At 61.1% G+C, this 111789-nt stretch carries 99 protein-coding genes and 5 tRNA genes (1 of these 104 cut by a window edge); 51 read left to right on the forward strand and 53 right to left on the reverse strand.

Annotation, left to right across the window (positions count from 1 at the left end):
- Positions 1–213: 213 nt before the first annotated feature.
- Positions 214–1422 carry an MFS transporter gene (locus ACWHVV_RS05700; RefSeq protein WP_447928481.1) on the reverse strand — a complete coding sequence of 403 codons (1209 nt, stop codon included), beginning with the start codon at positions 1420–1422 and terminating at the stop codon, positions 214–216.
- Between the two features lie 273 nt (positions 1423–1695).
- Between ACWHVV_RS05700 and dcm the strand changes: the two genes are divergently transcribed.
- From dcm to ACWHVV_RS05715, 3 genes are all read left to right on the forward strand, one after another.
- Entirely contained in the window at positions 1696–3126 is a 1431-nt protein-coding gene (dcm, locus tag ACWHVV_RS05705) for a DNA (cytosine-5-)-methyltransferase (protein WP_447928482.1), read from the forward strand.
- Between the two features lie 75 nt (positions 3127–3201).
- Entirely contained in the window at positions 3202–3660 is a 459-nt protein-coding gene (locus tag ACWHVV_RS05710; RefSeq protein ID WP_447928483.1) for a very short patch repair endonuclease, read from the forward strand.
- Positions 3661–3844: 184 nt separating this feature from the next.
- Positions 3845–4117: a hypothetical protein gene (locus ACWHVV_RS05715; RefSeq protein ID WP_447528199.1), complete on the forward strand. Its 273-nt coding sequence runs from the start codon at positions 3845–3847 to the stop codon at positions 4115–4117.
- Between the two features lie 88 nt (positions 4118–4205).
- Here the strand turns inward: ACWHVV_RS05715 and luxS are convergent, their stop codons facing one another.
- The 4 genes from luxS to ACWHVV_RS05735 all read right to left on the reverse strand — a co-directional run bounded on the left by luxS (position 4206) and on the right by ACWHVV_RS05735 (position 9993).
- The gene (gene luxS / locus ACWHVV_RS05720; protein WP_447928484.1) at positions 4206–4730 is read right to left on the reverse strand and encodes an S-ribosylhomocysteine lyase; all 525 of its coding nucleotides are present in this window, start codon (positions 4728–4730) and stop codon (positions 4206–4208) included.
- Between the two features lie 1285 nt (positions 4731–6015).
- Positions 6016–7470 (reverse strand): SLC13 family permease, encoded by a 1455-nt coding sequence (locus ACWHVV_RS05725; protein ID WP_447928485.1) that lies wholly within the window; start codon positions 7468–7470, stop codon positions 6016–6018.
- A 277-nt stretch (positions 7471–7747) separates the two neighbouring features.
- Positions 7748–9025: a M20/M25/M40 family metallo-hydrolase gene (locus ACWHVV_RS05730; RefSeq protein ID WP_447928486.1), complete on the reverse strand. Its 1278-nt coding sequence runs from the start codon at positions 9023–9025 to the stop codon at positions 7748–7750.
- Positions 9026–9099: 74 nt separating this feature from the next.
- The gene (locus tag ACWHVV_RS05735) at positions 9100–9993 is read right to left on the reverse strand and encodes a LysR substrate-binding domain-containing protein (RefSeq protein ID WP_447928487.1); all 894 of its coding nucleotides are present in this window, start codon (positions 9991–9993) and stop codon (positions 9100–9102) included.
- Between the two features lie 349 nt (positions 9994–10342).
- Here ACWHVV_RS05735 and ACWHVV_RS05740 point away from each other — a divergent pair, with 349 nt between their 5' ends.
- From ACWHVV_RS05740 to ACWHVV_RS05760, 5 genes are all read left to right on the forward strand, one after another.
- A complete protein-coding gene (locus ACWHVV_RS05740) occupies positions 10343–11308 on the forward strand; it encodes a TAXI family TRAP transporter solute-binding subunit (RefSeq protein WP_447555795.1) in 966 nt (321 codons plus the stop codon).
- A gap of 22 nt (positions 11309–11330) precedes the next feature.
- On the forward strand, positions 11331–13226 hold the full coding sequence (locus tag ACWHVV_RS05745) for a TRAP transporter permease (protein WP_447928488.1): 1896 nt from the start codon (positions 11331–11333) through the stop codon (positions 13224–13226).
- Positions 13227–13236: 10 nt separating this feature from the next.
- Positions 13237–14637: an acyclic terpene utilization AtuA family protein gene (locus ACWHVV_RS05750; RefSeq protein WP_447928489.1), complete on the forward strand. Its 1401-nt coding sequence runs from the start codon at positions 13237–13239 to the stop codon at positions 14635–14637.
- A complete protein-coding gene (locus ACWHVV_RS05755) occupies positions 14624–14968 on the forward strand; it encodes an AtuA-related protein (RefSeq protein ID WP_447928490.1) in 345 nt (114 codons plus the stop codon). Before ACWHVV_RS05750 ends, ACWHVV_RS05755 begins: the two co-directional genes overlap by 14 nt.
- 197 nt (positions 14969–15165) lie before the next feature.
- Complete coding sequence (locus ACWHVV_RS05760) at positions 15166–16629, forward strand: sodium-dependent transporter (RefSeq protein WP_447928491.1); 1464 nt, start codon at positions 15166–15168, stop codon at positions 16627–16629.
- A gap of 4 nt (positions 16630–16633) precedes the next feature.
- On the opposite strand, the gene ACWHVV_RS05765 is transcribed toward ACWHVV_RS05760, so the two are convergent.
- The 3 genes from ACWHVV_RS05765 to ACWHVV_RS05775 are packed head-to-tail and all read right to left on the reverse strand — an operon-like array spanning position 16634 to position 19511.
- A complete protein-coding gene (locus tag ACWHVV_RS05765) occupies positions 16634–17725 on the reverse strand; it encodes an LBF_2804 family protein (RefSeq protein ID WP_447928492.1) in 1092 nt (363 codons plus the stop codon).
- A 41-nt stretch (positions 17726–17766) separates the two neighbouring features.
- Positions 17767–19071, reverse strand: coding sequence for a Y-family DNA polymerase (locus tag ACWHVV_RS05770; protein WP_447928493.1), 1305 nt, complete (start codon positions 19069–19071; stop codon positions 17767–17769).
- On the reverse strand, positions 19068–19511 hold the full coding sequence (locus ACWHVV_RS05775) for a LexA family protein (RefSeq protein WP_447928494.1): 444 nt from the start codon (positions 19509–19511) through the stop codon (positions 19068–19070). Before ACWHVV_RS05775 ends, ACWHVV_RS05770 begins: the two co-directional genes overlap by 4 nt.
- Positions 19512–19826: 315 nt before the next feature.
- Here ACWHVV_RS05775 and ACWHVV_RS05780 point away from each other — a divergent pair, with 315 nt between their 5' ends.
- Positions 19827–20714 carry an alpha/beta fold hydrolase gene (locus tag ACWHVV_RS05780; protein ID WP_447928495.1) on the forward strand — a complete coding sequence of 296 codons (888 nt, stop codon included), beginning with the start codon at positions 19827–19829 and terminating at the stop codon, positions 20712–20714.
- Between the two features lie 66 nt (positions 20715–20780).
- Here the strand turns inward: ACWHVV_RS05780 and ACWHVV_RS05785 are convergent, their stop codons facing one another.
- Positions 20781–21350, reverse strand: a complete 570-nt coding sequence (locus ACWHVV_RS05785; RefSeq protein WP_447928496.1) for a Smr/MutS family protein — start codon at positions 21348–21350, stop codon at positions 20781–20783.
- A 197-nt stretch (positions 21351–21547) separates the two neighbouring features.
- Here ACWHVV_RS05785 and prmB point away from each other — a divergent pair, with 197 nt between their 5' ends.
- From prmB to ACWHVV_RS05820, 7 genes are all read left to right on the forward strand, one after another.
- Entirely contained in the window at positions 21548–22507 is a 960-nt protein-coding gene (gene prmB, locus ACWHVV_RS05790) for a 50S ribosomal protein L3 N(5)-glutamine methyltransferase (protein WP_447928497.1), read from the forward strand.
- A 12-nt stretch (positions 22508–22519) separates the two neighbouring features.
- A complete protein-coding gene (gene aroC, locus ACWHVV_RS05795; protein WP_447928498.1) occupies positions 22520–23605 on the forward strand; it encodes a chorismate synthase in 1086 nt (361 codons plus the stop codon).
- A 118-nt stretch (positions 23606–23723) separates the two neighbouring features.
- The gene (locus ACWHVV_RS05800; protein WP_447928499.1) at positions 23724–24092 is read left to right on the forward strand and encodes a hypothetical protein; all 369 of its coding nucleotides are present in this window, start codon (positions 23724–23726) and stop codon (positions 24090–24092) included.
- 265 nt (positions 24093–24357) lie between these two features.
- Positions 24358–24837: a phasin family protein gene (locus ACWHVV_RS05805; RefSeq protein WP_447928500.1), complete on the forward strand. Its 480-nt coding sequence runs from the start codon at positions 24358–24360 to the stop codon at positions 24835–24837.
- Positions 24838–24943: 106 nt separating this feature from the next.
- Complete coding sequence (gene phaC, locus ACWHVV_RS05810; RefSeq protein WP_447928501.1) at positions 24944–26791, forward strand: class I poly(R)-hydroxyalkanoic acid synthase; 1848 nt, start codon at positions 24944–24946, stop codon at positions 26789–26791.
- A gap of 183 nt (positions 26792–26974) precedes the next feature.
- The gene (locus ACWHVV_RS05815) at positions 26975–27430 is read left to right on the forward strand and encodes a copper chaperone PCu(A)C (protein WP_447928502.1); all 456 of its coding nucleotides are present in this window, start codon (positions 26975–26977) and stop codon (positions 27428–27430) included.
- Positions 27431–27480: 50 nt separating this feature from the next.
- On the forward strand, positions 27481–28059 hold the full coding sequence (locus tag ACWHVV_RS05820) for an SCO family protein (protein ID WP_447928503.1): 579 nt from the start codon (positions 27481–27483) through the stop codon (positions 28057–28059).
- 122 nt (positions 28060–28181) lie between these two features.
- On the opposite strand, the gene ACWHVV_RS05825 is transcribed toward ACWHVV_RS05820, so the two are convergent.
- From ACWHVV_RS05825 to miaB, 6 genes are all read right to left on the reverse strand, one after another.
- On the reverse strand, positions 28182–28520 hold the full coding sequence (locus ACWHVV_RS05825; RefSeq protein ID WP_447928504.1) for a hypothetical protein: 339 nt from the start codon (positions 28518–28520) through the stop codon (positions 28182–28184).
- A gap of 97 nt (positions 28521–28617) precedes the next feature.
- Positions 28618–30099 carry an apolipoprotein N-acyltransferase gene (gene lnt, locus ACWHVV_RS05830; RefSeq protein WP_447928505.1) on the reverse strand — a complete coding sequence of 494 codons (1482 nt, stop codon included), beginning with the start codon at positions 30097–30099 and terminating at the stop codon, positions 28618–28620.
- A gap of 49 nt (positions 30100–30148) precedes the next feature.
- On the reverse strand, positions 30149–31033 hold the full coding sequence (locus ACWHVV_RS05835; protein ID WP_447928506.1) for an HlyC/CorC family transporter: 885 nt from the start codon (positions 31031–31033) through the stop codon (positions 30149–30151).
- Positions 31034–31105: 72 nt separating this feature from the next.
- Positions 31106–31567, reverse strand: a complete 462-nt coding sequence (ybeY, locus tag ACWHVV_RS05840) for an rRNA maturation RNase YbeY (protein ID WP_447928507.1) — start codon at positions 31565–31567, stop codon at positions 31106–31108.
- The gene (locus ACWHVV_RS05845; protein WP_447928508.1) at positions 31564–32652 is read right to left on the reverse strand and encodes a PhoH family protein; all 1089 of its coding nucleotides are present in this window, start codon (positions 32650–32652) and stop codon (positions 31564–31566) included. The genes ybeY and ACWHVV_RS05845 overlap by 4 nt, the downstream gene beginning before the upstream one ends.
- A gap of 86 nt (positions 32653–32738) precedes the next feature.
- Positions 32739–34097, reverse strand: a complete 1359-nt coding sequence (gene miaB / locus ACWHVV_RS05850) for a tRNA (N6-isopentenyl adenosine(37)-C2)-methylthiotransferase MiaB (protein WP_447528225.1) — start codon at positions 34095–34097, stop codon at positions 32739–32741.
- A 192-nt stretch (positions 34098–34289) separates the two neighbouring features.
- Between miaB and ACWHVV_RS05855 the strand changes: the two genes are divergently transcribed.
- The 3 genes from ACWHVV_RS05855 to ACWHVV_RS05865 all read left to right on the forward strand — a co-directional run bounded on the left by ACWHVV_RS05855 (position 34290) and on the right by ACWHVV_RS05865 (position 34618).
- Positions 34290–34365, forward strand: a tRNA-Asn gene (locus ACWHVV_RS05855).
- Positions 34366–34412: 47 nt separating this feature from the next.
- A tRNA-Asn gene (locus ACWHVV_RS05860) sits at positions 34413–34488 on the forward strand.
- A 54-nt stretch (positions 34489–34542) separates the two neighbouring features.
- A tRNA-Asn gene (locus tag ACWHVV_RS05865) sits at positions 34543–34618 on the forward strand.
- 242 nt (positions 34619–34860) lie between these two features.
- On the opposite strand, the gene ACWHVV_RS05870 is transcribed toward ACWHVV_RS05865, so the two are convergent.
- Entirely contained in the window at positions 34861–36948 is a 2088-nt protein-coding gene (locus tag ACWHVV_RS05870; RefSeq protein ID WP_447928509.1) for a carboxy terminal-processing peptidase, read from the reverse strand.
- 140 nt (positions 36949–37088) lie between these two features.
- Between ACWHVV_RS05870 and ACWHVV_RS05875 the strand changes: the two genes are divergently transcribed.
- Positions 37089–38417: a M18 family aminopeptidase gene (locus tag ACWHVV_RS05875; protein ID WP_447928510.1), complete on the forward strand. Its 1329-nt coding sequence runs from the start codon at positions 37089–37091 to the stop codon at positions 38415–38417.
- Positions 38418–38482: 65 nt separating this feature from the next.
- Here ACWHVV_RS05875 and ACWHVV_RS05880 read toward each other — a convergent pair.
- From ACWHVV_RS05880 to ACWHVV_RS05920, 9 genes are all read right to left on the reverse strand, one after another.
- Positions 38483–38559: transfer RNA gene (locus ACWHVV_RS05880), tRNA-Met, on the reverse strand.
- 104 nt (positions 38560–38663) lie between these two features.
- Entirely contained in the window at positions 38664–39755 is a 1092-nt protein-coding gene (ychF, locus tag ACWHVV_RS05885; protein WP_447928511.1) for a redox-regulated ATPase YchF, read from the reverse strand.
- A 57-nt stretch (positions 39756–39812) separates the two neighbouring features.
- On the reverse strand, positions 39813–40394 hold the full coding sequence (gene pth / locus ACWHVV_RS05890; RefSeq protein ID WP_447928512.1) for an aminoacyl-tRNA hydrolase: 582 nt from the start codon (positions 40392–40394) through the stop codon (positions 39813–39815).
- 145 nt (positions 40395–40539) lie between these two features.
- Positions 40540–41181 carry a 50S ribosomal protein L25/general stress protein Ctc gene (locus ACWHVV_RS05895; RefSeq protein ID WP_447928513.1) on the reverse strand — a complete coding sequence of 214 codons (642 nt, stop codon included), beginning with the start codon at positions 41179–41181 and terminating at the stop codon, positions 40540–40542.
- Positions 41182–41284: 103 nt separating this feature from the next.
- Entirely contained in the window at positions 41285–42226 is a 942-nt protein-coding gene (locus ACWHVV_RS05900) for a ribose-phosphate pyrophosphokinase (RefSeq protein WP_447528231.1), read from the reverse strand.
- A 59-nt stretch (positions 42227–42285) separates the two neighbouring features.
- A tRNA-Gln gene (locus ACWHVV_RS05905) sits at positions 42286–42360 on the reverse strand.
- A gap of 30 nt (positions 42361–42390) precedes the next feature.
- Positions 42391–43260 (reverse strand): 4-(cytidine 5'-diphospho)-2-C-methyl-D-erythritol kinase, encoded by an 870-nt coding sequence (gene ispE / locus ACWHVV_RS05910; protein ID WP_447928514.1) that lies wholly within the window; start codon positions 43258–43260, stop codon positions 42391–42393.
- A 5-nt stretch (positions 43261–43265) separates the two neighbouring features.
- Complete coding sequence (lolB, locus tag ACWHVV_RS05915) at positions 43266–43919, reverse strand: lipoprotein insertase outer membrane protein LolB (RefSeq protein ID WP_447928515.1); 654 nt, start codon at positions 43917–43919, stop codon at positions 43266–43268.
- 145 nt (positions 43920–44064) lie between these two features.
- The gene (locus ACWHVV_RS05920) at positions 44065–45843 is read right to left on the reverse strand and encodes a tetratricopeptide repeat protein (RefSeq protein ID WP_447928516.1); all 1779 of its coding nucleotides are present in this window, start codon (positions 45841–45843) and stop codon (positions 44065–44067) included.
- A 230-nt stretch (positions 45844–46073) separates the two neighbouring features.
- Between ACWHVV_RS05920 and hemA the strand changes: the two genes are divergently transcribed.
- Genes hemA through ACWHVV_RS05950 form a run of 6 tightly spaced genes read left to right on the forward strand, consistent with a single transcriptional unit; the run spans position 46074 to position 53938 of the window.
- Positions 46074–47384 carry a glutamyl-tRNA reductase gene (gene hemA, locus ACWHVV_RS05925; RefSeq protein WP_447928517.1) on the forward strand — a complete coding sequence of 437 codons (1311 nt, stop codon included), beginning with the start codon at positions 46074–46076 and terminating at the stop codon, positions 47382–47384.
- A complete protein-coding gene (gene prfA, locus ACWHVV_RS05930; protein ID WP_447928518.1) occupies positions 47381–48469 on the forward strand; it encodes a peptide chain release factor 1 in 1089 nt (362 codons plus the stop codon). Before hemA ends, prfA begins: the two co-directional genes overlap by 4 nt.
- On the forward strand, positions 48469–49317 hold the full coding sequence (prmC, locus tag ACWHVV_RS05935; protein ID WP_447928519.1) for a peptide chain release factor N(5)-glutamine methyltransferase: 849 nt from the start codon (positions 48469–48471) through the stop codon (positions 49315–49317). Before prfA ends, prmC begins: the two co-directional genes overlap by 1 nt.
- 26 nt (positions 49318–49343) lie before the next feature.
- Positions 49344–49844, forward strand: coding sequence for an Lrp/AsnC ligand binding domain-containing protein (locus tag ACWHVV_RS05940; protein ID WP_447528238.1), 501 nt, complete (start codon positions 49344–49346; stop codon positions 49842–49844).
- A 3-nt stretch (positions 49845–49847) separates the two neighbouring features.
- Complete coding sequence (locus tag ACWHVV_RS05945; protein WP_447928520.1) at positions 49848–50618, forward strand: HesA/MoeB/ThiF family protein; 771 nt, start codon at positions 49848–49850, stop codon at positions 50616–50618.
- A 26-nt stretch (positions 50619–50644) separates the two neighbouring features.
- A complete protein-coding gene (locus ACWHVV_RS05950; protein ID WP_447928521.1) occupies positions 50645–53938 on the forward strand; it encodes a Mur ligase family protein in 3294 nt (1097 codons plus the stop codon).
- An 83-nt stretch (positions 53939–54021) separates the two neighbouring features.
- Here the strand turns inward: ACWHVV_RS05950 and ahpF are convergent, their stop codons facing one another.
- Positions 54022–55578 (reverse strand): alkyl hydroperoxide reductase subunit F, encoded by a 1557-nt coding sequence (gene ahpF / locus ACWHVV_RS05955; protein WP_447928522.1) that lies wholly within the window; start codon positions 55576–55578, stop codon positions 54022–54024.
- 205 nt (positions 55579–55783) lie between these two features.
- On the reverse strand, positions 55784–56347 hold the full coding sequence (ahpC, locus tag ACWHVV_RS05960; RefSeq protein WP_447928523.1) for an alkyl hydroperoxide reductase subunit C: 564 nt from the start codon (positions 56345–56347) through the stop codon (positions 55784–55786).
- A gap of 431 nt (positions 56348–56778) precedes the next feature.
- Between ahpC and ACWHVV_RS05965 the strand changes: the two genes are divergently transcribed.
- The 4 genes from ACWHVV_RS05965 to ACWHVV_RS05980 all read left to right on the forward strand — a co-directional run bounded on the left by ACWHVV_RS05965 (position 56779) and on the right by ACWHVV_RS05980 (position 60919).
- Positions 56779–57879, forward strand: a complete 1101-nt coding sequence (locus ACWHVV_RS05965) for a polyamine ABC transporter substrate-binding protein (RefSeq protein ID WP_447528243.1) — start codon at positions 56779–56781, stop codon at positions 57877–57879.
- A gap of 90 nt (positions 57880–57969) precedes the next feature.
- Complete coding sequence (locus ACWHVV_RS05970) at positions 57970–59139, forward strand: ABC transporter ATP-binding protein (RefSeq protein ID WP_447928524.1); 1170 nt, start codon at positions 57970–57972, stop codon at positions 59137–59139.
- A gap of 26 nt (positions 59140–59165) precedes the next feature.
- Positions 59166–60077 carry an ABC transporter permease subunit gene (locus ACWHVV_RS05975; RefSeq protein WP_447928525.1) on the forward strand — a complete coding sequence of 304 codons (912 nt, stop codon included), beginning with the start codon at positions 59166–59168 and terminating at the stop codon, positions 60075–60077.
- Positions 60074–60919 (forward strand): ABC transporter permease subunit, encoded by an 846-nt coding sequence (locus tag ACWHVV_RS05980; protein ID WP_447928526.1) that lies wholly within the window; start codon positions 60074–60076, stop codon positions 60917–60919. Before ACWHVV_RS05975 ends, ACWHVV_RS05980 begins: the two co-directional genes overlap by 4 nt.
- 1 nt (position 60920) lies before the next feature.
- On the opposite strand, the gene ACWHVV_RS05985 is transcribed toward ACWHVV_RS05980, so the two are convergent.
- Entirely contained in the window at positions 60921–61130 is a 210-nt protein-coding gene (locus tag ACWHVV_RS05985; RefSeq protein WP_447528247.1) for a CPXCG motif-containing cysteine-rich protein, read from the reverse strand.
- 182 nt (positions 61131–61312) lie between these two features.
- Here ACWHVV_RS05985 and ACWHVV_RS05990 point away from each other — a divergent pair, with 182 nt between their 5' ends.
- Complete coding sequence (locus ACWHVV_RS05990) at positions 61313–61723, forward strand: DUF3617 domain-containing protein (protein ID WP_447895555.1); 411 nt, start codon at positions 61313–61315, stop codon at positions 61721–61723.
- 70 nt (positions 61724–61793) lie between these two features.
- Here ACWHVV_RS05990 and ACWHVV_RS05995 read toward each other — a convergent pair whose 3' ends face one another.
- Positions 61794–64907, reverse strand: coding sequence for an efflux RND transporter permease subunit (locus ACWHVV_RS05995; RefSeq protein WP_447928527.1), 3114 nt, complete (start codon positions 64905–64907; stop codon positions 61794–61796).
- On the reverse strand, positions 64907–65998 hold the full coding sequence (locus ACWHVV_RS06000) for an efflux RND transporter periplasmic adaptor subunit (protein ID WP_447928528.1): 1092 nt from the start codon (positions 65996–65998) through the stop codon (positions 64907–64909). Before ACWHVV_RS06000 ends, ACWHVV_RS05995 begins: the two co-directional genes overlap by 1 nt.
- Before the next feature lie 174 nt (positions 65999–66172).
- On the opposite strand from ACWHVV_RS06000, the gene ACWHVV_RS06005 reads away from it, so the two are divergent.
- Positions 66173–67357 carry an NAD(P)/FAD-dependent oxidoreductase gene (locus ACWHVV_RS06005; protein ID WP_447928529.1) on the forward strand — a complete coding sequence of 395 codons (1185 nt, stop codon included), beginning with the start codon at positions 66173–66175 and terminating at the stop codon, positions 67355–67357.
- 72 nt (positions 67358–67429) lie between these two features.
- Here the strand turns inward: ACWHVV_RS06005 and ACWHVV_RS06010 are convergent, their stop codons facing one another.
- From ACWHVV_RS06010 to ACWHVV_RS06025, 4 genes are all read right to left on the reverse strand, one after another.
- On the reverse strand, positions 67430–67726 hold the full coding sequence (locus tag ACWHVV_RS06010; protein WP_447928530.1) for a hypothetical protein: 297 nt from the start codon (positions 67724–67726) through the stop codon (positions 67430–67432).
- The gene (locus tag ACWHVV_RS06015; RefSeq protein ID WP_447929121.1) at positions 67701–68105 is read right to left on the reverse strand and encodes a phage holin family protein; all 405 of its coding nucleotides are present in this window, start codon (positions 68103–68105) and stop codon (positions 67701–67703) included. The genes ACWHVV_RS06010 and ACWHVV_RS06015 overlap by 26 nt, the downstream gene beginning before the upstream one ends.
- The gene (locus ACWHVV_RS06020) at positions 68105–68437 is read right to left on the reverse strand and encodes a DUF883 family protein (protein ID WP_447928531.1); all 333 of its coding nucleotides are present in this window, start codon (positions 68435–68437) and stop codon (positions 68105–68107) included. The genes ACWHVV_RS06015 and ACWHVV_RS06020 overlap by 1 nt, the downstream gene beginning before the upstream one ends.
- A gap of 80 nt (positions 68438–68517) precedes the next feature.
- Complete coding sequence (locus ACWHVV_RS06025; RefSeq protein ID WP_447928532.1) at positions 68518–69549, reverse strand: phospholipase A; 1032 nt, start codon at positions 69547–69549, stop codon at positions 68518–68520.
- A gap of 153 nt (positions 69550–69702) precedes the next feature.
- Here ACWHVV_RS06025 and mscK point away from each other — a divergent pair, with 153 nt between their 5' ends.
- Positions 69703–73053, forward strand: coding sequence for a mechanosensitive channel MscK (gene mscK, locus ACWHVV_RS06030; RefSeq protein ID WP_447928533.1), 3351 nt, complete (start codon positions 69703–69705; stop codon positions 73051–73053).
- Between the two features lies 1 nt (position 73054).
- Here mscK and ACWHVV_RS06035 read toward each other — a convergent pair whose 3' ends face one another.
- Genes ACWHVV_RS06035 through ACWHVV_RS06045 form a run of 3 tightly spaced genes read right to left on the reverse strand, consistent with a single transcriptional unit; the run spans position 73055 to position 77096 of the window.
- Positions 73055–73807 carry a TlyA family RNA methyltransferase gene (locus ACWHVV_RS06035; RefSeq protein ID WP_447928534.1) on the reverse strand — a complete coding sequence of 251 codons (753 nt, stop codon included), beginning with the start codon at positions 73805–73807 and terminating at the stop codon, positions 73055–73057.
- Between the two features lie 10 nt (positions 73808–73817).
- Complete coding sequence (locus ACWHVV_RS06040) at positions 73818–75842, reverse strand: hypothetical protein (protein WP_447928535.1); 2025 nt, start codon at positions 75840–75842, stop codon at positions 73818–73820.
- Between the two features lie 30 nt (positions 75843–75872).
- Positions 75873–77096, reverse strand: coding sequence for an ATP-grasp domain-containing protein (locus ACWHVV_RS06045; RefSeq protein ID WP_447928536.1), 1224 nt, complete (start codon positions 77094–77096; stop codon positions 75873–75875).
- Between the two features lie 202 nt (positions 77097–77298).
- Between ACWHVV_RS06045 and ACWHVV_RS06050 the strand changes: the two genes are divergently transcribed.
- From ACWHVV_RS06050 to ACWHVV_RS06060, 3 genes are all read left to right on the forward strand, one after another.
- On the forward strand, positions 77299–77628 hold the full coding sequence (locus ACWHVV_RS06050) for a DUF1820 family protein (RefSeq protein ID WP_447928537.1): 330 nt from the start codon (positions 77299–77301) through the stop codon (positions 77626–77628).
- A gap of 68 nt (positions 77629–77696) precedes the next feature.
- Positions 77697–78332, forward strand: a complete 636-nt coding sequence (locus ACWHVV_RS06055) for a TIGR04211 family SH3 domain-containing protein (protein WP_447928538.1) — start codon at positions 77697–77699, stop codon at positions 78330–78332.
- Positions 78333–78341: 9 nt separating this feature from the next.
- Positions 78342–78971, forward strand: a complete 630-nt coding sequence (locus ACWHVV_RS06060; RefSeq protein ID WP_447928539.1) for a thiopurine S-methyltransferase — start codon at positions 78342–78344, stop codon at positions 78969–78971.
- Between the two features lie 15 nt (positions 78972–78986).
- On the opposite strand, the gene ACWHVV_RS06065 is transcribed toward ACWHVV_RS06060, so the two are convergent.
- Positions 78987–79580, reverse strand: a complete 594-nt coding sequence (locus ACWHVV_RS06065) for a YajG family lipoprotein (RefSeq protein WP_447895568.1) — start codon at positions 79578–79580, stop codon at positions 78987–78989.
- A gap of 102 nt (positions 79581–79682) precedes the next feature.
- Here ACWHVV_RS06065 and ACWHVV_RS06070 point away from each other — a divergent pair, with 102 nt between their 5' ends.
- On the forward strand, positions 79683–80303 hold the full coding sequence (locus tag ACWHVV_RS06070) for an alpha-ketoglutarate-dependent dioxygenase AlkB family protein (RefSeq protein WP_447928540.1): 621 nt from the start codon (positions 79683–79685) through the stop codon (positions 80301–80303).
- Between the two features lie 13 nt (positions 80304–80316).
- Here ACWHVV_RS06070 and ACWHVV_RS06075 read toward each other — a convergent pair whose 3' ends face one another.
- From ACWHVV_RS06075 to cysP, 4 genes are read right to left on the reverse strand one after another with little or no spacing between them, the layout of a single operon-like run.
- Complete coding sequence (locus ACWHVV_RS06075) at positions 80317–81408, reverse strand: sulfate/molybdate ABC transporter ATP-binding protein (protein WP_447928541.1); 1092 nt, start codon at positions 81406–81408, stop codon at positions 80317–80319.
- On the reverse strand, positions 81405–82232 hold the full coding sequence (gene cysW, locus ACWHVV_RS06080; RefSeq protein WP_447928542.1) for a sulfate ABC transporter permease subunit CysW: 828 nt from the start codon (positions 82230–82232) through the stop codon (positions 81405–81407). Before cysW ends, ACWHVV_RS06075 begins: the two co-directional genes overlap by 4 nt.
- Positions 82232–83086, reverse strand: coding sequence for a sulfate ABC transporter permease subunit CysT (gene cysT, locus ACWHVV_RS06085; RefSeq protein WP_447928543.1), 855 nt, complete (start codon positions 83084–83086; stop codon positions 82232–82234). The genes cysW and cysT overlap by 1 nt, the downstream gene beginning before the upstream one ends.
- Before the next feature lie 9 nt (positions 83087–83095).
- On the reverse strand, positions 83096–84127 hold the full coding sequence (gene cysP / locus ACWHVV_RS06090) for a thiosulfate ABC transporter substrate-binding protein CysP (RefSeq protein ID WP_447928544.1): 1032 nt from the start codon (positions 84125–84127) through the stop codon (positions 83096–83098).
- A gap of 277 nt (positions 84128–84404) precedes the next feature.
- Here cysP and rpe point away from each other — a divergent pair, with 277 nt between their 5' ends.
- Positions 84405–85100 carry a ribulose-phosphate 3-epimerase gene (rpe, locus tag ACWHVV_RS06095; RefSeq protein WP_447928545.1) on the forward strand — a complete coding sequence of 232 codons (696 nt, stop codon included), beginning with the start codon at positions 84405–84407 and terminating at the stop codon, positions 85098–85100.
- A gap of 31 nt (positions 85101–85131) precedes the next feature.
- Here the strand turns inward: rpe and ACWHVV_RS06100 are convergent, their stop codons facing one another.
- Positions 85132–86430 carry an NAD(P)/FAD-dependent oxidoreductase gene (locus ACWHVV_RS06100; RefSeq protein ID WP_447928546.1) on the reverse strand — a complete coding sequence of 433 codons (1299 nt, stop codon included), beginning with the start codon at positions 86428–86430 and terminating at the stop codon, positions 85132–85134.
- Between the two features lie 232 nt (positions 86431–86662).
- On the opposite strand from ACWHVV_RS06100, the gene ACWHVV_RS06105 reads away from it, so the two are divergent.
- Complete coding sequence (locus ACWHVV_RS06105; protein ID WP_447928547.1) at positions 86663–87331, forward strand: phosphoglycolate phosphatase; 669 nt, start codon at positions 86663–86665, stop codon at positions 87329–87331.
- 7 nt (positions 87332–87338) lie between these two features.
- Here the strand turns inward: ACWHVV_RS06105 and ACWHVV_RS06110 are convergent, their stop codons facing one another.
- Complete coding sequence (locus tag ACWHVV_RS06110) at positions 87339–88253, reverse strand: metal ABC transporter solute-binding protein, Zn/Mn family (protein WP_447928548.1); 915 nt, start codon at positions 88251–88253, stop codon at positions 87339–87341.
- A 232-nt stretch (positions 88254–88485) separates the two neighbouring features.
- Between ACWHVV_RS06110 and ACWHVV_RS06115 the strand changes: the two genes are divergently transcribed.
- The 3 genes from ACWHVV_RS06115 to trpC are packed head-to-tail and all read left to right on the forward strand — an operon-like array spanning position 88486 to position 90922.
- Positions 88486–89058, forward strand: a complete 573-nt coding sequence (locus ACWHVV_RS06115) for an anthranilate synthase component II (protein ID WP_447928549.1) — start codon at positions 88486–88488, stop codon at positions 89056–89058.
- A 35-nt stretch (positions 89059–89093) separates the two neighbouring features.
- The gene (gene trpD, locus ACWHVV_RS06120; protein ID WP_447895580.1) at positions 89094–90113 is read left to right on the forward strand and encodes an anthranilate phosphoribosyltransferase; all 1020 of its coding nucleotides are present in this window, start codon (positions 89094–89096) and stop codon (positions 90111–90113) included.
- 5 nt (positions 90114–90118) lie between these two features.
- Complete coding sequence (trpC, locus tag ACWHVV_RS06125; RefSeq protein ID WP_447928550.1) at positions 90119–90922, forward strand: indole-3-glycerol phosphate synthase TrpC; 804 nt, start codon at positions 90119–90121, stop codon at positions 90920–90922.
- A gap of 150 nt (positions 90923–91072) precedes the next feature.
- On the opposite strand, the gene ydiJ is transcribed toward trpC, so the two are convergent.
- Positions 91073–94180 carry a D-2-hydroxyglutarate dehydrogenase YdiJ gene (ydiJ, locus tag ACWHVV_RS06130; RefSeq protein WP_447928551.1) on the reverse strand — a complete coding sequence of 1036 codons (3108 nt, stop codon included), beginning with the start codon at positions 94178–94180 and terminating at the stop codon, positions 91073–91075.
- Between the two features lie 278 nt (positions 94181–94458).
- Between ydiJ and serS the strand changes: the two genes are divergently transcribed.
- Positions 94459–95736, forward strand: coding sequence for a serine--tRNA ligase (gene serS / locus ACWHVV_RS06135; RefSeq protein ID WP_447928552.1), 1278 nt, complete (start codon positions 94459–94461; stop codon positions 95734–95736).
- Here the strand turns inward: serS and ACWHVV_RS06140 are convergent.
- Complete coding sequence (locus ACWHVV_RS06140; RefSeq protein ID WP_447928553.1) at positions 95681–96517, reverse strand: SIMPL domain-containing protein; 837 nt, start codon at positions 96515–96517, stop codon at positions 95681–95683. The two genes, serS and ACWHVV_RS06140, sit on opposite strands and share 56 nt — an antisense overlap.
- A gap of 245 nt (positions 96518–96762) precedes the next feature.
- Here ACWHVV_RS06140 and ACWHVV_RS06145 point away from each other — a divergent pair, with 245 nt between their 5' ends.
- Complete coding sequence (locus ACWHVV_RS06145; RefSeq protein WP_447928554.1) at positions 96763–97926, forward strand: AI-2E family transporter; 1164 nt, start codon at positions 96763–96765, stop codon at positions 97924–97926.
- Positions 97927–98012: 86 nt separating this feature from the next.
- Here the strand turns inward: ACWHVV_RS06145 and trxA are convergent, their stop codons facing one another.
- The gene (gene trxA / locus ACWHVV_RS06150) at positions 98013–98336 is read right to left on the reverse strand and encodes a thioredoxin (RefSeq protein ID WP_447528279.1); all 324 of its coding nucleotides are present in this window, start codon (positions 98334–98336) and stop codon (positions 98013–98015) included.
- A 336-nt stretch (positions 98337–98672) separates the two neighbouring features.
- Here trxA and cysB point away from each other — a divergent pair, with 336 nt between their 5' ends.
- A complete protein-coding gene (gene cysB / locus ACWHVV_RS06155; protein WP_447928555.1) occupies positions 98673–99647 on the forward strand; it encodes an HTH-type transcriptional regulator CysB in 975 nt (324 codons plus the stop codon).
- Between the two features lie 60 nt (positions 99648–99707).
- Here cysB and ACWHVV_RS06160 read toward each other — a convergent pair whose 3' ends face one another.
- Together ACWHVV_RS06160 and pabB are read right to left on the reverse strand one after the other, a co-directional pair.
- On the reverse strand, positions 99708–100343 hold the full coding sequence (locus ACWHVV_RS06160; RefSeq protein ID WP_447928556.1) for a phosphoadenosine phosphosulfate reductase domain-containing protein: 636 nt from the start codon (positions 100341–100343) through the stop codon (positions 99708–99710).
- 115 nt (positions 100344–100458) lie between these two features.
- Positions 100459–101817, reverse strand: coding sequence for an aminodeoxychorismate synthase component I (gene pabB, locus ACWHVV_RS06165; protein ID WP_447928557.1), 1359 nt, complete (start codon positions 101815–101817; stop codon positions 100459–100461).
- Positions 101818–102069: 252 nt separating this feature from the next.
- Here pabB and ACWHVV_RS06170 point away from each other — a divergent pair, with 252 nt between their 5' ends.
- The 5 genes from ACWHVV_RS06170 to prpF all read left to right on the forward strand — a co-directional run bounded on the left by ACWHVV_RS06170 (position 102070) and on the right by prpF (position 108833).
- A complete protein-coding gene (locus tag ACWHVV_RS06170) occupies positions 102070–102795 on the forward strand; it encodes a GntR family transcriptional regulator (protein ID WP_447928558.1) in 726 nt (241 codons plus the stop codon).
- A 43-nt stretch (positions 102796–102838) separates the two neighbouring features.
- Positions 102839–103741, forward strand: coding sequence for a methylisocitrate lyase (gene prpB / locus ACWHVV_RS06175; RefSeq protein ID WP_447928559.1), 903 nt, complete (start codon positions 102839–102841; stop codon positions 103739–103741).
- Positions 103742–103818: 77 nt separating this feature from the next.
- A complete protein-coding gene (gene prpC, locus ACWHVV_RS06180) occupies positions 103819–104946 on the forward strand; it encodes a bifunctional 2-methylcitrate synthase/citrate synthase (RefSeq protein ID WP_447928560.1) in 1128 nt (375 codons plus the stop codon).
- 9 nt (positions 104947–104955) lie between these two features.
- Positions 104956–107592 (forward strand): Fe/S-dependent 2-methylisocitrate dehydratase AcnD, encoded by a 2637-nt coding sequence (gene acnD / locus ACWHVV_RS06185; protein ID WP_447928561.1) that lies wholly within the window; start codon positions 104956–104958, stop codon positions 107590–107592.
- A gap of 65 nt (positions 107593–107657) precedes the next feature.
- Complete coding sequence (gene prpF / locus ACWHVV_RS06190) at positions 107658–108833, forward strand: 2-methylaconitate cis-trans isomerase PrpF (protein WP_447928562.1); 1176 nt, start codon at positions 107658–107660, stop codon at positions 108831–108833.
- Positions 108834–108914: 81 nt separating this feature from the next.
- Here the strand turns inward: prpF and ACWHVV_RS06195 are convergent, their stop codons facing one another.
- Complete coding sequence (locus ACWHVV_RS06195; protein WP_447928563.1) at positions 108915–109193, reverse strand: ComEA family DNA-binding protein; 279 nt, start codon at positions 109191–109193, stop codon at positions 108915–108917.
- Between the two features lie 222 nt (positions 109194–109415).
- Between ACWHVV_RS06195 and pyrF the strand changes: the two genes are divergently transcribed.
- A complete protein-coding gene (gene pyrF, locus ACWHVV_RS06200; protein WP_447928564.1) occupies positions 109416–110111 on the forward strand; it encodes an orotidine-5'-phosphate decarboxylase in 696 nt (231 codons plus the stop codon).
- A 12-nt stretch (positions 110112–110123) separates the two neighbouring features.
- Here the strand turns inward: pyrF and lapB are convergent, their stop codons facing one another.
- The 3 genes from lapB to ACWHVV_RS06215 all read right to left on the reverse strand — a co-directional run.
- Positions 110124–111323: a lipopolysaccharide assembly protein LapB gene (lapB, locus tag ACWHVV_RS06205; protein ID WP_447928565.1), complete on the reverse strand. Its 1200-nt coding sequence runs from the start codon at positions 111321–111323 to the stop codon at positions 110124–110126.
- Positions 111324–111629, reverse strand: coding sequence for a lipopolysaccharide assembly protein LapA domain-containing protein (locus ACWHVV_RS06210; protein WP_447528291.1), 306 nt, complete (start codon positions 111627–111629; stop codon positions 111324–111326). It lies immediately after the preceding gene.
- A 108-nt stretch (positions 111630–111737) separates the two neighbouring features.
- Positions 111738–111789, reverse strand: partial view of an integration host factor subunit beta gene (locus ACWHVV_RS06215; protein ID WP_447928566.1) — the 3' portion only. Its footprint extends 245 nt past the window's final position; only the last 52 of its 297 coding nucleotides appear in the window; its start codon lies off the right edge, out of view; it ends in the stop codon at positions 111738–111740.

Here is a 111789-nt window from a genome sequence, read left to right on the forward strand (position 1 = left end):
GTACCTGATGAGTTAGGTGTTGCACTTGCTCATTGAGACCGCCGTCTTTCCCAAAATTCGAACGTCCTGCAGGCTCCCTTGTGAGCTCCACGGCGCTTGGGGTGCGACTCCTTGCTGACTCTTTGTCCAATACTTCATACATCCTTACGCTTGGCTGGTAGAGCGAGAGCGCTGGCAGGGCTGAACCAGGGGTGGGTAGGAAGCGACTTTAAACTATTCCCGGTAGCTAAAGAGTGTCCAGAAGGGAAGTATCAGCAAGAAGGATGCGACCGAGAACACGCCCAGGGCAAACTCGATAGAGAAATATTCGGCCAGCCCGCCGGCGAGTAGAGAGCCTAACGGCATGGCGCCCCACTGAAGCATTCGTGCCGCCGAGCTGTAACGGCCCAAGAGGTGGGACGGGACCAGTTGCTGGCTGATCGTCCGAGAGTTAACGGCCCATAAAGTGCCGCCAAGGCCGCCAAGGAAGGCGCCCAGGGAAATCAGCCAAAGCTCGGAGGTTAGCGCTGGAACCCCGACGAGAAGAATGGTGCCAACGATATCGAGCACCATGACCGGCTTTCGGCCCAGCAATCGATTCAGCGGCCGTGCCAGTATGGCGCCCATGATGCCGCCCACGCCCAGGGCGCTGACCATGAAGCCATAGGTGCCGGCATCGATCTCCATGACCTGGCTTGCATAAAGAGGCATCAGGGCGAACCAGGCGGCCCAGCTCGCCGACATGATCGGTAGTGTCAGTGCCATTAGGCGCAGCACCTTGTTATGCCAAAGATAAGCGATGCCTTCGGCGATCTGCTGATGCATCGATGTTCGACGCGCTGTTTGGCGATGAGGCACGCTCGCGATGCCGACTAACAGGCAGAGGACCACACCGGCACTGGCATAGCTGCCCAGCCCGACCATTAGCGCGTAGATCGTGCCGACAGTGATCAAAGCGCCGCCGATCAGTGGACCCAAAAACTCGTTGCATACCGTTTCGGCGCCCGTCATCCATGCATTGGCCCGCTCGCGGTCCGCTTTGTCCACGGCATCCGGCACCAGGGCGAAGGCCGAGAGCTGAGTGAGAACATCCGTCATACCCAGCGATAAACCTACCGCTAGCAGCACCGCCAGCCCCAGGTAGCCGTAGAGAGCGGCTAGCAATAGGCCGGCCAGAATTCCCAATCGAACGATGCTTGAAGCCCATAGCAGCCGTCGCCGGTCCATCCGGTCGACGACCACGCCCACGTGAAGCGCTGCCAATAGCCAGGGCAGCGTCATCGACACGGCGACTAGTGATACAAGCAGGGGAGATTGCGTGAGGGTGGTGGCTATGACGGGCAGCGCGACTTTAAGTACGCCGTCGCCAACGTTCGTTACCGCTGTGAAAATCGTCAATACATGGGTATTGCGCGAGCTATGGCGTGTGGCCAACTCAGTCATGTTGGGCTCTTCTGTTCGTTTTGTTGGATAGAGGGGCGTCTTATTGAGAGGCACATAAGAGCATGCTGTTTTAATAGCCTATGGCGCCAGGGTAGGTTTTACAATGGCTTAGGCCAATTGGCTGGGACCACTGGTTCGTAACGGATTTTTAGCCTGATACGCCAACGGGAAAAGGCGGAAGGCTACCCAGCTTTGCCTTAAAAGCCTCGCGGATAGCGTATGGCGCGTCTACAATCGTGACCTCTCGTCACACACTTGACCCAGAGAAAAACCATGGCGCTGCTTTCCGACTTCGACAAAGAAACCGATTCACACGTCACTCAGGCCCCGGTGGGCGCCGGGGTGTCGCCCTATGAGGCGCTGGACGAGAAGGCGTTGCTGGATAGGCTTTTGGAAATCTACGATCAGCGGACCATCGCCGAAGCGCTGGCGGAAGTCGATAAAGGCAGCTGGTGTCGGGAAACCATCAACCGTTGGGCGAAAGGCAAGGCCGAGCCCCGGGTTACCCACGCCGCCTACCGGCGCATGATCAGTATGTTGCCCACGCCCAAGGCCAACGATCTCAAGCCCGCGTTTCGCTTCGTCGACCTGTTCGCCGGCATCGGTGGGATCAGAAAAGGCTTCGAGGCGATTGGCGGCGAGTGCGTGCTGACCTCCGAGTGGAACAAATACGCCGTTCGCACCTACAAGGCCAACCACTTCTGCGACCCGCAAAAGCACCGCTTCAACGAGGATATTCGCGAGATTACCCTGAGCGCGAACCTCGAGATCGATGAAGACACCGCTTACCAGCACATCGACCAGCAGGTGCCGGACCACGACGTGTTATTGGCCGGATTTCCTTGCCAGCCGTTTTCGCTGGCGGGGGTATCGAAAAAGAACTCACTGGGCCGCAAGCATGGCTTCGAGTGCGACGCCCAGGGCACGCTTTTCTTCGATGTGGCGCGGATTCTAGCGGCCAAGCGGCCCGCGGCTTTTTTGCTGGAGAATGTGAAAAACCTCAAAAGCCACGACAAGGGCAAAACCTTTCGGGTGATTTGCGAGGCGCTCGATGAGCTTGGTTATGAGGTGGCCGACGTCGATGCGCCCAAGGGGCGCGACCCGAAGGTCATCGATGCCAAGTACTTCATACCGCAGCACCGCGAGCGGATCGTGCTGGTGGGCTTTCGGCGTGATTTGAACGTGCATGAAGGCTTTACCCTGAAAGACATCGCCAACATGTACCCGGAAAAGCCGCCTTCCTTTGGGGATATTCTCGATGCGAAAGTGGATGACAAATACATCCTGACGCCAAAGCTTTGGGAGTATCTTTATAAATACGCGCAAAAGCATCGCGAGAAGGGCAACGGCTTCGGTTTTGGCCTCACCCGCCATCACGATGTAGCCCGTACTCTTTCCGCGCGTTACCACAAGGATGGCTCGGAAATTCTGGTGGACCGCGGCTTCGATCAAGGCCAGGATTTCTACAGCGATGCCAACCAGCAGTATCGGCCCAGGCGTTTGACGCCGCAGGAGTGTGCCCGGTTGATGGGCTTTGATAAGCCCGGTGATAGCCACTTCGTCATTCCGGTGTCGGATACCCAGGCTTACCGCCAGTTTGGTAATTCCGTTGTCGTCCCGGTGTTCGAAGCCGTCGCCAGGCTGATGGAGCCGCGAATTCTTGCCGCTGTCGAAATCGAGCAAGATAAAAACAAAGAAGCGTAGAGACTGATCGAGACGCCACGGGCACTTTTACCAGGTGCCCGTGTCACTTTATAAACCGCACTGTCGAGCAGCGCCATGACGGACATTGTTGATCGTTTTACGCGATCGAAAATGATGGCTTCCATCAAGGGCAAGAATACCGCCCCGGAACGGTTCGTTCAGAGCGAGCTCGAAAAGCGCTATATATCGTTTGAGGCCCACTCAAAAGAGCTGCCTGGCAAGCCGGATCTCGCACTGCCGCTTTATCAGGTGGCGCTGTTCGTGAACGGCTGTTTTTGGCACAGTCATGAAGGCTGCTTTTACGCGACCACGCCGGCGAGTCAAAAAACGTTCTGGCAGCAAAAGCTGGGCGAGACCGTGGAGCGCGACGCGCGCAAACGCGCTGAGCTCGAGGCCCTGGGCTGGCGGGTCATCGTGGTCTGGGAGTGCGGGTTCAAACACTGCGCGGATCAATTCGATGAAGTGATCGACGCCATCGAGGGCGAAATTTCGCTGAATGAGTGGCCCGAGAAGCCGCCGCGGGTCAGGGATTGAATAACCACGCTATGGTTTGCCGGCCAAGGCCTTGCCGCGCCTGTCTGCAGGCAGTGAAACGTCGGGTTTTACCGCGCGAAATCTCATATCTTTGCTACGCTAATACAGCTAGCGACAACGCGGCCCGTGAAAAGCGGCCGGTTGTAATGGAGCAAAAACATTCATTGGATGATCGAGGTATAAAATGGCGGACTTTCAGCGTATCAACCTGAGCCTGGACCACTATCAATGGGACGATATCCCCGGTAACGACCCGCGGGTCAGCGGTGAGCCGGAAGAAAGCACCTCGTTCGACCCCAAGCAGGGTAACGAAGTGCTTTATATGCTGAACATGGTGCTTTCCGCATCGGCGCCCATCACGGCGCTGCATAAGGGTGAAGAGCTGATTCGCGACGAGCTGCCCGCAGGCTCTCAGGATCAGTTCGCAGTGAAGAAGTGGCTCGACGCGCAGCTCTAATCCTGTGTTGAGGTCAGGCGGGTCGTTCATTTCGGCACCGCATAAAAAAGCCCCGCGATAGCGGGGCTTTTTCGTGGTACGGGGCTGCTTATTTTACGTCGTTGCCCAGTTCTGCCAGGCGCTCGGCGCTTAACGCGATATCGTCGTTTTTGTTGACGCCAATACCCTTATCGACGATGTCCTGGGCAATGCTTTTAGCGTCATCGAGGGAGTGCATGGTGTAAGTGCCGCACTGGTACTCGTTGAGTTCGGGAATCTCGTCCATGCGCTCGAGATTGAGCACGTCGCGCATGGAGGCAAGCCAAGCGTCGCTGACCTTTTCTTCCGAAGGGCTACCCAAAAGGCTCATGTAGAAACCCGTACGGCACCCCATGGGAGAGATATCGATAATCTCGACGCCGTCACCATTCAAGTGATTGCGCATGAAGCCGGCAAACAGGTGCTCCAGCGTGTGAATACCCTTTTCTCCCATCATCTCGGCGTTGGGCTTGTTAAAGCGCAGATCGAACACGGTGATCGTGTCGCCGGAAGGGGAGTTCATGGTTTTCGCTACGCGAACCGCCGGGGCGTTCATGATCGTATGGTCGACGGTAAAACTATCGAGTAAGGGCATGGGAGCTCCTGTGTCATCAATGGAAAGCCGGGCGCCAAGCGCCCGTGAGCCCGTCTGAGTAGTATGGGGTGCTTAGAAAGGCAGCACGCCGCTAAAACCAATACCCAGTATGGCAATAATGACGATGATAACAACGATGGCGGTGGTAGAGGGCATTTTCTTTTCCTGATAGGTGGTTAGACTTCTTTAGCGTAGTGCAAAGCGCTGCGTTGCGCACGCCCACCATTGCCAGGGGACCCTATAACGCCTAACAGGCGCGGTTGTTTTCCGTCGCCCCCGTTGTGAGCATACGGGGGGCAACCCGCCGCACCCAACCAATAGATACGAAAAAGCACCCTTTGAAAGGGTGCTTTTTCGTTGCCTCTGGGGACCGTCCGTGTGTTTTGCCTGCTCTTCCTGAGCTTCTCATTTCCTTGAGACTTTAACGCTCTACCTTGAGCTTTTTTCGTCCTTGAACGCTAAGTACTCATCCTGAGTACGTTCACTCCTTGAATGATATCGTTCTTCCTGAACGAGCGATCCTTCGCGAAGCGGTTTCCTTACCGCGAACACTACAGACTATAGAACAGGGCCAAGACGTGTACAAGATAAAATTGTATTTTTGTTGTACCTGCCTAGTACCGAAATGATGCCGGTAGAGGAAAAGTGAAATATTCGCCCCTGGACAAGGGTTTATTTCCTCTTTGACCCAAATAACCGGCAGTTTATCGAATTGGTTAACCTGGGATAGATCATTCAAAGTGCATAGGCCTCAAGGTGTGCGCACTGCTTAGGGAGAAGCTTGAAGGACAAGTGAATACGGACATTCACGGGCACAAGGATGTTTAGACAGGATGTCTATGTAGCAGAGTTAGGGAGAATTCGATCAAGCCCCGGCCGTTAACGGCCGGGGCTTTTTTATGCGCCCTCGAAAGCGCGAGGTCGAGCTAGCAGGCCTTATGTACAGGCGCCGCAAATTGGCCAAGCGGAGTGTTCATACCGCTTTGGTAAGCAAGGCAGGGGCCTGCGTAAAAGGCTCGCCCCTAAAGCCCTGGTACGCTTGGCTTAAGGGGCGCCAAGTCGTGCGGCCAGTGTGTCGGTTGGGGAGGGCCAATATTTATTTGGTCATACGCGTGACACATTGGGTGGGCATGATGGTGATAGCACCGGGATGGTGCCAGGAGAGGCGGGCAGGAGGCCTGCGACACCAGGGACGCGCAACAGTGGACGTTGCGAAAGCTTTTAGGGAGGACGTGCTCGTACTAGCACCCGGCCAACAGGCCGGGTCTTTTTTTGGTCGATGCTTTTAAAGGGGCGAGGGCAGTAACAGCGGTACGATGAAATAGACGAACACCGTGATCACGAACGCGCTCACGATATTCATGGCAAAGCCCGCCTTGGCCATCTGCTTGATCGAGATACGCCCGCTCGAAAAGACCGCCGCGTTGGGCGGGGTCGAGATCGGCATCATGAAGGCACAGGTCGTGGCCAGCGCCACGGCAATCATCAGCCCCAGCGGGTTGCCGGTGGTAATCGCCGAGGCAAGCCCTGCGGTAATGGGGATCGCCATGTTCGCCGTCGCGGTGTTCGAGATGATCTCGGTCAAAAAGAGCATCAGCAGGACCATGAAGAGCAGCAGCCAGAAGTAGCTGACGCCATCCAGCAACTGAAGCTGTTCGCTGATCCAGCCGGTCAGGTCGCTGGCGCTGAACGCCGCCGCCAGTGACATGCCCCCGCCCCATAAAATGAAAAGCCCCCAGGGGAGATTTTTCATGTCGTCCCATACGAGCAGGCTGCGCTTTTCGCTGTGGGCGGGAATGATGAACAGGGAAATCGCGGCGATGATCGCGATGAGCGTATCGTTGAGCGGTAGATCGAAAAAGGGCGCCAGCCAGCCGCGCAGTGCCCAGGCAAGGGCGGTCAACACGAACACCCCCAGCACGCGCTTTTCATCCCGGGTGATCGGGCCAAGCGCCTCGAGCTCCTTGGCGACGAAGTTCACCTCCAAACGCGTGTTGGGCACCTTTGAGTACACCCGTGTGAGGTAGACGTACAAGAAGGCCAGCAGCAGCAGCGTGAGCGGTAGCGCGAAAATCATCCACTGCAAGAAGCTGATTTCGACATCGAAGAACTGCGGAATCATCGCCACGACGATGGCGTTGGGCACCGAGCCGATAATCGTCGCCAGCCCGCCGATCGAGGCGGCATAAGCCACCGTGAGCAGCAGCGTACGGGCAAAGGCATCGCGCTGGTTCTTTTCGAACTGGTCGCGCTCGTCAAGCTCCCCCAGCAGGGCCACGGCGATGGGCAGCATCATCAACGCCGTGGCGGCGTTGGAGATCCACATGGAGAGAAACGCCGAGGCGATCAACACGCCCAGGACGATACTGCGCAGGCTATTGCCGATACGGTTGACGATGGAAAGCGCGATACGCCGGTGCAGGTTCCAGCGCTCGATGGCGATCGCCAGAATAAAGCCGCCCATGTACATGTAGATGACCGGGTTGGCGTAGCCCACCACCGCTTCGTCCATCGCCATTACGCCGGTTAGCGGTAGCAACACCATGGGCAAAAAGGAGGTCACCGGAATCGGCACCGGTTCCGTTACCCACCAAACGGCCATCCAGACCGTCAGCCCCAGCACGATGCGTGGCATGGGATCGATCAGCGTGGCGGGCATCGCAAACTGTAATAACGCAAACAGCAGCGGCCCCGCCAACAGCGGCACCCAGCGGCGCCACTCTTGGGTTAACGCACTCATACCTGACTCCAATAAATATCAAGTGACTCAAACGGAGGTGTTTTTCACGCGTGAATCCTACCACCTTGGTCTATTGAACGTTGGTGGCGGGGTTAAGACTTTGGTCGCAATCAGGGGCAGCCCAGTGCCAGGCACGCGGTGCTATCCGCGCCTTTGGTGTGAGCAGAAAACGGGTCGAGTATCCAGCGGATAGGCGCTGAGAGTGAATAAACCAGATCAACAACGCGCATAAGGAAGGGGAAAATAAAAACCCCGGCCAGTGGCCGGGGCGGGAAAGCTATTTCTTCGCGTCCCTCTTTTCGTCGTTCTCGTCGTCTTCCTTGGGTTTGTCACTGCCCTGGTGGCCGAGGGTGCTGGCCTGATCCAGCCGGGGGTGGTTGTCGTAAAACAGCCGCTCGATATCGTCGACGTTGTCCAGCAACTTGATGGCTTCGGCCAAGACGTGAATCGCGGCGAGCACATCCTGGGTGTTGCCGGTTTCCGAGATGGTGTGCATGTTGCGCGTGGGAAAGCCGATCGAGGTCGCGGCGCTATCGATCGACGCCAGCACGCCTGCCATGCCGTCGGTGCCGGTATCCACACCCACCATATCGCGCTGCATGGGAATGTCGTGCTGGCGCGCGGTTTCGGCGATGATCCGATTGAGCTGTTCGCTGGCCACCGAGCCCACGGACATGGTGAAGCCTTTGCCCATCTCGAGCGCCTGCATACGCTTGTCGCCAATGCCCGGGGCGGCCACGTAGTCGTGGTTCACGTCGATGCCGATCAACGCATCGGGCTTGAGATCACCGGCCAGCACGCGGCTACCAAAGCGGCCGATCTCTTCGTAGCTTGCGATGGCAAACATCACGCGCACGTTGTTCGTGCCACCGGCTTCGGCCACGAGTTTGGCCACTTCCGCCGTGACAAAGCAGCCCAGGCCGTTATCCAGGTAGGCGCCGTAGAAGGTGTCCGGGCTAAAGCCTTTCTTGATCGGACGGTTGAAGATGATCGAATCCCCCGGGCGCACGCCCAGGTTCAGCACCTGCTGCTTCTTGTTCTCGCCGTGGATCTGCAAATCCAGGTAGATCTGCTCTTTCTTGATGCCTTTTTCGCCACTGCGAACGCCGGGGTCAGAAAAGTGAATGGCGCCCAGTGCCTCGACGGTGCCGCCTTCCAAACGGCGATAGCTGCCCGGGGCCTCCGGGTCTTCGCTGAACAGAATCACTTCGTGGCCGATCAGTACGGTGGGCAAAAAGGAGTCGGTATTGATCCAGATCTTGCCGTCTTCGCCGATCGAGCGCACCTGCATGCGGATTTTATCGGCGTGGCCTACCAGCATCACCTTGAACATGTCGTCGCGGCCCGGATGCGTATCCAGTACCACGCCGGCGTTACCCCGGTACTGGTGGAGTTTCCAGTCCGTGGGAGCAAAGCTCTCGAAGTAGGGTTTCAATACGCCATAGGTCATGGCGCCTTCCAGACCGACCGGGCTGGGGGCCGAGATAATGTCGCGCATCACATCGAACTGCGCGTCGGGCATTGGCTGCGTCCAGGGTTTGGCGCTATCACTCATGTAATACTCTCCATCTTGTCGTTACCAGGCTAGTTAGTCTGGCACATTCTGTTGAAAACGTAAGCCGGTCGCGTTTAGGCGAACTCGTTATCGCTGTGAATCATTTCATAAAGCGTTCGAGCTGCGCTAGAAAGCGGATGGCGTCGGCTCAGTACGATACCCAGCTCACGCGGGGTCTCGGGATTGTACAGAGGGCGGTAATCGATGCCTTCCACGGCTATTTGGCGAAAGCTCAAGGCGGGCAGCACGCTAATGCCTAGCCCCGCGGCGACCATTCTCCCCACGGTGGCAATCTGGCTTGCATCGCAGAGTATATCGAGCTTCACGTTGACCTCTTCCATTGTGCGGTCGATATCCTGACGGGAGCTGGAAAGTCGGTTGATACCTATAAAAGGATAGCTACCCAACTGCGCCCATTCGATACGCTGCTGTTTGCCAAGCGGGTGGTCGACAGGAAAGACCGCCATATAGTGATCCACCAGAATAGGTTCAAACGTTAAGTCGTCCGAGTCCTGAGGTTTGACGGAAAGGCCAAAGTCCGCGCGGCCCTCCCGGACCATCTGATTGATCTGATCCGCCAGTACGTCGTGTAGGTTCAAGTTAATACGCGGATAGCGTTCGTGAAAGCGCTTGACGACCTTGGGAAATAGCCCTGCGGCAAGAGTAGGAAGAGCCGCGACCGCCACTTTGCCGCGCTGCTTCGAAAAGTGCTGGCTCAGGTCTTCGAATGCCTCGTTCCAGTCGCCAAGTAGGCGCAGGGCGATTGGCAGAAAGGCCTCTCCCTCCGGCGTCAACGCCAGCTGGCGACTGGTACGCGCAAACAGCGCCCCGCCCACGTTCTCCTCGAGTTTACGCAGCGCAATGGAAATCGCGGGTTGGGAAAGATGCACGCGCTCGCTGGCCTCGGCAAAGCTACGCGATTGGGCCACCGCCACGAACACTTGCAGTTGTTTGATGCTGGTAGTCATTTAGAAATTAAAACACAGATCGAATGCCTTTCATTGTATTAAAGAAGGCTAAAGGGGAGAGTCCCGGGACTTTTGCATACCTTCGAAGCCTATACTTTAGTTTATGTAAAGTATCTTTAATGCTCTTTTGAGACGGCCGTTGGCGCCAATAATCCTTCACACATAACGGGTTAGAAAGTCTTTTCATGACGTTTTAAATAATTAAACAAAAGATAAAAACAATTTAATATACAAAATCATGTCTGACTTCCATCGTTAAGCATCGCTTTTAAAAAAGCGTTGTTATGTAAGGACTTATACCTTCGTCTGATAACAAGAAAGGCTCATTCATCCGGGCCTGGGAGCTGACATGAAAACGCTACTGACCGCCGTTATCGCAGGCACGGCTTTGCTCGCTGCTGCCACCAGCCACGCCAACGAACGCCTCTTGATAGGCTCGACCTCCAGCTCGTCCAGCCACTACAGCTATTTCGTCGCCGTCAACCAGATCATCAACAACCAGATCGACGGCATCAGCTCCTCGGTGGCGGAAACCGGCGCCGCGGTGGATAACCTTCGCCGCCTGGGGCGTAACCAGATCGATATGGGGCTGGTGACCACCAATATTGGCTATCAGGCCTACGCCGGCGAGCAGGATTTCGAAGGTCGCCCCGTCGATAACCGCTTGCTGTGGGTGTACACCGTATCGCCGCAAAACGCGGTCATGCGCGAAGATGCCGGCGTCACGTCGTTTGGTGAGCTGGACGGCGTTCGCTTCAACCCGGGGATCACCGGCTCCGCCACCGAAAAGACCACCGAGGCCGTCATGGAAACGTTGGGCATCTCGCCGGACTACGTGCGGGGCTCGACCACCGACATCGTCGATGCCATGAAAGATGGTCGCGTGATGGGCTCGGTCAAATCCGGCGTGGGCGACCGTTTGGACGGCTCGACCATGGATATCGCGACCTTTACGCCGATCAGCGTGCTCTCCCTCGACGACGAGCAGGCGCAAACGCTGCGCGATGAAATGCCGGACATCGCCATCGTCGACGTGCCCGAAGGCGCCGCTGAGGGTATCCCCGGCTACACCACCTGGGCGTTCGGTGTAGCCGTACACGCGCATCCCGATATGGACGAAGAGACCGCTTATCAGATCGTCAAGGCGGTAATGGAGAACCCGGAACCCCAGGTCAACGCGTTCGCCGCCATGCGCGATGCGGACATTGCGCAAATGACCCTGGAAGTCGGCACGGTTCCGCTTCACGCGGGGGCGGCGCGCTATTTCGAAGAGCAGGGATTTGATATTCCCGATGCCTTGCAGCCCGTGCAGTAACGGCTAACCAGTGAGGATGTTCATGCGCGATGCTCTTGTTAAAGGATTGGCCCTCTCGCTTGGGGGCTTGATCCTCTTTACCTCCGCCACCGGGCCCTTCGAGAGCCTGGTTCAACGCAGTATCTTTCTCGCGCTGGTCATCCTGCTTGGGCTTGCCGTCTACCCCCTGGGCGATGGCAAGCGCTGGCGCCCGGCGGGGCTTTTGATCGATGCGCTACTTGCCATTGGCGTGGTGCTGGCCTGCGGCTACGTGGCGCTCAATCACGAACAGATACTCGTCGAGCTGCCCTGGGCCTCGCCGCGCGACATGGCGCTTACCGGGGTGCTGCTCATCGCCATTCTGGAGCTTTCGCGTCGGGCGATCGGCTGGATATTTCCTCTGTTGGTACTCGCCGGGCTCGCCTACGCCTGGTTCGGCGCCTATATTCCGGGGCCGCTGGGTCATCGCGGTTTCGATCTTTACTACATGACCGAGACGATCTACCTAGGGGATCTGGGCGTGTGGGGCATGCTGGTTGGCGTGGCCGCCACGACCATTGCCGCGTTCGTCCTCTTTGGCTGTTTGCTGCTGCATACCGGCGGCGGCAATACCTTCATGGATCTGGCGCTGCGTATCAGCGGGCGCTCGCCGGGCGGGGCCGCCAAGGTGGCGACCGTCGCCTCGGGGCTTTTTGGCATGGTGAGCGGCAGCGCCGTGGCTAACGTGGCGACCACCGGTAACTTCACCATTCCGATGATGAAGCGCCTCGATTATCCGCGCCCCTTTGCGGCGGGCGTAGAGGCCGTGGCCTCCACCGGTGGGCAGATTGCCCCGCCCATTCTGGGCGCGGCGGCATTCATCATGTCCGAGATCATCGGTGAGAGCTACCTGCGCATCGCCCTGGCGGCGCTATTGCCGGCGGTGCTTTTCTATCTGGGTGTGTTCTTGACGATTCATCTGGTGGCCAAGCGCCGCGAGCTGAAAGTGGTGCCGGCAGATGAGCTGCCGCCCTGGTCCGACGTACTGCGTATGGAGCGCATCATTCCCATTCTGGCGGCGCTGGGCGGGCTCTTTTACGGGGTGCTGAGCGGGCGCTCCATTCAGATGTCGGCGTTCTACGGCATCCTGATGACGGTGCTGACCTTCGTGCCTTTTGCCTTGATTGCCCGGATGCCGCTCAAAGAGATCGCCGGCAAGCTGCTGGGCGGGCTGGTCGATGCGGGCAAGGGCATGGTGATCATCGGTGTACTGCTTGCCGGCGCGCAGATTCTGGTGGCCATGATCGGCATGACCGGTATCGGCGTCACGCTTGCCAGCTTGATCGTCAACGTGGGGGGCGAGTCGCTCTTTCTCGTGGCGCTGATCGTGGGCGGAGTGTGCTTGATTCTGGGGATGGGGATTCCCACCACCGCCGCCTACGTGCTGGTGGCCTCGGTGCTGGCGCCGGCCTTGACCACCATCGGTGTCGAGCCGCTCATCGCGCATCTGTTCGTTTTCTACTTCGCCACGCTTTCGGTCATCACGCCGCCGGTGTGTATCGCGGTATTCGTCGCCTCGGGCATTGCCGGGACCAACTGGCTGCCCGCGGCGGTCGAAGCGGTGCGCCTGGCCGCCGCGATCTACGTCATTCCCTTTTTGCTGCTGATCTACCCGGCGTTGGCGGGGTTTGGCTCGGCCTGGGATATCGTTTTGGCGAGCTCTCAGGGCGTGGTCTTCGTGGTGGCCTTTGCCGCGCTCATGTCCCGCGTGGCGATGACCGGCCACCGCGTGGTGGATGCGCTGGCACTTGCACTGGTGATCGGCCTTGCGCTGATACCCGGGTGGCTGACCACGCTCAGTGCGCTGGTGATCATCGTGGCGCTGTTTCTGCGTCGGCGCCGGTTGCTGGCGTCCGACACTGCATCTGCGGCGCCAACACCGCCGGCCTCGGCTGTTTAAGGAGCACATCATGAGTTTTCTACTGGGAAGTGGCGCAGGGTTCTCGGGTGATCGTACCGATGCCGCCGAGGCGGTGGTGGCGGAGCTGATCAAGCGCCAACAGCCGGCGGCGCTGGCTTTTGAAACCCTGGGCGAGCGCACGCTGGCGGCGGCGCACCGGGCCATGCGTGAAGACCCGGCCCAGGGGTTCGAGCCTTTGATCGAGGAGTTCTTGCCACCGGTTCTGCGTGACTGCGCCGAGCACGGTATCAAGATACTGGGCAACTTCGGTGCGGCGAACCCCAAAGGGGCGTGCGAGCTGGTCCGCCGCCTGGCAGTGGAGGCGGGCTGTCCGGATATCGCGATTGCCCAGGTGTACGGCGACGACATTCGCGATCGGCTGCACGCGCTCGACCTGACTCAGTGGGAGGCCGAACGCCAAACGCTGCCCGAACAGAGCGCGCTCATTTCCGCGAACGTCTACCTGGGCGCCAGGGCGCTGGTGGAGGCGCTGTCGCTGGAGGCAGACATCGTCGTGACCGGGCGCGTTGCGGACCCGGCGCTTTTCCTGGCACCGCTAATGCACCATTTCAAATGGCGCTGGGACGACTGGGACCGGCTGGCCTGCGGCATGATGGCCGGCCACCTGGCCGAGTGCGGCGCTCAGGTCAGCGGCGGCTATTTTGCCGACCCAGGCGTCAAGGAGGTGCCCGGGCTTGCCACGGTGGGTTACCCCATCATCGAGGTGGAAGAAGATGGCCGCTTGCTGATCACCAAGCCCGAGGGCAGCGGCGGCTGCGTCACCGAGCAGACCGTCAAGGAGCAGCTGCTTTACGAAGTCCACGACCCAGCGAATTACTTGACCCCGGACGTGGTGGTCGATCTTTCCAACGCCACGGTTCGCCAGGTCGGCCCGGATCGGGTGGCGGTCAGCGGCATTCGCGGCAAGCCCGCCCCGGAGCGCTTGAAAACCACCGTGTGCTACGAAGGCGGCTGGCAGGGCGAAGCCGAGATCTCCTACGCCGGGCCCAATGCGCTGGGCAGGGCCCAACTAGCCGCCCAAACCCTGCGCGAGCGCTTGGCGTTTCGCGCGCCGGCGGAGCTTCGTACCCGCTTCGACATCATCGGCCTTACGAGCGTGTTCGACAGCGACGACGGCGCCTTGCAGCGGCTGGCGGCCCCCGCCTCTTCAAGCGGCGACTACCGCCTTCGCCTGGCCGCGGAGCACGCCGAACGGCGCTGGGTGGCCCGCGCCACCCAGGAGCTTCTGGCGCTTTATTGCGCCGGCCCGGCGGGGGGTGGCGGCGTCCGACGCCAGTTCCAGCGCCGGGTATTCACCGCCTCTTATCTGGTCAAACGTAGCGATATCCACGACTACGCCGAGCTGTTTCAATCTCACCATCAAGAAGGTGTCGCCCATGCTGCAAGTTGACCAGACGACCCCGGCGCAACGCCTCGACACCGTGCCCCTTCACCAACTGGCGCACGCCCGGGCCGGGGACAAGGGCGACCGGCTCAACATCGCGCTTTTTGCCTACCAGCCGGCGGATTACGCGCGGCTGGTCGAGGCGCTTACCGAGGCGCGGGTGCTCGCGCTCTTTGCCCATCGCGGCGCCAGCCGTGTCCAGCGCTACTTGCTGCCGAATTTGGCGGGTATGAATTTCGTCATCGACGATGTGCTTCAGGGCGGCGTCAACGGCGCCTTGAACCTCGATGGTCACGGTAAGACGCTCTCTTATTTGCTGCTGGGCGTGGAGCTTTAGCGCTAACCCGTTACCGCGTATGGCCCTGACGGCGAGAAGCCCCTGGCGAGGTGATGTCGGTGGTTTTAAAGCGCCAGGCGCCTGGCGCCCAGCGGCTTAACGCCCGGGCCCCCAGGCCCTGGCCGGTAAAAGTCCTGGGCTTTTAGCGGAAAATCCTCCAGGATAACGCCTTTTTTTCATGGACAGGATGAAAAAGCATGGCGTCTTCTGATCAACCGCGCGCGCAGTGGTTAGGCCGTTGGGGCTTTATGCTCGCCGCGACCGGCTCGGCGGTCGGGCTTGGCAATATCTGGAAGTTCCCCTACATGACCGGCGAATACGGCGGTGGTGTTTTCGTACTGGTCTATCTGGTCTGTATTTTGGCGGTCGGTGTGCCGGTGATGATGGCCGAGATCGCCTTTGGGCGGCGCGGCCAGGGGAGCCCCGTCGATGCCTTTCGCCGGGTGGTGAACGAGTCCGGGCGCTCGTCGTTCTGGTCGCTTTTTGGCTGGATGTCCATGCTGTGCGGCTTCATGATCCTGTCGTTTTACGTGGTCGTCGCGGGCTGGTCGTTCTCGTATCTTTGGAAAACGCTCTCCGGCGGGTTGAACGGGGAAAGCGTCGAGGCGCTGGCAGCGGTGTTCGACGCCAACAATGAAAACCCATGGAACCTTGGCTTTTGGAGCACGCTGGTAACACTTGCCACCATGGTGATCGTCGGTAACGGGGTTCAGCAAGGCATCGAGAAGAGCGTGCGCTGGATGATGCCGGGGCTGGTGATCATGCTGCTGATATTGATCGGGTTTGGCGCCTTCTCCGGCGGCTTTAATGAGGCCTTCGCGTTTTTGTTCTCGTTCAACGCCGGCAGCCTCTCCAGCGACGCGATGCTGGCAGCGCTTGGCCACGCGTTCTTCACGCTCTCGCTGGCCGCCGGCGCCATTTTGACCTACGGCAGCTATCTGCCCAAAACCGCCTCCATCAGCCGCACGACGTTGAGCGTGGCGCTGGCGGACACTGTCGTGGCCCTCATGGCGGGGCTTGCCATCTTCCCGGTGATTTTTGCCAACGGTATGGACCCGGCCGGTGGGCCGGGGCTGATTTTCATGAGCCTGCCCATCGCCTTTCAAGCAATGCCATTGGGGACGCTGTTCGGGGCGCTATTTTTCATGATGCTTTCCATGGCCGCGCTCACCTCGTCGATCTCGATGGTGGAGGCCACCATTTCCTGGCTTTGCGATAACAAGGGCTTTTCGCGTTTATCGGCGGCGGTGAGTACCGGTATCGTGCTTTGGCTGATCAGCACCGCGGCGATGCTCTCGTTCAACCTGGGCGCGGACTGGACGCTGGCGGGAAAGACGTTCTACGACTGGCTGGACTACCTGACTTCGCGCTGGATGATGCCGCTGGGTGGGCTGGGCACCGTGATCATTGCGGGCTTCTTGCTCAAAAATACCGTCATGCGCGAAGAGCTTGGTTTGAACCCGCGCCTCTACGCGCTGTGGCTTTTGATGGCGCGCTACGTAAGCCCGCTGGGCATACTCGTGATCTTTGCCGACCAGCTAGCGCTTTATAGCGTGACGTTCACCCAGCACTGGCCGTGGCTGCTGGCCATTTTGCTGGTGATGATCGTTCTGGGCGAGCTTTTAAGCCCGCGGCTTCGCCAAGCGCTTAAAGCGCCCTGATGGGTTACGGGTCGAGCTGCTGTTCGTCGATGAACGCCCGGGTCAGCGGCGTTTGGCAGTGGGCGAATACTTCCTGCAGAAACTTTTTGCGCGCGCCGCGATAGCCACCGCTTAAAAGCACCGTTTGGGTCAGGCTTTCCAGCAGCGGCGTGCGCTGCTGCTCATCGAGCGCGGCGTACTCGCGAAGCGCGGTGGGCCAGTCCACCTCCAGCGAATCGGGCTTATCCGGTAGCGTCGCCAACAGGCGCGACAGGGCCAGGACCAGATTGGGGTGGGGGTGCTGGTTGCGCATGATCATCTCGCCCACGCCCTGGGCCAGTAGCTTGCGCGTTTGTTCCGGGGCGTCGTCAAGGCGCTCCATGATGCGCTCGATTTGGCGCGGGCCGCAGGCGAGCAGGTAGGCGTCTTCGGTGACCCGCGCGGCGATCCAGGCGTTCCACACCGCGTAGAGCGGCGCCATCAACATGGGCAGCAACCCGCGCAGCGTTAAGCGCCCCAGCAGGCGGCGCATGACCATACGCAGCAAAAAGCTGCTCATGCTGACCTTGAGCCGATAAAGCAGCATGCGCAGGGTCAGCTTCCAGCCGTGCAGGTAGGCGTGCGGGTCGACGCCGTAGATCAGACTCCCCGGGCTTGGGTACTCCAGCGCCACGCGCGCTACCCCCTGGAGGGTCAACTCGACCGTTGGCGGCTGGGGCGACTCGCTGCTGTAGTTCAAACCGGCAAAGTAGCTCACCCGTGCTACGCCGCGCAGCGCGTTCCAGTAGAGAAAGCCGATTTCCAGTAGCGTTACGAAGCCGGCAAACACCATGTAGCCGGCCCAGTAGGGCAGCTGTTCGCGAAACGATAAAGACGCCCAATCGCTGACCAGCACCTGGCGCATCCACCACTCGGAGCCGCCAATCAGCGTGCCCGAAATAATCCCCGCCATGGCCGCCCACAGGATCACCCAGCGCCGGCTTTTCTTGACCGCGGCCCGGTCGGGCTCGGTAAGCGCGGTATGGCGGGTGAGACGGCGGCCGATGTGGCGGCTCGCCCAGCGCTGCATGATATCCGGGGAGGGGGCAAATTCTTGGTCGGGGCGGGTAAGCGGCATGGTCACCAAATAGACTTTGTATTTGCCCTACAGGGTAGCGGCTACTTTCGCGTAGTACACGCTTTGATTGCACCCGGATGGGTACCCGCGCGCATCAATTCGTCCCAGCGGGTGGTAAAGCGGTTCGAGCGGTGGGCGCAGCGTAAATGCCAGGCGGCTTTTTCCGGGGCGGCGCCAAAGCCGATCTTGCCCTGGCCCATGCGCTGATTGATATCGTCCATGGTGGCCATCAGCGCGGGGTGGTGCTGATGGCGCGGGGGCTGATGCAAAAGCGACAGCTGATACTGCTCGGCATCGACCAGGTCCAAAAGCATCACGCCTGCTTTCATGAAGCGATGGTTCGGGCGATATATTTGCTCGAGGCCTTCGCGCACGGCGCTAAGCATTACTCGCGTATCGTCGCTTGGCGAGGCCAGCGCCATCATCGCGTGGGGGAAGTACTGCGGCTGGTCCTGGCGGTGGCGATTGGTGCTGAGAAAAATCATCACCGCCCGCGCCAGGCTTCGCTGCTCACGGAGTTTCTCGGCGCTGCGCTGGGCGTGGCGGCTGAGCGCGTGGTGAAGGTCCGCTTTAACGCCGGTCGGTCGGCCGAACGAGCGCGAGGTCATGATGCGCTGGCGCGGCTCGTTCACCGCGTTCATTTCAAGACACGGCGTGCCGCGAAGCTCCAGCGCAGTACGCGCCAGCACCACGGAAAAGCGCCGCCGTAGATCGTGATGGTTGCACTCGCGAAGCTCCCAGGCGGTGCGGATCTGGTTGACCGCCAGCCGCTCGGCCAGCCGTCGGCCAATGCCCCACACCGCGCTTACCGGGGTCTGCTTTAAAAGCGCGGCGCTCTCCTGGGAGTCGGCGTGCAGCAGGCACACGCCCTGGTAGTGGGCGCGCTTTTTGGCGTAGTGGTTGGCCAGTTTGGCAAGCGTATGGGTGGGGGCGAGCCCCACGCAGACGGGGAGCCCCAAATGGCGGCGAATGCGCCGACGCAGCGCCTCACCAATGGCCTGGCACTGCGCCGGGCTCAACCCGTCGAGATAGACGAACATTTCGTCGATGGAGTAGGGCGCCACCGCCGGGCAGGCGTCGCGCAAGAGCTGGCAAAGCCTTCCAGACATATCCCCGTAAAGCTCGTAGTTGGACGATTTCAGGTGGATACGCCCCTGGCGGCGCAGCGTTTCGAGCTTGAAAGCGGGCACGCCCATGGGGATATCCATGGCTTTCATCTCTTCCGAGCGGGCGATGATGCAGCCGTCGTTATTGGACATCACGCCGACGGGCCGGCCTTCGAGGTCGGGCTGAAAGACGCGCTCGCAGCTAACGTAGAAGTTGTTGGCATCGACCAAGCCGATCATGGCATGTACTCGTGGATGACCGCGCGCACCACGCCCCAAAGCTGGCAGTCGCTGCCTTCCAGAGGCAGCGGCGGGTAGCGCGGGTGGGCAGAGCACAGATGCGGCGTGCCGCCATGCAGCGCGTAGCGCTTGATCAGCACTTCGTCATCGAACATGGCCACCAGAATATGGCCAAGGCGCGGCTGGATGCTGCGGTCCACGACCAGCAGGTCGTTATCGAAGATGCCCCAGCCCTCCATGCTGTCGCCGGTGGCGGTCAGGTAAAACGTCTGCGTCGGATTCTTGATCAGCCGCGTGTTCAAATCCAGCGTGCGCTGCTCGTAATCCTGGGCGGGGGAGGGAAAGCCGCTAAACCCGGCACGCGCGTACAGGCCGGGAAACGCCAGCGGTTGAAAGGTTAACGGCCAGGCTGTCGCAACGTGGGCGGGTTGAGACGGCATCGTGACGTCCTCGAGAATAAAGTAATGTATGTATATACAGTATTTGTTTTCGAGGAGAAAAATGCAAGTGTCACGGTTTGCGCTTTCTCAGCGGGCGAGCCAAAGCCCCACGACGATGGCGCTGATCACGGCGATAAAAAACACGGTATTGCGAACGCGGGTATCACGACGAGGTTTCATAACGGTACTCATTAGGCAGGAATTTTTTAAAAAAGGGGCGCTTGAAGCGGTCCAGGCGTTGGGCCTGGCATGGTAACGTTTACGCTATAAAGCGTCATCAAGGTAAATGCGTATGAATACGACGAGGCACTGCTCATGAACGACGCCGCAAGGCCGCTTTCACTGGCCGGTGGCCGCTTGGCGGGGCTTGCCTGGGGGCGGCCCGATGCGCCGGCTTGGCTTGCCTTGCACGGCTGGCTGGACAACGCCGCAAGCTTTACACGGCTGGCGCCGCTTCTGGTTCGCGCCCTCGATATCCGCATCGTGGCAATCGATTTTCGCGGCCACGGCCACTCCGCACACGGCCCGGCGAACGCCGACTACGCCCTGTGGGATTATACCTTCGACGTGCTCGACGCCCTGGACGAGCTCGGCCTCGAGCGCGCCACGCTGCTGTCCCACTCCATGGGCGCGGCGGTGAGCTGCGTGTTGGCCGCCGCCCTCCCCGAGCGGGTAGAGAAACTTCTGCTGATCGACGGGCTGGGCGCGCTCAACACCGAGGCCCGCGAGAGCACCGAGCAGCTACGTAAAGGGCTGTTGGCTTACCGGCGCCCGGTCTCCAGGCCGCCGCGCTACGCCGATATCGAAGGCGCGGTGGCCGCCCGGGTGGCCGGTGGCGTTACCTCGGTGACCCGCGCCACTATCTACCCGGTGGTCGAGCGCAACACCCAGGCGAACGTCGAGGGCACTATCGAAATGCGCACCGACAGCCGCCTGCTCAAACCGTCGCTGGTGCGCTTCACCCCGGAGCAGGTGCTGGCGCTGCTGGCCGGTATACAGTCCCCGGTCCTGCTAATCGAGGGAGACAAAGGCATTTTGGCCGCGCGGCGCTGGTCGGAGAAGGCCCGCCAGGCGGTGAGGCACTTGACGCGCCAGATAGTGTCGGGTGGCCACCACCTGCACCTGGAGCCCGAAGCCGTGGAAACGGTCGCCAGTGTGATAGGTGAATATTGCGAACGCGAAGCCGGCAAGCACGGGCAGTGATGAGCAGGCTCGAAAGGAGTGTGAAACCCTCGAGCGGCGCATGTCAGAAGTGGCTGTCAGCCGCGTTTACGGCCCACGCTTTCTAAGCAGTACGTACACCGCGCCGGTGCCGCCATCACCCTCCACGGCGGAGCAAAATGCCAGTACCCCCGGCCATTCTCTGAGCCAGGCGTTGGTATGGCTTTTGAGAACGGGGAAGTCCGCCGTGGCGCCCCAGGCCTTGCCGTGCACTACCAGCACGCAGTGAAGTTTTTGCTCAGCGGCGTCGCGAAGAAAACTCTCGAGCTCCAGGCGGGCCTCTTCCAGGGTATAGCCGTGCAGGTCGAGCCCCGCCTGCCAGGCGGTTTGGCCACGCTTTAGCTGGCTAAACGTGCGGTAGGGCAGATCGGGAATGGTGAATTCCAGGTATTCCGATGGGCGCACTGGCTCCACGCGGCCATCGGAGGTGCGCCCGGTCGCGGTCTGGTCGCCGCCTTTGACCGCGGCCTGGCGCCGGGCGGCCTGGGCGTCTTTTTCGCGCTTGGGTTTGCCCGGGTCCGCCTGATTGCTAATGAGACGCCGCACGCCCGCCTCCTGAAGCGCCTGGCGAAAGGCGCTGATATCTTCATCGTTGGGCGAGTGGCGGCGTCGCGACATGGGGGGCTCACAAAAATAGCGGGGTGAAAAGTGGCTTGAAAACGCACAGTATAGCGGCCCTAACGGCGCTGTGAACCGGGCGGCGTCGAAGGTACAATTATTTAACGATTTTTACACAGCGGCGTTTACCAAGCGACGTTTTTAAAACCCCGCGGCGGTAAGGCTTTACGCCGCCGCGCGCTCAGCCAGGAGCCCTTGTGACCACGCACCTCAATGCCGAGACCTCTCCCTCGACGCTTACTCTGCCGGAGTCGGCGTTAACCAGCGACTTGATCACGCTGCGCGATTATCTGCGCTGGGCGACCAGCGAATTTTACGTGGCGGGTCTTCACTACGGTCACGGCACCGACGCCCCCTGGGATGAAGCGGTTGCGCTATGTTTGGGGGCGCTGCACCTGCCCTGGAACGTCGACCCCGGTGTGCAGGACGCACGGCTTTTGCCCGTCGAGCGCCAGCGTATCGTGGAGCTGGTGCGCAGGCGCGTCGAGACGCGTGCGCCGCTTCCGTATCTGCTGGGCGAGGCGTTTTTCGCCGGTTTTCCTTTTGATGTGGACGAGCGCGTGTTGATTCCTCGCTCGCCCATTGCCGAGTTGATCCTGGATGGCTTCGGCGCCTGGTTCGATGAAGAGCCCCCCGAGCACGTGCTCGATCTGTGCACCGGTTCGGGCTGTATCGGTATCGCCACGGCGCTTACGCTGCCCACCTGCCACGTCACGCTTGCCGATATCAGCCAGGACGCGCTGGCGGTGGCGCGCCAAAATATCACCCGCCACGACGTGGGCGACCGAGTGCGCGCCGTAGAGTCCGACGTGTTCGATGGCTTGGAAGGTCAGCGTTTCGATTTGATCGTCTCCAACCCGCCCTACGTCGATGCCCAGGACCTGGCCACCATGCCGGCGGAGTTTAGCCACGAGCCCGCGCTTGCCCTGGGCGCCGGCGCTGACGGGCTGGATATCGTGCGGCGCATTCTGCGCCAGGCACGGGGTTACTTGAGCGACGACGGCTGGCTGATCGTCGAAGTCGGTAATTCTGATCGTCACGTCGAAGAGGCCTTTCCCGAGGTTGGCTTCATGTGGCTCGAATTCGAGCATGGCGGCCAGGGCGTTTTTGCCATCAGCGCCGCTGAACTCGACGCCCACGCGGCGTCATTTGCGTAAGGAATCGTCTCCATGTCTGGCAATACGTTTGGCAAACTCTTCAGCGTGACCACCTTCGGCGAGAGTCACGGACCGGCGCTGGGCGCCATCGTGGATGGCTGCCCACCAGGGATCGAGATCAACGAGCAGGATCTTCAAGCCGAGCTCGACCGTCGCCGGCCGGGAAGCTCGCGCCATACCACCCAGCGCAAAGAGCCGGACGAGGTACGCATTCTCTCCGGCGTGTTCGAGGGTAAAACCACCGGTACCTCGATAGGGCTTTTGATCGAGAACACCGACCAGCGCTCGAAAGACTACTCCAAAATCAAGGATCAGTTTCGTCCCGCCCACGCGGATTACACCTACCACCACAAGTACGGCCACCGTGACTACCGCGGCGGCGGGCGCTCCAGCGCCCGGGAAACCGCCATGCGCGTCGCCGCCGGCGCCATCGCCAAAAAGGTGTTGGCCGCCCAGGGCATTCAGGTGCGCGGCTACATGAGCCAGCTAGGCCCGCTCAAGATCGAGTTCAAAGGCTGGGAGGCGGTGGAGCAAAACGCCTTTTTCTGCCCGGACGCCGCGCGCGTGGCCGAGCTCGAGGCATTCATGGACCAACTGCGGCGCGACCAGGACTCCATCGGCGCGGAGATTACCCTGGTCGCGGAGGGCGTGCCGGTCGGCCTTGGCGAGCCGGTGTTCGATCGCCTGGACGCAGAGCTTGCCCATGGGCTGATGAGTATCAACGCCGTGAAAGGCGTCGAGGTTGGCGCGGGTTTTCAAAGCGTGGCCCAGCGCGGAAGCCAACACCGCGACGAGTTGACCCCGGAAGGTTTTCTCTCCAACCAGGCCGGCGGCATCCTGGGCGGTATTTCGAGCGGCCAGCCGATCATTGCCCGCATCGCGCTCAAGCCGACCTCGAGTATCACCACGCCCGGGCGCTCGATCGATGTTCACGGCGAGCCGGTCGAGGTGATCACCAAGGGGCGTCACGACCCCTGTGTCGGTATTCGTGCCACGCCCATTGGGGAAGCGATGATGGCGATCACGCTGCTGGATCACCTGCTAAGACACCGTGGCCAGAACGGGGATGTCAGCGTGACCACGCCCCGCTTGAGCTGACAAAGTTTGTCGACGTTTGCGCTGCTACACTTGAACGCAGCGCAAGCATCGCTTGCCACCACCATCCTCTTCACCACCGTATAACAACAGCGCGTCATACGAGCAAAGGGAGCCGTCCATGAAAATCAACGTTGAGTTCGATCTTACGCCGGAGGAGTTTCGCCAGTCGCTGGGTCTGCCGGATGTGGAAGCTTTTCAGCAGCATTTGCTCGACAGCATTCAGCGCCAGATGGAGTCCGGGGTGGAAGGGTACGATCCGATGAGCCTGATGCGTCCTTTCCTGCAACAACCCATGATGCAGCAAGGGCTCTCCCAGGGGCTTGCCCACTTTGGCACCTACCAGCAGATGATGCTGGACATGCTCAAGCAGGCGGGCAGTGCCGCCGGCGGTGAGCCGGCCAAGGATGACGCCGAGCAGACGCAAGCGCAGGGCAAGGAGCAAAAGCCGCGCGCCAGCGCCTCGTCCCGCTCGCGTGGCAAAGAGTAATTCGGAACGGCGTTGCCAAACGTGGCGCCAGTCACTACGCTTTTGGTAGCGCCGAAGGGTGGTTTCGGGGTACAAAAGAGACGTACCGTCTTTTCAAAAGCGGATGTTTGGACGGTATCAGGCCTTATGGAACGGCGCTTGCTGGGCGATGGGTCAACGAGTATGCAAGCCTCTCTTCGCGCAGCATAACGTGTATAAAAAAAGCGATGTAGAACCTCTCTACATACATTGATGTGACCTCATTGCCTTGAAAGGAGCCAGGACCATGCAGGACAAAATGTTTGATGCCTTCAACAGTCAGACCCGCCAGATGTTCGAGCCGATGCGTAAAATGAACTCGCTGATGCTCGACAACATGCAGAAGCTAACCCACTACCAGCTCGAAGCGATGCAGCGCTACTCTCAGATGGGCTCTGATCGCGTGCGCCGCGCAACCGACGTAAGCGATGCCGAGAGCATGCGTGACTTCGGCGCCCAGCAGGCCGAGATGATGAAAGAGCTTTCCGAGCAGATGCAGGAAGACGCGCGCGCCATGGGCGAAATGAGCATGACGTTCAAGTCCGAAATGGAGAAGCTCTTCAGCGATGCTGGCCGCCAGATGGGCGAGCAGGTCAACGCCGCCGGCAGCCAAATGCGCGAGCAGGCAAACGAAGCCGGGCGCAAAATGAACGAGCAGGCGAGCAACGTCGCCAAGGGTGGCGACCCCGGCGGCCAGGCCAGCAGCGAATCTACTCGCAAGAAGTAATCGGTAATGCTCACGGCGCCTTCGGGCGCCGTCTTTTTTAGCCGTTGGGTAAAGAGGTAAAAGCGCCTCGGCAACAGCGCGTCGCCGAAGCGCAGGGAGGCAACGTATGCAGTCAGCGTGGAACACGGCGCCGCAAGGTCTGAGCCAGGCCGAAATGGCCGCCTGGAAAAGCGTGCTGGAGGAAGTGGGCGAGCAGTACCAGGCTCTGATGGAAGAAATGCTTGGCAAGATGGCGCCCAGCGAAGCCGCCGATTCCGTTTACGGCGATATGCGCCAGAGCTTCGAGGCGGCCGCCCAGTCGCTTATGGGCGACCCGACCCTTTTGTGGGAAACCCAGGCGCGGCTAATGCAGGATCAGTGGCTTTTATGGCAGCAGGGTATGCGCAGCCTTGCCGGCGAGACGGTGACGCCACTGATCAAACCCGCTCAGGGGGACCGCCGCTTCAAGGACGACGCCTGGACCAGCGAGCCGTTCTATCTTTCCCTGATGCAGCAGTACCTGCTCTTTTCGCAAACCGTGGACGAGCTGATCGGCAAGTTGGACGGGCTCGAAGGAACGAGCAAGCGTCACCTCACCTTTTACGCCCGCCAGCTGGTCAGCGCCATGTCGCCTTCCAACTTTATTTCCACCAACCCGGAAGTCGTGCGGCGCACGATGGAAACCAAGGGGCAAAACCTGGTAGACGGGCTGACCCGCCTGCGCGAGGACCTGGCCAACTCCGCCGAGGGCATCAACGTACGCATGACCGACCGCCAGGCGTTTGGTATCGGCGACAACATCGCCGTCACGCCAGGCTCGGTGGTGTTTGAAAACGAGCTGATCCAGCTGATCCAGTACACGCCTACCACGGAACAGGTTTTCAAAACGCCGCTTCTGATCCTGCCGCCCTGGATCAACAAGTACTACATTCTGGATCTGCGCGAGGACAACTCGCTGGTGAGGTGGCTGGTGGACCAGGGCCACAGCGTCTTTTTGATCTCCTGGCGAAACCCCGGCCCCGAACAGCACGACGTCACCTGGGCAGATTACATGCAGATGGGGCCGATCAGCGCGATGGAGGCGATCGAAAAAGCCTGTGGCGAGAAGTCGGTCAACCTGATGAGCTACTGCGTGGGCGGCACGCTGGCGGCCTCGACCGTGGCGTACCTCAACAGCACGCGCCGTGGGCGTAAGGTGAAATCCGTCACCTACATGGCCACGCTGCAGGATTTTCGCGACCCGGGGGATATCGGCGTTTTCTTGAGCGAGTCCGTCGTGCAGGGGATCGAACAGTCCATGCAGTTAAAAGGGTATCTGGACGGTCGCTCCATGGCCTACACCTTCAATTTGCTGCGGGAAAACGATCTGTTTTGGTCGTTTTTCATCAACAACTACTTGAAGGGCGACGTACCCGCTGCGTTCGACCTGCTTTACTGGAACACCGACGGCACCAACCTGCCCGCCGCGACCCACGGCTGGTATTTGCGCCACATGTATCTGGAGAACCGCCTGGTCGAGCCCGGCGGCATCGAACTCGACGGCGTGAAGATCGACCTTCGCAAGGTCTCCACGCCGAGCTATTTCGTCTCCGCTAAAGAGGATCACATCGCCAAGTGGAACAGTACCTACCATGGCGCGCTTTTGCCCAAGGGGCCGGTCACCTTCGTGCTGGGCGGCTCTGGCCATATTGCCGGCATCGTGAACCCGCCGCACAAGAACAAGTACGGCTACTGGACCAACGATACCTTGCCTGCTGAGCCCGAGGCCTGGCTCGAAGGCGCCCAGCACAACGAGGGCTCCTGGTGGCCGCACTGGCAGGCGTGGATGACCCAAAATGGCTATGCCGATGCACAAAAAAAGGTGGCCGCGCGCGTACCGGGAGAGGGCGGGCTGAGCGTGGTCGAACCCGCCCCTGGGCGCTACGTACGCCAATCCATTCCCGAGGTGCTTGGCGAGACGCCGGATGTAGAGTGATCAGCGCCACGCACGATCGAGCCCGGCGCGCCGGGCTTTTTTAGGCTCGCGCGCTCAGGCAAATTGTCGCATCGGGAGGGCGGCGCTTCTAAAGGGCGTAGGGTAATAGCGTATAATGAGTGTTTGCGGCACCGCGCTTAAACGCCGCTGACTCAAGCCGAACGCCTGCTCAGGAGATCATGCATGCTCGATACACTCAAATCCGTACAGCGGAGCGTCGTTCCCGTCCTGCTGGGCGCCGCCGTTTTGCTGGGAGCGGTCAGCGCTCAGGCAAGCACTATCACTGTGTCCAACCCACGCCTGAGCCTGGTGCCGGGTGATACGCCCGGTGCTGGCTACTTTGATATCGCCAACGACGGCGACACGGCCATTACGCTCATCGGCGCCGAAAGCGATGCTTTTGAAAAGGTCGAGATGCACGAAAGCACCGAGCACGACGGCATGGCGCACATGCACGCCATCGAAGATATCGAGATCGCCCCCGGCGAAACGTTCAGCTTTGTACCGCGCGGCCATCACCTGATGTTCATGCAGCGTGTCGACGCGCTACAAGAGGGTGACGAGGTCGAGGTAACGCTCGAGTTCGAAGAAGAGCGTCTGCCGGTCACCTTCGACGTGGTATCCCCCGCGTCGCTTTAACGTGCGGCGTCAATACCCGATCTTGAAACCCTGGGTAGAGAATAGTGAGTATGCAAAAAGTGCTATGGCCGCTGCTGGCAGCGGCTTTATTGGTGGGCTGTAGTGACGAGACCTTTCGCACCACCGACATCGAAGAGATCATGCCGCCGCTCGAGTTCGACCTGACCAACGACGACGGTCAGGCGGCGAGTGCCGAGGAGTACCGCGGTAAAACCACCCTGGTCTACTTTGGCTACACCCAGTGCCCGGACGTGTGCCCGCTGACACTAGCCCGCTTTGCGTCGATCCTTGATCGGCTCGACGAGCAGGAGCGCGACGACGTACAAATGCTGCTGATTTCGGTCGACCCGAACCGCGACACGCCCGAGGTGCTCAAACGCTACACCGACGCCTTCGGCCCGGAATTTACCGGTTTGACCGGCGATAAGCAGGAGATCGACGCGCTAACCAACCGCTACCGCATCTCTTACACCTTCGAAGAGCCCAACGAGCGCGGCGACTATATCGTCAATCACTCGAGCGCCGTGTTTGCCTTCAACAAAGAAGGCGAGCCACGCTTTCTGGTGCGCGACCCGCACTCCGACCAGGACGTGCTCGCCGACCTTCGCCGCGTAATCGCAGAGGGATAGGTCAAAAGATAGTCCACAAGAGTGCTCGAAAGCCAGACACAAAAAAGCGCCCCGCAGGGCGCTTTTTTAATGGTCGCTTTTGGGCACTCTTTTGAACGTTCGGCCCGCCTCAACGGGCTAGCTTAGCAGACCGACGAAAGGCCGCAGTTGGACGTATAAAGGCGTGAATTGACGTCCAGCGTCAGGCGCTCGTTGGTGGTGTCGTAGAAAAACGATGCGTAGCCATTCTCGGACTGCGCCGTTTTATAGAGCCCGCAGACGCCGTAGCCGTACTGGATTTCCTGCAGTTGTGAAAGCTCTACCGGGAGCTCGGTGTCGAGCTCCGCGGCAATCGCCGACTGGATCTGTTGATCCACTTTGCCGGCCGAGAGTGCCTGGCTGCCAAAGATAGCCGCCCCCACGATCGCCATGAAAGCGAGGGGAAGGACAATCAGCAGTAGGAAGGGGCGAGATTTAAGCATGAACTCATTATGCCACCGCCCCCTTTTCAGTCAAGCGGGCGCTTTGGGCCATAATGACGCACCCGCCGGCGTTTGAAAGCCGTCTTTAAAGCCGTCTTTAAAGCAGTGTCTTGCGCCGCTCTGTGCGCGCGCGTAAAAGCCCTGCCATGCTCATCAGCGCGGCCAGTATCCAGATCGGCAGGCTGCCCATTCGAGTAAACGGCGTTTGTCCCTGCATGGCGTAGAAATCACCGGTCAGCGAAGTGGTCTCGAACTGCGGGGCGCGGTCCACGACGTTGCCCCGGGCGTCGATGATCGCGGTGATACCGTTGCTGGTGGCGCGCAGCACATAGCGGCCGTTCTCCAGCGCGCGCAGGCGCGCCATCTGCAGGTGCTGATGCGGGCCGATCGAGGCGCCAAACCAGGTGTCGTTGGAGACCGTCACGATCACATCGCTTTCAAGCGCTCGGCTAGCGACCAGCTGTGGATAAATGATTTCGTAGCAGATCGCGTTGCCGATACGCAGGCCGCCGGCTTCCATCGGCGCCTGAACCGATTCGCCTTTGGCGAAGCTCGACATGGGCAGGTCGAAAAAGTCGATCGCCCCGCGTAAAAGGCTTTCGAGCGGCAGATACTCACCAAAGGGCACCAGGTGCTCTTTTTGGTAGCTGCCGGAGACGTTGCCCACGCCGATCATGCTGTTGAAGTAACGGTTCTGCTCGTCGAGCTGAACGATACCGGTCATCAGCGCGGTGTCTTCGGGCAGATCCGCCTGGAGGCGCTCGAGCACGGGGCGCGCCTGGTACTCGAACATCGGCACCGCGGTTTCGGGCCAGATGATCAGGTCCGCTTCACCGCTGACGGTTTGGGTCAGCTCCGTGTAGATATCCGCAGCGGCGCGCTGGCCCTCCGGCGTCCACTTGATCAACTGCGAAAGGTTACCCTGCAAAAGCGCCACGCGTGTCGGCTGGCTGGCCTGAGTGGTCCAAAGCTGGGGGAGCGCCAGGGGGATCAGCCAAATGGCCGCCAGAGGTAGCGCCATCCAGAAGTGTCGGCGCAGCACCATAACGCCTAACGTGCCGCTGAGTGCGACCAGCAGCGAAAGAAGATACACCCCGCCCAGCGGCGCCCAGCTGGCAAGCGGTGAGTCCACATGAGACGAGCCCAATAAAAGCCAGGGAAAGCCGGTGAACAGGTAGGTGCGCAGCACCTCGCCCAGCACCCAGATACCCGCAAAGCTCAAAAACGTCAGGCGCTCGCCGGCAAAGCGGCGAAACACCCAGAACGCCAGCGCGTAGAAAAGCGCCAGTACGCCCACGAACAGGCCGGTCAAAAGCACTGCCAGCGGCACGCTGGTATAGCCGTAGTCGTGAATCGACACGTACACCCAAGAGGCGCCGGTGGCAAAGAGCCCAATCCCAAACGCCCAGCCCTTGAGCGCGGCCTGGCCGGGGGTAAGGTGGTGAATACCTGCAAAGAGCAGGCCCACCGCGACCGGGCCCAGCCACCAAAGCTCGAAAGGAGAGGCCGTTAGCGTGGTGAAGCCGCCCGCGACCAGGGCGGCGAGCAGTTGAAAAGCGAACCGGGACGTAAAGCCCATAGCGATATCCTGTGAGCGAAGTAAAAGCCAACGATGTAAAAGCGCCGGGTTAGTCGGTTTGTGTCGCGGTAACGGTTTCGCTGCTGTCGTGGTAGGCCTCGAGCAGGCGAATGCGGCGGTTATCGGCGTTCAAAACGATAAAGTGCCAGCCGCCCAGGCTTGTGTGCTCGCCGCGCCCGGGCAGGTGGCCGAACTGCTGCATGACCAAACCGCCCACGGTGTCGAACTCGTCATCGGAAAAGTCGGTATCGAAGCGCTCGTTGAAGTCCTCGATGGGGGTGAGGGCGCGGATGGCGAAGTGGCCGTTGTCGAGTCGGCGAATGGCGTCCTCTTCGTCGGTATCGTGCTCGTCTTCGATATTACCCACGATCTGCTCGAGAATATCTTCGATGGTGACGATGCCCGCGGTGCCGCCATACTCATCCACCACCACGGCCATGTGGTTGTGGGTATCGCGAAATTCCTTTAGAAGGCTGTTCAAGCGCTTGGACTCGGGGATGAACATCGCCGGGCGCAGCACGTCCTCCAGCAAAAACGCATCCCGGCGCTCCTGGGACTGCGACAGCAATGGCAGCAGGTCCTTGACCAAAAGAATGCCCTTGATGTCATCGAGGTTTTCGCCGATCACCGGGTAGCGCGAGTGGCCGGTTTCCTGAATCAGCGGCAGGTAGCCGTCGCTGGTTTGGTCGATGGCGATTGCCGAGACCTGGGAGCGGGGTATGAGGATTTCGCGTACCTGCTGGTCGCTGATCTCGAGGGCGCCTTCGATGATCATGATGGCGTCCTGATCGAGCTTCAGTTTGCCGGCGGTGTGACGCAAAAAGGTGAGCAGCTCATCACGAGAGCTGGGTTCGTCGGATTCACCAGTGAGGGCGCCAAAGAGTTTCTCGAGCCAGGATTTTTGATTGGACGTGCTCGATGGGTCTTCGCTCATTGCGTCGGATCTCTTGGTTACGGACTAGTTCGTGACGGACAGGTGTATCGGGATACGTCTGGAAAATAAACGTTATACGCAGTACGGGTCGGGGATATCAAGGCCTGCAAGCAGCCGGCGCTCCAACGCTTCCATGACCTGGGCGTCGTCGTCGTCGATATGATCGTACCCAAGCAGGTGCAGCGTGCCGTGAATCACCATGTGCGCGTAGTGGTGGTCGAGGGTTTTTTGCTGCTCGAGCGCCTCGTTGACGACGACATCGTGGCAAATCACCAGATCGCCCAGTAAAGGAAGCGCTAGCCCGGGCGGACACTCGAAAGGAAACGAGAGCACGTTGGTGGGTTTGTCCTTGCCCCGGTAGTCGCGATTCAGTGCCTGGCTCTCCTGGGGCTCGGCCAGGCGGATCGTCAACTCGCGGCGGGGGTCATCCGGATGGTGAGAAAACACACAGCCCACCCATTGGGTGAGCTGTTCGAGCGTAGGGATCTCTTTAGCCTCGACCGCCACCTGGCGGTCGATCACGATATCGGTCATCGCGAGCCGTCTCCGCCCGCTGAGTGATGATCGCGCGAGGCCAGGCGTGCTTCACGCTCTTGCTGGCGCACCTCGCGCTGGGCGCGCTCCTGGACTTCCTGCTCGGACTCGAACGCATCGTAGGCTTCGATGATGCGCTGCACCAGGGGGTGGCGTACCACGTCCTTCGCGGCAAAATGCGTCACGCCTATCCCGGGGGTGTCCTTCAATACATCCAGCACCTGGATGAGACCGGAGCGCTGGCCCTTGGGTAGATCCACCTGGGTGACGTCCCCGGTGATCACCGCCGTCGAACCAAAGCCGATCCGGGTCAGGAACATCTTCATCTGCTCCGGCGTGGTGTTCTGGCTCTCATCCAAAATGATATAGGCGTTGTTGAGCGTACGCCCGCGCATGTAGGCAAGCGGGGCGATCTCGATCACCTGACGCTCGATCAGCTTGGCGACCTGCTCGAAGCCGATCATCTCGTAAAGCGCGTCGTAAAGCGGGCGAAGGTAAGGGTCGATCTTCTGAGCCAGGTCGCCGGGTAGAAAGCCGAGTTTCTCGCCGGCCTCGACCGCCGGGCGCACCAGTAGAATACGGCGTACTTCCTGGTTGTTGAGCGCCTCGACCGCCGCGGCTACGGCCAGGTAGGTCTTGCCGGTACCCGCCGGGCCGATACCGAAGTTGATATCGTGTTCACGTACGCTTGTGACGTAGCGCTGCTGATTCAAGCCCCGAGGCTTGATCATGGTGCGCGGCGTGCGCATGATCACTTCGCTACTGCCGTCTTCGTTTTCTTCGTCCTCGTCCAACGACTCGAGCCCCGACTCTTGCAGGAACAAGTGCACCGTGTCCGGCGAGAGCTCGCTGGCCGCGGCTTCGCGGTACAGGTGCTCCAGCACGTTGGACGCGGCCTTGATACGGTTCGCCGCCCCGGCCAACTGAAAGATATTGCCACGGTTTCTCAGCGTGACGTCCAGCCGGTCTTCGATGAGCTTCAAGTGCTCATCGCGCTGCCCGCAAAGGCTAGCGAGGCGCTGCGGGTCATTGGGTTCAAGACTTAGAGTGATGATGCGGTTGGCCTGAGATGATGGCTGGCTCAAAAGTTGTAGACCCGTTCGTTGATGTGTGTAAACCAGAGCTTACTGCCCAGGGCTTGCTTTGAGCAATTACCTGGGCTAAATACGCGTCAAAAACGCTGGGGGGAGGTGAGCTCGCCGCGCAGCGAGTTGGGCAGTGCTTCGGTGATTTCGACATCGACGAAGTAGCCAATGAAGTCCGCCGGGTTGGCCGCGCGGAAGTTCACTACGCGATTATTCTCGGTGCGCCCGGAGAGCTGGCCCGGGTCCTTCGGCGAGAAGCCGGTGACCAGGATGCGCTGGGTCGAACCCACCATGCGGCGGCTGATCTGCGCGGCCTGCTGAAGAATGCGGTCCTGCAAAATCGCCAGGCGCTGCTTTTTCACGCTCTCCGGCGTTTCGTCCTCGAGGCCGGAGGCCGGGGTGCCCGGGCGCGCCGAATAAACGAAGCTGAAGGAGTGATCGAAGCCGATCTGATGGATCAGATCCATGGTGTCTTCGAAATCCTGCTCGGTCTCGCCGGGAAAGCCAATGATGAAATCCGAGGAGAAGCTAATATCCGGGCGGTTGGCGCGGATGCGCTCCATCTTGTCGATGTAGGCCTGGCGGGTGTGGCCGCGCTTCATCGCGGAAAGGATATTGTCCGAGCCCGACTGAACCGGTAAGTGCAGGTGGCTGACAAGCTCCGGGATCTCGGCGTAGGCATCTACCAGGCTGTCGGTGAATTCCACCGGGTGCGAGGTGGTAAAGCGCACGCGGTCGATGCCTTCCACCGCCGCCACGCAGGCGATCAGCTCGGCAAGGTCGATCTCTTCACCCAGCTGGTTTTCACCGCGGTAAGCGTTGACGTTCTGGCCCAGCAGGTTGATCTCGCGCACGCCCTGGTCGGCCAGGTGGATGACTTCGTCCATCACCGGCTCGAACGGGCGGGATACCTCTTCACCGCGCGTGTAGGGCACCACGCAGAAGGTACAGTACTTCGAGCAGCCTTCCATGATGGAAACGAAGGCCGTCGCGCCGTCGGAGCTCGGTTTGGGCAGGTGGTCGAACTTCTCGATTTCCGGGAAGGTGACATCGACCGCGGCGATCTGGTTGGCGGACGCCGACGCGCCGCTGCGCGCATCCATCATGGCCGGTACCCGGTGAAGCGTTTGCGGGCCAAAGATCATATCCACAAAGGGCGCGCGCTTTTGAATCGCATCGCCTTCCTGGCTTGCCACGCAGCCGCCCACGCCGATCACCAGATCCGGGTTGGCGTCCTTGAGCTTTTTCCAGCGCCCCAGCTGGTGAAACACCTTCTCCTGCGCCTTTTCGCGAATGGAGCAGGTGTTCAGCAGGATCACGTCGGCCTCTTTCTCGTTATCGGTGAGTTCCATCTGGTGGGATTCGCCGAGTAGGTCCGCCATACGAGAGGAGTCGTATTCGTTCATCTGGCAGCCGTGCGTTTTGATGAAGAGCTTCTTCGCCATCGGTACCTGTCGTCTATGGATCGTCGTCAGACGAAAATGAATGGAGTATCTACGGGCTGCGCTCGGGGCGCGCCGGTGCATTAGGAGTGGGGGCATTATACGGATACATCAAACCAGCGGCTAGCGCTCAAAAATAATCGATGCTTGACCCAAACGATTCTATGCGTATACTACGCACCGTGTTTGAGCAGTTCCTCGATAGCTCAGTTGGTAGAGCAAATGACTGTTAATCATTGGGTCACAGGTTCGAGTCCTGTTCGAGGAGCCAATACATTGCGTGTTGGTTCTTGTTCAAATACAATAGCTTAAGGTTGTTCCTCGATAGCTCAGTTGGTAGAGCAAATGACTGTTAATCATTGGGTCACAGGTTCGAGTCCTGTTCGAGGAGCCAAGCTATTCCCGATTTTATTATCTGTTTCGCATAGTCGTTTCAGGTAAGCATGATTCCTCGATAGCTCAGTTGGTAGAGCAAATGACTGTTAATCATTGGGTCACAGGTTCGAGTCCTGTTCGAGGAGCCATCTAAAACGACCTGGTCGTTTATTATCCCCCCTTTGTTTGATCATCAAATCGTTTCTTCTTTGACGTCACTTTGTTGCGTCTTTTTCGCGTTGCTGTCTTTTCTTTATTTCATCCATACTCTTGAGTCTGCTTGGGCCGATCCTTACCCAGGGCAGATAACGCTGTGTATGGCATTTACGCTGGCGCTAAAAAAGCCACTCACCGTGTGGTGAGTGGCTTTGTAGAACAGCGCTGCTTGCGCTTAGCGCTGGGCCATGCGCTGGGCGTTTTTAAGGTGGGTGTAGTCGAGCATTACTTCGGCGGCTTCGAGCACGTGAGCGCGGTCGACGGGCATTTCTTCGTCGTCCTCTTCGTCTTCCTCGATGGGCGCGCCGTTTTCGGAGTTGTCCAGACGGGCATCCATCCACTCCTCGAGCTCGGGGAGGTCAAGCGCTCGGCGGCGCTGGTTTTCGAGCGAAAGCTGCTCGCCTTCCTGGGCTTCCAGCTCGCGCTGGCGCTGCTCCCGGTTCAGGCTGACGCTGGTGTGCTGCTCGCGAAGTTGGCGGGCAAGCGTCGACTGGCGCTCCAGATACAGGAAGTTCGGGTTCTGCTGAGCGCGCTGCTGGTGCTGGGTCGTCAGGGCGTCGATAAAGTCTTCCGGGTTGCCGTAGCGGCGGTACTGAACGTTTTGTACCGTATCCCAGGCCAGGGCGTTATCCAGGCTGCTTTCGCCGATGCGCTCCGGGTCGATCAGGCTCGGGAAGGTAATGTCCGGCTCGACGCCGCGGTTTTGCGTGCTCTCGCCAGAGATCCGGTAGAACTTGGCGCGGGTCAGCTTGATCTGGCCGTGGCTTAAGTCGTTGAGCGTTTGGACGGTGCCCTTGCCAAAGGTCGAGGCGCCGACCACCAGGCCGCGCCCGTAGTCCTGAATCGCGCCGGCAAAGATTTCCGAGGCAGAGGCGGAGAGGCGGTTGGTCAATACGGTCAGCGGGCCGTCATAGAGTGTGCCGGCGTCGGTGTCGCCGTAGAGCTGGATACGCCCCTGGGCGTCGCGTACCTGAACGGTAGGGCCGCGATCAATGAAGAGCCCAATCAGCGAGTTGGCTTCCTGCAGGGCGCCGCCGCCGTTGTTACGCAAATCCAGCACGATACCCTCGACGTTTTGCTCCTTGAGCGATTCGATCTCCTGGGCCACGTCGCGGGTGGTGCTGCGATACTCTTCTTCGCCGGCCTGCCAGGCGTCGAAATCGACGTAGAAGGTGGGCACATCGATCACCCCGATCAGGTGGGGCTCGCCGTCGCGCTCGACTTCGATGACTTCGCCATGCGCTGCCTGGTCTTCGAGACTGACCGTGTCGCGGGTGATCTCCACTATTTGCGAGCGGGTCATGTCCACGGCCTGGGCGGGCACCACGTCCAGGCGTACGACGGAGCCCTTGGGACCGCGGATCAAGTCGACGACGTTGTCCAAACGCATGCCGACCACGTTGACCATTTCGCCGTCTTCCTGGCCTACCGCGGTGATGCGGTCGGCGGGCTCCAGCACGCCGGCGCGTTCGGCCGGGCCGCCGGGCACCAGGCTCGAAACCTTGACGTATTCGCCGTCGGCCTGGAGCAGGGCGCCGATGCCTTCCAGGGAAAGGCTCATTTGGATGTCGAAGGATTCGCTTTGGCGCGGCGAGAGGTAGCCGGTATGCGGGTCGATCGTGCTGGAGATGGCCGCCATCAGAATGCCGAATACGTCTTCGTCTTCGGTTTGACGCAGCCGGGTCAATTGACCTTCGTAGCGCTGGCGCAGATTCTCTTCGATCTGATCATCGTCCTGGTCGCTGAGGGCCAGTGTCAGCGCATCGTTTTCCAAGCGCTTGCGCCACAATTCGTCCAGCTCGCTTTCGCGTGTCGGCCAAGCGGCCTCTTCGCGGTCGATCTCAAGGCGCTCGTTGCTTTCGAAATCGAACGACAGACCTTCATCCAGACGCTCTAAAAGCCACTCGAGGCGCTCGGTATGGCGCTCGTTCAAGCGATTGTACAGCGCGAAGGCGTCGTCAAGCTCGCCTTCGAACAGCACCTGGTCCATGTCGTCTTCTAAATGGCGGTAGGGTTCGATATCGCGACTTAGAAGATAGCTACGCTGGTTATCCAGAATATCCAAATAGCGTTGGAAAGCTTCCTGGGACCACTGCGCATCGAAATCGATGTTCGCGTAGTGGCCGTAGCGCAGTGCATCCCCAATCTCCACTGCCGCTTGGCGTTGTTCGTCGGTCGGTTCGATTTGCGCAAGTGCCGGGCTGGTCACTACCAGCATCACGGCAACGGCGACCGAGCGCGAAAGCGTTGCAAACAAGCTCATCAGTCAGGCTCTCCCGGAATTTATAGTCATACACGCTCCCTAGACATTCAGCCAGCCCATGAGTTGCGTAGGCCGAAAGAGCATTGTAGCAGGTCATTTACTCTGTGATACTCACTCATTTTCTGATAAGGGGCAATCATTTGAACGCGGTCGATAACACGCCGGTCGAGGCGCAACGCCTGACGCGGCTATGCGATTTTTTGGCGCAATCGCCCACACCCTGGCACGCTACCCAGGCAATGGTCGAGCGGCTGGAGCTAAACGGTTTTACGCGTCTGGACGAGCGGGCCGATTGGCAGTTAAAAGCGGGGCAGCGCTACTTCGTGACCCGCAACGACTCCTCGCTCATCGCTTTTCAACTGCCCGCAAGAGGGCTCGATGAAAAGGGGCTCGAGAGCCTGCGCATGATCGGTGCTCACACCGACAGCCCCGGGCTCAGGTTGAAGCCCGAGGCGACCCAGCGTTCGGCGGGTTGGCTTCAGCTGGGTGTCCAGGTCTACGGCGGCGTACTGCTGGCGCCCTGGTTCGACCGCGACCTGGGGCTGGCCGGGCGCGTGCATATCCGTCACGCGGATGGAAAGCTTGAGAGCGTGCTGCTCAACGTCGCCGACCCGGTGGCCATGATCCCGAGCCTTGCGATCCACCTGGACCGCGACGTCAACGGCGGCCGCCCCATCAACCCCCAAACCCAGATGGCGCCGGTGTTGATGCAAAGCGAGGACGCCACGCTCGATTCGCTTTTGCTTCAGTGGCTGAACGAGGAGCACGGCCTCGAGGATATCGAGGTGGTGGATTTCGAGCTGGGCTTTTACGATTTGCAGCCGCCTTCGCTGGTGGGCGTGGGCAAAGAGCTGGTGGCCAGCGCCCGGCTAGATAACCTGCTTTCGTGCTTTATTGGCATCGAGGCGCTATTGGCGTGCGATGGCGAGCAGGGCGCGCTGTTCGTGGCCAACGACCACGAGGAAGTGGGCAGCGCGAGCGCCTGCGGCGCCCAGGGGCCGTTTTTGGGCGATGTGCTCAAGCGCATCAACGGCCAAGTCGGCCGGGGCGGTGAGGAGGCGCTGATTCAGCTGATTCAGTCCTCGCTGATGATCTCCTGCGACAACGCCCACGCGCTGCACCCGAACTTTCGCGACAAGCACGACGAGCGCCACGGCCCGGCTATCAACGCAGGCCCGGTGATCAAGGTCAACGCCAGCCAGCGCTACGCGACTAACAGCGTGACCGGTGCGCTGTTTCGCGACGTGTGCCGCGCGGCGAACGTGCCGGTGCAGTCCTTCGTGACCCGCGCGGACATGGGCTGTGGCAGTACCATCGGGCCGATAACGGCCACCGAGGTGGGCGTGCCGACCATCGACGTAGGCGTCCCCCAGTGGGCGATGCACTCGATTCGTGAAACCGCGGGCACCCGGGACGTAACGTACCTGGTTCAGGCGCTCGTGGCGTTTCTGAATCGTCCGGTGCTCTGAGCCGCTTGCTGACAAATGCGCACAAAAAAGCCCGCTAACCAAGTTAGCGGGCTTTTTCTAAAAGCTGGTGGCTACACCCTGATTTGAACAGGGGACCCCATCATTATGAGTGATGTGCTCTAACCAGCTGAGCTATGTAGCCGTTCAACGGGGGCGAATATTACAAAGCGCGCCGCCACCCGTCAAGTGCTTGCTGCTTCAATCGTCAAAAAAAGCCTAATCGCGGCGAATCAGCGGTTTATACGCTTAGACGTTGAAACGGAAGTGAATCACGTCGCCATCCTTGACGATGTACTCCTTGCCTTCCAAACGCCACTTGCCCGCGTCCTTGGCGCCTTGCTCGCCGCCCAAACTGACGAAGTCTTCATACGCGATGACCTCGGCGCGAATAAAGCCTTTCTGGAAGTCGGTGTGGATGACGCCGGCGCCTTCCGGGGCGGTGGCGCCTTCCTTGACGGTCCAGGCGCGTACTTCCTTCACCCCGGCGGTGAAGTAGGTTTGCAGGCCCAGCAGAGCGTAGCCGGCGCGAATCACGCGGTCGAGGCCCGGCTCTTCCATGCCCATCTCGGCCAGGAACATGCTGCGCTCCTCGTCGTCGAGCTCGGCGATCTCGGCCTCGATCTGGTTGCATACCGGCACCACCACCGCGCCTTCTTCGGCGGCGATTTCGTTGACGATATCCAGATACGGGTTGTTCTCGAAGCCGTCCTCGTTGACGTTGGCGATGTACATGGTCGGCTTCAGGGTCAAAAAGCCGAAGCTTTTCACCTGGTGCTTTTCATCGTCGCTTAGATCGAAGCTTCGAAGCGGCATGCCTTCGGCCAGGTGCGGCTGGATCTTGTCCAGAATCGCCTTGGTGGCCGAGGCGTCCTTGTCGCCGCCTTTCACCGAGCGCACCAGCCGCTGGCTGGCTTTCTCGACGGTGTCGAGATCCGCCAGGGCCAGCTCCAGGTTGATGGTTTCGATATCCGCGCGCGGATCCACCTGGTTGGAAACGTGGATCACGTTGTCGTTATCGAAACAGCGCACCACGTGGGCGATCGCCTGGGTTTCGCGAATATTGGCCAAAAACTTGTTGCCCAGGCCTTCGCCCTTGGAAGCGCCCGCCACCAGGCCTGCGATGTCCACGAACTCCATGGTCGTGGGCAGCACTTTCTGAGGCTTGACGATCTCGGCGAGCTTGTCGAGCCGGGGGTCGGGCATCGGCACGATCCCGACGTTGGGCTCGATCGTGCAAAACGGGAAGTTTTCCGCATCGATGCCGGATTTGGTGAGCGCGTTGAAGAGCGTGGATTTGCCTACGTTGGGTAGGCCAACGATACCGCAGTTAAAACCCATAGTAATGTCCTGACCTGGGCGCGCTTGATAAAGCCGCCTTGAAATGGAAGCGTCTGGCTATTTTACGCTATGTAGTTGGTTCATGGCTTTAGCCCAGTCGCCTTTGAGCGCAAGGGGCAGGGTGGCCTGGCACTCATCGAGGGAGCGCTCGATGGCTTCGAGCTCTACCTTGCCGGGGCGGCCAAGCACGAAATTGGTGACCTGGCGGGCCTCGCCGGGGTGGCCAATACCGATGCGCAGCCGATGAAAGTCTTTTTGGTTGCCCAGGGCGCTGATGATGTCGCGAAGGCCGTTGTGGCCGCCGTGGCCGCCACCGGTTTTGTAGCGCGACTGGCCAGGCGGCAGGTCCAGCTCGTCGTGGGCGACGAGCAGGTTGTCCGGGGCGAGCTTGAAAAACTGGGCCATGGCCGCGACGGCGGCGCCGCTTCGGTTCATGAAGGTGGTGGGGTTTAGAAGGTGCAGTTCATGGTCGCCAATACGCGCCTTGGCGTAGAGCCCCAGAAACTTTTTTTCCGGGCGAAGCTCGGTATGGGCGCTGCGAGCGAGGGCGTCTACCAGCCAAAAGCCCGCGTTATGACGCGTGGCGTCGTACTCGGGCCCGGGGTTGCCAAGCCCAATGATCGCCATTACCTGGCTCATGTTCCCACCTCCATCGCTTAACAAGATGTTCTCGGCCGAAAGCCTGTTATCTGACAAAAAAAATCAAGCGCCGAGGCGCTTGATTTTAGCATTCATGGGCCATGCGGGCATGGCCCAATCTGCATGGTTAAGACGACGTCGACGCTTACTCGGCGCTGTCTTCGCCTTCGCCTTCACCTTCTTCGCCTTCTTCCTCTTCGACACGGTCCTTGATAGCGGTGATGCTAAGAACGGCGTTGTCGTGATCTTCACCGTAGGCCAGGTCGACAGAGGTGACGCCGGCCGGCAGGTTCAAGTCGGACAGGTGCAGGGTAGTGCCCAGCTCAATGTTTGAGATGTCCACTTCCAGGTAGTCCGGCAGATCCTTCGGCAAGCAGCTGATGGCTACTTCGTTGGCCATGACGTGCAGTTCGCCGCCCTGGTCTTTGATGCCGACACACTTCTCTTCGCCAGTCACGTGCAGCGGCACGTTCATGGTGATTTCGTGAGTGGCGTCAACGCGCATGAAGTCGGCGTGAGTCAGAAGCGGCTTGTAGGGGTGACGCTGAAGGTCACGCACGACAACCTGCTCTTCTTTACCGTCGATGACCAGAGTGATCACTGAGGAGAAGAAGGATTCGTCTTCGATCGCCTTGTAGAACGCGGTTTTTTCAACAGCGATAGACGCCGGTGCTTTCTCGCCACCGTAGATGACGGCGGGAACTTGCTGGTTCGCACGACGCAGGCGGCGGCTCGCACCTTTCCCCAGGTCGTTACGAATGTCGGCTTTCAGAGTAAAATCGGACATGTTGGTGCCTCATGGTTTAAGTAAGAAAGCCCCGCCGACCGCGACCAGGCGACGACGCTTTCAAGGCCCCAGAAGGGGGCTTTATCGTCAGGCAGTTCCGCTATTAGTGGAACATCGCGCTGACAGATTCTTCGTTGCTGACCCGGCGGATCGCTTCCGCAATCAGGCCGGCAACGCTCAACTGGCGAATTTTTCCGCTACGACGAGCATGCTCGGCCAGCGGAATAGTGTCGGCCACGACCACTTCATCCAGTACAGAGTTTGTGATGTTGTCGATGGCAGGGCCAGACAAAATCGGGTGTGTTGCGTAGGCGACCACGCGGGCGGCGCCGCGGTCCTTGAGTGCTTCACCGGCTTTACACAGGGTGCCGGCGGTGTCGATCATGTCGTCGACCACCACGCAGGTGCGCCCTTCGATTTCACCAATGATGTGCATCACCTGGGCCTGGTTGGCCTGAGGGCGGCGCTTGTCGATGATGGCAAGGTCGGCGTTGAGCTGTTTGGCGATGGCCCGGGCGCGCACTACGCCGCCCACGTCCGGGGATACCACGACCAGGTCGTCGTAGTTTTGACGCTCGATATCGTCGAGCAGAATCGGCGAGCCGTAGACGTTGTCCACCGGCACATCGAAAAAGCCCTGAATCTGATCGGCGTGCAGGTCCATCGTCATCACGCGGTCGACCCCGGCCTTGACCATCATGTCGGCCACTACCTTGGCCGAGATGGGCACACGGGCAGAACGCACGCGGCGATCCTGCCGGGCGTAGCCAAAGTAGGGGAGTACCGCGGTAATACGCGTCGCCGAAGCGCGGCGCAGCGCGTCAACCATCAGGATCAGTTCCATCAGGTTGTCATTGGTCGGAGCGCAGGTGGACTGAAGAATGAATACATCCTTGCCCCGCACGTTCTCATTGATCTCGACGGCAATCTCGCCGTCGCTGAACTGACCCACCGTGGCGTTGCCCATACGGCTGTCGAGGCTTTCAGCCACTTTACGAGCGAGTTCGGGATTGGCATTCCCGGTGAAAACCATCAATTTTGACACGCGCGGCCACCTTTGCAGTGTTGGGGATCAGGGGAGAAAACGATAGATCATGGTTAGGTTGGCTGGGGTACCAGGATTCGAACCTGGGAATGCCGCTACCAAAAAGCGGTGCCTTACCACTTGGCGATACCCCAACGATGACCTAATGTGATGACCGGGCGCTTTCAGCCGCCCAGCGCATCGTGTAGAGGAGAGGTGTTTAGCCCACGAGCCACCCATGCCTGATAGCGCTGACCCGCCTTGTCGGCGACGGCTTTCGCGGCGTGCTCTGTTTCGAATGTTGCAAACAAACAAGCGCCGGTGCCGGTCACGCGGCTTGGCGCGTACTGACCAAGCCACTCTAGCGCGCAAGCGATCGGCGGATAGCGTTTTTTGACCGTTGCTTCACAGTCGTTACGCCACGTGGCCGCTCCCCCCTGCAGTGCGCGCGCCATAGTAATGGGGCGGCTTGCGCGTGTCAATTCCGGGTCTTGAAAGATCACGGGGGTCGAGACGCTCACGCCGGGGTGAAGGACCACGAACCAGGGGGTATCCAGGTCGACGGGCGTGAGCTCTTCACCCACGCCTTCGGCCCAGGCGCTGTGGCCATGAACGAATACCGGCACGTCCGCGCCCAGCGTAAGGCCGATTCGGGCAAGCTCGGTGGGGGTGAGGCCAAGGTTCCAGAGCCGGTTGAGCCCGACCAGTGCGGTGGCGGCGTTAGAGCTTCCGCCCCCGAGCCCGCCGCCCAGGGGGAGGCGCTTGGTGAGCGAAAGGTCCACTCCCAGCTTCGGACTTTGGCGGTACGCGACGAGTTTACGCGCCGCGCGCACGATCAGGTTGTCGTCGAAGCTGACCCCCTCGACGGCGCCCTCCAGCGTGATGGCGCCGTCATCGCGCAGGCCAAGTGTCAGCTCGTCGCACACATCGATAAACTGAAACAGTGTTTGCAGGGTATGGTAGCCATCTTCCCGGCGGCCGGTAATGTGCAGCATGCGGTTGAGCTTCGCCGGGGCTAAAAGCGTCAGGTGTTCACCGGCGATATCGTTACTCACGGGGCTTACTCCTCGTCATCCCGGGGGCGCCACTGGTTGACCACCAGCGTGATGCGTACTTCATCGACGCTCATGACCAGCCGGCGCGGTAGCCACATGTCGTCCACTTCTTCCCAGTCGCGGTAGTCGATTTCCCAGCCGTCCTGTTCAAGGTGGCTTGGAAAGCCCAGCGCGTCGGTTTCGAGCTGGTAGCTCGAGTCATCGCCTGGCAGGCCACGCACCCAGTCGGGCATGGCACGAACCGGCAGCGACCAACCCAACTGTTCCTCCATGAGCGCTTCCGGCGTTTCGGCTTCGAAACGGCCTTCGCCGGTGGTCAGCGAAAAGCGGCCTTCGCGGCCTTCCAGCACGCTGCGCCCGCCGCCGAAGGGGCCGCTGATCAACATGCGAAAATAAAACGGGGTCTGGTTCCAGTCCAGGTTGGCGCTGGTGTTCTCCTGGGGGGTGCGCAGTCCGGCCTTGCCGACCAGCGTCCAGCTATCGAAGGCTTCCACCTCGGCCTGCTGGCGCTCCCACTGGCCCGCCTGGCGGCCGCTTTCATCCAGGGGCGCTTGGGTGGCGCACCCGGCCAGTAACAAAAGCGCCGCGCCGGTTAGAAGGGCACGGGCGGGCCGGGGGCAGGCGTGGCCCAGCGAGATAGTCGAGCGGGTGGTCAGCATAGCGAAACTCCATATCGGTGGTGCGTCTTGAATCGTTCAAGAAAATTCGTTAACGATGCTCTGTCTAAAAAGACCCTGTCTAAAAAGGCCTTATAAAAGAAGCCGTATAGAAGCCGTATAAAAGGAGGCACATAAACCCGAGTGTTCAGGGCGCGCCGAGTTCCGGGTGGCGCTCGAGCAGTTCAAGAATCGCGGGGTGCTCGCCATTGCGGGTCTGAAAGCGGCGCACCAGGGTTTGGGCTTCATCAATGCGCCCCAGGGCATGCAGTACCTCGGCCAGGTGCGCGGCCACTTCCTGGTCGGGCATCTGGGCGTAGGCGCTTTCGAGCCAGTCCAGGGCGGTGGCTGGCTCGCCCATCTTGAAATAAACCCAGCCCATACTGTCCAGAATCGCCGGGTTATCCGGCTCCAGCTGGTAGGCGCGCTCGATCAGCTCGCGGGCCTCATCGAGGCGCTCGGGTAAATCGGCGTCGGCCAGCGTGTAGCCCAGCGCGTTGAGCGCGGCGGCGTTTTCCGGTTCGGCGCGAATGACCTGGCGCAAATCGCGCTCCATGGCCTCGAGGCCGCCGCGCTCGAAGGCGCGCATCGCCCTCAAATAGCGCAGGCCGGTATCCGTCGGGGTGCGTGCGACTTCACGGTCCAGCAAGGCATCCGCCTCATCGGCCAGGTTTTCGGCGTCGAGTAGCTGAACTTCCAGCAGCACCAGGTCGTTGAAGTAGGCGTCAAAGCGCATCCGCTCGATGCGCAAAAACGCCTGGGCATCGAGCAGTCGATCCGCATCGATCAGCATCTGGGCGGCGGTAGCGCGGGCGGCGAGAAACTCATTGCCCTCGTGTACCTGACGGTAGTAAATCAAGGCGTTATCGATATCGCCCTGGGATTGCGTGATGGCGCCCAGCAGGTAGTAGGCCAGATCGGGAATGTTCTGCTCGCCGATCAGTGGCTGTAAAAGACGGTAGGCGGGCTCCTCGTGGCCCTCTTCCAGATAGAGCTGGGCCAGGGCGACGCGAAGCTCGTGGCCGCCGCCGTGGCGTTCGAGCAGCGCATCGGTCTGCTCTTCGGCGGCGGCGATGTCGTTAAGACGAATGTTGGCTTGCGCGAGCATCAGGATAAAGCGGACGTCATCCGGGGCGAGCAGTAACCCCTGTTGCGCGGCGTAGCGTGCCCTTGTGTGATCGCCGGTTTCGAGTGCAAGCTGCGCCCTGGCAAGCCATAAGGCATCGGATTCCGGGGCCTGTTGGGCTACCTGATCCAGGCGCGTTTGGGCCTGGTGGGTATTGCCAAGCGCCGCTTCGATCAACGCGGTACCCAGTAGCACGTCCGTTTGCGCTTCGAGTTCCGCCTCGGTGGGGCTGAGCCGGGCGCTATCGTCCAGGTAATCGCGAAGCGGGCGGATCAACAGCCCAAGCGGCGCCTCTTCGGCCACGGCGAGCTGGGCAAAGGAGGTGATGTCGCCGTTGCCCCCCGCCGAGACGATCGCCAGCCGCTGTTCCAGGCTATCCAGCCAGTCGCCGCGGGAAAGCGAAAGCGTGGCCAAAAACTGATTGGGCCCCTGGGCCTCGGGGGCAAGCTCGCGCCAGCGAAGCGCCGAAGATTCCATCAAGGCGGTGTCGTTGCCAAAGCGGGCAGCGAAGGTCGCGCGCTCGGCAAGCGCTGACACCGGGTAGCGCTGGGAGGCCGCCAGGTAGCCGCGGCTTGCGCGGCTGAAGTCGCCGCGCTGGCCGGCCATTTCGGCGGTCAGCAGCGTACGCAGGCCCTCGGCGTCCAGCCCGCGGGTAATCGGCGGTGCGGTGGCCATGGGGTCGCTTAGGTAGGCGGGTAATCCACCGTCCAGGTTCGAAGGCGTCGCCTGGCAGCCGCTTAACAGCAGCGTGGCCGCCAGGGGCCAGCGGGGTAACCCCCTAAATGTCGCGCGAAAGGGCATGCGTGTCTCAATCCAGTGGCCGAATGGTCAGCATAGCGGCTTGCAGGCCTGCGGCAAAGTGGTGACGCCAGAACCGGGTGGTTTGTGGTAGAATGCTACACCTTGAAAACGATTCGTGTCAGCGCAATTTCAAGTCGAGCTGGCCTGGCTTTCATGCCACATGACTCGTCCGTCAAAGAGTCGAGCATACGTTTATTCACGACCGATCCACTAGCGAAGACGCATAACGCATGACGCTTCTTGCCTTGGGAATAAATCATCGTACGGCCAGCGTGGCGGTACGTGAGCAGGTGGCCTTTACCCCCTCGCAGCTTGAAAGCGCGCTGGGCGAGCTTCGCTGCCTGCCACATGTAAGCGAAGCGGCGGTGCTCTCGACGTGTAACCGGACCGAGCTTTACTGCGTTACCAACGCCGCCGGCGAGCAGGTGGTGCTCGATTGGCTGAGCCGCTTTCATAATCTGCGCGTGGAAGACCTGGCGCGCAGCGCTTACCACTACCTGGATGACGATGCCGCTCGCCACCTGATGCGCGTCGCCGTTGGGCTCGACTCGATGGTGCTGGGCGAGCCACAGATACTTGGCCAGCTCAAGGACGCCTATCAGCAGGCGCGCAGCGCCAAGGGGCTGGGCGGCGAGCTCGAGCGCCTTTTTCAGCATACCTTTGCCGTGGCTAAACAGGTGCGCACCGAAACCGGTATCGGCAAGAACCCGGTGTCGGTGGCCTACGCCGCGGTGAGCATGGCCAGCCGCATCTTTGACGACTTCAGCCAGGCAAGCGCTTTGTTGATCGGGGCCGGCGAGACCATCGAACTCGTGGCTCGCCATCTCAACGAGGCCGGGGTGCGTGATTTAACGGTCGCCAACCGCACCCGCGAGCGCGCGCTGGGGGTAGCCGCCGGGCTGGGCGGTGAAGCCATCACGCTGCCCGAAATCCCCGCCGCGCTCGAAAAAGCCGATATCGTGATCTCCTCGACCGCCTCGCCGCTGCCGATTCTTGGCAAGGGGATGGTCGAACGCGCGCTCAAAAAGCGCCGCCATCGGCCGGTGTTCATGGTGGATATCGCCGTTCCCCGGGATATCGAGCCCGAAGTCGGCGAGCTGGCCGATGTGTTTTTATATACCGTCGATGACCTGGAAGAGGTGATCGAAGAGAACCGCCGCTACCGCCAGGTGGCCGCCGACCAGGCCGAATCGCTGATCCAACACGGCGTCGACAGTTGGGAGCAGGAGCGCCGGCTGCGCGGCGGCGGCGAGTTGATTCGCGACTACCGCCGCCACGGTGAGGCGCTGCGTGACGAAAGCCGCGATCAGGCATTGGAGCGCCTTGCCAAAGGCGAAGACCCGGCCAAAGTGGTCGAGCGCCTGGCGCACCAGCTGGCCAACCGGTTCATGCACCAGCCGACCCTGGCCCTTCGCGAAGCGGCCTCCCAACAACACCACGAAGTGCTGAGTGCGGCGCCGCGCGTGCTGCTTCCCCCCAAGCCCGCGTTCGAGACACCCGCGCCCTCGGCTAAACGCCAGAAGGATGATACGCCCGCATGAAAGAGACGTTGCGCCAACGCCTGGACAGTTTCGCCGACCGCTTTGAAGAGCTGGCAATGCTGCTATCCGACCCGGAAGTGATCAGCAACCAGCAGCACTTTCGCGATTACTCCCGCGAGTACGCGGAACTCGAAGAGCTGGTCGCTGCCTGGCAGCGTTACCGCGAAGTAGAAGAGAACATCGCCAACGCCGAAACCCTGAGCCACGACAGTGACCCGGAAATGCGCGAGCTGGCCGAGATGGAAATCCAGGACGGCCGCGAGCAGCTGGAAAGCCTCGATACCGAGCTCAAGCGTCTTTTGGTACCCAAGGACCCGGACGATAACCGTGGCGTGTATCTGGAAGTGCGCGCCGGTACCGGCGGCGACGAAGCGGCGATTTTCGCCGGTGACCTGTTTCGCATGTACTCGCGCTACGCCGAGAAGCGCGGCTGGCGCGTGGAAGTGGTCAGCGCCAGTCACGGGGAGCAGGGCGGCTATAAAGAAGTGATCTCCCGGGTGAAGGGCGACGGCGTCTACGCGCGGCTCAAGTTCGAGTCCGGCGCCCACCGCGTGCAGCGCGTACCCGCCACCGAGTCCCAGGGGCGTATCCACACCTCCGCCTGTACGGTGGCGGTGATGCCCGAAGTGGAGGATGTCGGCGATGTCGATATCAACCCCTCTGACTTGCGCGTGGACACCTACCGCTCGAGCGGCGCTGGTGGTCAGCACGTCAACACCACCGACTCGGCGATTCGTATTACCCACCTGCCCACCGGCGTGGTCGTGGAGTGTCAGGAAGAGCGCAGCCAGCATAAAAACCGCGCCAAGGCGATGTCGCTATTGGCCGCAAAACTCAAGCGCAACGCCGTGGATTCTCAGCGCCAGGAGCAGGCCGACGCGCGCCGTTCGCTGGTCGGCTCGGGGGATCGCAGCGAGCGTATCCGCACCTATAACTTCCCCCAGGGGCGGATTACCGACCACCGCATCAACCTGACGCTTTATAAGCTTCTGGATGTAGTCAGCGGCGAGCAGCTCGATGAAGTCGTCGAACCGCTGATTCACGAGTACCAGGCCGAGCAGCTTTCCGCCCTACAGGACGCCTGATGACCTTCGATGCGCTGCTGGGCGCGGCGGCCAGGCGCCTGGCGGCGGCGGGTTCTGGCTCGCCACGCCTGGATGCGGACGTGCTGATGATCCACGCGACCGGGCAAAGCCGTACCTGGCTGTACACCTGGGGGGATAAAACCTGCCCCCCTTGGCAGCACGCCCGTTTTGACGCCCTCATCGCCGCCCGGGCCCAGGGGCAGCCGGTGGCGTATTTGACCGGCGAGCGGGAATTCTGGGGCTTGAGCCTGGCCACGTCGCGGCACACGCTGATTCCCCGCCCGGACACCGAGACCCTGGTCGAGGCCGCGCTTGCCCGCGCCGGGGCAGGCCAGGGGCAGTTTCTGGACCTGGGGACCGGCACCGGCGCCATCGCGCTGGCCTTTGCAAGCGAACGCCCTGGCTGGCAGGTGGCCGGGCTCGATATCCGCTCGGAGGCCGTCGAGCTTGCCCGGCACAACGCCGCACGGCTGGCGCTTGAGAACGCTAGCTTTGCGCAAAGCGACTGGTTTGAGGCGCTCGAAAAGCACAGCGACGCGCCCCGCTTTGATATCATCGCCAGCAACCCGCCCTATATCGATGAGCGTGACCCGCACCTGGGCCTCGGCGATGTGCGTTTCGAGCCGCGCTCGGCGCTGGTGGCAAACAACGCGGGCCTGGCCGATCTGATGCATCTGGTGCGCGCCGCCCGGGGCTACTTGAACGCCGAGGGCTGGCTCATGCTGGAGCACGGCTATCGCCAGGCGCTGGAGGTGCGCCAGGCGCTTGTCGAGGCAGGCTATGCAAGCGTTGAAAGCATCGCCGATTTGCACGGGCACGCGCGGGTGACGCTAGGGCAGCTTTGCTAGCCTCGATCTATTGCCATGGATGTGTCATGAAATCTAAAAACAGAACGCTGGACCGCATCGACCTGCGCATTCTGCGCGTGCTTCAGGATAATGCGCGCATCTCCTACGTCGACCTGGCCGCCGAGGTCGGGCTTTCGACCACGCCATGCCTCGAGCGCGTCAAACGCCTTGAACGTTCCGGCGTCATTCGCGGCTATAAAGCCATGCTGGACCCTCAGGCGCTCAAGGCGAACCTGCTCGTCTTTGTCGAGATCAGTCTGGAGACCCAGTCGCCCGCGGTGTTCGATGAATTCCGCCGCGCGGTGGAGACGCTGCCGCAAATCCAGGAGTGTCACCTGGTGTCCGGGCAGTTCGACTACATTTTAAAGTGCCGGATCCCGGAAATGTCGGCGTACCGGCAACTGCTGGGCGATGTGGTGCTCACTTTGCCCGGGGTGAAAGAGTCAAAAAGCTACGTCGTCATGGAGGAGGTCAAGGAAAGCTTTAGCTTGTATGTACCCGAATCCAGCGAGTTCGAGGAGCCCTAGCCCATGATGGATGACCAGGCGCTACTGCGCTATAGCCGCCAGATCATGCTCGACGAGATCGATATCGAGGGACAGCAGCGTCTGCTGGGCGCCCATGCGCTGATCATCGGCGCCGGTGGGCTGGGTTCGCCGGTGGCGCTCTACCTGGCGGCGGCGGGGGTGGGGCGTATCACCCTGGCCGACGCCGATTCGGTCGAGCTCTCCAACCTGCAGCGCCAGATCGCCCATCGACACGACAGTGTCGGCCAGAACAAGGCCGCCTCGGCTAGGGCGAGTATGCTCGCCGTGAACCCTAGCTGTGAGGTAACCGCGCTCGAGCGCCACCTGGACGAGGCCGAGCTCGAAACGCTTGCCGCATCCGTGGATGTAGTGCTCGACTGCACCGATCGTTTCTCCAGCCGCTATGCGATCAATGCCGCCTGCCAGGCCGCCGGCGTGGCGCTGGTGTCCGGCGCGGCGATTCGCTTTTCCGGACAGCTTGCGGTTTTCGACCCGCGGGACCCCCAAAGCCCCTGCTACGCCTGTCTCTACCCGCCGGATGATAGCGGCGACGAAGCGCTGAGCTGTGCTGAAAGCGGCGTGGTAGCGCCGCTGGTCGGGCTTATCGGCACATTTCAGGCGCTCGAGGCCGTGAAGCTATTAAGCGGCGCCGGGCAGGTGCACCGCGGGCTCTCCACCTTCGATGGGCTCGCCGGGCGCTGGCGCCACTTTCAGGTGCCGCGGGACCCCGAATGCCCGGTATGCTCTTCTGCCACGACGATCCCCCGTTCTTGACCCAGCGATAACAAAAGGGCACCCCCATGGCGAAATCCGCCGGCTCGAAGAGCTTAAGCCAGGCCAGGCGCGCCCAGCGCGCGCGCAAACAGCAAACTGTCAAACCCGCCTTTCAGGTGCCCTTGCTCGAGGAAACGGCCAGGCCGACTGCGCAAGCGCTCATGCCGCTAAGCGACGCCCTGGCCGCCGCTCGCAAGGCGCTGAACGAGGCGCTCGAAGGTGGCGCCGAGCAAACGCCGGAGGCGCCGCTGCATGTGTTCGTCTCTGTCACCGACGGTACAAGGCGCGCCGCCGTGGTCAACGCCTGCGCGCCGACCCAAGCTACGCTTTGGCAGGCCCTCGAAAACGCGCTCGCCCCGCACTACGCGCTCGACACCCCGGTGCGCTGGCTGCGCCTGGACTGGACCCGGACGCTGACCGCTCATACCTGGGAGAGCCTGGCCGCCGAGCTCAAGCGGCACAAGCGTAACTATTTTCGTCGCGGTATCGCGCTGGACCCTGACGTGAAGATGGCCTTCCTGGAGCAGGAGCTCAATGCTAACGCCATGCTCTATACCGGGAGCAAAGCGCCTCACGCCGAGCTCAACCAGGGCAATTTTCTACGCTATGCCCGCGAGCGCTTTGGCCGCGAGGTTGAAGTAGCCTTCGAGCCGAGCCAGCCGGTGTACACCTTCACGACCGAGGCGCTGCTGGTCGAGCCTGACCAAGCGCCCCGCCGCCTTTTGGGCTACACCGGCGGGAAAGAGGGCCGTTCTACCGGCCGGCGTCTGGTCGAGCCCCTAACCCCGGACACCACCGGCGCGCTGATCGAAGACGCCAGCCAGTTTCTCGCCGCCCAGGTCGAGCCGAACGGGCGCTTTATTTACGGCCTTCATCCCTGTTTCGATCGGCTTGTCGCCGGGTACAACACGCTGCGCCACGCCAGCAGTATTTACAGCATGCTCGAGGCCTGGGAAGTCACTCAAAGCGAGTCGCTCAAGCACGCCATCGACCGGGCGCTGGAGTACCTCACTACAAAGCTTTTGCAGCGCTTCGAGCATTTGGGCGAGCGCGTTACGTATTTGCTGGAGGAGAACGGCGAGATCAAGCTGGGGGGCAGCGGGGTGACGCTGCTGGCGCTTTCAAAATACACCGAGCTTACCGGCGATGAGCGCTACCTGGCGCTAATGGAAGAAGTGGCGCTGGGGATTCGCCAATTGCAGCTCGAAAATGGCGGCTTTAGCCACGTGCTCAACGCGGCTGATCTGAGCGTGAAAGATGCTTTTAGAATCATCTACTACGACGGTGAGGCCGCGTTCGGCCTCATGCGCCTGTACGGCTTGACCCGGGACGCGCGCTGGCTTGCGGTGGTCGAGCGCGCCTTCGAGTACTTTATCGACCAGGAGCATTGGAAAGCCCACGACCACTGGCTTAGCTACTGCGTCAACGAGCTGACCCTTTACCGCCCAGAAGAGCGCTACTACCGCTTCGGGCTACAAAACGTGGCCGGCTATCTGGACTTCGTGGAAGGGCGGATCACCACCTTCCCCACGCTTTTAGAGCTGATGATGGCGGCGCACAAGCTGATTACGCGCCTGCAAAAAATACCTGAACATCATCATCTTTTAGCGCTGATCGACCTTGGGCACTTCTATCGGGCCCTCGAAAAACGCGCCCACTATCTGCTCAACGGCCACTTCTGGCCTGAGTACGCGATGTACTTCAAGAATCCGCAGCGCATCGTGGGCAGTTTCTTTATACGCCACCACAGCTTTCGCGTGCGCATCGACGATGTCGAGCACTACCTCTCCGGGTTCGTGGCGTATTTGCTGCACTATTTAAGCGGCGATTTTACCGCCCTGGAGAAAGGCCGGCCGGCCGAGGAAGAAGTGAATACCCGCCCGCCAGCCCCTTTCCCGCAGGCGGATAGCCCTTCTTTTATCAGTGAAGGTAACTGGACGGTTCAAAACATCACGGCGGCTACGCAAGGGCGCTGGATTAAAAAGCCGGACGCTACGAACTGGCGCGCGACCGGGCTGAGTTTTCATGCGACGACGATGGCACCTGGCCATATCGTGGTGGTAAAAGCAGAGCAAGGTGCCCGGGGTGTGCCTGTTGCCTGGCTGGATAAACTGCCCTACAAGCCCCAACTTTTGATCGTTCAGGCACCGGTTGATAGGTCTGTACTCGATCGGCATGGGGTTCCCATTTACGAAGTAAGCGATACCTCCCAGGCCATTTTGGACCTGGGCAACTTCGCCCGGCAAAAACTCGCGGGCAAGGTGGTTGGCGTTACGGGAAGCGCGGGTAAGACGACCGCTATCAACATGCTGCACCAGCTGCTTTCGCTTTGGGGAGAGACCGGCGCCACCCGCCATAGCGCCAACCTTCCCTATGGCATCGCCTGGACGCTGGCTTCCGTTCCCTGGCAGGCGCGCTTTCACGTCATCGAGATGGCCATTGGGCGTATGCGCCAGAACTCCGCGCTGGCGCGGCCGGATATAGCCGTGTTTCTCAATGCGGGGCCGGCTCACCTCGAATACCACGGAACAGTCGAGCAGGTAGCGCTTCGTAAAAGCCGTATATTTGAAGCAATGCGCCCTGGTGGCCAGGCGATCATCAATCGCGATATGGCGCAGTGGCCGGCGGTCCAGGCCGCTGCTCGCAAGCATGCACAGAGTATCATTTCCTTTGGCTGCCACCCCGAGGCAACGATTCGCTGGGTCAATCCCGATGATTTAAAAAGGCTCGAGATTACCTATTTGGACGAGCGGGTCAGTATCGACATGGCCGGGCGCGGCAGCCACTGGGCGATGAATATACTGGCGACCCTTGGTGTGCTGTTGGCGCTGGGGTTATCGCCCCGTGAAGCGCTCCCTTTCGTTGGGCGAGTACTGCCGCCTCGAGGACGAGGCAGTCAGCGCCAGATTGCGTGGCAAGGCGGTGAGCTCTGCCTGCTAAACGACGCTTACAACGCAAACCCTCTCTCCATGAACGCCATGCTCTCCCAGGCAAGAAGTGTCGAGGCCCGGCGTAAGCATCTGGTGCTTGCGGATATGCTCGAACTGGGCGCGGATAGCCTCGCTTTGCACCAGGCGCTGGTAGCGCCGATCATAGCCAGTGGCGCCGAGTCGGTATGGCTACTGGGCGAGCAAATGCAGACCCTATTACCTTACCTGAAAGGACACATCGAACGGGTGCAAGGCTTTGCGACCAGGCAGGCCCTTGTCGACGCGCTGGTGGCATCGCTCGCGCCTGGAGACTGGGTCGCTTTCAAGGGGTCCAACAAATTTGGCCTGAGCGATATCGCTCAAACCCTGGGAGAGGAACAGGTACCATAAAAAAAGCCCGCAGGGAGCGCGGGCTGACGTCACGGTCTTTACGTCAAAAGGGAAAAGAGGAGGGGGCCTGGCCCCCTCGCGACTTAATTGCGGATCAGATAATCGAAAGCGCCCAGTGACGCCTTGGCGCCTTCGCCCATGGCGATGACGATCTGCTTGTAGGGCACGGTGGTGGCGTCGCCCGCGGCGAATACGCCGGGCACGGAGGTCATGCCGTGGGCATCGACGATGATCTCGCCGTGGGGCGTCATCTCGACCTCTGAGCCCTTGAGCCACTCGGTGTTCGGGACCAGGCCGATCTGTACGAAGATGCCTTCCAGCTCGAGGTTTTTGACCTCGTCGGTGTTGCGATCCTTATAGGTCAAACCGCTAACACGGCTGCCGTCGCCGGTCACCTCGGTGGACTGAGCGTTCAGGATGATATCGACGTTGGGCAGGCTCTTGAGCTTTTTCTGCAGTACCGCGTCGGCGCGCATTTCGCCCATGAACTCGACCAGCGTCACATGGCCCACGATACCGGCCAGGTCGATGGCCGCTTCGACACCGGAGTTGCCGCCGCCGATGACCGCCACGCGCTTGCCTTTAAAAAGCGGGCCATCGCAGTGGGGGCAGTAGGCCACGCCCTTGTTGCGGTACTCCTGCTCGCCGGGCACGTTCATTTCGCGCCAGCGCGCGCCAGTGGCCAGCACCAGGGTTTTACTCTTGAGCGTCGCGCCGGACTCAAACGTTACTTCGTGTAGCCCGCCTTCGACTTCGGCCGCCTTGAGAGCGCTTGCCCGCTGAAGGTTCATAACGTCGACTTCGTAGTCGTTGACGTGCTGCTCGAGCGCCGCAACGAGCTTGGGCCCTTCGGTGTAGGAGACCGAAATGAAGTTCTCGATACCCAGGGTGTCGACGACTTGGCCGCCAAAGCGGTCACCGGCGATACCGGTGTTGATGCCTTTGCGCGCCGAGTAGATCGCCGCTGAAGCACCGGCTGGGCCGCCGCCGATGATCAGTGAGTCGAAGGCGGCTTTCTCGCTGAGCTTTTTCGCATCGCGCTCGGCAGCCCCCGTGTCCACCTTGGCCAGGATCTGCTCCAGGGTCATACGGCCCTGATCGAAAGGCTTGCCGTTCAAGTAGATGCTCGGCACCGACATGATCTCGCGTTCTTCGACTTCGTCCTGGAACAGCGCGCCGTCGATCGCCACGTGGCGTACGTTCGGGTTGAAGATCGCCATCAGGTTGAGTGCCTGCACCACGTCCGGGCAGTTCTGGCAGGAGAGCGAGTAGTAGGTCTCGAAAAGCATCTCGCCGTCGAGCGCCTTGATTTGGTCCAGTACGTCCTGGGAGGCCTTGGGCGGATGGCCGCCGACCTGCAGAAGAGCGAGCACCAGTGAGGTGAACTCATGGCCCATGGGGATACCGGCGAATACCACGCCGGACTCTTCACCCGGGCGGTTGATCGCAAACGACGGTGTACGTGCGTCCTGGCCGTCGGTTTTCAGGGTAATCTGGTTGCTCAGGCTTTTGATGTCTTCCAAAAGGCCCAGCAGTTCTTTTGACTTGTCACCGTCATCGAGGGACGCAACGAGCTCGAGCGGTTGAGTCACTTTTTCCAGGTAAGCTTTCAACTGACTTTTTAAATTGTCGTCCAACATGACAGCGGTTTCCTCGCAATCGGCGTGAATATGTCTCGACCGGCTCGAACATGCCAATGACTGGCTGAGCGCGGGAGAAGTGCGCAGGGTTAAAACGTACTTGAGGCGTTTCAAGGATTTGAAACGAGGCACCCGGGCAGTGCCCGGGTGCGGGGCCGATTCGTTACCCTTAATAAAAGCGGTTAGCGCGAATCAGCGAACGGCATTAGATCTTGCCGACAAGGTCCAGCGACGGCGCGAGGGTCTCTTCGCCTTCTTTCCACTTCGCCGGGCACACTTCGTTCGGGTTTTCACGAACGTACTGAGCCGCTTTGACCTTACGCAGCAACTCTTCAGCGTTACGGCCGATGTTGCCGGCGTTGATCTCGACGATTTGAACCTTACCGTCCGGGTCGATCACGAAGGTACCGCGCTCGGCCAGGCCGTCTTCTTCGATCAGTACTTCGAAGTTACGCGAAATTTTCAGCGTCGGATCCGCGATCATCGGGTACTGGAGCTTGCCGATGGTTTCGGAGCTGTCGTGCCACGCCTTGTGGGTAAAGTGGGTGTCGGTGGAAACGCTGTAGATCTCGACGCCCAGCTTCTTGAACTCTTCGTAGTTGTCGGCCAGATCACCAAGCTCGGTCGGGCATACGAAGGTGAAATCGGCCGGGTAGAAGAAGAAGATGGACCACTGGCCTTTCAGGTCGGCCTCTGTAACGTCAATGAATTCACCATTGAGGTAAGCGGTTGCCTTGAACGGTTTTACTTCGGCGTTGATCATGGACATTAGAAACGTCTCCGTATCGGATGGATGGTGACTTGAAAATGTAGGTGTCATACTAACGGCGAATGCTTGATAGCTAAAATTGAGAAAAGAAATTCGATCAATAGTTATTAGCTATTGGCGTCGTTTCGTCTCCAATGCGTGAGCGATACCAAGCTAACGCGTAGGGCAAACGCCGTCATGGAAAGTAGGTGGGGCCGGTGACGCCTTAATGCAACAATTTTTTGGCCAGCCCTTGCGATAGGGGACATAGCCGCGCAGAATTCGCAGCTTCCAAAAAATTGCCTGGCGGTTTTTAAGTGCTAATTTGAGTGTTGACGCCCAATTATGGGGTCAGCCACAAGCGCTCAATCAACGCCGCATTCAGGGCAGGCGAGGGCGGCGGTACCCGGGCGGGTTCATTATTACTAATAGCGAGTACGAGGAGCAACTTGATGGGGAACATTCACAAACTCTCATTGGCCGTTACGGCTATCTCTTGTGTCGTAGCGGCTCAAGCCCATGCTGAAGAAGTAAGGGTTTATAACTGGTCCGATTATATCGCCCCGGAAACGCTCGAGAAGTTTACCGAACGCACCGGCATCGACATCACCTACGATGTCTACGACAGTAACGAAACCCTGGACGCCGCGCTGTTGGCCGGCCGCTCCGGCTACGACGTGGTCGTTCCTTCCTCGCACTTTTTCGCACGCCAGCGTCAGGCCGGCGTGTACCAGCCGCTCGATAAAGACGCGCTGCCCAATCTCGAGAACCTGAACGCCGATCTCATGGCGAACCTCGACGCCGTCGACCCGGAAAGCGGCTACATGGTCCCTTATATGTGGGGCACCAACGGTATCGGCTACAACGTCGACCGCGTGCGGGAGATCCTGGGTGACGACGCGCCGACGGATAGCTGGGCGCTGCTGTTCGACCCCGAGATCACCGGCGCGCTCAATGATGCCGGCTGCGGCATTTCGATGCTGGATACCGGCGAAGAGATGCTGCCGGCGGCCATGGCCTACCTGGGGCTCGACCCGATCTCTGATGACACCGACAATCTGGACGCCGCCGGCGAGCTGATTGGCACCGTGCGCGACGACATCACCTATTTCCACTCCTCGCGCTACATTGCCGATCTGGCCAATGGTGATATCTGCGTGGCGGCGGGCTACTCCGGCGACGTCTTCCAGGCTGCCGAGCGTGCCGAGGAAGCGGGCCGCAACTTCGAAATCGGCTACGCCATTCCCAAAGAGGGCGCCGCGCTTTGGTTCGATGTCATGGCAATCCCCGCCGACGCGCCGAACGTGGAAAACGCTCACGCCTTCATCGACTTCATTCTCGACCCGGAAATCGCCGCCGAGATCACCGATTACGTCAGCTACGCCAACCCCAATGCCGCAGCAGACGCCTACCTGGACGAAGCGATTCTCAATGATCCGGCGATCTATCCAGAAGCCGAGGTCATGGAAAACCTTTACGTGGCCCGCGATATGCCCCAGGCGTTTCAGCGCGCCCGCACGCGTATCTGGAACCGCGTTAAATCCGGCCGTTAATTAGCGCCTACCGAGCGGCGGGCAGGGTTTTCCTGCCCGCTCTTTATCGTTTGGTGCCTGGCTTGCCAGGCCTCTGCATGGGAGTGGCGAATGGTCACTACGCCTTTGTCGAATGACCCTTCATCTTCTTCTGACGCGGCGCGCGCGCCGGGCAAAACGCCTCGCTTTGCCGAAGATATCGTACTGGAGGTCAAGCGCCTGAGTAAGCGCTTCGACGACGCACTGGCGGTCGACGACGTCAATCTGCAGGTCAAGCGTGGCGAGATTTTCGCGCTGTTGGGCGGCTCGGGTTCGGGTAAATCAACGCTTTTGCGCATGCTGGCGGGCTTCGAGACGCCCTCGGAGGGCAGCATTCTGCTCGGCGGTGAGGACATCACCGCCACCCCGCCGCATAAACGCTCGATCAATATGATGTTTCAGTCCTACGCGCTGTTTCCGCATATGAACGTCGCGCAGAACATTGCGTTTGGTTTGAAGCAGGACAAACTCTCCAAAGCCGATATCGATGCCCGAGTGACGCAGATGTTGAAGCTCGTGCACATGGAGCGCTTTGCCAAGCGCAAGCCCCACCAGCTCTCCGGCGGCCAGCGCCAGCGGGTGGCGCTGGCGCGTTCGCTTGCCAAGCGTCCCAGGCTTTTGCTGCTCGATGAACCCATGGGCGCACTCGATAAAAAGCTGCGCACCGAGATGCAGCTCGAAGTGGTCGAGATCATCGAACAGGTCGGCGTGACCTGCATCATGGTCACCCACGACCAGGAAGAGGCGATGACCATGGCCGACCGGGTGGCGATCATGGCCGATGGTTGGATCGAACAGGTCGGTTCACCCGTGGATATCTATGAAAGCCCGGCGAGTCGCATGGTGGCGGAGTTCGTGGGCACGGTGAACGTTTTTGAGGGCGAAATCGTCAAGGACGCCGCCGACCACTGCACCATCGAATCCCCGGCGCTTTCGCGGCCGATCTACATCGACCACGGCATTACCACCCAGGCCGTGGACCGTCGCGTGTGGGCGGCGATTCGCCCGGAGAAGATTTGGCTTAGCCGCGAAAAGCCCGAGGGTGAGTACAACTGGGAGGCGGGCAAGGTCGATGATATCGCCTATTTGGGCGGCTACTCGCTCTACTACGTACGCACGTCCTCCGGGCAAATGATCAAGGCGAGCATGGCCAATACCGAGCGCCGCGGCGACCGACCCACCTGGGAAGACAGCGTTTACGTGTACTGGGAAGATCACAGCGCCATCGTGCTCAACCGTTAACGCGTGGCTTTAGGAGAGCGCCTTTGATGAAGCCGTTTGAGTTCGCGACACGCTTGAAGCGCCTGCAGCTTGGCCGTCGCGCGGTCATTGCGATGCCGCTTGTGTGGTTGACGCTGTTCTTTTTGCTGCCCTTCGCGCTGGTGCTGAAAATCAGCCTGGCCGAGTCGATGGTGGCCATTCCGCCTTACGGCCCGCTATTGGAGTACACCGACCAGACGCTGCACGTGTTCCTCAACCTGGGCAACTATCTGTTCTTGTTGTCCGACTCGCTGTACATCGCGGCGTACTGGGGGTCGATCAAAACGGCGTTCATCTCGACGGTGGCGTGTTTGCTGCTGGGCTACCCGATGGCCTACGCCATGGCGCGGGCGCCAAAACACTGGCAGCTGGTGTTGCTGTTGCTGGTCATGCTGCCCTCCTGGACCTCGTTTTTGATTCGGGTCTACGCCTGGATGGGTATTCTGAGCAACAGCGGGCTGATCAATAACTTCTTGATCGGCATGGGGATCATCGAGTCACCGCTGCGCATGATGAACACCCAGTTCGCCGTGGTCATCGGCATCGTCTATGCCTACCTGCCGTTCATGGTGCTGCCGCTTTATGCCCACCTGACCCGGCTCGATAATTCGCTGCTGGAGGCGGCGGCGGATCTGGGCTCGCGCAAGCTCAACACCTTTTTCAAGGTGACGCTGCCGCTCTCCATGGGCGGGATCATCGCGGGCTCCATGCTGGTCTTCATTCCCGCCGTGGGCGAGTTCGTGATCCCGGAGCTTTTGGGCGGGCCGGATACGCTGATGATCGGCAAGGTGCTCTGGGAGGAGTTCTTCCTCAACCGCGATTGGCCGGTCGCCTCGGCGCTTGCCATGGTGATGCTGCTATTGCTGCTCATCCCCATCGTCTGGTTTCACCGTTATCAGTCCCGGGAGCTTGAAGAATGAGCCTGAAACCGCGCTGGCCTTCGTTTACGACCGTCATGTTGATCGTCGGGCTCGTGTTTCTCTACCTGCCGATGCTGGTGCTGGTGGTCTACTCCTTCAACGCCTCGCGGCTGGTCACCGTATGGGCCGGGTTTTCCACCCAGTGGTACGGCGCGCTGTTTCGCGATCGCCAGATTCTCGCCGCCGTGTGGACCAGTCTCGAAATCGCCTTTTTCGCCGCCAGCATGGCGGTGTGTCTGGGCACCGTGGCGGCGTTCGTAATGACCCGCTACGCGCGCTTTCGCGGCAAGACCGCGCTTTCGAGCATGGTGACCGCACCGCTGGTCATGCCCGAGGTGATCACCGGGCTTTCGCTTTTGCTGCTGTTCGTGCAGATGGCGCAGTTGATTGGCTGGCCGGCGGATCGCGGCATGGCAACGATCTGGATTGCGCATACGACGTTCTGTAGCGCCTACGTGGCGGTAGTAGTGGCCGCCAGGCTTCGCGAAATGGACCGCTCCATCGAAGAGGCGGCGATGGATTTGGGCTCGCCGCCGCTGAAAACCTTTTTCTTCATCACCCTGCCGGTGATCTCCCCGGCGCTGTTGGCCGGGTGGCTGTTGGCCTTTACGCTGTCGCTGGATGACCTGGTGATCGCCAGTTTCGTCTCCGGGCCCGGGGCGAATACGCTGCCGATGGTGGTGTTCTCATCGGTGCGGTTGGGGGTTTCGCCCAAGATCAACGCCCTGGCGACGCTGATTATCCTGATCGTCTCGCTGGCAACGCTGGCGGCCTGGTTTGTGATGCGTCGAAGCGAAAAGCGCCGCCGGGCGCTGCTGCAGCGGGCCCATCGAGGCGAGTAGTCTAGAGCACGTCGTCGTCGCGGCCGGTGGTGATCGCTTCGATGTCGCCGGTCATGGGGGAGAGCAGCACCTGCACCTGAATCGGCGCGCAGCAGCGGTGACAGTCCTCCCAGGTGGTGTGGCTTCCCTGGGAGGTGTCGATGACGAAAGTGAGCGGCGTGGCGCAGTAGGGGCAGTCGAAATCGTGCTCGATGAGCGCGTCTTCGTCCATGGCGAACTCCTTGTTTAAAATGCTATGGCAATGATAGGCCAAAGGGTCGATCAATTAGGGTCGATCAATCAGGGCCGCTCAAGTGTAGCAGAGCCCGGGGGGCGCGCCGCAGGCGTGAATCAGGTAGGATGGTGTGCGGTTTTTTCGATCAATCAAGTGAGAGAACGATGATGAAACGTTACATGGCAGTTGCGGCCGCACTGGCCCTCCCGATGGTTGCTCTGGCCGATACCCCGAACGTCGAGCCGGGCGAGTGGGAATTCGTCAGCGTCACCCGCATTAGCGGCGAGATGGATATTCCCGATCAAACCGAAACCGAGCGTCAATGCATTACCCAGGAAGAGCTCGATAGCGCCGAGTTTGGCCTGATCGAAGAAGAGCAGGGCTGCGAGCTGATTAGCCAGGACATGAACGCCGACGGCATCTCTTACAGCATGGCGTGCAGCGCCGATGGCGGCCAGGCGACCATCGACGGCGAAATGAGCTTCATGGGCGAGCAGATCGACGGCACGGTCACCATCCTGACCGAGTCACCCATGGGTGAGCTGACCATGGACACCGTGATCGAAGGCGAGCGCGTTGGCGACTGCTAAAACGCTGCCCGGTCAAAAAAGGCGCCTGCGGGCGCCTTTTTTGTGGCCGGGGAAAAGGCTTTAAAGGCGCTTAACGGCTTTCATCGCCTGCCGCCATCTCCGCCTCCAGGCGGCGTTTGACCGCGTTGGGCGAGCCGGTGTGACGGGCGAGCAGGTCATAGGCCACCGGCACGACCAACAGCGTAAAGACCGTGGCTGCGCCCACCCCGGCCATGACCACGGTGCCGATCACCAGGCGTGATTCCGCGCCCGGGCCGCTCGAGAGAATCAGCGGTACCGCGCCTGCCATGGTGGTGATCGCGGTCATCAAAATGGGGCGCAGCCGGGTCACCGAGGCTTCGATGAGTGCCTCGCGAAACGCCACGCCCTCGTCGCGCAGCTGGTTGGCGAACTCGACGATCAAAATACCGTTCTTCGCCGCCAGGCCGATCAATAGCACAAGCCCCACCTGGCTGTAGATGTTCAGCGACTGGCCGCTGAGCAAAAGCGCCAGCAGCGCACCGCTCATGGCAAGCGGTACGGTCAGCATGATCACGAAGGGGTGGATCAGGCTCTCGAACTGCGCCGCCAGCACCAGAAAGACCACCACCGCGCCCAAAATCAGCAAAAACGCCGTTGCGCCGCTCGCTTCCTGGAAATCTCGCGAGGGGCCGGCCAGATTGGTCTGGGCGGCCTCGGGCAGCAGCTCATCGGCACTTTGCTGTAGGTACTCGAGCGCCTCGCCCAGGGTATAGCCGTCCGCCAGGTTCGCCTCGAGGGTGATCGAGCGGACACGGTCGAAGCGATTCAGCGTGCTGGCGCCGGCGAAGTCGGAAAGCGTCACCAGGCTCGAGAGCGGAATCAGCGCGCCGCCTCGCGCTGATCGCACCTGGATGTTGTCCAGCGCCCGCGGGCTATTCTGGCGCGCGCGGTCGCCTTCGACGATCACATCGTACTCCTCGCCGTCGTCGACATAGCGGGTCACGTTGCGCCCGCCCAGTAGTACCTCCAGCGTGCGGCCGATCTCGCTGACCGTCACCCCAAGCGCGGCGGCCCGGTTGTAGTCGATCTCTACGCGAAGCTGCGGCTGGGTTTCATCGTAGTTGCTCTCGAGTGCGGTCAGGCGCGGGTTGTCGCGCCGGACGTGGTCGATCAGCACGTCGCGCCAGCGGGCGATCTCTTCATAGGAGCCACCGCCAAGCACGAACTGAACCGGTTTTTGAGTGCGCTGGCCAAACCCCTGACGCATCACCGGAAACGCCTGCACGCCGGGCAGGGTAGAGAGCGTGGCGCGCACGTCGTCCATGACCTCCCAGGCGCTGCGCCGCTCGCCCCAGCTCGCCATGTCGATAATCAAAAAACCGCTGTTGAAGTTTTCGATATTGCCGAAGCCGCGCGGCGCGCGGACCACCACGCGTTCGAACTCGCCGCTGTCCAGAAAGGGGTCGAGGCGCGCCTCGACCTCGTCCATATAGTCCATCATGTACTCGAACGTGGCGCCCTCGGGGCCGTTGACCAGCACGATGAAGTTGCCCCGATCCTCCTGGGGGGTGTATTCGCTGGGCAAATGCGCCGCCAGCCAGCCGGTAACGGCGATCAGCAGCGCGAACAGCGCCACCACCAGCCAGCGCAGGCGAAGCGTCGTTTCCAGCACGCGCCGATAAAGGCGCTGGGTGAGGTTCAAAAGCCACTGCACCGCACGCCCCACGCGGCTATCGTGCATACCGGGTTTGAGAATCTTCGAGGCCATCATGGGGGTGAGCGTGAGCGCCAGCAGCGTGGAGAACACCACCGCCGCGGCCATGGTCAAGGCGAACTCGGAAAATAGCCGCCCGATATCGCCCTGCAGCATACTCAGCGGAACGAACACCGCCACCAACACAAGCGTCGTGGCGATGACCGCAAAGCCGATCTGGCGGGTACCACGGTACGCTGCCACCAAAGGTGTCTCGCCGTACTCGAACATGCGCCGGTTGATGTTTTCGAGCACGACGATGGCGTCATCGACGATCAGGCCAATGGCCAGCACCAGTGCCAGCAGCGTCAACAGGTTGATCGAGAAGTTCATCGCCGCAAGCGCGGTGAAGGCGCCGATCACCGCAATGGGTACCGTGACCGCGGGCACCAGGGTGGTGCGCAGATTCCCCAAAAAAAGAAAGATGACGATCACCACCAGGCCCATGGCGATAAAAAGCGTCGAGACCACTTGGTCGATGGCGCCGGAGACGAACAGTGAAGCGTCGTAGTTGAGGGAGAGCTCCATACCCTCGGGCAGCGTTTGCTGGAGGCGCTCCATTTCGTCCTGCACGGCCTCGGAAAGGGCCAGCACGTTGGCAGTGGACTGCATGATGATTCCAAGCCCGACCATGGGCACGCCGTTGGCGCGAAACACCGAACGGTCTTCGACCGAGCCCACTTCGACCCGGGCGACATCGGCCAGGCGCACCAGATAACCACTTTCGCCCTGGGCGAGGGCCAGGCGTTTGAAGTCATCGGCGGTCGCGAAGGCTCTAGGCAGGCGGACGATGAACTGACGGTCCGCGGACTCGATCGAGCCCGCTGGAAGCTCGACGTTCTCGGCGCGCAGGGCGTCTTCGATATCGCCGACGGTCAGGCCCCGGGCGGCCAGGGCGTTGCGGTCGAGCCAGACACGCATGGCGTAATCGCGACCGCCGCCCAGGCGCACTCGGGCAACCCCGGGCTGCACCGAGAGGCTGTCCGCCAAGTAGCGGTTGGCGTAGTCGGTAAGCTCGGTGATCGAGTAGTTCGCCCCAGAGAGACTTAGCCAGACGACAATCTCTTCGCTGCTGTCGGCCTTGGTGACCTCCGGATTGTCGGCGTCGTCCGGCAGGTTGCGCAGCGCCCCGGAGATGCGGTCGCGAATATCGTTGGCCGCCGCGTCGATATCCATGGTGATCGCGAACTCGATCTCGATGCGCGACCGGCCATCTTCACTTCGCGAGGTGATCAGCTCGATCCCTTCGACGCCGGCAATGCGATCCTCGAGAATTTGGGTAATGCGCGTTTCCACCACATTGGCCGAGGCGCCGGGGTAGCGGGTGTCGATACTCACGATCGGCGGATCGACGGTAGGATACTCCTGCAGCGGCAGTCGGTTGAGCGCCAGTACGCCAAAGGCGATGATCAGCGCGGCGATCACCATGGCAAGGACCGGGCGCTGAACCGAGATATCCGATAGGCGCATTAGCGATTCGCCTCCAGCAGCGTACGAATGCTGGTCTCGTCGTCGACGACGCCGAGCAGGCGCACTTCTAGCCCGTCCCGGGCGAGCTGGAGGCCGTGCACCACGATCAAATCATCGGCGTTTAAACCCTCCAGAATCTCCACCTCGCCGTAGCGGCGCTCGCCAATCATGACCTGGCGCTGCTCCAGCCGGTCACCGTCATCCGTCTGGTGAATCAGCATCACGTAGTGGCGATCGCCGCTGGGCTCGAGCGCTGCCTCGGGGATCACGACGGCCTCGCGCAGGCGCTGGCGAACGGTGACTTCCATGAGCATGCCGGGGCGCAGGCGCAGGTCCGGGTTTTCCAGACGCGCGCGGACATCGACACTGCGAGTGGCCGGGTCGATGCGCGTGCCGATACTGGCGATCTCGCCGCTGAACACGTCGTCGGGGTAGGCCGCGGTGGTGGCGCTAAGCGTAAGCCCCGTCGAGAGGCGCCCAAGAAACACCTCGGGCACGCTGAAATCGAGCTTCATGATATCGAGCTTGTCGAGGGTGACGAGCTCGGTCCCCGGGGTGACCAGTGCGCCAACACTGATAGTACGCAAGCCGACCCGACCGCTGAACGGGGCGTGCAGGCGGTAGTTGGTCAGCTGCGCTTCGATGGCCTGGGCCTGGGCGCGGGCCTGATCGAGCTGAGCCTGGTTGTCTTCGACATCCGCGCGGGCGGCCAGGTTACGGTTTTGCAACTGGGTGGCCCGGGTCAGGGCGTTACCGCGCTCGGCGCTCAGCGCCTGGGCGGCGCGTAAAAGTGCCTGTTCTTCGGTATCGTCCAGGCGGATCAAAAGCCGCCCGCGCTCGACCTGCTCGCCGTCCTCGAAATTGATCTCGGCCACGGTGTCGGTGATCGTTGCCGAAAGCGTCACGCTTTCGTCGGCGCTCAGCGTTCCCAGCGCCTCGAGCGGGTCCGACCAGGTGCTCGCTTGGGCATGGCTTCCAATGACGCTTGGCAGCGGCTGGGCAAACGCCAAGGGGGCGTGGGCAATCAGTAACAGACCGGTCAGTAGTAGTCTCGTTAGCCATAATCCGGGCGGGCGTTTTAAAACATGCATGAAATTCTCGGTCATTGGCCGTCTCGAGGGGGGCGGGCGAAAAGCGCAGGGTCATTCAAGGCGGCGTTTAATGCAACGTCGTCGGCGGTTTCAAGTGTCATTACCCCTTAAAGAAAATAACCGCTTTATAGCTGATAGAATAGTCGGCTTTCTGTTTGTTCGAGGTTACCGGGTATGGTGTTTGATGTCGTGATCATTGGCGCGGGTGCTGCGGGGTTGATGTGCGCAGCCCAGGCGGGCTACGCGGGCCAACGCGTGCTGGTGCTCGACCACGCCAATAAAGCGGGCAAGAAGATTCTCATGTCCGGCGGCGGGCGCTGTAACTTTACCAACCTGGACACCGCGCCTGGCCATTTTTATTCGCAAAACCCCTATTTTTGTATTTCGGCGCTGAAGCGCTACCGCCCTGAGCACTTCGTCGAGCTCGTCGAGCGTCACGGCCTCGAGTACGTGGAAAAGGCACCCGGCCAGCTTTTTTGCGCCGACTCTGCCAAGGAGATGGTGCGTTTGCTGCTGACCGAGTGCGAATGGGCTGGCGCCGAGGTATCGCTCAATACTCAAATCACAAGCGTCGAGCGCGCCGGTGAAGGGATGCGTCTTGAAACGTCCCGCGGGCGAATCGATGCGGGTGCGTTGGTCGTGGCGACCGGCGGGCTTTCGATTCCCACGCTCGGCGCGAGCGGCTTTGGTTACGATATCGCCCGCCAGTTCGGCCTGGAGGTGCTGCCCACGCGCCCCGGGCTTGTGCCGCTGACCTTGAGCGATACCTGGAAAGAGCGCGCCAGCGCGCTGTCCGGGCTGAGCGTGCCGGTAGCGGTAACCTCACAAGATCACCGCTTCGAAGAGCCGCTGCTGTTTACCCACCGGGGCCTTTCGGGGCCGTCGATCCTGCAAATATCCAGCGTTTGGGAGCCAGGCGAGGCGCTTGAGATCGACCTGCTGCCCGGGGAGCAGGCCAGTGCGCTTTTGCTGGAGGCGCGCGGGGCGACCCCTAAACGACTGCTCTCTACCTGGCTTGGCGAGCGCTTACCCAAGCGTCTTGCTCAGGCGATGATCGAGTGGTATCCCGAGGCGCAGAGCCAAAAGCCGCTGGCGCAGTATTCCAACGAAGCGCTACAAGAGTGGGCCGAGCGCATCAACCACTGGACGCTCAAGCCTTCCGGCACCGAAGGCTGGCGTACCGCCGAGGTCACCATGGGCGGCGTCAGCACTGAGGCCATCTCGTCGAAAACCTTCGAGGTGAAAGGCCTTCCACAGCTGCGCTTTATCGGCGAGGTACTGGATGTGACGGGAAGGCTCGGGGGGTATAATTTTCAGTGGGCCTGGGCGAGCGGGGTGGCCTGCGCCCAAGCGCTTTGATGCGCTTTCAAATAAAAAACGTGCGCCAAAGCGCACGTTTTTTTAGCCGAGATACAAGTTCGAAGGCCGGGCTTAGGTGGCGATTTTGGCAAGCAGTTTGAACTTGCGAAACAGCATATAGCCCGCCAGCGCCTTGCGACCTGCCGCCATCACGCCGCCGGGGTGGCGCATGAGCCGCCAGGCCGCGATACCACCGACTGCATAGAGCGGAAGGCGAAAGCTTTTCAGGCTGTTCTCGAGCGGGGATGCCGCGTTCAAAAGAAAGTCGCTGTCGACCAGAATATCGACGCGCTGCTGTTCGAGCTCGGCCAGAAGCGCCGCCTTTCGCTCAGCGCGGCTCGGCTTAGCGTTGGTCGTCTGGTTGGTCATGTTGATTGGCCTCCAGTAGCGCTCGATCCGCCGACAGCTGCTTAAGCGTCTCTTTTAAAAGCGTATGGCTTTTTGCCTGTCGTATGGCAATCAGTGCAAACAGCAGGCTTAAAAAGATGAGCACGCCGGCACTAAAGACAATCGCCGTAATGCGGTAGGTATCCCAAAACAGAATAATGACCAGCGCGGTAAGCGTGGCCACTCCCAGCAACAACAGCAGAAGGCTTGCACCCGCCAGTAAAAAAAGAACCAATATGCGCGCGCGTTCCTCTTCAAGCTCTAAAACCGCCAAACGCAGGCGGGTTTCACTATTGGCAACCAGTGAACCTATCAGGCGTTTGGCGGCAGAGAATACGCGTTGGGTTGGACCCAAGGCCATTAGCGACGACCGAGCAGCAGTCCAGCTACCAGACCCGCAGCGGCGCCAATGCCCATGCTGGTCCATGGGTTGTCGCGTACGTAACGGTCGCAGCAATCAACCTGGTTGGAGAGGGATTCGCGGGTATCGTCGTAAAGGTTCTCACCAGCGGTTTCAAGACGCGAGCGGGTCTCTTTCAAGCGGCGCTCGGCGCGTTCACGCAGGCCGCGCATTTCACCACTGGCATCCTTGGAGGTCGCATTGACCAGCTCTTCGACGGTTTCGCTCAGGTAGCGAAGGTCGTTTTTTAGTTGATCGGCACGTGTGGAGCTGTCTGAATTACGCTTGGCCATGATGTCTTCCTTTGACGAGTTAATGAAACGCTGACTACTGTCAGCATAGCAGCCATTATCGAATAGACAACCTCGCCGCTTTATCGGTTCAGGCCAGTGGCGCTGAACAGCGGGTTGAGGCTGAAACCGAGACTCAGGCGGTGTACCCGGTTGTCGTAGTCGATCATGCTTTCGCCGTACCCGTAATAGTACTGCAGGTGCGCACGAAGATTGGTGAACGCCGGCCAGCTATAGTCCACCTGCGCGCCGTAGTGGTCGGCGGAGGGGTTGCCGCGTAGCTGGGTCGCTAATTCGTGATTGCCGTCCAGGCGTTTGGCCAGGCGAATGTCGCCGTAGCCCATGTAGCGGTCGATGTCCGGATTGTCGTCACTCCCTTCGGATTCCGGCACGCGCCAGTGAGGGGCCAGGGTGAGGGCCCAGTCGCCGCGCTGGAACGTGCTCTCCAGATAGACCCGGTTCCAGCTACGCGACAGCGGGTCGGAGCGCCCGTTGGACTGGTGGTTGAACGACACCCGGTTGCGCGTGTTGACCCAGCCGAGCGCACTCCACGCATTGTCGAAATCGATAAAAATTTCCGGCTCGTAGTTGGTCTCCCTAAACGGGGAGGAGGCATCGGTATTATACGCCTGCCACCAGCTGCGCTGGGTGTAACCGAAATAGACATCACCCACGTCGCCGAACAGGTCCTCGACCAGGTTGAACTTGGCGCTGAACTGGAACTTGACCTCGATATCGTCGGGGCCGTTTTCATCGGTGATCTCGCGAAATCTCGGGGCGTCGGTGCTGCCGTTATAACTCACCGGGAAAATATAGTTCGTACGGTGCGTGGTGATCGCGAACGGGTTACGGGTGGATTCCTGCTCGAGCTGGCGGCGCTCGTTCAAGTCTTCGAGGGCGACTTCTTCGGGCAGCGGTTCAGGCTCGAGCCCGGCGGCGCTATCCGCCGGTGCCTCTATTTGTTGTAGCTGCTGGTGCAGCTGATAAAGCTCGGTATTTAACGCGCGAATACGAGCCTCGATCTCTTCTTGTGTTTCTGCCAGGGCGCTATTGGCGAGCGGGGCCGTACCCGCAAACACGAAAAGAGCTGCTAATAACCGGTGTCGGGTGACCATGAGTGAGGCTCGCGATATGGGAAAAGAGAGTTAACAGGGCTTTCTATACAGCCTTGGCGTTTAAGTCAACTACTCGTGATTGCGAAAGTGGTGATTACCCAGGACAATGCCCCCTTGACCGCCCTCCGGGCGGGGCGATTATGTCAGCGAGGCATGCATAACGTGGTGAAATGCGCGGTAAGAGTATGGGTATTTTGCGGCGCGCTACTGGCGCTTTTACTCCTCGCGGGGGCGCCGAGCGCGATGGCCGTCGAGGTGGAGGGCGTGCCTGCCCGGGAAGAGCTCGACGAGCGGCTGAGTGCGATCGAAGAGGCCGAAGGCGAGCCGAGCGAGCAGCAACAAAGTGAGATTCAGGCGCTTGAGGCAGCGCTGGACGCCTACGAACGGTTGGGCGCGATGGAAGAGCGCCTGGCCACGCTCGAACAGCGTATGGAGGAGTCGCCGGCGGCGCTGCTTCGCCTGGAGCGTGAGCTCAACGAGGCCGAACAGGCCAGCCAGCAGCTCAACGCCGGTGATCTAAGCGATATGGCGCTTTCGAATCTGGAGAGCCGCCAGGCCGATGCGGTGGTCGCGCTACAGCAATTGCAAGGCCAGTTGGCGGATGCCAACTCGCAACTGCTGGCGGCGCAAACGCTGCCCGAGCGTGCCCAGCAGGCCATTTCCAATGCGATCCAGCGTAGCGAGCGGTTGCGCCGGGAAGTGGACGACCGCGAAGCCCTGCTTGCCGACCGCCAGCTTTCGGCGCAAAACGATGCCAACCTGATCCAGCTGCGTCTGAATCGTACGGTGGCCGAGCGTGAAATGAGCCTCAATCAGCGCGAGCTCAGCGCCAATAGCCGCCTGCGCGAGCTGGCCCAACGCCGCCGCGATTTGCTCTCGCTGCAAATCGACGAACAGGAGCAGCAGCTCAACTTGCTCCAGGGCGTGATCGACCGCCAGCGCCGGCTACAGTCGGAGCAGGCCATTGCCGACGCCGCCCGGGAGGACCCGCTGGTGGCCGAAGGTCACCCGGTGGTGCTACGTGCCCAGCAGGTCAATCAGGAGCTGAGTCTGGAACTTTTGCGCGCCACCGACCGCTCCAACGGTATCGTCCGCGAAAATATCGAAGCCCAACGCCAGCTCGATCACGTCCGCCAGCTCCAGCGAAGCCTCAACGAACAGCTCGACGCCATTCGCGGCAGCCAGCTTCTGTCGCGCATTTTGGTCGAGCAGCGCCAGTCCCTGCCCGTGATCGCGCCGCGCCACGACCTGCAGGATGAAATCGCCGATCTACGTCTGAAACAGTTCGATCTGGTCCGCCAGCGCGACCAGCTTCGCCAGGGCGAGCGGCTGGCCAATCAGCGCTTGGAAGAGGCCGGGGTCGAAGTGACGGCGGGGCTGGTCGATTCGCTCTCGCGGCTCTACCAGTCGCGCCGCGAGCTCGTCGACCAGCTCGAGCAGACCTACGGCGGGCTTTTGAGCGCGGCCATCGAGCTTCAGCTCAATCAGCAGCAGCTTCTGGAGATTTCTCGTAACCTTCGCACCACCATCGACGAGCAGCTTTTTTGGGTGGCCAGCAGCCGCCCGCTGGATGTCGCTTGGCTTAGGCAGTTGCCGCAGAATCTACGTATCGAATGGCGCGAAGGCGAGTGGCGAAACCTGTTGCCGTCCCGTTGGGAAGGCCTCTCCTGGGAGGTGCTGGCCGGGGCGCCGCTCGTTTTGATCAGCCTGTTGCTGATGGGCCTTCGAGCGCGCATCAAGGCGGGGCTTACGCGAATCCATTCGCAAATCGGCCGGCTCAAAAGCGACACCCAGGGACATACGCCCCGGGCGGTTTTACTCAATGCGCTACTGGCGATCCCCGGGCCGCTGGTCTTGGCCGGGGTGGGGGTCGGGCTAAGGACCGGTGAAGGGCCGGCCTCGCAGAGTCTGGCACTGGCGTTTTTACAGCTGTCGCTTAGCTGGGGGGCGATTGCCTGGGGGCGACGGCTGCTGGTGCCCGACGGCGTGGCCGAGCGCCACTTCACCTGGTCGGCGGGTTACGGTGCCAAGCTGCGCCAGCTCCTTGGCGGGCTCGGAATTGCGCTGTCGCTGGTGGTGGTGATCGCCACGCTCTCAGCACCCATGCAAACGCCGCTCGCCCAGCGCCCGCTGGCGCTGGGGCTTTTCTTCGTGTCGCTTGGCGCCATGAGCTGGTGGCTGGCGAAGTTGATTCTCGCCCACGTGCCGTTTTTCGGCGTGCGGCTTTTCAGGCTGCTGCTGGGCCTGGGGATCGCCGCCGTGCCGCTGGTGCTGTTTAGCCTGGTCGCCTGGGGGTTCGAATACACCGCCCTTCGCCTGGTGGGGCGTTTTGCCATGACGCTCTATATTCTGGGGCTTTGGATCATCGTCGAGGCTACGGTGGTGCGAAGCCTGGCCGTGGCGGCCCGGCGACTTGCCTACCGCCGGGCGCTGGCAAGGCGCCGGGCCCAGGTGCAGGAGGGCGCCGAAGGCGGGCTCGAAGTGGTCGAGGAGCCACCGCTGGATATGCAGCAGATCAATAGCCAGTCGCTACGGCTTTCCAAACTGATTCTTTTGATCGGCTTTACCACGCTTTTATACCTGGTGTGGTCGGATCTGCTCACCGTGCTGGGCTACCTGGACCAGGTCTCGATCTGGGACGCCGAAGACGGCGATCTGGTCGGCAATACGCTCTCGATCAGCGATGTATTCACGGCGCTTTTGGTCGTGGCGGTGACGATCATCATGGCCAGCAACCTGCCGGGACTTTTGGAAGTCTCGGTACTGTCGCGGCTTTCGCTCAAGCAGGGCAGCGCCTATGCAATCACCTCGCTTTTGTCCTACACCATCGTGGGGACCGGCGTGGTCATGGCGCTGGCGACCCTCGGCGTTTCCTGGGACAAGCTTCAGTGGTTGGTGGCCGCGCTCAGCGTGGGGTTGGGCTTTGGCCTTCAGGAGATATTCGCCAACTTCATCTCGGGGCTGATCATCTTGTTCGAGCGACCGATTCGTATTGGCGACACTATCACCCTTGGCAACCTGCACGGCACCGTGAGCCGGATACGTATTCGCGCCACGACGGTCACGGATTTCGACCGTAAAGAGATCATCATCCCCAATAAAACCTTCGTGACCGACCAGCTGATCAACTGGTCGCTGTCGGATAACGTCACCCGGGTGGTGCTCACATTCGGGGTGTCCCACGGTTCGGATCTCGAGCGCGTCCATACCCTGCTGCGCCAAGCCGCCGACGAGAATGCCCGGGTGCTGGTCGACCCGGAGCCTCAGGTGTTCTGTGTCAGCTACGGACCGCACAGCCTCAACTTCGAACTGCGCATCTTCGTCAACGACCTGGTGGATCGTCTGTTCGCCGCCGACGAGGTGAACTGCCGAGTAGACGCGCTCTTGCGCGAGGCGGGTATTCGCGTGGCCTTCGAGCAGATGGACGTTTGGCTGCACCGCGACGAGTCCGAGCCGGTCAAGGTGCAGTCCGCACAGCAGTTGCCACCGGCTTCGCTAAGCTAGCTCAGGCCCGGGTGGCCAGCAGCAAAAATTCCCGATTGCCGTCACCCCCGGTAATCGGGCTCTCCTGCCAGTGGGTCACCTTCATATCGTGCTCACCACAGCAATCAAGCACACGGGTTTTGACCTCGGCAAAGCGGCTGGCGTCGTGTACCACGCCCCGCTTGTCGAGCGCTTTGGGGTCGAGCTCGAACTGCGGCTTCACCAGTGACAAAAGCCGCCCGCCAGGCGGGAGTAGCGCGGCGAGCTCGGGAATGATCAGCGTTTGGGAAATAAACGAGACATCCATTACCGCAATATCCGCCGGGTGCTGTTCGAGAGCGCCTAAAAGCGCCTCACAGCGGCTCATGGCCCGCGCGTTCAGCCCCTCCAGGCAGGTGACCCGGCTATCTTCGCGAAGAAGCGCGGCGAGTTGGCCGTGGCCGACTTCCACACCGATCACGTGGCGGGCGCCAAAGCGCAGGGCGCAATCGGTGAAGCCACCGGTTGACTGGCCAATATCGAGCGCGTTGAGTCCGTCCAGGCGCATATCCAGCGCGTGCAGCACGCCTTCGAGCTTCAAACCGGCCCGGGAGACGTAGCGCTCCTCCGGGTCGTCGCTGATAAGAAACGTAGTGTCCGACGGCCATTTCTCCGAGGCCCGGGTCAGGGGCGTGCCGTCTTCAAGGCTTACGCGGCCGTTGCGAATGAGGCGCTGGGCGCGAGTACGGGAGCTGGCAAGCCCCAGGCTTGCCAGTAGTTGGTCGAGTCGTGTCATGTCGAAAGCGTTAACAGGGTGAGTGGGGCGGGTGGCTTGCCTGAAGTTCGATGGCGGGCAGGCGCGCGGCCCCCCAGCTGCGGTGCAGGTAGCCTTCCACGCGTTCGAGCTCGTCGCGGGGTACCGTCGCCGGCTCGCCGCGCTCCAGCGGGTCGTGGTGATAAATATAAAGCCGGGAGGTGAACTGATCGAAGGGCAGCGAAGCCTCGCCGAAGCGCTCGCCAAAACCGGCGGTGCTGACCTTCACACCGTCGCCCCAATCCTGGCCGCTGTCGTTATTGGGGTTGAAAAAATAGACGCGCATGGTGTCCGTCGGGTCGAGGGAGGTGCGCAAAATGGTAATGGCGTGCCAGCCGATGAAGCGCCCGGCGCTGTCGGTGACGGCGATGCCCGCGGGCTGCGGGTGAATCAGCGGTTGGTTGCCGTTATAAAACGGATGATAGCTTGCGTAAAAGTGGCGGATGAAGGCGTCCACGTCGCAAAGCTTGCCGCTTTGGACATCGACGTTGATGCGAAAGCCACGCCCGGACCACCAGCCGTGAAACTCCGGGTTGACCCAGCGGTGCGGGTCGCCTTCGCGGCCAATGCAGCGCCGCCCCATTTCGGCGTAAATACGGTCCAGATGCGGCACCACGATCAGCGAGACCGGATCGAGGTCCATGGGAAGCGCTGTGGCCACCCCGGATACGCTCTCTTTCGAGGAGATCGGCTGGCCTTCGAAGTGCATGATGATCTCGTCGTCCCGGGTCGCCCATGCGACCATTTGCAGCAGGTAGTCCGGGTCGTTGTAGGCCCACATCGAAAGCGCGCGAGCGGATTGGCAGGTCGGGTTATTACCCTGGCCCACCCCCAGCGGCAGCCCCAGCAAACAGAGCACGCCCTCCATGAGCCGGGCGTTCGGGCTGACCGTATCGCCATAGGTGTTGGTCAGCCGCGCCCTGGCCCAGTCGGAAATCGCTAGATTGAGCTGACGCCACATGGCGGGCGCCACCGGAGGCTGGTAGAGAATGCCGCGCTCGAGCAGCAGCGCCAGACCGTACACCGCCTGGGCGGTGGCAGGGTGGACACTTTCTCGAATCAAGCCGTGCACCAGCTCGCGATAGCACAGCATGCAGTCGCGCCCGGTCGCCGAGAGGCCCAGCGCCTCGCCCAGCAGGTGGTCGCTCTCATCCAGACAAAAGCGCAGCAGCACCGCGTGGTAAGGCGACACCAGTCCGGTATCGTGCATGGCGCGGGCGCAGCCGGTGGATTCGGCCTGGAGCGCGGTGGTATCCATGCCCTCGAGGCGGCGCTGATAAATCTCGACCCCCGGGTCTTCGCGGCAGGCCTGGGTTGGCCCGAAAAGCGAGCTGACCAGCCGGTCGGCCCCCTGGCCGCTGGCGCCCAGGTCGATGTCCGGGTTGGCCTGGCATAGCGCGATCTGGGTGATCATCTGCTTGATGCCGTCGACCTGGACCGGACGCTGCTTCAGGATACGCCAGATCTCCTCGATCAGTTGATCGAGGATGTGTTCAAAACCGATGCGCTGAGCCAGGTATTGGAAAAGCGTGCGGGAGAGCGTGGCAAGCCGGCCTTGCGTTTCGCGCTCGGCCTCGCTTGCCGCGCTGAATAAAAGGGTCAGGTTGAGCGCCATCACCTGGGTCAGATAGTGGTGCGCCTGCTCCTGAGTAATCAGGGTGTGACGGTACTCGCCCTTGGCCACGGCCAGCAGACGAAGCTCGCTGAGTGCCTCGATCACCACGGTGTTAGGATCGGCGCTTTTGAGGGCGAACGTGGCAAGTGTGGGCTGCAAGTACTGGGGCGTTTCCCAGTCAGAGCCTTGAAAAACCGCAGCGGATTCAAAATCCGCTGTACGGCTTTCGATTGCCTGGCAACCACCGTCTTGCATGAGGACACGGCGAGCCGTGTCCAGTACGCGAGGCAGTTTTTCGGGCCGGCTGAACGCGGGGGCCTCTTTTAACCTGTGTAGCGCGTCATCCAGTTTTTCCAAAAGCCCGACGAGCTTCGGCGGTTCTGCTTCATTGGCGGTCGTCACAACGGCTCCTTTTCCCGACAAGGGCGGGGATTATACATAGAAGTCGAGGTCTTCCTGATGTTTTAGCAGATCGCGCAGGGTATGGGCGTCGTCGCCCTTGAAGTAAATCAGGCCCCAGTGGGTACCGAACGCGGTGCGCTTGGTGACCGTTTCCTCGAGCGGCGTGGTCAGTTCGTGGGACTCGAAGTAGGGGTGATCCTCGGTCTCTTCGGGAATTTCCAGACGGCTGACCACGCGGCGGCGCGGATAAACGCCGAAGCAGCCGGCGAAGCCATTGGCATCGACCACTTCTTTGGGGAAGAACGCGGCGACCTCCTCCGGAGTGCTTTTCGGGTCGAACACCAGCATCGAAGCCTGATAGGCGTTGAAACCGTACACCCGCTCCAAAAGCTCGAACACCTTGAACCCCGGCGGACGGTAGGCCACTTCGCCAAAGTACATTTCACCGTCGCTGGTGACGAAGTACTCGGGATGGATCAAGCCAAACTCGATATCGAAGGTCTTGATGAGCTTTTCGATCTGGGCGGTGATCTGTGCGCGGTACTTTTCGAGCTCTGGCGATGCGGGCACGAAGACCGAGTAGCCCAGGGTCACGTACTCGGAAATGTTCAAAAAGGCGATTTTACCGTTATGAATCCACGCTTCGACGGCGAATTCCCAGCCATCGAGGTGCGATTCCATCAAGACCGGAAACTCTTCTTCCGGGATGAGATCGACTTCGTCCGGGGTGCGAATGACGCGGTGGCCCAAACAGCCGGCCTTGTCGAAGGCTTTCAAGTGAATCGGGTCGTTGGGGTCGCCGTCGAGCTTGAGCAGCGTCTGGTTGACGCGCTTCAAAAAGCGAATGACGTCGTCTTTATCGTGGGCCTCTTCGAAGATGCCCACGCGGATGCCGCCGAGCTGCGCGCGGCGTTTCATCAGCGCTTTATCGCGTAAAAGCAGCGACTGGCCGTAAAGGCGGGGGTTATCCAACAGCACCGAGTTGATGGCGCCGGCCCACTCGACGGTCTCTTCGAACAGCGGAATGGCGACATCCACGCCTTTGTCCTTCAGGGTTTCGGCGATTTCCAGCGACCGGTCGTTGAGGCGCTCGAAATTCCACGGTACGTGGGGGATGTTGTGCTGCTGGCAGTACTCTTCGGCCCAATCGGGGGCAACCACGATATAGCGGCGGTCGAATTTTTCCGCTGCTTCGATGGCATTAAGGCTCCAACCAAGTAGGGCGATATAACCCTTATTTGAATCCTTTTCCATACTGGTAACTCCTTTGGGGTGAAAAAATACCTGCGCTGACACGACCATACACCACTTGGCTACCCGGAACAGGGCGGCTTGATTACGTGCATCAACGGTACAAAAGCGTTAAACGTGCACGCGGCAGTAAAAGGCAGGCACATGAATATGGTAGTCTAGGTTCGGAGTTTTAACCTTTAAACGGCAAGAGGATAGGGCCAGGATGGCGACCAGGCCGGTCTACCGAGTAGTCGTTCACCAGCAGGGTGAAGTGTGGGATTTATACGTCAGAGAGATCTTTCAAAGCGAACTCTGGGGGTTTATTGAAGTCGAGGAGTTTGTCTTTGACGATGCTTCACGGATGGTAGTGGATCCCGGCGTGGAGAAACTACAGCGCACCTTCGAGGGCGTGAAGCGCAGCTACCTGCCGCTCAATGCCATCGTGCGTATCGACGAAGTCGAGCGCGAGGGCCCGCTGAAGGTCGTCAAAAGCGATACTCGGGTCGCTGAGTTTACGCGTCCTTTCCCGCTGCCTCCCCGCGGCGAAGGGTGAGTATAAAGCCCCGCCCTCGTTCAAGCGGCTGCTATTGGCGTATGTATTTACGATCAGGATTTGATGTCATGCAAGTAAAAAAGTCTCGTTTATTGGGGTGTCTGGCCACCACCGGTTTTTTGTTGAGTACCGTAAGCCCCCAGGTGCTGGCGCAAACCGAGGGTCAGGCGTGGGTGAGTGAAGAGCTGAGCACGTTCGTGCGCAGCGGCCCGACGGACGGCTACCGGATCGTCGGAACGTTAAACGCCGGCGAGCAGGTAGAGGTACTGGAAGAGAGCGGCAGCTACACGCGCGTACGCGGCAACGGTGGCGATGCCGTTTGGGTGCTGAGCGAAGAGCTACAGCAAACCCAAAGCGCCCGGGAACAACTGCCCGAGCTCGAAGAGCAGGTAGAGGAGTTGGCCGACGAACTCGAAGGCATCAACGACACCTGGGAGGAGCGCGTCGCCTCGATGCGCGATACCCTTGAGGTTCGCGAACAGCGCATTGCCGAGCTCGAAGCGCGCAATAGCGAGCTCGATAGCGAAGCCGATCACTCCCGCCAGCAGGTGCGTGCGCTACAGGCCCGCCTGGACACTCAGGAGGAGGATCTATTGATGCGCTACTTCATGTACGGCGGTGGCGTGGCCGGTGCGGGGCTGCTGGTCGGCCTGATCGTGCCGCATCTGCCGCGCCGGCGTAAAAAACGCGACCGCTGGTTTTAAGAGGCCTTGATGGAAAACGCGTGGCGCAAGCGCTGGCAAGAGGGGCGTATCGGCTTTCATCAAGCCTCGACCCACCCGGCACTCATCGAGCACTGGCCTGCCCTTGGCATTGCCAGAGACGCCAAAGTGCTGGTGCCGCTTTGCGGTAAAAGTCTGGACATGCGCTGGCTGGCCGATCAGGGCCATCCGGTGCTGGGCGTGGAGCTTGCCCCGGAGGCGGTCGCGCAGTTTTTAAGCGATTCCCCGGCCGGGGTGTCGCGCTACGAACAGGCCGGGTTCGAGGTGGTCCGTCAGGGCAGTATCGAGCTCTGGTGTGGCGACTTTTTCCATCTGCACATTCGCCAGACCTTCGAACTCGGCGCTTTCTACGATCGCGCTGCGCTGATCGCCCTGGCCCCGGCGGCGCGCCAGCGCTACGCCTTTCACCTTGCGCAACTGATTCCGCCCGGCGCGCGTGGGCTACTGGTGAGCGTCACTCACGAAAAAGAGGGCCAGGGGCCGCCGTTTAGCGTGCCGGAAGACGAGGTGCGAAAGCTATTGATGCCTAACTTCGCGCTGGAACTTCTGGGGAGGGGCGCCGCCGATGCGCGCGGAATGAGCGAGCAGGTGTGGGCGCTCAAGCGGCGCGGGCCAGTGTGACCCGCGCTTTCATGCTTAGCGCGCCAAAAGTCTGGCAAGCTCCGGGTCGCTGAACGCCCGGTTCAGGCCGTCGCTCAACAGGTCGTTGATCATGCGCGTGTTGGTCGCTTCACCGGGTTTGATGGCATAGCCCTGGGTGCGCCGCGAGGTGTAGGTACCCGTGTACGTCGTGCCGCGGTTTTGCGCAATGGCGCGAAACACCGCTTCGATACGCGCCTCGTCCACCAGGGGCTGTCCGCTATCGCCCTGGCCGTAGTGCAGGCTGGCAAGCTCGAGGGTCAGGCTAGGGCCGCCCTGGGCGGGGCTGGTGGTCGGGTTGAAGCCCATTTCCTGAACGGCGCGCTCCGCCTCGGCTTGCAGCCGCGGAATCACTTCGTGGCTATTCACGGTGATCTGAGCCGTGGACATGCTGCCCCCGGCGCGGGTGCCGATCACTTCGCTTTCCCGGGCGTCCACCGCGGCCACGCTGACCTGTTGACCCGAACCCACCTGGGGCACCTCGGCGGTGCGCTCCGGGCTAAGCTGAAGATATTGAGGGCTTGCGCAACCGGCAAGCAGTACGCCGGCAACCAGCGCTGTAGACAGCGATAAAAAATGACGCCGAAGCATGGTGTTTCTCCGCGATGGCTAAAAGGTGAGTATAGCGTGCGCCGGGGCGCCGGGTACATTCAAACGCCGACGTTTGCGCAAGGCGCTAACAAGAGGACGTTCATGAAACGCAATGAGCTTTTTTCAGCCGCCGAGCCTGCCAATCTACTCCCCCGGGACGGCGAAGCGTTCTACCAGGGCCAGGTGCTCAGCGAAGCGGAAGCCACGCTTTATTTGGCGCGCTGCGTGGAGGAGCTGGACTGGGCCCAGGAGCGGTTGGTGATGTTCGGCCGCGAGATCGTTACAAAGCGCAAGGTTGCCTGGTATGCGGATGCGCCCACCGCCTACACCTACTCCGGCCAAACCAAGGCGGCCAGGCCCTGGCCTGCGTTATTGCTGGCGCTGAAAGCGCAGGTGGAGGCCGAAAGCGGGGCGCATTTCAACTCGTGCCTTTGTAACCTTTACCACTCCGGTGATGAGGGCATGGGGTGGCACAGCGATGACGAGAAAGAGCTCGCCCCGGAAGGCGTGATCGCTTCGCTCACCCTGGGCGGGCAGCGGCGCTTTTCGTTCAAGCACAAGGCAAGCAAGGAGAGGGTGTCGCTGGCGTTGGAACACGGCAGCCTTTTGATCATGCAGGGCACGACCCAAACCCACTGGTGGCACAGCCTGCCCAAAACCAAAAAAAGCCAGGAGATGCGGGTCAACCTGACCTTTCGACAAATGCAAAACGCCGCTCCATGAGCGGCGTTTTTGGTTAGTCCGAATGCGCCTGCTGTGTTTGGGGGGCATCATCGGCAAAGCGGTGCCAGCGGCGGGGGTGAGCGTAGAGGCGCTGGCCGCGGTGGATGTTTAGCCGCTCGAAATCCGCGTGGCGCACCGTGACAAGCCAGGGGGCGGCCAGCCAGTCGGCCTCGAGCTCCACGCGTACCTCGGCGCCGACCAGCGAGAACGCGGTGATCGTCACCGGCAGGTGAACGCCTTGCTCGAAGGTTTCGCTCAGGCGAACTTCGTGGGGGCGCAGCAAAAGCTCCTCGTCGCCGTCGGGGAGATCGACCCGCAAATGCGCGTCGCCGCAGGTGAGTACGCCGCCTCGCACGCGTCCTTCCAAATGGTTGACGTCGCCCAGAAACTCGAACACGAAGCGGTTTTTCGGCGCCCGGTAGAGCGCCTCGGGTGTGTCGATTTGCTCGATACGCCCGTTGCTCATCACCACGACCCGATCCGAAAGCTCCAGCGCCTCCTCCTGGTCGTGGGTCACGAATACGCTGGTGAAGTTGAGCTCTTCGTGCAGGCGGCGCAGCCAGCGGCGCAGGTCCTGGCGGACCTTCGCGTCCAGCGCGCCGAAGGGTTCGTCGAGGAGCAGTACGTCGGGTTCGACCGCCAGAGCGCGGGCAAGCGATACGCGCTGCTGTTGGCCGCCGGAGAGCTGAGCGGGCAGGCGGTTGGCGAACTGCTCGAGCTTGACCATTTCCAAAAGCCTAAAGACCCGCGCGCGAATCTCGCCTTTGGAAGGGCGCTGGCTGCGCGGCATGACGGTCAGCCCGAAGGCGATGTTGTCGTAAACGCTCATGTGGCGAAAAAGCGCGTAGTCCTGAAAGACGAACCCGATGCGCCGGTCGCGCACGTGTACGTTCGTCACATCGCGTTCGCCGAACATGATTTTGCCCGCACTCGGCGAGCGGTCGGCGTTTTCGAGCCCGGCGATGATACGCAGTAGCGTGGTTTTACCCGACCCCGAAGGCCCCAAAAGGCCCACCAGCTCGCCGTCATGAATGTCGAGATCGATCGGTTCGAGCGCCTGGGTCTCGCCGAAATGCTTGGCAATATTGTGCAGTTGAATGCTCATGAGAAAGCCTTCCGGCGGGTAGCGCGCCACTGCAAAGCGGCCTTGGCGGCAAGCGTGAGTAGCGCGATCAACGCAAGCAGCGCCGCGCTCGAAAACGCCCCGACCGCGTTGTAATCCTGGTAAAGCTGCTCGAGGTGAAGCGGCAAGGTATTGGTCTGGCCCCGAATGGCACCCGAGACCACCGACACCGCGCCGAATTCGCCCACCGCACGGGCATTGGTCAGAATGACGCCGTATAAAAGCGCCCAGCGGATGTTGGGCAGCGTGATCCGCCGAAAGACGGTAAAGCCCGAGGCGCCCAGGGTTACCGCGGCTTCTTCTTCCCGCGAGCCCTGGGCCTGCATCAGCGGAATCAGCTCCCGGGCAACGAAGGGGCAGGTGACGAACACCGTGACCATCAAGATACCCGGCCAGGCGAACATCAGTTGAATATCATAACCGTCCAGAAAGCGTCCGATCCAGCCGCCCCGCCCGTACAGCAGCAGGTAGACAAGCCCTGCCACCACCGGCGATACCGCAAAGGGAATATCGATCAGCGTTTGCAGAATCCGCCGGCCCGGAAAGGTGAACCGGGTCACCAGCCACGCCAGCGCCACGCCGAACACCAAACAGATGGGGATGGTCATGAGCGCGATGACGAGCGTCAGACCAATGGCGTGAAGGGTGTAGACATTGCTGACGTTTTGCCAGAACACCGCCACGCCCTGGGAGAACGCCTGGGCAAAAATGGCCACCAGGGGCAGTAGTAAAAAAAGCGCCGACAGCAACACCGCAGCACTAATCAACGAGCGCCGAACGGCCGGCGCGTCACCTACGCGGCGCATTAGCCATTTCCTCCGTGCAGGCGGCGCACAAAGCGCCCCTGCCAAACGTTAATGGCCAGCAGTAGTGCAAGCGAGGTGAACAGCACGATCGAAGCGATCGCCGAGGCCCCGGCATAGTCGTACTCCTGAAGCCGAACAAAGATCATCAACGCGGTGATTTCGGTCTCGTAAGGCATGTTGCCAGCGATGAAGATGATCGCCCCGAACTCACCTAGCGAGCGCACGAAGGCAAGCCCGGTGCCGGTGACCAGGGCCGGCCACAGGTGCGGCATGATCACCCTGCGAAAGGCGACGCTGTCGGTCGCACCCAGCGCCATCGCTGCCTCGTCGATCTCGGCGGGCAAATCCTCGAGCACCGGCTGCACCGTGCGTACCACGAAGGGGATACTGGTAAACGCCATGGCCAGCGCAATGCCCACCCAGGTGTACGCCACTTGAAAGCCGAGGGGTTCGAGCAGCCGGCCCATCCAGCCGTTGCTGGCGTAGAGCGTGGCAAGCGTTATCCCCGCCACTGCGGTGGGCAGGGCGAAGGGCAGATCCATCAGCGCGTCCAGAAGGCGCTTGCCGGGAAACTCGTAGCGCACCAATACCCAGGCCAGCAGCAGCCCGAAGAGCGCATTCACCAACGCGGCCACCGCCGCTGCGCCCAGGGTGACCGCGTAGCTTGCGACCACGCGGCCCTCGGTAATGATCGCCCAGTATTGGGCCAGGCTAAGCCCGGCCAATTGGCCGAACAGGCCAGTGATCGGCAGCAGCAGTACCAGCGAGATGAACAGTACGCTGATACCCATGGACAGCCCAAAACCCGGCAGCACGCGCGTGCTGCCGGATGACCGAAAGGTTAACTGACGCATATTTGACCGTTAGCGACGCTGAAGCTGGTCGAGCATGCCGCCGCTTTCGAAGTGCGTCTCCATGATGTCGTCCCAGCTGCCGAACACGTCGTCGACGTTGAAAAGCTCGGTTTCCGGGAAGTCATCGGAAAATTCCTCCAGAACGGTTTCATCGTGTACCCGGTAGTTGAAGCCGGCCAGCGTACGCTGAGCCTCTTCGGTGTACAGGTACTCAAGGTAGCCTTCGGCCAGATCGGTATTGCCGTTACGCTCGGCGTTTTCGGACACGACCGCGACCGGGAATTCGGCCAGCACGCTCATCGGCGGTACGATGACTTCGTAGTCGTCGCTGCCGTATTCGCGGCGGATGTTGTTGACCTCGGACTCGAAGCTGATCAGCACGTCACCGATGCCGCGCTCGATGAAGCTGGTGGTCGCCCCTCGGCCGCCGGTGTCGAACACCGCGACGTTGGCGAGCAGCGTGCGCATGAAGTCCTGAATCTGCTCTTCGTCGCCGTCGAACTCACGGTCGGCAAAGCCCCAGGCCGCCAGGTAAGTGTAGCGCGCGTTACCCGAGGTTTTCGGGTTGGGGAAGACCAGCTCGACGTCCTCTTGTACCAGGTCGTCCCAGCTCTCGATGCCCTTGGGGTTGTCCTTTCGCACCAAAAAAGCGGTGGTGGAGTAGTAGGGCGAGGCGTTGTTCTCGAGCGCGCTCTGCCAGTCTTCATCGACCAGACCCGCCTCGGCGAGTACGTCGACATCGGTCACCTGGTTGAACGTCACGACATCGGCGCGAAGGCCCTGCATGATGGCGCGAGCCTGGGCGGAAGAGCCGCCGTGGGACTGACTGACGCTCACCTCTTCGTCGTGCTCCTCTTGCCACCACTCGACGAAGTCCGGATTGATCGCCACGAACAACTCCCGGGCGATGTCATAAGAAGAGTTCAAGAGCTCGCGCTCCTGGGCTATGGCGGTGCCGGTAGCGCCGGCGGCGGCGCTACCCAGGGCAATGGCCAGCACGGTACGGCTAAAGGGCGCGGATAAAACAGAAGCTAAACGCATCGAATTTTCCTTGTTGAAAGTGGGCGATAGTTCGAACGTCCGGGGGATCATGCTTCAAAACGCTCAGAGCGTTCTTGCCATAGACGTTTTCGCGATAAGACAAGGTTAGTCCTTGATTTAAGGAATTACAATTGCGTTTAATATTCAATTAAGGAATATGAATGTTCCCGATCCCTTTGTTGGAGTTGCGCCTGAGCTTTAGCACGCGCTCTGTTACCATATGCGCTTTATCCGGCGCCTCTTGAAGGCGCAAAGCCGCCTTGCTCAGGAGCGTTTCATGACCGCGTCCCAGGAATTTTTAATCGCCCCTTCGATTCTATCCGCCAACTTTGCTCGCCTGGGCGAAGAGGTCGACAACGTGCTGGCCTCCGGCGCGGATATCGTCCACTTCGACGTGATGGACAATCATTACGTGCCCAACCTCACCATCGGGCCGATGGTGTGCAAGGCGCTTCGCGCGCACGGCGTGACCGCGCCGATCGACGTTCACCTGATGGTCAAGCCGGTGGATCGCATGATCAGCGATTTCATCGACGCCGGGGCGAGTTACATCACCTTTCACCCCGAGGCGTCCGAGCATATCGACCGTTCGCTACAGCTGATTCGCGATGGCGGCTGCAAGGCCGGGCTGGTCTTCAACCCGGCCACGCCGCTATCGCACCTGGATTACGTGATGGACAAGATCGACATGGTGCTGTTGATGAGCGTCAATCCGGGTTTTGGCGGGCAGTCGTTCATTCCCGGTACGCTCGACAAGCTACGCGAGGCCCGCGCGCGCATCGACGCCGCGGACCACCCTATCAAGCTGGAGGTGGACGGCGGCGTCAAGGTCGATAACATCGGCGAGATCGCCGCTGCCGGGGCGGATACCTTCGTAGCGGGCTCGGCGATCTTCAGCGCCCACCGCTCACAAGACCCCCACGGCTACGACTCGGTCATCAAAGCGCTGCGCGGCCAACTGCCCGCGCGCTAAACTGCCTGTGCGCTAAAGAGGGGATTCGGGCTCAGTGAAGCTTCATTTTGGGCTTCAGGTAGCGGTTTAGCTTATCCACCACCCAGGTGAGCCCGGTTTTGGGCACGCCGTGAATCGATACCTGGTGCATACGGTAGAGCGAAGCGTAGGCGTTGCGCGCCATCCAACCTTCGAGGAACAGCCCGCGGGAAGCGCCGCCGCGCATCAGGTTACCGACCGCATCGTAGCGGGCAAGCGACACCAGCGAGCCGTTATCGCGGTATTTGAACGGCTTCAAGAACTTGCCCGCCAAAGCTCTGTCGAGGTTGTCCGCCAGCACGCCCGCCTGCTGGCGTACCGCCTGCGCCCTCGGGGGCACCGTCGAGTCGTCACCCTGGGGGCAGCTTGCGCAGTCGCCCATGGCGAAAATGCACGCGTCGTCCACGCTTTGCATGGTCTGCTCGACGCACACCTGGTTTTTCTTGTTCACCGTCAGGCCAAGCTCGGTCAGAAAATCCGGCGCCTTGATGCCCGCGGCCCAAACGTTGAGATCGGTTTCGATCACCTCGCCATCCTTGGTGACGAGCTGGTACTCCTGAGCCTCTTCGATGGCGGTGTCCACGTGAATGTTCACACCCAGGGTTTCGAGCTCCTTGTGAACGGTTTGGCTGACCCGCTCGGATAGGGCGGGGAGTACTCTGGGCGCGGCTTCGATCAGATGGACGCTGATCTGGTTGTCGTCCACGTGGGTCACATCATAGGCGTTGAGCAGGCGGGTGATATCCAAAAGCTCCGCGGCAAGTTCGACGCCGGTCGCGCCGCCGCCCACGATCCCCACGCTCAGCGTGGTGTTCTTTCTAAGCCGTGGGTCGGTATAGCGCAAGAACGTGTTGATCATGTCACGCTGAAACGCCTTGGCCTGGTCCGGCGAGTCGATGAAGTGGCAGTACTCGGCCACGCCCTTAGTGCCGAAGTCGTTGGACACGCTGCCCAACGAGAGCACCAGGTAGTCGTAGGTGAGGGTGCGTTCGGGCAGCACCTCTTCGCCGTCTTCGTCCAGGATGGGCGCAAGATCGAGGGTTTTGCTTTCGCGGTCGAGCCCGGATAGCGAGCCGCGCTGGTAGCGGTAGCCATGGGCGCTGGAGTGGCCACGAAAGTCGACCTCATCCATGGTGGAGTTCAAAACACCGGTCGCCATCTCGTGCAAAAGCGGCTTCCATACGTGGGTGGCGTTGCGGTCCAGCAACACGATCTCGGCACGCTTTTTCTTGCCAAGCGTTCGTCCCAGGCGCGTCGCCAGGGCCAGGCCCCCCGCGCCACCGCCGACAATCACAATCCTTGGTATGGCCATTGATGTCTCCTTGGCAAACGTATCCCTCGCAAACGGATTTCTTGCAGATTCGTTGCATGCAAACTCATTGCGAAAAGGCTGGCTCTAGCATAGAGGGTTCTGATGAATCTGACGAATGCCTGGCTTGCAACATCCGTCATTTCAAAGAGAAAAATCTTAACGTCGTTTGATAAACGCGCCATCCTTGGGCCGGCAACATTCATCTTTTAACGAGCATCAGGGAAGTCGACCAATGCACGCGATTTTAACGGACAAACAGCTTATCGCCTTCGACCTGGACGGCACGTTGATCGATTCCGTGCCGGATCTTGCGGTGGGCGTACAAAAGGCCCTGGAAGAGGTGGGCGTGGTAGCGCCTGACGAGGGGCTGGTACGCGATTGGGTCGGCAACGGCGCTTTGGTGCTGGTCGAGCGCGCGCTTACCTGGGCGCTTGACGAGCCGCCGGAATCGACGCTTTTGCATACCGCCTTCAATGCCTTTATGCGCCATTACGGCAATGCGCCTTACGCGCGCACTACCCTGTATGACGGCGCGTTCGAGGCGCTGACTGCGCTCAAAGAGGCCGGGTTTGTACTGGTATTGATCACCAACAAGCCCGAGAGCTTTATCGCGCCTATTTTGAGCCACTTCGGGCTCTGCGAGCATTTCGCCCTCTGTATCGGTGGCGATACGCTGGCCGAAAAAAAGCCGCATCCGTTGCCGCTTCTACACGCCGCCAACACCCTGGGCGTAAAGGCCGGCGCCTGCGTGATGGTGGGGGACTCCAAACACGATATCGAGGCGGGCAAGGCGGCGGGCTTTACGAGCGTGGCACTGCCCTACGGCTATAACCACGGTGAGCCGATCGAGGCGAGCCGCCCGGATCTGTGTATCGACACCCTTGCCGCCCTTATCGATTAGAGGGTCTTTATTCGGGGCGGGCGCCGCCCAGCGCCTTGTGAAGCAGCTCGGCGTTGTAACCCAGCATCGCCGGGTAGTTATAAGCGGGGCCGTCCGAATCGCCGAGCGTATCGACGTAGAGCGGGCCGGCCAGCGCAATGTTGCTCTCGCGGGAAAGCGCGTCCATGTGGATATAAGGCGTGGTGCTCTCGAAAAACAGCGCCGGCGGGCGGGTTTCGCTCAGCCGCTCGCTCATCGCAGCCATATCGAAGGCGCTGCCTAGCCGTTCGTTGTTGCTTCCCCAGATAGCGGCGTACTCGAAGCCGAACGCCCGGGCGAAATAGCCCATACCGGCTTCGCTGGTAAACAGCACCCGGTTGGTTTGCGGAATACCCTCCAGACGCTCGCGAATTCGCTCGCTCAACAGTGTCAGCGACTCCCGGGCTTGTTCGGCGCGGGCGCCGAACGCCGCCGTTTTCTCCGGGTAGTGCTCGCTAAGCGTTTGCGCGATGACATCGATGTAGGCGATGGCGCCGGCCGGGTCCATCCACATGTGCGGGTCGACACTGCCTGCGTACTGGCCCGCCTGGACGGGGAGGCCCTCGAAATCGGCGCGCTCGGCCACCGCCTTCAGGCGTAGCCTTTGGTCGGCCATCGCCTCGACGTGTCTAAGCCAGGGCTCGAGGCCGTAGCCGTTGTAAAAGACGATATCCGCCTCTTCGATCGCCAGTACGTTGGGCGGGGTCAGCTCCCAGCGATGCACGTCCTGGCTGGGAGGCACGATGGTCACGACGCTGATATCGTCGCCGGCGATACGGCGCACCAGATCGCCGATCACTGAAAACGAGGCAATCACCTTGAACGAGGGGGCGGCCTTGGCGGGCAGGGTCATCAACATTAGACCGGCCACCAGCAGGCACCCCAGGAGTGCTCGTTGCTTCATTACATGTATCCCTTGATAAAAAAACGGCCGATCATAGTGATTGCGCTAACGGGTTACCAGTTCCTTTCGCGATGCTATCGATTTTCTTGACGTAAAAGGGCGGGCAAAGCGTGCCATGATCGTGCCGCTGCCCCTGCACCCCGTCGTCCGGTTAGGGTATCATCGTTTTTAACCGATTGATTAGTTGGATGAGGTAAGCGTGGCGGCAGCGCAGCACAAACAGCGTGTACTCATGATCGATAACTACGATAGCTTTACGTACAACATCGTTCAGTACCTGAGTGAGCTTGGCGCCGAGGTGATCACCTATCGCCACGACGCGATCACCCTCGAGGCGATCCGCGCGCTTGCGCCGTCGCATCTGATGATTTCGCCAGGCCCTTGCACGCCCAACGAGGCGGGCATTTCGCTTGCGGCCATCGAGCACTTCGCCGGCGAGCTGCCGATTTTAGGGGTGTGTTTGGGTCATCAGGCGATTGGCCAGGCCTTCGGCGCACGCGTGGTGAGAGCGCCGCGCGTGATGCACGGCAAGACCTCGCGTATCGAGCATACCGGCCAGGGTGTTTTTCACGCGCTCGACTCGCCTTTGGAAGTGACTCGCTATCATTCGCTAGTAATCGAGCGCGAAAGCCTGCCCGACTGCTTCGAAGTCACGGCCTGGACGACGAAGGCGGACGAGACGCCGGGGCTGATCATGGGGTTTCGCCACAAGACCCTTGATCTCGAAGGGGTGCAGTTTCATCCTGAGTCGATTCTGACCCGCCAGGGCCACGCGCTCCTGGCCAACTTTTTACAGCGTACCTGATCGCTACACATTCACGTTTAGAGGCTTGTCTGCTCATGCAAATGCGAGACGCCATCAACGCGGTCATGCGCCGCGAAGATCTATCTTTTGACGCCATGCGCACGCTGATGCACCAGATCATGACCGGCGAAGCCTCGGACGCGCAGATCGGGGGCTTGCTGGTTGGGCTCTCCATGAAGGGGGAGAGCGCCACCGAGATCAGCGCCGCCGCCCAGGTGATGCGCGATCTGATGCGCCCGGTCACGCTCAGCGCCGAGAACGTGGTGGATATCGTCGGCACCGGCGGCGACGGGGCGAATCTTTTCAACGTGTCCACCGCCTCGAGCTTCGTGGCCGCCGCCGCCGGGGCGCACGTCGCCAAGCACGGCAACCGCAGCGTTTCGTCCTCTTCGGGGAGCGCGGACCTTTTCGATATCGCCGGCATCTATTTGGACTTGTCACCGCAGCAGGTGGCGCGCTGTATCGAACAGGTCGGGGTGGGGTTCATGTTCGCGCCCAATCATCACCCGGCGATGCGCTACGCGATCGGCCCGCGCCGCGAAATGGGCGTGCGTACGCTGTTCAACATTCTGGGCCCCTTGACCAACCCCGCCAGCGCCCCCAACCAGGTGTTGGGCGTCTATGCGCCAGAGCTCGTTGCGCTAATGGCCGAGGCGCTCAGAAAACTGGGGAGTCGCCACGCCCTGGTGGTGCACTCCGAAGACGGCCTCGACGAGATCTCGCTGGCCGCGCCTACCCGGGTGGCCGAGCTAAAAGACGGCGCTATTCACGAGTACACGATCACCCCGGAAGAGCTCGGTATCGAGCGCCAAAGCCTGGCCTCTTTGAAAGCGGCCACTGCCGAGGATAGCCTGCGTTTGGTCAAGGCTGCCCTGGTGGGCGACGGCCCGGAGGCGGATATCGTCGCGCTCAACGCCGGAGCGGCGCTTTACTGCTCGGGTGTCGCGGACACCTTGAAAGAAGGGGTGATCGTTGCCCAGGACGCCCAGGCCTCCAAACTGCCGCTCGAAAAGCTCAAGGAGCTTTCACACTTCACCAGCGTGTTTAAAGGGTAATTGTTATGAATCACCAGGCCACGCCGACCATTTTGACGCGTATTCTCGAGCGCAAGGACCAGGAAGTCGCCACGCGCCAAAAGGCGGTTTTAGAGGCGGATTTGCTCGCGCTTGCCGAAAAGCAGAGCGCGCCGCGCGGTTTTATCGACGCCCTGGACCGGCGTATCGCGGCAGGCGAGGCGGCGGTGATCGCCGAGGTGAAAAAGGCCTCGCCGTCGCGCGGGGTCATACGCGAGGCGTTTGATCCCGCCGCGATTGCCCAAAGCTATGAGGCGGGTGGGGCGGCATGTTTGTCCGTGCTGACCGACGCCGACTTCTTCCAGGGCCATGAGGACGACCTGATCGCGGCGCGAAACGCCTGTACGCTTCCGGTGATTCGCAAGGACTTCATCACCCACGCCTACCAGGTCACCGAGGCCCGCGCCATCGGCGCTGACTGCATCCTGCTGATTGTGGCAGCCCTCGATGATGCGACGCTCAAGGCGCTGCACCAAAAGGCCGGCGAGCTTGGCATGGACGTGCTGGTCGAGGTACACAGCGCCGAAGAGCTGACCCGGGCGCTGGCGCTGGATTTGAAGCTGGTGGGTATCAATAATCGTAACCTGCACACCTTCGAGACCGATCTCGATACGACGCTGACGCTTTTAGCGCGCGTGCCCGAGAACGTCACGGTAATCACCGAGTCCGGTATCCTGGATCGGGATCACGTGGCCAAAATGCGCGACAACAAGGTCAACGGCTTTCTGGTCGGCGAGGCCTTTATGCGTCAGGACGACCCGGGCCTCGCGCTTAACCAGCTTTTCTTTTAAAGGCCATTTTGAGGCTACTTGATAACGCTGCAGCGCCGAGTAGCCCTACGCGAGGGCGCCATTAATACATCCTTGTAGGCTACTTTCGCCATCCTTGGCGAAAGACCCTCGCTCCGTACCCTGCACGTATCGAGGACCTGGCGTCGCTCATCAAGCCGGCCCGGCGCTTTTCAGGCAGTTTAAAAGTGCCTGCAGCGGGTGCTCAAGCGCTTGGTTGGAATAGCGCTTGACCTGGCTGCGACACGAGTAGCCCGTCGCCAAAAGCCTGCCCGTGTTCTCTTCGGCCTCGACCTGGGGCTGCCAGGACTGGGCGTAGATGGTCTTGGATATTTCGACGTTGCGGGTTTCGTGGCCGTAGGTGCCGGACATTCCGCAGCAGCCCGTCGCCATCAAATCGAGCTTTAACCCAAAGGCGGCGAATACCTGCTGCCAGGCTTTGGGGCTGCCCGGGGCGTTGGTCTTTTCGGTGCAGTGGGAAAGAAGCTTGAAGCCCGGGTCCTTCATCGCGGCCTTGAAGGGGGCCAGGGTATGGGTTTGGGTGGCGAGCCACTCCTGAAGCATCAATACCTGGGGCACGGCGTCCGGGCCGAGAGCTTTGACGTACTCCTGGCGGTAGGTCAGCGTCATCGCCGGGTCGATGCCGACGAAGGGAATGTCGAACTCCGCAAGGGCGCGCAGACGTTTGGCCTGTTTCTCGGCAGTGCGCTCGAAGGCGCCCAAAAACCCCTGTACCTGCAGGGGTTTACCGTTGGCGCTAAACGGCAGCACGAACACGCGAAACTCCAGCCGAGCCAGAAGCTCCACCACGTCCAGCACCAGGTCCGCTTCCATGTGGGTCGTGAAGGCATCCTGAACCAGGATGACGCTTTTCGCCCGCTGGCGTTCGGTCAATAGTGCCAGGGCGGTCGGCGTTGCTTTGGCCACCCCCCAGGCGCGTAGCTGCTTTTTCACGCTGGCCCGCGAAAGCGTCGGGGTGTCACTCATGCCGATGGTGCGGCGCATAAAGCGCTCCATCCAGCGCTTTTCGATCACCGCGTTATAAAGCGGCGCCATTTTGGCAAGCCAGGGCAGGGTGAACTCGGTGGCGCCGATCACGTAGTCGCGCACCGGGCGCAGGTAGCGGCCGTGGTAGACCTCGAGAAACTGCGAGCGAAACTGCGGCACGTTGACCTTCACCGGGCACTGCCCGGCGCAGGACTTGCACGCCAGGCACCCGGCCATGGCGTCGTACACCTGGTGGGAGAAATCATGGTGCTGCTCGCGGCTGAACGTGTTGGCAACACGTTTGGGCAGGCTTTTGATAAAGCCCAGGCGCCCCTCGGCTTTTTTCTTGCGCGACTCTTCGACCACGTCGATACCGGCCCGGGACTGCAGGCGCAGCCACTCGCGTACCAGGCTCGCCCGGCCCTTGGGCGAGTGAATCCGGTCGCGGGTCGCCTTCCAGGAGGGGCACATCGGGTCATCGACATCGTAGTTGTAGCAGGCGCCGTTGCCGTTGCAGTACACCGCGGCGTCATACGCCTGCCAGGCACGCTCGTCGATGGTGCGATCGAGCTCGCCGCGAAGCGCCACGCCGTCGATGGCTAAAAGATCCGGGTCGCGGTCGACGGCGATCAGTGCGCTCTCTTTCAAGGGCGTGGCGATCTTGCCCGGGTTGAGCTGGTTGTGCGGATCGAAAGCGGCCTTGATCTTTTGCAGGCTAGGGTAGAGCTCGCCGAAGAATTTGGGCGAGTACTCCGAGCGCATTCCCTTGCCGTGTTCGCCCCAGAAAAGCCCGCCGTACTTTTGGGTCAGCGCGGCGACCTCATCGGAAAGCTCGCGAATCAGCGCTTGTTGGGCCGGGTCTTTCATGTCCAGCGCCGGGCGTACGTGCAGCACGCCGGCGTCCACGTGGCCGAACATGCCGTAGTCGAGGCCGTGGGCGTCCAAAAGCGCGCGAAACTCGCCGATATAATCCGCCAGGTGCTCCGGCGGCACCGCGGTGTCCTCGACAAAAGGCAGCGGGCGCTTCTCGCCCTGGACGTTACCGAGTAGCCCCACCGAGCGCTTGCGCATGCCGTACACCGTGGCGGTCTGCGCGCGGCCCAGCGCCTGAGTGTAGCCCAGGCGGGTAACCGTCGCGTCACCGGCCAGGTGCTCGCAAAACGTCGCTACGCGCTCTTTAAGGCGCGTTTCATCGTCGTCGCTGAACTCGATCAGGTTGATGCCGCCAACCGGAGTATCGCTTTCGGGGAAGAACTCGGCCACGCTGTCCCAAACGAAATCCTCCATGGCAAGCTTTAGCACCGTGTCGTCGATGGTCTCGATCGAGGTGGGGCGAGCGGTACTTGCCATCAACGCCTTGGCGTCGCGCAATGCCTCCATGAAACCTGGGTAGCGTACGTTGACCAGGGTGGTGTGCGGGGGGATCGGTAGCACGTTGAGCACCGCTTCGCTCACGAAGCCAAGCGAGCCTTCGCCGCCGCAGAGGAGGCTATTCAGGTTGAGCTGGCCCCGGGCATCGCGCAGGTGGGCCAGGTCATAGCCGGTCAGGCAGCGGTTGAGCGGCGGGAAGGTGGCGTCGATCAGTTCGCGCTGCCCGTCGATGATCTCGACAGCGGCGCGGTGAACGCGCCCCAGCACGCCGGGGTCTTGTAGGGCGTTTGCCTCGTCGTCGGCGCTTAGCGGCTGGCTATGTAAGTGCGCGCCGCCCAGCAATACGGTATCGAGCTCCAGCACATGGTCGCGGGTTTTGCCGTAGACGCAGCTACCCTGGCCGCTGGCATCGGTGGCGATCATACCGCCCAGGGTGGCCCGGTTGGAGGTCGAAAGCTCCGGCGCGAAGAAGAGCCCATGAGGCTTCAGCGCCGCGTTGAGCTGATCTTTCACGACGCCGGCTTGAACCCGCACCTGGCGGTTCTCCAGGTCGATATCGAGAATGCGATTCATATGGCGCGAGACATCCACCACCAGCCCATCGGTCAGCGATTGGCCGTTGGTACCGGTGCCGCCGCCGCGCGGGGTCAGGGCGATATCCCGGTAGGGCATCTCGAACGCGAGCTTGGTCAGGCGCTCCAGATCCTCGGCGTGCCTGGGGTACACCGCGGCCTGGGGCAGGCGCTGATAGATCGAGTTGTCCGTGGCCAGCACCGTGCGGTTGGCGTAGTCCGGAGTTATCTCGCCTTCGAAGCCCCGGGCGCGTAGCGCTTCCAGAAAGCGAAGGTAGGGCGCGGCGGGTTTGGCAAGCGGCGTCTTTCGCGAATCGAGCGATGCAATCATAGTGGGTCAAACCGTCACTGCGGGGCGGGTAAAAGAGGCGCTCTACTTTACCGCAGCCAGGGCGTCACTGCATCTTCTACCCCGATGCGAATAGGGGGTGGGAATAGGGGCTGAGGACTGGGGCTGGGTCAGGTGGGCTACGAACGTCACGAATCCAGGTACGTCGCTACCTGCCACCCGCTTTGCCCATAGCCCCCCGAGGCGCTTTTGCCTACAATAGGTGCCTTTGTCACCGGCGCTTTTCGCCGTGTTTATTTGATTGTTGCCAAGGAGTCCTCATGCTCGATCCGAAACTGCTGCGCGGAGATCTGGATGCGCTGGCGCAAAAGCTGGCCCGCCGGGGTTTTCAACTGGATAAAGAGGGGCTTCAGGCGCTGGAATCGCGCCGCCGCGAGCTGCAGACCCAGACCGAGCAGTTGCAAAACGAGCGTAATACCCGCTCCAAGGCGATCGGTAAGGCGAAGGCCAGCGGTGAGGACATCCAGCCGCTGCTGGACGAGGTGAGTGATCTCGGCGAGCGGCTGGAAAATGCCAAACAGGAACTTGCCAACGTACAGGCGCAGTGGGACGACGCGATCAGCGGTATTCCCAACGTGCCCCACGAAAGCGTCCCGGAAGGTAAAAACGAAGACGACAACGTCGAGCTTCACCGCTGGGGCACGCCGCGTACGTTCGATTTCGAAGTGCTCGATCATGTCGATCTGGGCAAGAAGTCCGGCTATCTCGACTTTGACCTGGCATCGAAACTGACCGGCGCGCGCTTTGCGGTCATGCGCGGCCCCATCGCGCGCCTGCACCGGGCGCTGGCGCAGTTCATGCTGGACACCCAGACTCTCGAGCACGGCTACGAAGAGTGCTACGTGCCCTACATGGTCAACCGCGATTCCCTCATGGGAACCGGGCAACTGCCGAAATTCGGCGAGGATTTGTTCAAGCTCGACGACGAGCGTGAATATCACCTGATTCCGACCTCGGAAGTGCCGTTGACCAACTTCGTGCGCGACGAGATCGTCGACCAGGCCGTGCTTCCCATGAAGCTAACCGCCCACACGCCGTGCTTTCGTAGTGAAGCGGGCTCCCACGGGCGCGATACCCGGGGCATGATCCGCCAGCATCAGTTCGACAAGGTCGAAATGGTCCAGATCGTCGACCCCGACACGAGCTACGAAGCCCTCGATGAAATGCGCGGCCACGCCGAGGCGATTTTGCAGGCCCTCGAGTTACCGTACCGGGTGGTAACGCTGTGTACCGGGGATATGAGCGTTAGTGCGGCGAAAACCTATGACCTGGAAGTCTGGCTGCCAAGCCAGGAGACGTTCCGCGAGATCTCTTCGGTCTCCAATTGCGAGGATTTCCAGGCGCGGCGTATGCAGGCGCGTTTCAGAAAGCCGGATACGAAAAAGCCCCAGCTGCTGCATACCCTGAACGGTTCGGGATTGGCAGTGGGGCGCTGCCTGCTGGCGGTCATGGAGAATCACCAGCAGGCGGATGGCTCGGTGGTTATTCCTGAGCCGTTGCGTGCGTATCTGGGCGGTCTGGAGCGTCTTGCCCTGTAAGCGCCCATTCGACGCTTACGCCGGCGTCGATGCGAATGATACCCGGGCGGTAGTCGGCGCTACTTTCCTCGTTTGACCGACTATCCGCCTGCATGGCCATCATGCGTGGCTGAAATACCGGGGACTGGGTTTCGGCAATATGCTGCACCTCGCCAAGCTCGGTTCCCAGCGTCTGGGCCATCAGCTCGGCTTTGCGCTGGGCTTTTTCCAACGCGCTCACCAGCGCTTCGTCGGTGGCGGCGTCGCGGTCCTGAAGGTCGAATTGAACGCCGTCGAGAGCATTCACGCCGGCCTCCATTAGCGCCTCCAGTACGTCGTTGAGCTGGTCGAGGTCATCGAGTTCGACGTTGAAAGGGCGCTCGATACGGGTGCGCATCATCGGCGCCTCGCCGCTGTCGCTTTGGGGCTGGCTCATCTGTTCCTGGTAGACGTTCAAAGAGCCTGCGCTAATGGCGCGCTTATCCAGGCCTGCTTCTTCCATGGCCTCGATCAGTTGGCTTGCGCGCTCTTCAAGGCGCTGACGGGCGTCTCTAAGTGCGCCGCTGTCGCTGTCTTCCAGAGACGAGACCGCCGGCGTGTTTTCCCAAAGACGCGCGGAGAGCGCCGCCTTGTCGGGCTCCACCTCCACAAAGGATTGGGCCTGAACGCTGAGCCCAGGCGCAGGCTGGACAGGCTGGACGGCCATGGCGCTGGGGGCACACAGCAGCGCCGTAACGGCGGCGGCGCCCAGCAGTTGGTAGCGAATCTTCATCAGCGAGCGGGCGTAAGGGTTTAAAGTCATTGAACGGTTCCTGTTTAAAACGCTGGATGGAAGTAGCCAAGGGAAATGGCTGATGAACGCACCGGGTGGGCGGTCTTCTACGCGCTTTGTCGGCGCAACGTGTGCAAGGACACCGTTTGGAAGATCGCTTTAACAATAAGTTCACTGCTTAAGAGTAGTCGTAAAACAGTTGCTTATTATGTGCACGTTTGTGCAATGCGGGATCAGCAGCCATTATGTAGTGATAAAATGTCAAGGATTGAGCCATGCAGAAGTTGTCGGATAAGGATTATCGCAGTATTCCCCTGAATGCCACGATGGCCATCGCGGCGCTGGTCGTGATCGTCGCGGGGATGAAGCTGGGCGCAGACCTGCTGGTGCCGCTACTTTTGGCGATCTTCATCGCCGTCGTGTGTACCTCGCCGGTGCATTGGCTGCATCGCCACGGCGTGAGTATGCGCATGGCGGCGTTCATCACGATCCTGGTGCTCGTGGCCTTTCTACTGTTGATCGGCGTTTTGGTGGTCAATAGTTTCAGCACCTTCGTCGAGGCGCTGCCGGATATCGAAGCGCGCCTTTACGAGCACTACTGGAACCTGCTCAATAGTCTCGCGGCCAAGGGCTTTGCCGTCGACCCGGATCAGCTGAGCGATGCCTTCGCGATGGACGACGAGGGCTCCTGGGTGGCCATGCTGGTCAGCGAAGTGGGCGCGATCGTCATGCAGGGCAGTATCATCTCGCTGCTGGTCGTCTTCATGCTTTTCGAGACGCTCAACTTTCGCTCCAAGGTTGCGCGGGCGCTCGAAAACCCGGCGCCGAGTCTTAAGCGCTTTAGCGAGTTCAGCCTGACCCTCAAGCGCTACCTGGCCGTCAAAACCGTGATTAGCCTGGCGACCGGGGTGCTCGTATGGCTTTCGTGTTTGATGATCGGGGTGGAGTTTCCGCTGCTCTGGGGGGTGCTCGCCTTTGGGCTGAACTTCATTCCCAATATTGGCTCGGCGCTTGCCGCGGTGCCGCCGGTATTGTTGCTGCTGGTCGATCAGGATGGCGGCGTACTGTCGGCGCTGCTGCTCGCCTCCGCCTATCTTGTCATCAACTTCGTGCTGGGGAATCTGATCGAACCGCGGGTAATGGGCCAGGCGCTGGGGCTTTCGACGTTCGTGGCGTTTTTATCGCTGGTGGTGTGGGGCTGGGTTTTCGGCCCCGCCGGCATGTTGCTTTCGGTGGTGCTCACCATGACGCTCAAGATAGCCCTGGATAGCCACCCGCAAACGCGCTGGATGGCGCACTTGCTCGGCCCGGGCAGGCGCCAGCTAAGAAGAAGCGCCAATAAAGGGGGAGATGCACGAACGCCGCCGGTCGAGCGCGAAGAAACCTCCGCCGAGTCCGAAGATACCTCCGCCGAGACCGAAGAAAGCAAACCTTCCTGAGCGGCGTGGGCTAACGTCAGAGGAGCGAGCAAAGAAAAAGGCTACCGTTAGGTAGCCTTTTATCATCGATGCGCAAAAAGCCAAGTTTAGGCGTTTTGGTCGATAAACTGCGTCAGCTGTGATTTGGACTGCGCGCCGACCAGCGAAGCAACCTTGGCGCCGGATTTGAACAGCATGACCGTCGGCACGCCGCGCACGCCCTGTTCGGCGGCAATTTCCGGCGCGTCATCGACGTTGACGCTGACCACTTTCAAGCCTTCACCACGCTCTTCGGCCACTTCGTCTACCACCGGCGCCATGACTTTACACGGGCCGCACCAGGGGGCCCAGAATTTCAGCAGCACCGGCTGTTCGGCGTTAAGGACTTCCTGCTCGAAATTAGCGTTGGTGACATCCACATTAGTAGCCATTTACATCTCCCGATTACGTTGCTCTTACGATTTCGTTGCCTTCAATGAGCAACGGCTATCACGCCATATAATAGCGCATATTCATCGCGCCAGGTGGCCCGATGGTAGCGCTCGTAACCGGGCCTGGCAAATTTGCGCCGCGGATCGATCACAAACCCCTTTAAAATTAGTGGGTGCCTCGCTTTTCCATTTCTTATACTATAAGTGAATTATGGATCAATTTTTTATTCGCATTTATGCACCCGGCGTTTTGCTTTAGCTTGCTCCGGTTTGCGTGTGCAATAAATTGAGGATTGGGGCGCGGCAGATGGCCTCCTCGAGACGAAAGGTAAGGATATGAAGCTACAGCAACTTCGCTATATATGGGAAGTGAACCGGCACAATCTCAACGTATCGGCCACGGCCCAAAGCCTTTTTACGTCTCAGCCGGGCATCTCCAAGCAGATTCGTCTTTTGGAAGACGAGCTGGGGGTCGAGATATTCGCGCGCAGCGGCAAACACTTGACCCGGGTAACGCCGGCCGGGGAGTCGATCATCGAGCTTGCCGGGCAGGTTTTGAAGCTGACCGAAAACATCAAACAGGTCGCCCAGGAGCACAGCGACGAGCGCCGCGGAAGTCTTGCGATCGCAACGACCCACACCCAGGCGCGCTACGCGCTGCCGCCGGTGATTAGCGCCTTTACTCAAAAGTATCCGGAAGTGGCGCTGCACATGCAGCAGGGCACCCCCAAGCAAATCGCGCAGATGGTGAGCGAAGGCCAGGCCGATTTCGCCATTGCCACCGAGTCGTTGGAGCTTTTTACCGATCTGGTTTTGCTGCCCTGTTATCGCTGGAACCGCTGCGTGCTGGTGCCCAAAGAGCACCCGCTGGCCTCCTTGGAAGACCCTTTGACCCTCGAGGCGCTGGCCGAGCATCCCATCGTCACCTACGTGTTCGGCTTTACCGGGCGCTCCCAGCTCGACGACGCCTTCAAGGCGCATGGTCTGACGCCCAACGTGGTGCTCACCGCCGCCGATGCCGACGTGATCAAGACCTACGTGCGGCTGGGGATGGGCGTGGGGATCGTAGCGCACATGGCCTTCGACGAAGCGCTGGACAGCGACATGGTCGTGCTGGATGCAAGCCACCTGTTTGCAAGCTCGACGACCAAGATCGGCATTCGCCGTGGTACCTTCATGCGCGGCTACATGTACGATTTTTTGGCCCGCTTTGCCCCGCACCTCACCCGCGAGCGAGTCGACGAAGCACTGCTGGTGGGCCCGCGCAACGAGCAGGCGTTGTTCGAAAGTATCGAGCTACCCGAATATTGACGGCTCTGCGCCGCTGTCATCAGCGGCGCAGAGCGCCAGGTAGCGGCGTCAAAGGGCAGGTTAGTGCTGCAGGTGAAGCCCGCACTCGCGCTTCTCTTCTACCTTGGTGGGGTCGAAGTAGTCGAAGTTATTGGGCAAGTCGAACCTTTGCAGGTAGGTGTACATGTCCTTGGCGCTCCAGTGAAGCAGTGGCGCGACCTTCAAAAGGCCGTCGCTATTGCGGCTCAAGGGCTGCATTTTGGCGCGCTCCGGGGTGTCCTCGGCGCGCAGTGCGGTGAACCACACGTCCGGGCGCATCTCGCTTAGCGCCCGCTCGAAGGGCTCGATTTTCACTTCCTGGGTAAAGGTGTCGTGGCGCGGGTCGTCGATGCCCGGCAATTCGCCTTCGAGCGCCTCGCGATGGGCGCGGGTACGTTTGGGCAAAAAGCTGACGACATTGAGATCCAGCTTCTTGATGATTTCGTCGGCGCACTGGTAGGTCGCCGGGGTGTTGTAGCCGCTGTCCATCCAGACGATCGGGATATCCGGGCGAACCCGGGTCACCATGTGCAGAATCACCGCTTCGAAAGGGCGAAAGTTGGTGGTGCAAATAGGCTGCACGCCTTGGCCGAACGCCCACTCGATGAGGGTTTGAGGGTCGTTGGCATAATCACGATTGATGGCATCCAACGTCAGGGTTTCAATCTTTGACGACATAAGGCCTCCCGCTTGGCCAGAAATTTGCAGCCTAGGCTACCAAACAGCACCGCTGACGCCCCAATACCGTTTTGTTTGGCTTTTATATTGCTTTTGGCTTTAAAAACCAGCGGGCTTATTCCAACGAAGCGATCAAGTGACAAATCTTGTCGAGGGTTTCGGTGTACTCCTCCAGAGCCTCGGAGTCCGCTACCAAACCGCCGCCGCCCCACACGTGAAGCGCGCCTTGATCCGCCACCATGGTGCGGATAGCGATCGAGGTATCCATATTCCCGCGTACATCGATGTAGCCCAGACTCCCGCAGTAAACGCTGCGCTGGCAGGGCTCGAGTTCGTCGATGATTTCCATCGCGCGAAACTTGGGCGCGCCGGTGATCGAGCCGCCGGGAAAAGCCGCCGCCAACAGTGAAAGCGGGGAGTGGCTCGCCCCCAGCGTGCCCTGAATGACGCTGACCAGGTGGTGTACGTTAGGGTAGCTCTCCAGCGAGCAGAGCTGGGGTACGTGGATGCTGCCCGGGCGGCACACCCGCCCGAGATCGTTGCGCAAAAGATCCACGATCATCACGTTCTCGGCGCGGTCCTTCACGCTTTTCAAAAGCGCCTCGGCCAGGGCGGCGTCCTCGGCCGGGTTTTTGCCGCGGGGCCGGGTGCCCTTGATCGGGCGGGTTTCGACCTCGCCGTCGCACACCTTGATAAAACGCTCCGGTGAAAGCGAGAGCACGGCCTTGCCGCCCCAGGCCATGTAAGCCGCAAACGGGGTCGGGGTCGCGCTGCGCAGGCGAAGGTAGGCCTGCCAGGCATCGCCTTCGAAAGGTGCGCGTAGCCGCTGGGCCAGGTTGATTTGATAGCAGTCGCCGGCCTGAATGTAGCGCTGCACCGCCTCGAAGCGGCGGGTGTAGGCGCTCTGGTCGAGCTCGGCTTCGAACGCGCCGGTGAGCTTGAAGTCCGCTACTGGCGTCGGCGCGGCATCCAGCCACGCAAGCACGGCGCCGCGGCGCGCCTCGTTCGCCACCAGCCACGCTTTTTCTTCCTCGTGATCCAGGGTGATGCACCAATCATAAAGGCCTACGCGCGCGGCGGGCAGCGTCGTGGCGCTCGGGTGGCGGCTGGGTATGCCCTGCAGGGCGCGGCCGAACTCGTAACTCCAGTAGCCGGCCAGCCCGCCCAAAAAGGGTAAGTCGGTTTGCATCGCGGGCGCGGGCAGCTGGGCTAAAAGCCACTCTTTCAGCGCGAAAGGGTCGTCGCTCAGCGCAGCCGGCGGCGTGAGCGTGGCGGATTCGAGCTGCAAGGCGCCGCTCGAGTCCACTTCGAGGGTGGCGATAGGGTCGCTGACCAGAATATCGAAGCGGCCGCTGGTGGCCTTGGGGCGGCCGCTATCCAGCAGCATCGCGCCGGGGCGCTCTTTTAGGCGCGCGAAAAGTGCCAGTGGATCCTGCGCGTAGGGGAGAGCGGTTAGGGTAAGCGCCGTGCTCATGAATCAATGCCTTGCCGGTTGGGCCGATCATTCTAGTGAGCGCGCGCCGCTGAGGGAAGCAACGCGTGACTTCCCTTTCCACGCTTTTAATACGCGACACGCCAAGGCGCGTTTAATGGATTGTAGACATTCGTCGGCAGAGATGAACCCGGTTATAGCCCTGGTGCGATAAAAGGCGCCAAAAGGTGCGGTTGACGCTCAAGAAGGCGCGGGCTAAAGTGCCTTCATACTCTTTATTGTCGACAATTAGCCATGACCGTAATAACCAATGCCGTCCAAACGCGCGCCGAGCACCTCCTCGACCCGGCCACGCCGGAAGTGCGCACCCTGGCCGAGCGGGTGTTTCACCAGTTGCAAAGCGCCATCGTGCGCGGTGAGCTGGCCCCGGGTAGCAAGATTACCGAGCCCGGGCTTTCCAAGACCTACGGTATCTCCCGCGGGCCGCTACGCGAGGCGATGCGGCGCCTGGAGAGCCACCGCCTGATCGAGCGGGTGCCCCACGTGGGCGCGCGGGTGGTCAAGCTTTCCATGAAGGAGCTTCTGGAGCTTTTCGACGTGCGCGAGGCATTGGAGAGCATGGCGGCGCGGCTGGCCGCCGAGCACATGGGCGCCGAGGAGATTCAGGGGCTACGCGATGTGCTGGCGGTGCACGAAGGCCAGGCGGATTTAAAGCGCGGTGAAGCGTACTACCAGCGCGAGGGCGATCTGGATTTCCACTACCGCATCGTCCAGGGCAGCCACAACAAGATGCTCATGAATCTCTTGTGCGACGACCTTTACTACCTGGTGCGCCTCTACCGCACCCAGTTCAGCGCCAGCGGCGCCAGGCCCCAACGCGCCTTCGTGGAGCACCACCGTATCGTCGATGCCATCGAAGCAGGCGATGCCGAGCTTGCCGAGCTTCTGATGCGCCGCCACGTCAGCGCATCGCGGGAAAACGTCGCCGACCGCTACGCCGCTATCCTGGAAACCCCTTAGCGCTGGACGCTGCCCCTAACAATACCGATTTAAAGGAGCCCCCATGCCGACTCACGCATCCAAAACGCTCACCCCCGGCGCACGCTTCAAGCATGCCCTCGAGCGTCAAACACCGCTGCCCATTCTGGGCACCATCAACGCCTATACCGCCCTGATGGCCGAGCGCGTGGGGCATCAGGCAATCTATCTCTCCGGCGGCGGCGTCGCGAACGCCTCTTTCGGGCTGCCGGATCTGGGCATGACCACCATGAACGACGTGGTCGAAGACGCTCACCGCATCTGCGGCGCCACGGATTTACCGCTTCTGGTGGATATCGATACCGGCTGGGGTGGGGCGTTCAATATTGCGCGTACGGTCAAGGAGATGCAGCGCGCCGGGGTGGCCGCGGTACACATCGAGGATCAGATCGCCCAAAAGCGCTGCGGTCACCGGCCCAACAAGGCGATCGTCTCCCAGGGCGAGATGGTCGATCGCATCAAGGCGGCGGCGGACGCCCGGCTGGACCCGGACTTTTACCTGATTGCGCGCACCGACGCCTTTCAGAAAGAGGGCCTGGACGCCGCCATCGAGCGGGCCAATGCCTGTATCGAGGCCGGCGCGGACGCCATCTTTGCCGAGGCCGTGCACACCCTGGACGACTACCGCGCGTTTTGTCAGCGCGTGGACGCGCCGATTCTGGCTAATATCACCGAGTTCGGCGCCACGCCCCTGTTTACTCAAGCTGAGCTTGGCGAGGTGGGGTGCGCGATGGTGCTTTACCCGCTTTCCGCGTTTCGTGCCATGAACGCCGCGGCGCTCAACGTCTACCAAAGCATTCTGGAAAACGGTCACCAGAAAGCGGTGGTGGATACCATGCAGACCCGGGACGAGCTTTACGACTTTTTGAACTACCACGATTTCGAGCAGAAGCTCAATGCGCTCTTCGATGAGCAGGGCGAGCGCTGAGAGCGCCGCCGCACTATAAAAAAGACTCGAAAACAACGAGTTTGAAAACAACAAGTTCGAAAAAAAGGAGACACACCATGGCTGACAAGACGCTGGCAGGCGCGGGACTTCGTGGCCAAAGCGCGGGCAGCACCGCGCTTTGTACCGTGGGCAAAACCGGTTCGGGACTTACCTATCGGGGCTTCGACATCAAGGAGCTGGCCGAGAAGGCCCGATTCGAAGAGGTCGCCTACCTGTTACTGAAAGGCAAGCTGCCCAATCAGTCCGAGCTCGATCTCTACATCGAGCAGTTGAAAAGCATGCGGGGCTTGCCCGAGGCGCTCAAAACGGTGCTCGAGGAGATCCCTAAAGACGCCCACCCGATGGACGTCATGCGCACCGGCACCTCGATGCTGGGTAATCTGGAGACCGAGGAGAGCTTCGACGAGCAGCAGGACGTTGCCGACCGGCTTTTAGCGGTGCTGCCCTCGATCATCTGCTACTGGTACCGCTTCAGCCACGACGGCGTGCGCATCGACACCGAAACCGACGATAGCTCGGTGGGCGGGCACTTCTTGAATATGCTGCGCGGCGCGCCCGCCTCCGAGCTCCATGCCCGGGTCATGAACGTCTCCTTGATTCTCTACGCCGAGCACGAGTTCAACGCCTCGACCTTTACCGCCCGGGTCTGCGCCTCGACCCTTTCGGACATGCACTCCTGCGTGACCGGGGCGATCGGCTCATTGAGAGGCCCACTTCACGGCGGGGCCAACGAGGCGGCCATGGCGATGATCCAGGACTGGGCATCTCCCGAGGAAGCCGAGCGCGAAATGCTCGGCAAGCTCGAGCGCAAGGAGAAGGTCATGGGCTTTGGCCACGCCATCTACCGCGAGTCGGATCCGCGCAACGACATCATCAAGCAGTGGTCGAAAAAGCTTGCCGAGGACGTCGGCGATACCAGGCTCTACAAAGTCTCCGAGCGCTGTGAAGAGGTGATGTGGCGGGAGAAGAAGCTTTTCTGCAACGCGGATTTCTTCCACGCCAGCGCCTATCACTTCATGGATATTCCCACCAAGCTCTTCACCCCGATTTTCGTGATGTCCAGGCTGACCGGCTGGGCGGCCCACGTGTTCGAGCAGCGCGCCAATAATCGCATCATCCGGCCCAGCGCCGACTATACCGGCCCGGAGAAGAGCGAGTGGGTGCCGATCGAAGAGCGCGAGTAGGAGGCAGTGATGAATACCGAGTACCGTAAAACCTTGCCCGGCGCCTCGATGGAAGGCGAGCCGGTGGACTTTTTCGACGCCCATGAGGCGGTGGAGGCGATCAAGCCCGGCGCCTACGCGGGGCTGCCGTTTACCTCGCGGGTGCTCGCCGAGCAGCTGGTGCGCCGCTGCGAGCCGGGGCTTTTAACGGATGCACTCAACCAGCTCATCGAGCGCCGCCGGGATCTCGACTTTCCCTGGTACCCGGCGCGGGTGGTGTGCCACGACATTCTGGGCCAAACCGCACTGGTCGACCTGGCAGGCCTCAGGGATGCCATTGCCGAGCGCGGCGGCGACCCGGCCCAGGTGAACCCGGTGGTGCCCACCCAGTTGATCGTCGATCACTCGCTGGCGGTGGAGCACAACGGCGACGACGACCAGGCCTTTGGCAAGAACCGCGCCATCGAAGACCGGCGTAACGACGACCGCTTTCACTTCATCAACTGGACCAAGCTCGCCTTCGAGAACGTCGACGTGATCCCGCCGGGCAACGGCATCATGCACCAGATCAATCTGGAAAAGATGTCGCCGGTGGTGCAGTGCCGCCCGGACGACACCGGCGCGCGCGTCGCCTTCCCGGATACCTGCGTGGGCACCGATAGCCACACACCGATGGTCGACGCCCTCGGGGTGATCTCGGTCGGCGTGGGCGGGCTCGAAGCGGAAAGCGTGATGCTGGGGCGCGCCTCGATGATGCGCCTGCCAGATATCGTCGGCGTCGAGCTAACGGGCAAACTCGGCCCGGGCATTACCGGCACCGACATGGTGCTGGCGATTACCGAGTTTCTGCGCCAGGCGCGGGTGGTGGGAGCGTATCTCGAGTTTTACGGGGAGGGGGCGGATGCGCTCAGCGTCGGCGACCGGGCGACGATCTCCAACATGACCCCGGAATACGGCGCCAGTGCCGCCATGTTCTACATCGACGGTCAAACCATCGATTATCTGAAACTCACCGGACGCGACGATGAGCAGGTCGCGCTGGTCGAAACCTACGCTAAACACACCGGGCTCTGGGCGGATGATCTAAAAACCGCCGAGTACGAACGCGTACTGACCTTCGATTTATCCAGCGTGGCGCGTACCCTGGCCGGGCCGTCGAACCCCCACGCGCACCTGCCGACCTCCGAGCTTGCAAGCCGCGGTATCGCGGTGGGCTACAAGGCGACTCAGGAAGACGAGCTCGCCGGTAGAATGCCGGATGGCGCGGTGATCATCGCCGCGATCACCAGCTGCACCAATACCTCCAACCCGCGCAATATGGTCGCGGCGGGGCTGATTGCGCGTAACGCCAACCGGCTGGGGCTACTGCGCAAGCCCTGGGTGAAGTCCTCGCTGGCGCCGGGCTCGAAAACCGTGAAGATGTACCTGGACGACGCCGGGCTGATGGACGAGCTCGAGACGCTGGGCTTTGGTGTGGTGGGCTACGCCTGCACGACCTGTAATGGCATGTCCGGATCACTAGACCCGAAGATTCAACAAGAGATCGTCGAGCGGGATTTGTACGCCACGGCGGTGCTCTCGGGCAACCGTAACTTCGACGGGCGTATCCACCCCCACGCCAAGCAGGCGTTTCTGGCCTCGCCGCCGCTGGTGGTCGCCTACGCCATCGCCGGGACCATTCGCTTCGATATCGAAAAGGACGTGCTCGGCGTCGACGACGAGGGCCACCCGGTGACGCTCAAGGATATCTGGCCGGAGGACAGCGAGATCGACGCCATCGTGGCGTCCGCGGTCAAGCCCGAGCAGTTTCGCCAGACCTACATCCCGATGTTCGATCTGGACAAGAGTGAAAAAGCGCTCGTCTCGCCCCTCTACGAGTGGCGCCCGCAAAGCACCTACATTCGCCGCCCGCCCTACTGGGAGGGGAACATGGCCCGGGCGCGGGCGCTCAAGGGCCTGCGCCCGCTGGCGATCCTGCCGGACAACATCACCACCGACCACCTGTCGCCGTCGAACGCCATTTTGCCGGACAGCGCCGCCGGCGAATACCTGCTGCACATGGGCCTGCCGGAGGAGGACTTCAACTCCTACGCCACCCACCGCGGCGATCATCTGACCGCCCAGCGGGCGACCTTCGCCAACCCCAAGCTCTACAACGAGATGGCCCTCGATGACCAGGGCCACGTGCGGCAGGGCTCACTTGCGCGCCTCGAGCCCGAGGGCAAAGTGGTGCGCATGTGGGAGGCGATCGAAGCCTACATGGCGCGCAAGCAGCCCTTGATCATCATCGCCGGCAACGACTACGGCCAGGGCTCATCAAGAGACTGGGCGGCCAAGGGCGTGGCCCTTGCCGGTGTGGAAGCCATCGTCGCCGAGGGCTTCGAGCGCATTCACCGCACCAACCTGGTGGGCATGGGCGTGATGCCGCTGCAGTTCGAGCCCGGCACCACGCGCAAGACCCTGGCGCTGGACGGCACCGAGATGTATGACGTGGAGGGCGAGGCCACCCCCGGCGCTACCTTGACGCTGGTGATCCATCGCGCTGGCGCTACCGAGCGCGTACCGGTGATCTGCCGGCTCGACACCGCCGAAGAGGTCACCATCTACGCCGCCGGCGGCGTGCTGCAGCGTTTCGCCCAGGACTTTCTGGAGGCCACCCCGGCCTAGCGCGCAGTATTTTGCCCATCCCTTCACTCACGCCCGGCAAGCCCGGGCGTTTCAGGAGCCAAGCCATGGCGACGAGCCCGCAAATCGAGATTCCCGCCACCTACATGCGTGGCGGTACCAGCAAGGGTGTGTTTTTCACGCTCAATGATCTTCCCCAAGCGGCGCAAACCCCTGGCGCCGTGCGCGATGCGCTTCTGCTTCGCCTGATGGGAAGCCCGGACCCTTTCGAGAAGCAGATCGATGGTATGGGCGGGGCGACGTCGAGCACCAGCAAGGCGGTAATTCTCTCCAAAAGCGAATCACCGGAGCACGACGTGGATTACCTGTTCGGTCAGGTCTCCATCGACCGGCCGTTCGTGGACTGGAGCGGTAACTGTGGCAACCTTTCCGCCGCGGTGGGCCCCTTCGCGATTCGCGCAGGCCTGGTCGAGGCTTCAAAAATCCCGGATAACGGCGTGGCCGAGGTACGCATCTGGCAGGCGAACATCGCCAAGACGATCATCGCGAAGGTGCCCATCACCCAGGGCCAGGTGCAGGAAACCGGCGACTTCGAGCTCGACGGCGTGACCTTTCCCGCCGCCGAGATTCCAATCGCTTTCGTCGACCCCGCCGACGGCGAAGGCGCGATCTTCCCGACGGGCAATGTGGTCGATGACCTGGAAGTGCCGGGCGTTGGTACGCTAAAAGCGACCATGATCAATGCGGGGATCCCGACCATATTCGTCAATGCCGACGAGGTGGGTTATACCGGCGTCGAGCTTCAGGAGGCGATCAATGGTGACCCCGCCGCGCTTGTCCTGTTCGAAGCCATCCGCACCCACGGGGCGGTAAAAATGGGGCTTGCGAGCACGGTCGAGCAGGCGGGGGCACGCCAGCACACGCCCAAGGTCGCCTTCGTCGCTCCGGCGGTGCGCTACAGCGCCTCGAGCGGCAAGGAGGTCAGCGCCGAGGAGATCGACCTGGTCGTGCGTGCGCTTTCCATGGGCAAGCTTCATCACGCCATGATGGGCACCGCGGCGGTGGCGATTGCCTCGGCGGCGGCCATCGAAGGAACGCTGGTCAATATAGCCGCCGGGGGTGGCGAAATCGAGGCGGTCACCTTTGGTCACCCGTCCGGTGTGCTGCACGTGGGTGCCAAGGCAAGTCTCGTCGAGGGCCGCTGGCAGATCGACCAGGCCCTGATGAGTCGCAGCGCACGGGTGTTGATGAAAGGGACGGTCTTCGTGCCGGGGGATTTTTAAGTGCCGGCGCCGTCAAAGTCGCCGCCCTGATCACCGGGCAGGGCGGCGGGCTTTTTTTCAGGCGTTACGCTCTTTCAGGTGTCACTCTTCGAAGACGATCTGATCTTCCATCGAGCTGACGGTGGCCTCGCCAATGCCGCTGACACGGGTTAAATCGTCAGCGTTTTCGAAACTGCCATTGGCGTCGCGCTCCTCGATGATCGCCACCGCACGACTGGGCCCCACCCCAGGAAGCTCGGCCAGTAGCTCCTCATCGGCCGTGTTGACGTTGATCGGCGCCACCGATTGGGCAAACGCGCCGCCGCTCAAGCTCAAGCCGAGTGCGGCCGCCGCCACTAACCCTTTTAGTATCCGCTGCATAATGAGCCCCTCTAATGGTGTTTGAATCGTGTGCGTGTTTTGCCAGAGACGACCTCTAAGGTCGCTTTGGTCTTAATTAACTTAGTGGTTGGAAGCGGACGCCGCTGTCATCCATGTATGACGCTGTGTGTAGGATTTTCCCTTGAAGGTCTGTTGAAATCGCTTACAAAAAGCGCGTCCCAAGGCTGATATACTGGTGCGGTTCAAACAAGGAGCGCGCCCGTGGCAACCGATTCTCCCCTTATTATCGCTCTCGACTACCCTTCGCTTGACCAGGCCCTTTGCATGGCGGACCAGCTCGACCCTGCCCGCTGCCGGGTCAAGGTGGGTAAAGAGCTTTTTACCCGTAGCGGCCCCGCGGTGCTCGAGGCGCTGCACGGCCGCGGCTTCGAGGTCTTTCTCGATCTCAAGTTTCACGATATTCCCAACACCGTAGCCGCGGCGGTGCAGGCCGCCGCCGAACAGGGCGTGTGGATGGTCAACGTCCACGCCAGCGGCGGCCAGTCGATGATGCGGGCGGCGGCGGATCGCCTGAAAGCGAACGGCCTCGAAACCCACCTGATTGCCGTGACCGTACTCACCAGCATGCAAAGCGATGAGCTCTTGGATATTGGCGTAATGGGGGGGCTCGACGAGCAGGTAATGCGCCTGGCGGGGCTGGCTCAGAAGAGTGGTCTGGCCGGGGTGGTCTGTTCGGCCCACGAAGCCAAGGCGATCAAAAAGGCCTGTGGCGACGCGTATTTGAAGGTCACGCCGGGTATTCGCCCGCGCTTTGCCGCGGCCAACGATCAGCAGCGCATCATGACGCCTCGTGAGGCGCTCGAGGCGGGCAGCACCCACTTGGTGGTAGGGCGTCCGGTCACGCAAGCCGAGTCACCGATGGACGCGCTCGACGAGATAGAGGCGGAAATCAGCTAGCTCTCGGGCCTGCTATTCGCCTTCGATGCCGGTGATCGGCTTGATGGTGCCCCAGCGCCGGCAGCTAGGGCATTGCCACACCAGGTTTTCGCTGGTGAGGCCGCAGTGGCGACAGCGGTGGCGCGGGCGGCCCTCCAGCAGGGCGCCGGTGTGGTGCTTTAGCAGTAAAAGCCGCGTGTCCGGCTTGGTCTTGCCGCTTAGCCGTTCGCTTTGCAGGTACAGGTCGATCAGGTAGTCGAGCCCCCCCAGGCTTGGCGCTTCGCGTAGCCACTCGCCGGTACGTTCGATGGCGCTGTCCACACCATCGCGGTGGTGGACGAGTTCGCCCAGCGCAATGATCACACTGGTGTAGGGCGCCTGGCCCAGAAGCTTATAGAGGTAGCTTTCAAAGCCCTGGGGGTTATCCGAGCGCTCGAAAGCGTGCTTGAGCGCCGATAGCATGGTCGGAATGTGGTCCACGTCCTGCGCCGGGATTCGGTCGAGCCAGTCGATCGCGCGATGATAGTGACCATTTTCCATGTCGAGCTCAGCGTACAAAAGCGTGGCCCGTACGCAGTGCTCGTCCATCTGCAGCGCTTTTTTCAAATGTCTGCGCGCAAGCTGGCGGCTCGACTGTGCCTTCTCCTCGACGGCGAGTTCGCAAAGCCAGTGGGCCGCCGCCCGGCGAAGACCGGGTTGCTGCTTGAGAATCGGCTGGACGTTATCCAGGGCCTGCTGCCATTCGCGTTCGCGGTCGAGCAGATCGAGCAACAGGCGCTTGGCGCTTAGCCGGTAGGTGTCGTTGGAGGTCTGGCCGAGCAGCGTTTTTAAAAGCCGCTGGGCGCGGTCGTGAACGCCCAGGGCGAGGAAATCCTGGGCGAGCTCGAGCTGAATGTGTTCGTTGGTGGACACGGAGAGCGCCGGGCGGGCGAGCAGGTTCTGGTGAATGCTGACGGCCTTGTCGGCCTCGCCCCGGGCGCGAAAGAGCTTACCAAGGGCGATATGCGTCTCGACGGTTTCGCTATTGACGTCCAGCGCATTGATGAACGTATTGATGGCCTCGTCGGGCTGCTCGTTGAGAAGATAGTTGAGCCCGACGAAATACTCCTTGGAGAGCGCAGGCGACCGATTTGCCGGGCGGGCTGGCCCTTGTTTGGCGCGATAGCGCACGCCCAGCCCAAAGCCGATAGCGACGGCTGCAAGCAGTGTGCAAAGCAGCGCGACATCCTGCATTTACACCACTTCCTTGAACTCCTGGGTCCGCAGGCGATCGAGCTCTTTTTGCTGCTGCTTGTTGTGGCGCTCGCTGCGGGCCAAACGCGCCTTCAAGCGGATGTAAACACCCAGCATCGCCAGCATCCCCAGAATGACGCCCAGGGTGAGCGTGGCAAGAAGCCATACCGATAGCGATACCGGCGGAAGCTCTGTCCAGATCAGGTTCAGGGCAATCGTCTGCTGGTTGTTGACGGCGAACAAAATGCCGACCAGCAGCACCACCAGTAAAATAATGGCCAGTAAAAGCCCTTTGATCCAACGCATGAGAATTTCCTAATCTGTGACGTGCATGGTGGGTCTATTGTGTATGAGTCGGGCCACGGCGTCATCCCTGAAGTGTTTCAGCGTTTTAGCCGGTGCGTGTAGGCGCGTTTAGTAGCCCAGTGCCCGGCTGGCATCCACCTGCTCGCGAAGCTCTTTTCCG

The sequence above is a fragment of the Vreelandella sp. EE27 genome (assembly GCF_968206495.1).

What these genes read in the sequence shown, in the direction of transcription:
- ACWHVV_RS05700 (WP_447928481.1), bottom strand. Translation starts at nt 1,422, where the DNA reads ATGACTGAGTTGGCCACACGCCATAGCTCGCGCAATACCCATGTATTG.
- dcm (WP_447928482.1), top strand. Translation starts at nt 1,696, where the DNA reads ATGGCGCTGCTTTCCGACTTCGACAAAGAAACCGATTCACACGTCACT.
- ACWHVV_RS05710 (WP_447928483.1), top strand. Translation starts at nt 3,202, where the DNA reads ATGACGGACATTGTTGATCGTTTTACGCGATCGAAAATGATGGCTTCC.
- ACWHVV_RS05715 (WP_447528199.1), top strand. Translation starts at nt 3,845, where the DNA reads ATGGCGGACTTTCAGCGTATCAACCTGAGCCTGGACCACTATCAATGG.
- luxS (WP_447928484.1), bottom strand. Translation starts at nt 4,730, where the DNA reads ATGCCCTTACTCGATAGTTTTACCGTCGACCATACGATCATGAACGCC.
- ACWHVV_RS05725 (WP_447928485.1), bottom strand. Translation starts at nt 7,470, where the DNA reads ATGAGTGCGTTAACCCAAGAGTGGCGCCGCTGGGTGCCGCTGTTGGCG.
- ACWHVV_RS05730 (WP_447928486.1), bottom strand. Translation starts at nt 9,025, where the DNA reads ATGAGTGATAGCGCCAAACCCTGGACGCAGCCAATGCCCGACGCGCAG.
- ACWHVV_RS05735 (WP_447928487.1), bottom strand. Translation starts at nt 9,993, where the DNA reads ATGACTACCAGCATCAAACAACTGCAAGTGTTCGTGGCGGTGGCCCAA.
- ACWHVV_RS05740 (WP_447555795.1), top strand. Translation starts at nt 10,343, where the DNA reads ATGAAAACGCTACTGACCGCCGTTATCGCAGGCACGGCTTTGCTCGCT.
- ACWHVV_RS05745 (WP_447928488.1), top strand. Translation starts at nt 11,331, where the DNA reads ATGCGCGATGCTCTTGTTAAAGGATTGGCCCTCTCGCTTGGGGGCTTG.
- ACWHVV_RS05750 (WP_447928489.1), top strand. Translation starts at nt 13,237, where the DNA reads ATGAGTTTTCTACTGGGAAGTGGCGCAGGGTTCTCGGGTGATCGTACC.
- ACWHVV_RS05755 (WP_447928490.1), top strand. Translation starts at nt 14,624, where the DNA reads ATGCTGCAAGTTGACCAGACGACCCCGGCGCAACGCCTCGACACCGTG.
- ACWHVV_RS05760 (WP_447928491.1), top strand. Translation starts at nt 15,166, where the DNA reads ATGGCGTCTTCTGATCAACCGCGCGCGCAGTGGTTAGGCCGTTGGGGC.
- ACWHVV_RS05765 (WP_447928492.1), bottom strand. Translation starts at nt 17,725, where the DNA reads ATGCCGCTTACCCGCCCCGACCAAGAATTTGCCCCCTCCCCGGATATC.
- ACWHVV_RS05770 (WP_447928493.1), bottom strand. Translation starts at nt 19,071, where the DNA reads ATGATCGGCTTGGTCGATGCCAACAACTTCTACGTTAGCTGCGAGCGC.
- ACWHVV_RS05775 (WP_447928494.1), bottom strand. Translation starts at nt 19,511, where the DNA reads ATGCCGTCTCAACCCGCCCACGTTGCGACAGCCTGGCCGTTAACCTTT.
- ACWHVV_RS05780 (WP_447928495.1), top strand. Translation starts at nt 19,827, where the DNA reads ATGAACGACGCCGCAAGGCCGCTTTCACTGGCCGGTGGCCGCTTGGCG.
- ACWHVV_RS05785 (WP_447928496.1), bottom strand. Translation starts at nt 21,350, where the DNA reads ATGTCGCGACGCCGCCACTCGCCCAACGATGAAGATATCAGCGCCTTT.
- aroC (WP_447928498.1), top strand. Translation starts at nt 22,520, where the DNA reads ATGTCTGGCAATACGTTTGGCAAACTCTTCAGCGTGACCACCTTCGGC.
- ACWHVV_RS05800 (WP_447928499.1), top strand. Translation starts at nt 23,724, where the DNA reads ATGAAAATCAACGTTGAGTTCGATCTTACGCCGGAGGAGTTTCGCCAG.
- ACWHVV_RS05805 (WP_447928500.1), top strand. Translation starts at nt 24,358, where the DNA reads ATGCAGGACAAAATGTTTGATGCCTTCAACAGTCAGACCCGCCAGATG.
- phaC (WP_447928501.1), top strand. Translation starts at nt 24,944, where the DNA reads ATGCAGTCAGCGTGGAACACGGCGCCGCAAGGTCTGAGCCAGGCCGAA.
- ACWHVV_RS05815 (WP_447928502.1), top strand. Translation starts at nt 26,975, where the DNA reads ATGCTCGATACACTCAAATCCGTACAGCGGAGCGTCGTTCCCGTCCTG.
- ACWHVV_RS05820 (WP_447928503.1), top strand. Translation starts at nt 27,481, where the DNA reads ATGCAAAAAGTGCTATGGCCGCTGCTGGCAGCGGCTTTATTGGTGGGC.
- ACWHVV_RS05825 (WP_447928504.1), bottom strand. Translation starts at nt 28,520, where the DNA reads ATGCTTAAATCTCGCCCCTTCCTACTGCTGATTGTCCTTCCCCTCGCT.
- lnt (WP_447928505.1), bottom strand. Translation starts at nt 30,099, where the DNA reads ATGGGCTTTACGTCCCGGTTCGCTTTTCAACTGCTCGCCGCCCTGGTC.
- ACWHVV_RS05835 (WP_447928506.1), bottom strand. Translation starts at nt 31,033, where the DNA reads ATGAGCGAAGACCCATCGAGCACGTCCAATCAAAAATCCTGGCTCGAG.
- ybeY (WP_447928507.1), bottom strand. Translation starts at nt 31,567, where the DNA reads ATGACCGATATCGTGATCGACCGCCAGGTGGCGGTCGAGGCTAAAGAG.
- miaB (WP_447528225.1), bottom strand. Translation starts at nt 34,097, where the DNA reads ATGGCGAAGAAGCTCTTCATCAAAACGCACGGCTGCCAGATGAACGAA.
- ACWHVV_RS05870 (WP_447928509.1), bottom strand. Translation starts at nt 36,948, where the DNA reads ATGAGCTTGTTTGCAACGCTTTCGCGCTCGGTCGCCGTTGCCGTGATG.
- ychF (WP_447928511.1), bottom strand. Translation starts at nt 39,755, where the DNA reads ATGGGTTTTAACTGCGGTATCGTTGGCCTACCCAACGTAGGCAAATCC.
- pth (WP_447928512.1), bottom strand. Translation starts at nt 40,394, where the DNA reads ATGAGCCAGGTAATGGCGATCATTGGGCTTGGCAACCCCGGGCCCGAG.
- ACWHVV_RS05895 (WP_447928513.1), bottom strand. Translation starts at nt 41,181, where the DNA reads ATGTCCGATTTTACTCTGAAAGCCGACATTCGTAACGACCTGGGGAAA.
- lolB (WP_447928515.1), bottom strand. Translation starts at nt 43,919, where the DNA reads ATGCTGACCACCCGCTCGACTATCTCGCTGGGCCACGCCTGCCCCCGG.
- ACWHVV_RS05920 (WP_447928516.1), bottom strand. Translation starts at nt 45,843, where the DNA reads ATGCCCTTTCGCGCGACATTTAGGGGGTTACCCCGCTGGCCCCTGGCG.
- hemA (WP_447928517.1), top strand. Translation starts at nt 46,074, where the DNA reads ATGACGCTTCTTGCCTTGGGAATAAATCATCGTACGGCCAGCGTGGCG.
- prfA (WP_447928518.1), top strand. Translation starts at nt 47,381, where the DNA reads ATGAAAGAGACGTTGCGCCAACGCCTGGACAGTTTCGCCGACCGCTTT.
- prmC (WP_447928519.1), top strand. Translation starts at nt 48,469, where the DNA reads ATGACCTTCGATGCGCTGCTGGGCGCGGCGGCCAGGCGCCTGGCGGCG.
- ACWHVV_RS05940 (WP_447528238.1), top strand. Translation starts at nt 49,344, where the DNA reads ATGAAATCTAAAAACAGAACGCTGGACCGCATCGACCTGCGCATTCTG.
- ACWHVV_RS05945 (WP_447928520.1), top strand. Translation starts at nt 49,848, where the DNA reads ATGATGGATGACCAGGCGCTACTGCGCTATAGCCGCCAGATCATGCTC.
- ACWHVV_RS05950 (WP_447928521.1), top strand. Translation starts at nt 50,645, where the DNA reads ATGGCGAAATCCGCCGGCTCGAAGAGCTTAAGCCAGGCCAGGCGCGCC.
- ahpF (WP_447928522.1), bottom strand. Translation starts at nt 55,578, where the DNA reads ATGTTGGACGACAATTTAAAAAGTCAGTTGAAAGCTTACCTGGAAAAA.
- ahpC (WP_447928523.1), bottom strand. Translation starts at nt 56,347, where the DNA reads ATGTCCATGATCAACGCCGAAGTAAAACCGTTCAAGGCAACCGCTTAC.
- ACWHVV_RS05965 (WP_447528243.1), top strand. Translation starts at nt 56,779, where the DNA reads ATGGGGAACATTCACAAACTCTCATTGGCCGTTACGGCTATCTCTTGT.
- ACWHVV_RS05970 (WP_447928524.1), top strand. Translation starts at nt 57,970, where the DNA reads ATGGTCACTACGCCTTTGTCGAATGACCCTTCATCTTCTTCTGACGCG.
- ACWHVV_RS05975 (WP_447928525.1), top strand. Translation starts at nt 59,166, where the DNA reads ATGAAGCCGTTTGAGTTCGCGACACGCTTGAAGCGCCTGCAGCTTGGC.
- ACWHVV_RS05980 (WP_447928526.1), top strand. Translation starts at nt 60,074, where the DNA reads ATGAGCCTGAAACCGCGCTGGCCTTCGTTTACGACCGTCATGTTGATC.
- ACWHVV_RS05985 (WP_447528247.1), bottom strand. Translation starts at nt 61,130, where the DNA reads ATGGACGAAGACGCGCTCATCGAGCACGATTTCGACTGCCCCTACTGC.
- ACWHVV_RS05990 (WP_447895555.1), top strand. Translation starts at nt 61,313, where the DNA reads ATGGCAGTTGCGGCCGCACTGGCCCTCCCGATGGTTGCTCTGGCCGAT.
- ACWHVV_RS05995 (WP_447928527.1), bottom strand. Translation starts at nt 64,907, where the DNA reads ATGCGCCTATCGGATATCTCGGTTCAGCGCCCGGTCCTTGCCATGGTG.
- ACWHVV_RS06000 (WP_447928528.1), bottom strand. Translation starts at nt 65,998, where the DNA reads ATGCATGTTTTAAAACGCCCGCCCGGATTATGGCTAACGAGACTACTA.
- ACWHVV_RS06005 (WP_447928529.1), top strand. Translation starts at nt 66,173, where the DNA reads ATGGTGTTTGATGTCGTGATCATTGGCGCGGGTGCTGCGGGGTTGATG.
- ACWHVV_RS06010 (WP_447928530.1), bottom strand. Translation starts at nt 67,726, where the DNA reads ATGACCAACCAGACGACCAACGCTAAGCCGAGCCGCGCTGAGCGAAAG.
- ACWHVV_RS06015 (WP_447929121.1), bottom strand. Translation starts at nt 68,105, where the DNA reads ATGGCCTTGGGTCCAACCCAACGCGTATTCTCTGCCGCCAAACGCCTG.
- ACWHVV_RS06020 (WP_447928531.1), bottom strand. Translation starts at nt 68,437, where the DNA reads ATGGCCAAGCGTAATTCAGACAGCTCCACACGTGCCGATCAACTAAAA.
- ACWHVV_RS06025 (WP_447928532.1), bottom strand. Translation starts at nt 69,549, where the DNA reads ATGGTCACCCGACACCGGTTATTAGCAGCTCTTTTCGTGTTTGCGGGT.
- mscK (WP_447928533.1), top strand. Translation starts at nt 69,703, where the DNA reads ATGCATAACGTGGTGAAATGCGCGGTAAGAGTATGGGTATTTTGCGGC.
- ACWHVV_RS06035 (WP_447928534.1), bottom strand. Translation starts at nt 73,807, where the DNA reads ATGACACGACTCGACCAACTACTGGCAAGCCTGGGGCTTGCCAGCTCC.
- ACWHVV_RS06045 (WP_447928536.1), bottom strand. Translation starts at nt 77,096, where the DNA reads ATGGAAAAGGATTCAAATAAGGGTTATATCGCCCTACTTGGTTGGAGC.
- ACWHVV_RS06050 (WP_447928537.1), top strand. Translation starts at nt 77,299, where the DNA reads ATGGCGACCAGGCCGGTCTACCGAGTAGTCGTTCACCAGCAGGGTGAA.
- ACWHVV_RS06055 (WP_447928538.1), top strand. Translation starts at nt 77,697, where the DNA reads ATGCAAGTAAAAAAGTCTCGTTTATTGGGGTGTCTGGCCACCACCGGT.
- ACWHVV_RS06060 (WP_447928539.1), top strand. Translation starts at nt 78,342, where the DNA reads ATGGAAAACGCGTGGCGCAAGCGCTGGCAAGAGGGGCGTATCGGCTTT.
- ACWHVV_RS06065 (WP_447895568.1), bottom strand. Translation starts at nt 79,580, where the DNA reads ATGCTTCGGCGTCATTTTTTATCGCTGTCTACAGCGCTGGTTGCCGGC.
- ACWHVV_RS06070 (WP_447928540.1), top strand. Translation starts at nt 79,683, where the DNA reads ATGAAACGCAATGAGCTTTTTTCAGCCGCCGAGCCTGCCAATCTACTC.
- ACWHVV_RS06075 (WP_447928541.1), bottom strand. Translation starts at nt 81,408, where the DNA reads ATGAGCATTCAACTGCACAATATTGCCAAGCATTTCGGCGAGACCCAG.
- cysW (WP_447928542.1), bottom strand. Translation starts at nt 82,232, where the DNA reads ATGCGCCGCGTAGGTGACGCGCCGGCCGTTCGGCGCTCGTTGATTAGT.
- cysT (WP_447928543.1), bottom strand. Translation starts at nt 83,086, where the DNA reads ATGCGTCAGTTAACCTTTCGGTCATCCGGCAGCACGCGCGTGCTGCCG.
- cysP (WP_447928544.1), bottom strand. Translation starts at nt 84,127, where the DNA reads ATGCGTTTAGCTTCTGTTTTATCCGCGCCCTTTAGCCGTACCGTGCTG.
- rpe (WP_447928545.1), top strand. Translation starts at nt 84,405, where the DNA reads ATGACCGCGTCCCAGGAATTTTTAATCGCCCCTTCGATTCTATCCGCC.
- ACWHVV_RS06100 (WP_447928546.1), bottom strand. Translation starts at nt 86,430, where the DNA reads ATGGCCATACCAAGGATTGTGATTGTCGGCGGTGGCGCGGGGGGCCTG.
- ACWHVV_RS06105 (WP_447928547.1), top strand. Translation starts at nt 86,663, where the DNA reads ATGCACGCGATTTTAACGGACAAACAGCTTATCGCCTTCGACCTGGAC.
- ACWHVV_RS06110 (WP_447928548.1), bottom strand. Translation starts at nt 88,253, where the DNA reads ATGAAGCAACGAGCACTCCTGGGGTGCCTGCTGGTGGCCGGTCTAATG.
- ACWHVV_RS06115 (WP_447928549.1), top strand. Translation starts at nt 88,486, where the DNA reads ATGATCGATAACTACGATAGCTTTACGTACAACATCGTTCAGTACCTG.
- trpD (WP_447895580.1), top strand. Translation starts at nt 89,094, where the DNA reads ATGCAAATGCGAGACGCCATCAACGCGGTCATGCGCCGCGAAGATCTA.
- trpC (WP_447928550.1), top strand. Translation starts at nt 90,119, where the DNA reads ATGAATCACCAGGCCACGCCGACCATTTTGACGCGTATTCTCGAGCGC.
- ydiJ (WP_447928551.1), bottom strand. Translation starts at nt 94,180, where the DNA reads ATGATTGCATCGCTCGATTCGCGAAAGACGCCGCTTGCCAAACCCGCC.
- serS (WP_447928552.1), top strand. Translation starts at nt 94,459, where the DNA reads ATGCTCGATCCGAAACTGCTGCGCGGAGATCTGGATGCGCTGGCGCAA.
- ACWHVV_RS06140 (WP_447928553.1), bottom strand. Translation starts at nt 96,517, where the DNA reads ATGACTTTAAACCCTTACGCCCGCTCGCTGATGAAGATTCGCTACCAA.
- ACWHVV_RS06145 (WP_447928554.1), top strand. Translation starts at nt 96,763, where the DNA reads ATGCAGAAGTTGTCGGATAAGGATTATCGCAGTATTCCCCTGAATGCC.
- trxA (WP_447528279.1), bottom strand. Translation starts at nt 98,336, where the DNA reads ATGGCTACTAATGTGGATGTCACCAACGCTAATTTCGAGCAGGAAGTC.
- cysB (WP_447928555.1), top strand. Translation starts at nt 98,673, where the DNA reads ATGAAGCTACAGCAACTTCGCTATATATGGGAAGTGAACCGGCACAAT.
- ACWHVV_RS06160 (WP_447928556.1), bottom strand. Translation starts at nt 100,343, where the DNA reads ATGTCGTCAAAGATTGAAACCCTGACGTTGGATGCCATCAATCGTGAT.
- pabB (WP_447928557.1), bottom strand. Translation starts at nt 101,817, where the DNA reads ATGAGCACGGCGCTTACCCTAACCGCTCTCCCCTACGCGCAGGATCCA.
- ACWHVV_RS06170 (WP_447928558.1), top strand. Translation starts at nt 102,070, where the DNA reads ATGACCGTAATAACCAATGCCGTCCAAACGCGCGCCGAGCACCTCCTC.
- prpB (WP_447928559.1), top strand. Translation starts at nt 102,839, where the DNA reads ATGCCGACTCACGCATCCAAAACGCTCACCCCCGGCGCACGCTTCAAG.
- prpC (WP_447928560.1), top strand. Translation starts at nt 103,819, where the DNA reads ATGGCTGACAAGACGCTGGCAGGCGCGGGACTTCGTGGCCAAAGCGCG.
- acnD (WP_447928561.1), top strand. Translation starts at nt 104,956, where the DNA reads ATGAATACCGAGTACCGTAAAACCTTGCCCGGCGCCTCGATGGAAGGC.
- prpF (WP_447928562.1), top strand. Translation starts at nt 107,658, where the DNA reads ATGGCGACGAGCCCGCAAATCGAGATTCCCGCCACCTACATGCGTGGC.
- ACWHVV_RS06195 (WP_447928563.1), bottom strand. Translation starts at nt 109,193, where the DNA reads ATGCAGCGGATACTAAAAGGGTTAGTGGCGGCGGCCGCACTCGGCTTG.
- lapB (WP_447928565.1), bottom strand. Translation starts at nt 111,323, where the DNA reads ATGCAGGATGTCGCGCTGCTTTGCACACTGCTTGCAGCCGTCGCTATC.
- ACWHVV_RS06210 (WP_447528291.1), bottom strand. Translation starts at nt 111,629, where the DNA reads ATGCGTTGGATCAAAGGGCTTTTACTGGCCATTATTTTACTGGTGGTG.